This is a genomic window from Sorangium sp. So ce834, from assembly GCF_051521425.1.
In the GTDB taxonomy this organism is placed as follows: domain Bacteria; phylum Myxococcota_A; class Polyangia; order Polyangiales; family Polyangiaceae; genus Sorangium; species Sorangium cellulosum_D.
In genome coordinates this window covers 4887401-5002743 of sequence record NZ_CP150351.1, presented here as the reverse complement: position 1 = coordinate 5002743, position 115343 = coordinate 4887401, and the positions used below count along the sequence as shown (strand labels likewise).

General features: G+C 72.3%; 86 protein-coding genes and 1 pseudogene (2 of these 87 running past the window's edge). 34 read left to right on the top strand and 53 right to left on the bottom strand.

Annotation, left to right across the window (positions count from 1 at the left end):
* The 3 genes from WMF20_RS18155 to WMF20_RS18145 all read right to left on the bottom strand — a co-directional run.
* Window positions 1–2813, bottom strand: partial view of an alpha-2-macroglobulin family protein gene (locus WMF20_RS18155; RefSeq protein ID WP_437615263.1) — the 5' portion only. It extends 1999 nt beyond the left edge of the window; 2813 of the gene's 4812 nt are visible here — the first part of the coding sequence; the start codon lies at window positions 2811–2813; the stop codon falls past the left edge of the window.
* 542 nt (window positions 2814–3355) lie between these two features.
* Window positions 3356–3739, bottom strand: a complete 384-nt coding sequence (locus tag WMF20_RS18150; protein ID WP_129575535.1) for a DUF6968 family protein — start codon at window positions 3737–3739, stop codon at window positions 3356–3358.
* Between the two features lie 87 nt (window positions 3740–3826).
* Entirely contained in the window at window positions 3827–4507 is a 681-nt protein-coding gene (locus tag WMF20_RS18145) for a TetR/AcrR family transcriptional regulator (RefSeq protein ID WP_437615260.1), read from the bottom strand.
* A 240-nt stretch (window positions 4508–4747) separates the two neighbouring features.
* Here WMF20_RS18145 and WMF20_RS18140 point away from each other — a divergent pair, with 240 nt between their 5' ends.
* The 3 genes from WMF20_RS18140 to WMF20_RS18130 all read left to right on the top strand — a co-directional run bounded on the left by WMF20_RS18140 (window position 4748) and on the right by WMF20_RS18130 (window position 6389).
* Window positions 4748–5788, top strand: coding sequence for an MBL fold metallo-hydrolase (locus WMF20_RS18140; RefSeq protein ID WP_129575533.1), 1041 nt, complete (start codon window positions 4748–4750; stop codon window positions 5786–5788).
* Window positions 5758–5943: a hypothetical protein gene (locus tag WMF20_RS18135; protein ID WP_437615258.1), complete on the top strand. Its 186-nt coding sequence runs from the start codon at window positions 5758–5760 to the stop codon at window positions 5941–5943. Before WMF20_RS18140 ends, WMF20_RS18135 begins: the two co-directional genes overlap by 31 nt.
* A gap of 215 nt (window positions 5944–6158) precedes the next feature.
* Window positions 6159–6389, top strand: coding sequence for a VF530 family DNA-binding protein (locus tag WMF20_RS18130; RefSeq protein ID WP_020735680.1), 231 nt, complete (start codon window positions 6159–6161; stop codon window positions 6387–6389).
* A gap of 178 nt (window positions 6390–6567) precedes the next feature.
* Here WMF20_RS18130 and WMF20_RS18125 read toward each other — a convergent pair whose 3' ends face one another.
* The gene (locus WMF20_RS18125; RefSeq protein ID WP_437615256.1) at window positions 6568–7029 is read right to left on the bottom strand and encodes a macro domain-containing protein; all 462 of its coding nucleotides are present in this window, start codon (window positions 7027–7029) and stop codon (window positions 6568–6570) included.
* A 630-nt stretch (window positions 7030–7659) separates the two neighbouring features.
* Between WMF20_RS18125 and WMF20_RS18120 the strand changes: the two genes are divergently transcribed.
* Entirely contained in the window at window positions 7660–8910 is a 1251-nt protein-coding gene (locus tag WMF20_RS18120) for a DNRLRE domain-containing protein (RefSeq protein WP_437615254.1), read from the top strand.
* 100 nt (window positions 8911–9010) lie between these two features.
* Here the strand turns inward: WMF20_RS18120 and WMF20_RS18115 are convergent, their stop codons facing one another.
* The 3 genes from WMF20_RS18115 to tnpC form a co-directional block, all read right to left on the bottom strand.
* Window positions 9011–9670, bottom strand: a complete 660-nt coding sequence (locus tag WMF20_RS18115) for a hypothetical protein (protein ID WP_437615252.1) — start codon at window positions 9668–9670, stop codon at window positions 9011–9013.
* Window positions 9671–10519: 849 nt separating this feature from the next.
* Window positions 10520–11688, bottom strand: a protein-coding gene (locus WMF20_RS18110; RefSeq protein ID WP_437615250.1) for an IS3 family transposase whose coding sequence is annotated in 2 segments (ribosomal slippage) — window positions 10520–11436 and window positions 11436–11688 — 1170 coding nt in all. Because the reading frame shifts where the segments join, the coding sequence is not laid out codon by codon here.
* Between the two features lie 457 nt (window positions 11689–12145).
* The gene (gene tnpC, locus WMF20_RS18105) at window positions 12146–14188 is read right to left on the bottom strand and encodes an IS66 family transposase (protein WP_437615248.1); all 2043 of its coding nucleotides are present in this window, start codon (window positions 14186–14188) and stop codon (window positions 12146–12148) included.
* 366 nt (window positions 14189–14554) lie between these two features.
* On the opposite strand from tnpC, the gene WMF20_RS18100 reads away from it, so the two are divergent.
* Window positions 14555–15943 carry an IS1380 family transposase gene (locus tag WMF20_RS18100; RefSeq protein ID WP_437610821.1) on the top strand — a complete coding sequence of 463 codons (1389 nt, stop codon included), beginning with the start codon at window positions 14555–14557 and terminating at the stop codon, window positions 15941–15943.
* A gap of 159 nt (window positions 15944–16102) precedes the next feature.
* Here WMF20_RS18100 and tnpB read toward each other — a convergent pair whose 3' ends face one another.
* From tnpB to WMF20_RS18055, 9 genes and pseudogenes are all read right to left on the bottom strand, one after another.
* The gene (gene tnpB / locus WMF20_RS18095) at window positions 16103–16447 is read right to left on the bottom strand and encodes an IS66 family insertion sequence element accessory protein TnpB (protein WP_165374362.1); all 345 of its coding nucleotides are present in this window, start codon (window positions 16445–16447) and stop codon (window positions 16103–16105) included.
* Window positions 16444–16857: a helix-turn-helix domain-containing protein gene (locus tag WMF20_RS18090; protein ID WP_129575099.1), complete on the bottom strand. Its 414-nt coding sequence runs from the start codon at window positions 16855–16857 to the stop codon at window positions 16444–16446. The genes tnpB and WMF20_RS18090 overlap by 4 nt, the downstream gene beginning before the upstream one ends.
* 312 nt (window positions 16858–17169) lie before the next feature.
* Window positions 17170–18057, bottom strand: coding sequence for a hypothetical protein (locus WMF20_RS18085; protein WP_437615246.1), 888 nt, complete (start codon window positions 18055–18057; stop codon window positions 17170–17172).
* A 56-nt stretch (window positions 18058–18113) separates the two neighbouring features.
* A complete protein-coding gene (locus WMF20_RS18080; RefSeq protein ID WP_437615244.1) occupies window positions 18114–19169 on the bottom strand; it encodes a beta-ketoacyl synthase N-terminal-like domain-containing protein in 1056 nt (351 codons plus the stop codon).
* Window positions 19166–20197 carry a DUF2169 family type VI secretion system accessory protein gene (locus WMF20_RS18075; RefSeq protein WP_437615242.1) on the bottom strand — a complete coding sequence of 344 codons (1032 nt, stop codon included), beginning with the start codon at window positions 20195–20197 and terminating at the stop codon, window positions 19166–19168. The genes WMF20_RS18080 and WMF20_RS18075 overlap by 4 nt, the downstream gene beginning before the upstream one ends.
* A 51-nt stretch (window positions 20198–20248) precedes the next feature.
* A complete protein-coding gene (locus WMF20_RS18070) occupies window positions 20249–21706 on the bottom strand; it encodes a YkgJ family cysteine cluster protein (protein ID WP_437615240.1) in 1458 nt (485 codons plus the stop codon).
* 95 nt (window positions 21707–21801) lie between these two features.
* Window positions 21802–23076 carry a DUF1566 domain-containing protein gene (locus WMF20_RS18065; protein WP_437615238.1) on the bottom strand — a complete coding sequence of 425 codons (1275 nt, stop codon included), beginning with the start codon at window positions 23074–23076 and terminating at the stop codon, window positions 21802–21804.
* A gap of 1156 nt (window positions 23077–24232) precedes the next feature.
* Window positions 24233–26374, bottom strand: a pseudogene (locus WMF20_RS18060) (right-handed parallel beta-helix repeat-containing protein); the annotation flags it as partial.
* A gap of 1068 nt (window positions 26375–27442) precedes the next feature.
* Entirely contained in the window at window positions 27443–28456 is a 1014-nt protein-coding gene (locus WMF20_RS18055) for a hypothetical protein (RefSeq protein WP_437615236.1), read from the bottom strand.
* Window positions 28457–28561: 105 nt separating this feature from the next.
* On the opposite strand from WMF20_RS18055, the gene WMF20_RS18050 reads away from it, so the two are divergent.
* Window positions 28562–29638, top strand: a complete 1077-nt coding sequence (locus tag WMF20_RS18050; RefSeq protein ID WP_437615234.1) for an MJ1255/VC2487 family glycosyltransferase — start codon at window positions 28562–28564, stop codon at window positions 29636–29638.
* An 83-nt stretch (window positions 29639–29721) separates the two neighbouring features.
* On the opposite strand, the gene WMF20_RS18045 is transcribed toward WMF20_RS18050, so the two are convergent.
* A complete protein-coding gene (locus WMF20_RS18045; protein ID WP_129575523.1) occupies window positions 29722–30513 on the bottom strand; it encodes a Stp1/IreP family PP2C-type Ser/Thr phosphatase in 792 nt (263 codons plus the stop codon).
* Between the two features lie 58 nt (window positions 30514–30571).
* Here WMF20_RS18045 and WMF20_RS18040 point away from each other — a divergent pair, with 58 nt between their 5' ends.
* Together WMF20_RS18040 and WMF20_RS18035 are read left to right on the top strand one after the other, a co-directional pair.
* Window positions 30572–31957 carry an aldehyde dehydrogenase family protein gene (locus WMF20_RS18040; RefSeq protein ID WP_437615232.1) on the top strand — a complete coding sequence of 462 codons (1386 nt, stop codon included), beginning with the start codon at window positions 30572–30574 and terminating at the stop codon, window positions 31955–31957.
* A 158-nt stretch (window positions 31958–32115) separates the two neighbouring features.
* The gene (locus WMF20_RS18035; RefSeq protein ID WP_129575521.1) at window positions 32116–32544 is read left to right on the top strand and encodes a VOC family protein; all 429 of its coding nucleotides are present in this window, start codon (window positions 32116–32118) and stop codon (window positions 32542–32544) included.
* 128 nt (window positions 32545–32672) lie between these two features.
* Here the strand turns inward: WMF20_RS18035 and WMF20_RS18030 are convergent, their stop codons facing one another.
* Window positions 32673–35360: a hypothetical protein gene (locus WMF20_RS18030; protein ID WP_437615230.1), complete on the bottom strand. Its 2688-nt coding sequence runs from the start codon at window positions 35358–35360 to the stop codon at window positions 32673–32675.
* 387 nt (window positions 35361–35747) lie between these two features.
* Window positions 35748–36155, bottom strand: coding sequence for a hypothetical protein (locus tag WMF20_RS18025; protein ID WP_437615228.1), 408 nt, complete (start codon window positions 36153–36155; stop codon window positions 35748–35750).
* Window positions 36156–36351: 196 nt separating this feature from the next.
* Between WMF20_RS18025 and WMF20_RS18020 the strand changes: the two genes are divergently transcribed.
* The 3 genes from WMF20_RS18020 to WMF20_RS18010 all read left to right on the top strand — a co-directional run bounded on the left by WMF20_RS18020 (window position 36352) and on the right by WMF20_RS18010 (window position 42965).
* Window positions 36352–36984 carry a PadR family transcriptional regulator gene (locus WMF20_RS18020; RefSeq protein WP_129575519.1) on the top strand — a complete coding sequence of 211 codons (633 nt, stop codon included), beginning with the start codon at window positions 36352–36354 and terminating at the stop codon, window positions 36982–36984.
* 469 nt (window positions 36985–37453) lie between these two features.
* Entirely contained in the window at window positions 37454–39541 is a 2088-nt protein-coding gene (locus WMF20_RS18015) for an alkaline phosphatase family protein (protein WP_437617139.1), read from the top strand.
* A 25-nt stretch (window positions 39542–39566) separates the two neighbouring features.
* Entirely contained in the window at window positions 39567–42965 is a 3399-nt protein-coding gene (locus tag WMF20_RS18010) for an alpha/beta fold hydrolase (protein ID WP_437615225.1), read from the top strand.
* 67 nt (window positions 42966–43032) lie between these two features.
* Here the strand turns inward: WMF20_RS18010 and rpsD are convergent, their stop codons facing one another.
* The 8 genes from rpsD to WMF20_RS17970 all read right to left on the bottom strand — a co-directional run bounded on the left by rpsD (window position 43033) and on the right by WMF20_RS17970 (window position 52394).
* A complete protein-coding gene (gene rpsD, locus WMF20_RS18005; protein WP_437615223.1) occupies window positions 43033–43644 on the bottom strand; it encodes a 30S ribosomal protein S4 in 612 nt (203 codons plus the stop codon).
* A gap of 131 nt (window positions 43645–43775) precedes the next feature.
* The gene (locus WMF20_RS18000; protein WP_437615221.1) at window positions 43776–44558 is read right to left on the bottom strand and encodes a class I SAM-dependent methyltransferase; all 783 of its coding nucleotides are present in this window, start codon (window positions 44556–44558) and stop codon (window positions 43776–43778) included.
* Between the two features lie 169 nt (window positions 44559–44727).
* Entirely contained in the window at window positions 44728–45399 is a 672-nt protein-coding gene (locus tag WMF20_RS17995) for a hypothetical protein (protein ID WP_437615219.1), read from the bottom strand.
* A gap of 676 nt (window positions 45400–46075) precedes the next feature.
* The gene (locus tag WMF20_RS17990; protein WP_437615217.1) at window positions 46076–47227 is read right to left on the bottom strand and encodes a ferritin-like domain-containing protein; all 1152 of its coding nucleotides are present in this window, start codon (window positions 47225–47227) and stop codon (window positions 46076–46078) included.
* A gap of 232 nt (window positions 47228–47459) precedes the next feature.
* Complete coding sequence (locus WMF20_RS17985; protein ID WP_437615215.1) at window positions 47460–48593, bottom strand: UTP--glucose-1-phosphate uridylyltransferase; 1134 nt, start codon at window positions 48591–48593, stop codon at window positions 47460–47462.
* Between the two features lie 236 nt (window positions 48594–48829).
* Entirely contained in the window at window positions 48830–49477 is a 648-nt protein-coding gene (locus tag WMF20_RS17980) for a glutathione S-transferase family protein (protein ID WP_437615213.1), read from the bottom strand.
* 344 nt (window positions 49478–49821) lie between these two features.
* Window positions 49822–50772 carry a Uma2 family endonuclease gene (locus tag WMF20_RS17975; protein ID WP_437615211.1) on the bottom strand — a complete coding sequence of 317 codons (951 nt, stop codon included), beginning with the start codon at window positions 50770–50772 and terminating at the stop codon, window positions 49822–49824.
* Between the two features lie 29 nt (window positions 50773–50801).
* The gene (locus WMF20_RS17970; protein WP_437615209.1) at window positions 50802–52394 is read right to left on the bottom strand and encodes an O-antigen ligase family protein; all 1593 of its coding nucleotides are present in this window, start codon (window positions 52392–52394) and stop codon (window positions 50802–50804) included.
* A 248-nt stretch (window positions 52395–52642) separates the two neighbouring features.
* Here WMF20_RS17970 and WMF20_RS17965 point away from each other — a divergent pair, with 248 nt between their 5' ends.
* Window positions 52643–53248, top strand: a complete 606-nt coding sequence (locus WMF20_RS17965; RefSeq protein ID WP_437615207.1) for a polysaccharide biosynthesis/export family protein — start codon at window positions 52643–52645, stop codon at window positions 53246–53248.
* Window positions 53249–53298: 50 nt separating this feature from the next.
* Here the strand turns inward: WMF20_RS17965 and WMF20_RS17960 are convergent, their stop codons facing one another.
* The 3 genes from WMF20_RS17960 to WMF20_RS17950 form a co-directional block, all read right to left on the bottom strand.
* Entirely contained in the window at window positions 53299–54513 is a 1215-nt protein-coding gene (locus WMF20_RS17960; protein ID WP_437615205.1) for an alpha/beta hydrolase, read from the bottom strand.
* Window positions 54513–55049, bottom strand: coding sequence for a VOC family protein (locus WMF20_RS17955; RefSeq protein ID WP_165374047.1), 537 nt, complete (start codon window positions 55047–55049; stop codon window positions 54513–54515). The genes WMF20_RS17960 and WMF20_RS17955 overlap by 1 nt, the downstream gene beginning before the upstream one ends.
* A gap of 237 nt (window positions 55050–55286) precedes the next feature.
* Window positions 55287–56165, bottom strand: a complete 879-nt coding sequence (locus WMF20_RS17950) for a hypothetical protein (RefSeq protein ID WP_437615203.1) — start codon at window positions 56163–56165, stop codon at window positions 55287–55289.
* Window positions 56166–56651: 486 nt separating this feature from the next.
* On the opposite strand from WMF20_RS17950, the gene WMF20_RS17945 reads away from it, so the two are divergent.
* Both WMF20_RS17945 and WMF20_RS17940 read left to right on the top strand, forming a co-directional pair.
* Window positions 56652–57464, top strand: coding sequence for a nitrilase-related carbon-nitrogen hydrolase (locus WMF20_RS17945; RefSeq protein ID WP_437615201.1), 813 nt, complete (start codon window positions 56652–56654; stop codon window positions 57462–57464).
* Window positions 57465–57494: 30 nt separating this feature from the next.
* On the top strand, window positions 57495–58514 hold the full coding sequence (locus WMF20_RS17940) for an AraC family transcriptional regulator (protein WP_437615199.1): 1020 nt from the start codon (window positions 57495–57497) through the stop codon (window positions 58512–58514).
* A gap of 83 nt (window positions 58515–58597) precedes the next feature.
* Here the strand turns inward: WMF20_RS17940 and WMF20_RS17935 are convergent, their stop codons facing one another.
* The 3 genes from WMF20_RS17935 to WMF20_RS17925 all read right to left on the bottom strand — a co-directional run bounded on the left by WMF20_RS17935 (window position 58598) and on the right by WMF20_RS17925 (window position 60767).
* Window positions 58598–59140, bottom strand: a complete 543-nt coding sequence (locus WMF20_RS17935; RefSeq protein ID WP_437615197.1) for a GNAT family N-acetyltransferase — start codon at window positions 59138–59140, stop codon at window positions 58598–58600.
* A gap of 85 nt (window positions 59141–59225) precedes the next feature.
* Window positions 59226–60251: an SMP-30/gluconolactonase/LRE family protein gene (locus WMF20_RS17930; RefSeq protein WP_437615195.1), complete on the bottom strand. Its 1026-nt coding sequence runs from the start codon at window positions 60249–60251 to the stop codon at window positions 59226–59228.
* A 33-nt stretch (window positions 60252–60284) separates the two neighbouring features.
* Window positions 60285–60767 carry a hypothetical protein gene (locus WMF20_RS17925; RefSeq protein ID WP_437615193.1) on the bottom strand — a complete coding sequence of 161 codons (483 nt, stop codon included), beginning with the start codon at window positions 60765–60767 and terminating at the stop codon, window positions 60285–60287.
* 276 nt (window positions 60768–61043) lie between these two features.
* Between WMF20_RS17925 and WMF20_RS17920 the strand changes: the two genes are divergently transcribed.
* From WMF20_RS17920 to WMF20_RS17910, 3 genes are all read left to right on the top strand, one after another.
* The gene (locus WMF20_RS17920) at window positions 61044–62378 is read left to right on the top strand and encodes a cytochrome P450 (RefSeq protein ID WP_437615191.1); all 1335 of its coding nucleotides are present in this window, start codon (window positions 61044–61046) and stop codon (window positions 62376–62378) included.
* A gap of 187 nt (window positions 62379–62565) precedes the next feature.
* Window positions 62566–64653 (top strand): alpha-amylase family glycosyl hydrolase, encoded by a 2088-nt coding sequence (locus tag WMF20_RS17915; protein WP_437615189.1) that lies wholly within the window; start codon window positions 62566–62568, stop codon window positions 64651–64653.
* Window positions 64654–64706: 53 nt separating this feature from the next.
* Window positions 64707–65381 (top strand): O-methyltransferase, encoded by a 675-nt coding sequence (locus WMF20_RS17910; protein ID WP_437615187.1) that lies wholly within the window; start codon window positions 64707–64709, stop codon window positions 65379–65381.
* A 156-nt stretch (window positions 65382–65537) separates the two neighbouring features.
* Here the strand turns inward: WMF20_RS17910 and WMF20_RS17905 are convergent, their stop codons facing one another.
* On the bottom strand, window positions 65538–65849 hold the full coding sequence (locus WMF20_RS17905) for a hypothetical protein (protein ID WP_437615186.1): 312 nt from the start codon (window positions 65847–65849) through the stop codon (window positions 65538–65540).
* 52 nt (window positions 65850–65901) lie between these two features.
* Window positions 65902–66312 (bottom strand): VOC family protein, encoded by a 411-nt coding sequence (locus tag WMF20_RS17900; RefSeq protein ID WP_129575499.1) that lies wholly within the window; start codon window positions 66310–66312, stop codon window positions 65902–65904.
* Between the two features lie 593 nt (window positions 66313–66905).
* Here WMF20_RS17900 and WMF20_RS17895 point away from each other — a divergent pair.
* Window positions 66906–67667, top strand: coding sequence for a lycopene cyclase family protein (locus WMF20_RS17895; RefSeq protein ID WP_437617138.1), 762 nt, complete (start codon window positions 66906–66908; stop codon window positions 67665–67667).
* 162 nt (window positions 67668–67829) lie between these two features.
* Here the strand turns inward: WMF20_RS17895 and WMF20_RS17890 are convergent, their stop codons facing one another.
* From WMF20_RS17890 to WMF20_RS17880, 3 genes are all read right to left on the bottom strand, one after another.
* Window positions 67830–68405 (bottom strand): c-type cytochrome, encoded by a 576-nt coding sequence (locus WMF20_RS17890; RefSeq protein WP_437615183.1) that lies wholly within the window; start codon window positions 68403–68405, stop codon window positions 67830–67832.
* Window positions 68406–68664: 259 nt separating this feature from the next.
* Window positions 68665–69633 carry a TauD/TfdA dioxygenase family protein gene (locus WMF20_RS17885; RefSeq protein WP_437615181.1) on the bottom strand — a complete coding sequence of 323 codons (969 nt, stop codon included), beginning with the start codon at window positions 69631–69633 and terminating at the stop codon, window positions 68665–68667.
* An 82-nt stretch (window positions 69634–69715) separates the two neighbouring features.
* Entirely contained in the window at window positions 69716–70531 is an 816-nt protein-coding gene (locus WMF20_RS17880; protein WP_437615179.1) for a class I SAM-dependent methyltransferase, read from the bottom strand.
* A gap of 545 nt (window positions 70532–71076) precedes the next feature.
* Here WMF20_RS17880 and WMF20_RS17875 point away from each other — a divergent pair.
* On the top strand, window positions 71077–72201 hold the full coding sequence (locus tag WMF20_RS17875) for a hypothetical protein (protein WP_437615177.1): 1125 nt from the start codon (window positions 71077–71079) through the stop codon (window positions 72199–72201).
* Between the two features lie 46 nt (window positions 72202–72247).
* Here WMF20_RS17875 and WMF20_RS17870 read toward each other — a convergent pair whose 3' ends face one another.
* A complete protein-coding gene (locus tag WMF20_RS17870) occupies window positions 72248–75226 on the bottom strand; it encodes a LamG-like jellyroll fold domain-containing protein (protein WP_437615175.1) in 2979 nt (992 codons plus the stop codon).
* 305 nt (window positions 75227–75531) lie between these two features.
* On the opposite strand from WMF20_RS17870, the gene WMF20_RS17865 reads away from it, so the two are divergent.
* A complete protein-coding gene (locus WMF20_RS17865) occupies window positions 75532–76608 on the top strand; it encodes an AraC family transcriptional regulator ligand-binding domain-containing protein (RefSeq protein ID WP_437615173.1) in 1077 nt (358 codons plus the stop codon).
* A gap of 83 nt (window positions 76609–76691) precedes the next feature.
* Entirely contained in the window at window positions 76692–77846 is a 1155-nt protein-coding gene (locus tag WMF20_RS17860; RefSeq protein WP_437615171.1) for a hypothetical protein, read from the top strand.
* Window positions 77847–77889: 43 nt separating this feature from the next.
* Here WMF20_RS17860 and WMF20_RS17855 read toward each other — a convergent pair whose 3' ends face one another.
* The 4 genes from WMF20_RS17855 to WMF20_RS17840 all read right to left on the bottom strand — a co-directional run bounded on the left by WMF20_RS17855 (window position 77890) and on the right by WMF20_RS17840 (window position 83278).
* Entirely contained in the window at window positions 77890–79929 is a 2040-nt protein-coding gene (locus WMF20_RS17855; protein WP_437615169.1) for a rhamnogalacturonan lyase, read from the bottom strand.
* Between the two features lie 252 nt (window positions 79930–80181).
* A complete protein-coding gene (locus WMF20_RS17850; RefSeq protein WP_437615167.1) occupies window positions 80182–80517 on the bottom strand; it encodes a 4Fe-4S dicluster domain-containing protein in 336 nt (111 codons plus the stop codon).
* On the bottom strand, window positions 80514–82175 hold the full coding sequence (locus WMF20_RS17845) for an FAD-binding protein (protein WP_437615165.1): 1662 nt from the start codon (window positions 82173–82175) through the stop codon (window positions 80514–80516). The genes WMF20_RS17850 and WMF20_RS17845 overlap by 4 nt, the downstream gene beginning before the upstream one ends.
* 272 nt (window positions 82176–82447) lie before the next feature.
* Window positions 82448–83278, bottom strand: coding sequence for an NADPH-dependent oxidoreductase (locus WMF20_RS17840; protein WP_437615163.1), 831 nt, complete (start codon window positions 83276–83278; stop codon window positions 82448–82450).
* 296 nt (window positions 83279–83574) lie between these two features.
* On the opposite strand from WMF20_RS17840, the gene WMF20_RS17835 reads away from it, so the two are divergent.
* From WMF20_RS17835 to WMF20_RS17820, 4 genes are all read left to right on the top strand, one after another.
* Entirely contained in the window at window positions 83575–84288 is a 714-nt protein-coding gene (locus WMF20_RS17835; protein WP_437615161.1) for an alpha/beta hydrolase, read from the top strand.
* 37 nt (window positions 84289–84325) lie between these two features.
* The gene (locus WMF20_RS17830; protein WP_437615159.1) at window positions 84326–85270 is read left to right on the top strand and encodes a hypothetical protein; all 945 of its coding nucleotides are present in this window, start codon (window positions 84326–84328) and stop codon (window positions 85268–85270) included.
* A gap of 494 nt (window positions 85271–85764) precedes the next feature.
* On the top strand, window positions 85765–86370 hold the full coding sequence (locus WMF20_RS17825; protein ID WP_437615157.1) for a hypothetical protein: 606 nt from the start codon (window positions 85765–85767) through the stop codon (window positions 86368–86370).
* Window positions 86364–87776 carry a hypothetical protein gene (locus tag WMF20_RS17820; RefSeq protein WP_437615155.1) on the top strand — a complete coding sequence of 471 codons (1413 nt, stop codon included), beginning with the start codon at window positions 86364–86366 and terminating at the stop codon, window positions 87774–87776. Before WMF20_RS17825 ends, WMF20_RS17820 begins: the two co-directional genes overlap by 7 nt.
* 59 nt (window positions 87777–87835) lie before the next feature.
* Here WMF20_RS17820 and aroA read toward each other — a convergent pair whose 3' ends face one another.
* Window positions 87836–89119, bottom strand: coding sequence for a 3-phosphoshikimate 1-carboxyvinyltransferase (gene aroA, locus WMF20_RS17815; RefSeq protein ID WP_437615153.1), 1284 nt, complete (start codon window positions 89117–89119; stop codon window positions 87836–87838).
* 227 nt (window positions 89120–89346) lie between these two features.
* On the opposite strand from aroA, the gene WMF20_RS17810 reads away from it, so the two are divergent.
* A complete protein-coding gene (locus WMF20_RS17810) occupies window positions 89347–91218 on the top strand; it encodes a PEGA domain-containing protein (RefSeq protein WP_437615151.1) in 1872 nt (623 codons plus the stop codon).
* A gap of 47 nt (window positions 91219–91265) precedes the next feature.
* On the top strand, window positions 91266–94445 hold the full coding sequence (locus WMF20_RS17805) for a Kelch repeat-containing protein (RefSeq protein ID WP_437615149.1): 3180 nt from the start codon (window positions 91266–91268) through the stop codon (window positions 94443–94445).
* A gap of 280 nt (window positions 94446–94725) precedes the next feature.
* Here the strand turns inward: WMF20_RS17805 and WMF20_RS17800 are convergent, their stop codons facing one another.
* The 3 genes from WMF20_RS17800 to WMF20_RS17790 all read right to left on the bottom strand — a co-directional run bounded on the left by WMF20_RS17800 (window position 94726) and on the right by WMF20_RS17790 (window position 97711).
* Window positions 94726–95640 (bottom strand): isoaspartyl peptidase/L-asparaginase, encoded by a 915-nt coding sequence (locus WMF20_RS17800; RefSeq protein ID WP_437617137.1) that lies wholly within the window; start codon window positions 95638–95640, stop codon window positions 94726–94728.
* 54 nt (window positions 95641–95694) lie between these two features.
* Window positions 95695–96258, bottom strand: coding sequence for a hypothetical protein (locus tag WMF20_RS17795; protein WP_437615147.1), 564 nt, complete (start codon window positions 96256–96258; stop codon window positions 95695–95697).
* 952 nt (window positions 96259–97210) lie between these two features.
* On the bottom strand, window positions 97211–97711 hold the full coding sequence (locus WMF20_RS17790) for a hypothetical protein (protein WP_129575480.1): 501 nt from the start codon (window positions 97709–97711) through the stop codon (window positions 97211–97213).
* A gap of 582 nt (window positions 97712–98293) precedes the next feature.
* On the opposite strand from WMF20_RS17790, the gene WMF20_RS17785 reads away from it, so the two are divergent.
* From WMF20_RS17785 to WMF20_RS17775, 3 genes are all read left to right on the top strand, one after another.
* Window positions 98294–100114: a hypothetical protein gene (locus WMF20_RS17785; protein ID WP_437615145.1), complete on the top strand. Its 1821-nt coding sequence runs from the start codon at window positions 98294–98296 to the stop codon at window positions 100112–100114.
* Window positions 100115–100194: 80 nt separating this feature from the next.
* Complete coding sequence (locus WMF20_RS17780) at window positions 100195–101571, top strand: pyridoxal phosphate-dependent aminotransferase (RefSeq protein WP_437615143.1); 1377 nt, start codon at window positions 100195–100197, stop codon at window positions 101569–101571.
* An 85-nt stretch (window positions 101572–101656) separates the two neighbouring features.
* Window positions 101657–103813 (top strand): serine/threonine-protein kinase, encoded by a 2157-nt coding sequence (locus WMF20_RS17775; protein ID WP_437615141.1) that lies wholly within the window; start codon window positions 101657–101659, stop codon window positions 103811–103813.
* Window positions 103814–103911: 98 nt separating this feature from the next.
* Here WMF20_RS17775 and WMF20_RS17770 read toward each other — a convergent pair whose 3' ends face one another.
* The gene (locus tag WMF20_RS17770) at window positions 103912–104370 is read right to left on the bottom strand and encodes a response regulator (protein WP_437615139.1); all 459 of its coding nucleotides are present in this window, start codon (window positions 104368–104370) and stop codon (window positions 103912–103914) included.
* 307 nt (window positions 104371–104677) lie between these two features.
* Between WMF20_RS17770 and WMF20_RS17765 the strand changes: the two genes are divergently transcribed.
* From WMF20_RS17765 to WMF20_RS17755, 3 genes are all read left to right on the top strand, one after another.
* Window positions 104678–105184, top strand: coding sequence for a DUF2505 domain-containing protein (locus WMF20_RS17765; RefSeq protein ID WP_437615137.1), 507 nt, complete (start codon window positions 104678–104680; stop codon window positions 105182–105184).
* Window positions 105185–105403: 219 nt separating this feature from the next.
* A complete protein-coding gene (locus WMF20_RS17760) occupies window positions 105404–106756 on the top strand; it encodes an NAD(P)/FAD-dependent oxidoreductase (RefSeq protein ID WP_437615135.1) in 1353 nt (450 codons plus the stop codon).
* A 114-nt stretch (window positions 106757–106870) separates the two neighbouring features.
* Window positions 106871–107593, top strand: a complete 723-nt coding sequence (locus WMF20_RS17755) for a hypothetical protein (RefSeq protein ID WP_437615133.1) — start codon at window positions 106871–106873, stop codon at window positions 107591–107593.
* Between the two features lie 24 nt (window positions 107594–107617).
* Here the strand turns inward: WMF20_RS17755 and WMF20_RS17750 are convergent, their stop codons facing one another.
* The 3 genes from WMF20_RS17750 to WMF20_RS17740 all read right to left on the bottom strand — a co-directional run bounded on the left by WMF20_RS17750 (window position 107618) and on the right by WMF20_RS17740 (window position 112055).
* A complete protein-coding gene (locus WMF20_RS17750; protein WP_437615131.1) occupies window positions 107618–109108 on the bottom strand; it encodes a tetratricopeptide repeat protein in 1491 nt (496 codons plus the stop codon).
* 77 nt (window positions 109109–109185) lie between these two features.
* The gene (locus tag WMF20_RS17745) at window positions 109186–111354 is read right to left on the bottom strand and encodes a serine/threonine protein kinase (RefSeq protein ID WP_437615129.1); all 2169 of its coding nucleotides are present in this window, start codon (window positions 111352–111354) and stop codon (window positions 109186–109188) included.
* Between the two features lie 44 nt (window positions 111355–111398).
* Window positions 111399–112055 (bottom strand): hypothetical protein, encoded by a 657-nt coding sequence (locus WMF20_RS17740; RefSeq protein ID WP_437615127.1) that lies wholly within the window; start codon window positions 112053–112055, stop codon window positions 111399–111401.
* 151 nt (window positions 112056–112206) lie between these two features.
* Here WMF20_RS17740 and WMF20_RS17735 point away from each other — a divergent pair, with 151 nt between their 5' ends.
* Entirely contained in the window at window positions 112207–113397 is a 1191-nt protein-coding gene (locus WMF20_RS17735; protein ID WP_437615125.1) for a lipin/Ned1/Smp2 family protein, read from the top strand.
* Between the two features lie 9 nt (window positions 113398–113406).
* On the opposite strand, the gene WMF20_RS17730 is transcribed toward WMF20_RS17735, so the two are convergent.
* Window positions 113407–114225, bottom strand: coding sequence for a lysophospholipid acyltransferase family protein (locus WMF20_RS17730; protein ID WP_437615123.1), 819 nt, complete (start codon window positions 114223–114225; stop codon window positions 113407–113409).
* 216 nt (window positions 114226–114441) lie between these two features.
* Window positions 114442–115343, bottom strand: the 3' portion of a protein-coding gene (locus WMF20_RS17725; protein WP_437615121.1) for a hypothetical protein. Its footprint extends 160 nt past the window's final position; the window shows 902 of its 1062 coding nt (coding positions 161–1062); the start codon falls outside the window, past its right edge — the gene reads right to left on this strand; the stop codon is at window positions 114442–114444.

The following is a 115343-nucleotide window of genomic DNA, read 5'->3' as shown; positions in this document are numbered from 1 at the left end:
ACGCCGGACAGGCCCATGCCGCCCAGGCCGATCCCCTCGCCCAGCGACGTGCCCGTGAGCTCCTCCAGGAGGCTCTCCCACGCCGACACCGTGGCGTCGCCGACCTCCATGTCGAACTTCGCGTCGACCAGGCGATCCTCGCCGACCGCCCTGGCGTACGGCGTGCCCGATCGGAGCACGCGCTCGAACGGGTCGCGCACGTCGTCGCCCGTGCCGATCCGGCCGTCGGGCCCGGGCGCGTGCAGGGCGAAGCCGCGCCGCACCGTGAGGAACGGCGCGGGCGGCGCGGTCGTCGGGGTGAACTGGATCGTGCCGCCCCAGGGATCGAGCAGGAGCGACTCCTCGAGCTGCTCGTCGCGCACCAGGCGGCGGAGCAGCGCGTTCGGATCGCGGAGCGCCGGCTCGTCGGGATCGAGCAGCCGCTCGCGCCGGAACGCGCGCGCCGCGGCGAGGATGCGGAAGAGCTTGAGGCGGGTGACGCGGCGAGCGACGTGATCGAACGTGACCTGCGGATCCACCGACAGGAGGTCCGCGAGCGAGAGCGGCTCGCCGCCGGGCGTCTCGGGCGGCGCATCCATGGCGGCCGTGACCAGGGTCATCAGCTCGGGGTTCCATTGATACGCGCCGCCCGGCCCGCGGCGGCGCACGTCGCGCAGCCGCTCCGGGTCGCTGGTGGCCTCGAAGACCGCCCCCTCGAGCGAGCGGAGCACCTGGCCGAACGCCGCGTCGAGCGCCGCCCGTGCGGAGCCGGCCGGATCGATCGCCGGCGCGATCGCCTCGCGCGCCCGCGCGCCGAGCTCCGCGCGCCGGAGCGGATCGAGCGCGGGATCGCCCTCCAGGAAGGCGCCGCAGCGCTCGGGCTCGACCATGCCCTGGCAGAGCCGCGCGCGCGTGTCGAGCGCCGCGAGGCCGCCGACGCTGCCCCCGCCGTGCAGGTCCACGACGACGGCCGCGACGGTCCCGGGCAGACCGCAGCCGCCCCCGTCGGTGAGCGCGAGGTCCACGTCGACGGCGCCGCGCGGGGCCGCGCGGCCGCCGGCGATGCGGGCCTCGAGCCGCGGGAGCACGCGCGGCGTGACGAGCACCGCGCCGCCGGCCTGCCGCGCGGCGGCGCCCTGCCGGGGAGCGGCGGCGCTGAGCGTCCAGACGCCGGCCGCGCCCTCGGGCAGGCCGAGCGCGCCGCCGTCCGGGCCCCCGGCGATCCAGGCGCTCGCCGCGCGCGCCGCGCTGGCGGAGGGCTGCACGATCACGCTCCAGCCGGCGCCGTCCGCCGCCCTGCCGCCCTCCGGCCGCCGGCCGGCGCGGGCGTCCGCGCCGCCGGCGTCGACCACGCGCAGCGCGAGCGCGTCGCCGGCGCGGGCGAGGAGCCGCTCGGGCCGGAGCAGCGCCGTGGCCTCGCGATCGACGGAGACGCACAGCGCGAACGGCTCGCGCCGCGACGCGAGCGCCGGGAGCTCGCCCGCGGGCCGCACGCGCACCGCCGCCGCGACGCCGCCGGCGCACGGCCCGACGTTGCGGAAGGCGCCGAGATCGGCGGGCGCGTCCCAGGTCACCTCGGCCTCGCCGTACGCGTCGGTGGTCACGGTGGCCTCCAGCCCGTCGCCCTCGACGGTGAAGGTGCCCTCCACCGGCTTCCGCCGCGCGTCGCGGACGCGCAGGAGCATGCGCTGCGCGGCGCCCGGGACGATCGCGCCCGCCTCCGGGAGCAGCGTCGCCTCCGAGGTGGGGCTCTCCACGGAGGCGGTGGCCTCGCGCTCGAGCTCGTGCCCCTCGAGCGTGGCGCGCGCGACGAGGCGCAGCGTGGTCCCCACGCCCTGCACCACGGTGGTGGGCGCCGCGGTCGAGCCGCGGATCTCGCCGGCGGCGTCGGTGCGCGCGGGCGTAGTGAGCTTCTCCCACGCGGCCCTGTCCTCGGGCGGGCTCGTGCCCTTCGGCCCGGTCCAGACGCGCACCGGCAGCCCGGCCACGGGCTGGCCGGCGCCGTCGCGGATCCGGATCACGTAGGCGGCGCGGTCCCCGGCGCGCAGATCCTGCTCGGACCACTCGGCCAGCATCTGCGGGGCGCCGGGCGTCTCCTCGCGCGGCGAGAGGGAGATCTGCGCGGCGTTCGACGAGGCCCCCGCCGCGCCCCGCGCGCGGGCGCGGAGGACCCAGCGCCACCCGGGCTCGTCGATCCAGGGGACGGGCACGCGCGCCATGGCGACGCCGGCCGCGTCGGTGGTGACCACGGCCGTTTGCCGCGCGACGCCGCCCTCGAGCAGGCTGACCTCGACGGGGACCTGCGGGGCCGGCTGCCCCGAGGCCTGGCTCTGCACCGTGATCCACGCCGACGTCGCGCCGCCCGGCACCACGCGCGTGTCGGGGACGTGCAGGTCGACGTGGAGCGGCGCCTGGCGCTGCACGGTGAGGGTCCGGGTCCGCTGCCGGTCGCCGGCGCGCACGCCGAGCAGCAGCCGGAGCTCGCGCTCGGGCCCCTCGGGGATCGGGACGTCGAGGTGGGCGCGCCCCTTCGCGTCGGTGGTGACCCGCACGGGCGGCGGGACGGCGCTGACCTTGCCGAGGTGCTCGGGATCCCAGGTCGCCTCCACGGTGGCCGCCTCGAGCGGCCGGAGCGTGACCGCGGTGGGGAAGCCGAGCGCGAGGACCTGGACCGGCAGGGTGGCGCCGGGCGCGCCGCGGTCGGGCGCGTGAAGGAAGAGGTCGAGTCCGCGGGCGACCGCGTCGCGGTGGTCCGTGGCCGCGTCGGAGGTCGCGGCGGCGCCGAGGGCGGCGGTGATGAGGAGTCCGGTGAGCGGGAGGAGGGGCCTGGGCATCGGTGGCTTTCGACAGGGCCGAGGGGAGCAGGTTCCTGCGCTGCACGGCGGATCGGGATGGCCGGCGCGGCGCGCGATCGGGCCGGCGATGGGCTCCGGCGCAAGGGAAGCAGGCGCAGGCGCGCAATGTACAGCGCCACCAGAACAATTCGATCCGGACGCTCCCCGGAGCCAGCGGATTAATTTCAATTCTCCGGGGAGGCTCTCGACAACCTCAGGGTTGAATTTCAATTCTCCGGGGAGGCTCTCGACAACCTCAGGGTTGAATTTCAATTCTCCGGGGAGGCTCTCGACAACCTCAGGGTTGAATTTCAATTCTCCGGGGAGGCTCTCGACGGTAGTGGCCAAGGTTGAGTGAACCTGGCCAAGTTTGGCCAGATGAACGGCTCTCATCGCTAGGCTTCGCCCACGAAATCAGTGCGGCCCGCGGGTGTTCCACCACCCCGGGCCGCGTGGCTGACACCGCTTGCACGGAGCCGACAGCATGCAGCCTACCGCCCGGTCGGCGTTCAGGGCGCGGATTGCTGAGCGGGCAAGCAGGGTTACACCGTCGGGTGGTTCAGTGACGGCAGACCGAGGTCGGCGCTGTCGCCCCATTTGAGCTCACCCGCGTCGCGCCACGGCTTGAGCAGGTCGCCCACCTTGCACATCGCCAGGAACAGCGCCTGGAACGGATCGGAGCCAATCGCGTAGTCGAGAACCGGAGCCTTGAACGACTCCTCAATCTCGATGTCAACGATCCATTCGTTCTCTCGATGAACGGGACTGTGTGGTCTACTGAGCAGTATGCGAACCTTGCGCGTGAAGCTCCCATCATTCGGCGTGAAGTCCAGATGCCTTGAGGCTACCACGTTTCCATCGTGCATGCCCGGCAGATAGGGCAGCGCTGGCGTCAGCGGAAGTTGTTGGCGCAGAAGTTCGTCCATTCCCGTCCGCCCTGATTCGCGGCGGACCAGCACTGCTTCTTGAGCCTCCTGGGGCACGCGAAACGACAAAACATCTCTCGCGGCACGTCATCGTGTCGTGCCGCGCGCCTTGCGCGGCCGGCCGCCCTCGGCGCGAACGCTCGGCGGCCTTGGCTTCGCCCGCTCCTCTCGGTCGTTCCGCTGCGGCAGGCACATCACCCGCGCGGCGACGGACATGCCCTCGACGAAGGTCTCGCGCGTCGCGGCGCCGTACTTCAGGCCGCGCGCAGCGGCGTACAAGGTATCCGCGAGCTGGCGCGCGGTGACGCCCGCGGGCGCGTAGGCGGCCACCAGCCCGGAGGCGCGCAGGGCCTCCTCCACGGCCTCGACGAACTGCCCCTCACGCTCGTCGACCATGGGGCCGACGAGCTCCTTCGTGGCGGCGGCGAGGTCCGCCGCGTCGGAACCGAACGCGCCCACGAACCGGCCCACCCACGTGTCGAACGCGACCACGAGCCGCTCCTCCAAGGGGCGCTCCGCGTCCGCGAGGGCGGCCGCGGCGGCGGCGAGCGCGGTATCGAGGAAGTACGCCACCGACGCGCGAAAGAGCTCCTCCTTCGTGGCGAAGTGCAGGTAGAGGCCCTGTCGCGAGACGTTCGCGGCCCGCGCGACCTCGTCCATCGACGTCTTCCGGAAACCGAAGCGCAGGAACACCGTCATCGCCGCGTCCATCAGCTTGCGGCGGCGCACGTCGTCGGCGGGCCTGTCCGTGGAGCTCGCTTCGCTCACGATGAGCAAAGTAGACAGCAAACGCTTCGATTGTCAATGTCAAACTTGACAAACTGAGCTCTGGTTGTAAACATCGTCCTGTGCGCCCGTTCGGCCGTCCGCCTGGTGCGGTCAGCGGGTCTTCGACGCCCTGCGCGACGCCCTCTCTTCAGCGTGGTTCGGCGCGGGCGCCGCTCTGGTCACCATCGCGGTCGGACTCTGGCTCGCCAGGCGCCGCGCCCGGCAGGAGGTCAGCCATTCATGAATGATTCCCAGCGTCGCAAGGGGCTCCGGATCGAGCGGGCGCGCGCTTCCGCGCAGTTCAAGGGCGGCCGGTTCCAGAACCCGTCGGGCGCCGGCCCCGGCATGAACGGCTCGACGTTGCCCGTGATCGGCGAGTACTTCTTCGGTCGCGGCCGGCGGACGCCGCCCGGGCCGCTGCCCCTCGCGCGGCCTCACGAGACCTGGGCGCGGCGGAGCGCGACCGGCCTGCGGGTCACGTGGCTCGGCCACAGCACCGTGCTGATCGAGATCGACGGCCGCCGCGTCCTCACGGATCCGGTGTTCGGCGAGCGCGCCTCCCCCGTCGCGTTCGCGGGCCCGATGCGCTTTCACCCCGTTCCCGCAGCGCTCGAGGAGCTGCCGCCGCTCGACGCCGTCCTGCTGTCGCACGACCATTTCGATCACCTCTGCGCTCCCACCATCGAGGCGCTGGCCCGCACGCGCGTCCCCATCGTCACGGCGCTCGGCGTGGGTGCGCACCTCGAGGCGCTCGGCGTCGACCCCGCGCGGATCACCGAGCTCGACTGGCACGAGGGCGCGGAGGTGGGCGGCGTCCGCTTCACCGCGACGCCGTCGCAGCACTTCTCCGGCCGCGGGCCGACGAGCGGCAACAAGACGCTCTGGGCCTCCTGGGTCATCGAGGCAGAGCGGCGCAAGGTCTTCTTCTCCGGCGACACCGGGCTGTTCCCCGAGCTCGCGGACATCGGCCGGAGACACGGCCCCTTCGACCTGGTGATGCTCGAGGTCGGCGCGTACCACCCCGCGTGGGGGGCGATCCACCTCGGCCCCGAGAACGCGCTGATCGCGCACCAGATGCTCGGCGGCGGCACGCTCCTTCCGGTCCACTGGGGCACCTTCAACCTCGCCCTCCACGACTGGGACGAGCCGGCCGAGACGTTGCTCTCCCTGGCGGCCGAGCGCGGCGCGCGCGTCGTGACGCCGCAGATCGGCGCGGCCTTCGAGCCCGAGCACGTCGACGCGCCGACCCCGTGGTGGCGCGCCGTCGCCGGCGCGCGCTGACGGTCGACCTGTCGCGCGAGCCCCTGAGGCCTCGGCTCATCGCGCCGGCGGCGAACCTGACCTACTTCAGCAGCCACGGCGGCCGCCGCGTCGCCTTCACGACGGACCGCCCCGGCACGACGGCCGGCCGCTATTCGGCCGAGGTCGGCGAGTAGCCCGCCCGCGGAGATATCATCGGTCGCTCGAGAAATCTTCGCGCCCTACGCCGGCAGCTCCATGGGCAGGCCAAACGCCGGAACAGAACCTCGCTCCTCGGCGTGCACGGGCGGCGTGGGCGCGCAGGCGGCGTGGGTTCGTCGGCCCGCCGCGCGACGTGCTACACCGTGGGCTCACGCTGGCCCTCCGGGGCCGTCGCCCCCCGAGCATCGCTATGACGCAGCCCCAGCCCAACAATCCTCTTCACGGCGTCACGCTCCAGATGATCCTCGAGCACCTGGTCGCGCAGCACGGCTGGGAGCAGCTCGGACGCATGATCGACATTCGCTGCTTCAAGTACGATCCCAGCATCAAATCGAGCCTGCAATTCCTGCGACGGACCCCGTGGGCCCGACAGCAGGTGGAGGCGCTCTACGTGCGGGATAAAGCCAAGCCCAGCCCGTGACCGGCCCGCTCGATCGCACGCCGAGCACCGGGATCCGGGAGCGGCGCGGTGTCGTGTTCACCGCGAGCCGGGCGGCGCGCCCGTGACGCACCACGCCTGATCCGATGGCCCCCCGCCCTCTCAAGCATCGCCCTGGGGCGACCAGGCCCTCCGACCGCCACGGCGGCCAACGCTGGAGTCAGGCGTCCGGGGCGCGCACGAACTGCTCGTAGACCACGAGCGTGACCGGCTTGTCGTTGGCGACCTTCACGAGGATGCTCTTGACGCGCAGCCACTCGAGGCCGGTCTTGCCGGCGCCCACGCGCGGCACGCCGATCCGCGCGATCCCCGCCCCGGCGGCGTGCGTCACCATCGCGGCGAGCGAGCGCTCGAGCGCGGCGAGCGAGGGCCTCTTCGTCTCGTTCTCCTGAATCGCGAGGCTGTACACCGTGTCGTCGCCCTCGCTCCAGACGAAGGCCTCCCCGAGCTGGAGCTTCCGCTCGGCGCTCCGCTGCTCGAACGCCGGGAGCAGGCCCGGCCAGCGCTTCTTGAACGTCACGGAGATGCCCGTGTCCATCTTGCCTACGCAGCAAACGCCGTGCGCGTACGCGTGAAGATCCGGGGTGTTGAGGAGATCGCCCTTGGTGAAGATCGTCGGCACGCGGGGCACCCTAGCACTTCCGCGGTCAGCTTCGTGAGATGCCGACGGGCCCGCGAAGGTGAGGCGAGGCGCCGCCTACGCCCCCGCCACCTCGATCGCGCCGATCCGGCCCGTCCGGTACGTCCCGCACCGGCGCCCCCCCGTACGAGCCCGCCGTGCTCGCTCCAGCGCGCGGCGTGCTGACGAGCGGCAAGGCTCCGGGAGCGAGTCCACGCGAGCGGCGGGCTCGACGTTCGGCCCGAGCTTGCTCGTTCGCGATGGTCGATCCGTCGCCTCGGGCCGCCGTGGTCGCCTCGCTCGCCGAGACGCTTACTCGCGCCGTCACCCTCGGGGATGAGGAGGCGGCCCGGGCCCCGAGCCCCGCCGCGACCAGACCGAGCGCCGCCCCGGCGCGGACCATCGCTCCCGAGGGCTGCGACCCATCGTCGCCCCGGTTCCCCGGGGCGGGCTTCGGCGACGTGGTGCCGACTGCTGGGGATACGATGACCCGTGCGCGCATTTCATGATAGAACGAGACGGCGCTGCGGCTGGCAGCGCCAAGAAATGCTTCTGACCGTGAATCCACAGCCGGCGGCGGCTCGCCGCACAGCGAGGCTCCGCCATGCCGGCACCGCAACGAGGAGCTCTCCCATGAGAACCGCCCATCCGTCGATCTCTGTGTTCGCGTTCGCCTGGATGATCTCGAGCTGCATGGCGGCAGCCGAGCCGCACGACGATAGCGATGAAGCCGTCGGCGAGGGCGCAGCGTCTCTCGTCGCCTGCGAGGCGCTGCCCTCCGGCGACATCGTCACGAACGGCAGCTTCGAATTACCGGATCTGCCGATTGGCGGGGTGTGGATTACGTCGTCGCCGACCGCGGTTCCCGGCTGGCGGCCTGCCTATGGCGAGATCGAGCTCCGCGACCGCACGGTCGGCGGGCTCGCCGCGCACGGTTACCAGAACGTCGAGCTGGACTCCTCGATGTCGAGCGGCATCTACCAGGATCTCACGACCATCCCGGGAGCGGTGTACGAGCTTCGGTTCGCCTTCGCCGCGTCCACGCAATGGGGCGGTCCGGACGAGCACGCGCTCGACGTCGTATGGGACGGCGGAGTGGTCGCCTTCCTCACGACCAGCAACCAAAACTGGATCTATTATACCCTTACCGTCATCGCCTCCGGCGCGACGACCCGCCTCCAGTTCAACGATGTGGGCTTCTCGAACGGCATGGGGACGTTCCTCGATCACGTCACCGTGGTCCCCGTCCATTTCGATACGGACGAGGATGGGGTCCCGGACCTGTGCGACAACTGCCCGGCGCAGCCCAACCCCTCCCAGGCCGACGTCGACGGCGACGGCATCGGCGACGCCTGCGAGGTCGAGCCCCAGTGCGTCATCGTGCAGCGCGGCACCTACGGGAGCGTGCAGGATACGTATATCCAGCCCGGGATCTCGTGGCCATACGGCGATTACCCGTATCTCGTCACGACGACGCTGCCGGCGGACGTGAAGGCGGGCGTGCTGGCGTTCGATCTGTCGTTCATCCCGGCGGGATCCAACATCGAATCCGCGGTCCTCACGCTGTCCCACCCGTGGAAGGCGAGCGCCAGCACCATCGAGGTGCACCGCGTGAACGGCCCCTGGCAGGAGTCGACCGTCCACGCCGGCAACTTCCCCGGGTACACCCCGGCCGTGGAGGCCGTGCTCACCACGGTCGCCGAGGCGGACGCCTCCGTGAGCGTCAGCGTGGCGCCCCTCGTCCAGGCCTGGGTGGATGGATCCCAGCCGAACTACGGCGTCGCGCTGCAGGACGTGAACGCCCGGACCGACATCCGGTCGAGCGAACACGCGAACGTCGCCCTCCGGCCGAAGCTCGAGGTTTGCTTCACGCCGGCCGAGTAGCGGGGCCGCGCCGGGGCGCGATCGCGCAGCGGCCCCGGGCGATGTCGAGATGCCTGATCGGCGCGCCGATCCCGGCCCCTATCGCCGCCGGAGCGGCCGTTCAGCACGGGATCTCGACGCACTCCCACAGGGCAGCCCCCGTCGGCTGGAGCTCGCAGGTGCAGCTCCAGGGCGGGGAGCATCGAGCGCAGACCTGCCCAAGGAACTGTTCGCAGCGCTGGCCGTCGAGCTGCGAGGGATCGGCCGGGCACTCGAACGGCGGGCAGACGTCGGGCGCCTGGCACGACCACGCGCCGTTCGTGCACCGGCAGATCGGCCCACAAGTCTCGTAGCCGCAGACCAGGCCCTCGGTGTCGCAGCAGCCTCCCTCGGGTGGGAGGGATTTTGGCGGGTGCACGTCGTTCTTCTGACCGGTCGGGGACGAGGAGCAGAGCGTGTCCGTGCCGCTGCACACGCACGACATCGCTGTGCTCTTGCACTGCAGGCTCGGCGAACACTCGGCTCCCGGCGGCTCGGAGAAGGGGATGCAGCTGCCGCCGGCCCCAGCTCCGCCGACCCCAGCGCCCGCAGCCCCCGTACCTTCGGCGCCCGCGCCACCGGCCTCTGTGCTGCCGGTGCTCACGCCGCCGGCGCCCCTCCCGCTCGAGCCCGCGGCCTGCGAGGAGCCCTGGGGGCCTTCGACCGGCGCGCCGCACGCCGCGGCGACCGCGGCGGCCGCGGGGATCAGGGCTGCGGCGACGAAGCGGCGTGCGTGACCCATGTCGCCCACGTTACCACCGCGGGCGACGGCTAGGCATGATGGGAACGCGTCGTCCGCGACGTCGACCCTGCTGGTTCCCGCACCTGCCGACCGTCGCCGTGCAGCCGGACACGTCGGAGCGCGTGAGAATGTCTGATGACAGAGGCTTCGACAGCACAGCACAAACCGTTCGCAGCGAGAAAGAACAGCACGAGCACAGAGGTGAGCGCGCATCAGGCAAAGGTTGGCGCTGGTACGCTGTATGAGTGCGACCTCTGCCGCGACCCCGAGCTCACCACGTCGCCAGACGCGCTGCGGGCCCTGCTGGAAGCGCGCGGGATGCCCGCCTAGGAGGGCGCGCTCGAGCTCGAGGGCCTCGCCGGGGGCACGCCGCTCCCGCCGGACAAGCGGCTCGGCGTGTTCGCCTCGCTGAAGGCGCTCGAAGGCGGGCGGCCGCTCGGGCCGGAGAGGCTGCCGCGCGCGGGAGGCAAGGTGCTGCTGCCGGTCGTTGCTGCTGCCGGTCGTGGCGAAGGGGTACCCCTCAATCTGGCGTTCCGTACATGCGACGACCGGAGCGCCGCTGCCCCCCCGCCGTGATGGACGCTGAAGCTCCGAAGGCGGCAGGTTGGTGCCGCGCTGGGGCACACCATAAAAGGACCCAGTTCCCTGTGTCCCGTGAAGCTCTTGATACCGTTGAAGTATCCGTCGTCCGCTCCTCCGTAGCCGCTCCGCAGAGCGCGTTCTGAAGCGTGCTTGTGGAAGGCGGCCACGTGCGTAGAGTCGCGGTGCGATGACGAAGCGACGGAGCGGGGAGGAGGGAGTCGAAGTCCCGAGCCTGATGGTCCTCCCCCGGTTCCGCGGACAGTCTCACTATGCCGCGCGCGCGGTCACGTAGGTCTTCAATTCGAACTCGATCGGGCTCATGTAGGCGAGCCGTGAGTGCCGTCGTTTCAGGTTGTAGAAGTTCTCGATGTAGTCTCCGTTCGATGCGATGGCGGCCGCTCGCGTCGGGTAGCGCTCGTGCTCGACCAGCTCCGCCTTCAGCGTCGCGAAGAAGCTCTCGGCCACGGCGTTGTCCCAGCAGTCGCCGGCGCGGCTCATGCTCGGGATGAGCCCGTGGGCCCCGAGCACGAGCCGGTAGTCGTCGCTGGCGTAGGGGCTGCCACGATCCGAGTGGTGCACCAGCCCAGGCGCCGGCCGCCGCGTTCCCAAGGCGAACGCGAGCGCGGTGAGCGCCAGGGCGCGATCGTTGAACGCGCTCGCGGCCCAGCCGACCACGCGGCGCGAGAACAGGTCCAGGATCACGGCCAGGTACAGCCAGCCCTCACCGGTGGGAATGTACGTCACATCCGTCACCCAGACCTGGTTGGGCGCTCGAGCATCGAATTGCCGCTCGATCACATTCGGGGCGATCGGGCCGTTGTGCCGCGAGTCGGTGGTGCGGCGGAAGCGCCGCTTCCTCCGAGCCGCGAGTCGTTGAGCTCGCATCAGCCGCTCGACCCGTTTCTTGCCGACACGCATGCCGCGAGCACGCAGCTCCGCGTGGATGCGCGGACTGCCATAGCGGCCACGGCTCTTGTGGTGCACGGCCCTGATCTGCACGCTCAGTTGAGCATCGGACTTGGCCCGCGCGGACTCCGAGCGCTTGGCCCACGCGTAGTAGCCGCTGCGCGAGACCAGCAGCACCGCGCACAGCACCAGCACCGGGTAGTGCGCCTTCTCCGCGTCGATGAACTCGAACCTCACTCGTTTTCCTTCGCGAAGAAGGCCGCCGCTTTTTTTAAGATCTCGCGCTCCATCTCCAGCCGCTTCACGTCGCGGCGCAGCCGCTGCAGTTCCTCACGCTCCGGCGTCGTCAGCGCCCCCGGCGGGCCGTGGCCCGCGTCGGTGTCCGCGCGCTTGATCCAGTCGCGCAGCGCCGTCTCGGTCAGGTCGAGGTCCTTCGCCACCTGGCCGATGCTCCGGTCGCTCGCCTTCGCCAGCCGTACCGCCTCCGCCTTGAACTCGGGCGTGAACGCCCTCCTCTTTCTCCGTCCCATCCCTGCCTCCTGGTGCCGTCGGGGGTGTCGACGGAAGCGGGGGAGGACCATGACGACGGCGGTGCTGAAGCTGTCCGCGCCGCATGTCGCGTGGCAAGGCCGCGAGGACGCCCCCGCCCGCGCGAAGGGGCGCCCGCGTGGCGCGGCCGGGCAGGAGGAGCGCGCGGGATCTGCCGAGGCCACAGGCGTGCGGCGCCGCAAGAGCGCCGCCCAGCCGTCCGCGGACGAGGTGGGCGAACGGCGGCCGACCCGAGGCGCGGACAAGCAGCGCCGAAGCGAAGCGACCCGAAGGCGCCCCGCGAAGACGAGCTCGACGGTGGCGGGACGAAGCGACGACAGCACCGGCTCGACGAGCCGACGCACCTCGGCGCGGACGCGGAAAGGACGCGCGCCTGACTCGGCCGCTCCGGACGCGACGAGCGCTGTGGGCGCGACGGAAGCGGACGACGCGGCGCGATCAGCGGTCGCGGAAGGCGAGCCGCGAGCCGGTGATCCGAGCCAGGTCCAGGTACTTGAGCCGCCCCTCGGCGATGAGGCGTTGTCGCGTCGCGACCCAGTTGTTGGGACTCAGGTCGAGGATGCGACTGAGCGGATAGCTGGGAGCCACGGTCAGGATCTCCTGCAAGTACAGCTCGGGGTCGAGCCCGTGCATCTGGCAGGTCGCGATGAGCGACGTGATGGCACACGCCCGGACAGCATGCTCGTCGCTGCCGTGGAAGAGCCAGTTGCGCCGCCCCTTGACGACGCGGCGCAGAGCCCTCTCACTGGCATTGTTGTGGATGGGGATCTCCCCGTTGGAGAGGAACTCGCAGAGCGCCTCCCTCTGGTTGTGCAGGTAGACCAGCCCTTCGCGCAACGGCGAATGCTCCGGGACGACCTGCCGCTGCGCCTCGACCCAGGCGAAGAGCTTCTCAATCAGCGGTGCGGACTCGCGCTGCCGGAGCTCGAGACGCTCGTCCGGGCTGCACAGGGCGCATTCCTCCTCGACGCGGAAGAGCGCCTGGAGGGTCTGGAGCGCGAACGCCGCCTCCTTGCCCGCCCCGGCCTTGAACGCCTTGAAGAAGCGCCTTCGTGCATGGCTCCAGCAGCCGGCCTCGCGCGCCTTGCCCGGCCCGAACAGCACGTTGTGGTTGGCCGAGGCATCGGCGACCAGCGTCCCCTGGTAGCCGCCGAAGAGCTTCGCGACGGTGGGGCCGTCGTACGTCGGTGTGTAGCGAAACAGCACCCCATCGCCCGGCGCGACCAGGACGAAGACATGCCCATAGCGGTGCTTCTCCTTGGCCCGGATGGCGGTGCCCGTCGCATCCATGGCGAACCACGACCGCGAGAGCGCGTTGCTCCACATGGCATCGGCGATGCGCATCGCGATGCCACCGCAATCGTACTGCCAGCGTGCCATGTTGCCGCGGCCGATGCGGAAGCCGTGGCGATCCGACTCCACCTCTTGCCGGTAGTAGGGCATGTGGTAGTCGAGCTTGTGGACGAACAGGTGGGCCAAGAGGCTCGGGTCAGCAAGGCACCTGTCGATCGGGCGCTCCGGCAGCGCGGCGATCTTCACCGGTCCGCCGCTGTCCTCCGCAGCATCCGACTCGGGCGTGTAGCGTACGAGGACGCCGTCGACGAAGGGGCTTTGCTTGAAGCCCGTGTCCGCGGGGATCCCCAGGAGCTCGTGCTCTCGCACGACCAGCGGCTCGTCCAGCTCGTGCGTGAAGGCCGGTCCACCGGCTGGCGAAGGAGCCGGCTCCTCTTCAGCTCCGCTGCTCGCCGCCGGTGCCTCCGCCTTGGCCACGTACTTGGGGCGACGCGTGACGATCTCGATGGGGCCGCCACGCCGGTAGCCGATGACCGAGCTGTCTTCGGCGCCCACACGCTCGAAGCGCTCGATGCCTTTGAGCAGCACCTCCGGCGGCAGCGACTCGATGACCACCCTCGGGATGACACCGATGCGACGGCGCCCGTGCTCGTGGCGCTTGGCTCGCTTGCCACCTCCGGGATCCGAGCCGGAGGAGGACTCTGCCGCCGCCACGCGCTCCGGCGCGCTCGCGGGGCCCGGCGGCTGGTTGCTGCCGTCGCTCGGGTCCGCATCGGGCGAGGCGCAGTGCTCGGTCTGCGACGAAGCTGGAGCCGGACAGGCGCCTGGCGCGCCGGCCAGCGAAAGCCGCAGCTGGTCAGGCGAGACCTGCTCGGAGACGTGTCGCCGGAACCCGATCTCCAAGGTCCGAATCGTCTCCTGCAGCTGTTGATTGTACGCCTTGAGCGACTCGACAGTGCGAGCGAGCTCTTGGGCCTGCTGCTCCGCCGTCGAGAGCTCGGCCAGCCTCGCCTCGAGCTCCTGCACCCGCCGGAGCAGCGCGTCGACCGCCGACCCGGGGTCGGCGGGGCTCCCCTGGGCTTGTCCCCTGGCCTGGAGGTAGCCGAGCACGAGCGCCGCACCGTCAAGGCGCTCTGGCTCCGCCGACTGCGGCAGCGCGGTCTCACCGGATCGTGTCGTCGAGGTCAAGGCGCGCCATGGATGCCCCCTCCGCTTGCCCTTGACAAGTACCTTATGCAGCCGACTTGTCGCTACTTTCGATGAGAATCTCTCGCCGAAGACGGGAATGCAGGGCAGTCGTGGTGCGCCATCGGCGCCGCGCTCCCGCGAGGTCTTCGGGCGCGATGCAGCTCGCGCCCTGCTCCATCCCCGCATCCGGCTGCGCCGGCCGCCATCGGGCCGCGCTGGCGCCGGCAGCGTGGTGAACGAGCGCCGGCGCAGACGCCTCAGCGTGGATTTCGCGCCTACGAGGCCGATCCGACGCGTGAGAAATCCGGCGTCGTAAACGGAACGCCTTGAAAGAAAGGCTCGGCGTGGCGACTCGTCCGGGTTGCTATGACCAAACGAAGGCACACGCCGAGCACCTTGAAGGTGCGCCGGCGCGAGCTCGGGTTCAAGAGGAAAGGCGACGGGCATCGCCAGGAGCGAATCCGGCGGCCGGACCCTCGCAGGATTCACGTCGAGCTCACGGAGAAGAACCTGACCGGAGTCGCAGGGCTTGCCACTTTCGGCGCCTTCATTCGCGAGCTCGGCCTCGACGCGACCCTGAGCCGCAGGTTCTCCCGGCTCAAGACGGGCCGCTCGGTCATCTACCCCATGGCCGCGCAGATGCGCCTGCTGATGGACAGCGCGCTCGCCGGTGAGGAGCGCGTCTTCGGCATCGAGGCGCTCGCCGTCGATCCGCTCTTCGTGCATCTCGCAGGCGGGGTCGTCCCGAGCATCGACACCGTCTACCGGGACCTGTGCCGGTTCGACGAGGATGCGCTCGAAGCGCTGCACAGCATGGTCGTCGACCACGGGCTCGCCCTCGTTGCTCGCCGAAAGCACCGGTTCCTCCATATCGACGTCGATACGACCGTGGAGCCGCTCTTCGGCATGCAAGAGGGGGCACTTCCGGGCCCGAACCCACGCTACCACGGCCGGCCGAGCTATCATCCGATCCTGGCGCGCATCGCCGAGGTCGAGGCCATCGTCGGGGCCAAGCTGCGACCGGGCGATACGAGCTTCGGCGAAGCCGATGTGCCCTTCGTCGAGGAGTGCATCGACCGGGCGCGCGCCGCAGTGCCGAGCGCGGCCATCTACGTGCGGATCGATGGCGCAGGGGATTGCAGCGCCTTGATGCACGCCGTCGCCGCGAAGGGATGCTTTTTCCTGACCAAGGCGCGGATGAGCCCCGATATGGTGGGCATGGTCGCATACGCCACCGGATGGCGTACCATCGACCGGGATGCCGACGGTCGTCCTCGAAGGCAGGTGACCGAGGTCCCCTTCCGGCGCAGCGGTTGGCCGGAGGGGGTCCGCGTGATCGCCGTACGCACACGCGACCGGGACAACGGCAAGCAGATCTACCTCTGGGAGGGCCTCGACTACACGGTGCAGGTCTTCCTGACCAACGAGCCGGTCGAAGCGCCGGAAGACGTCGCGGCGCGGTATGACCTGCGCGCGGGTATCGAGCCGCTCATCGGCGATCTCAAGCATGGGTGGGGATGCGGTCGCGTGCCGAGCCATAGCTTCAACGCCAATCACGCCGCGCTGCTGCTGAAATTGCTGACCGCTAACCTGAATCGCCGCTATGTGCTGGAGCACGTTCCGCACCTGGCAAGCTGGCGAACACCGTGGCTGCGCCGAGCGCTGATCCTCGTCCCGGGGCGGCTGGCCCGCTCGGCTCGGGGCACGAAGCTGCACGTGCCAGAGCGCTCGCAGCTCGCCCGCCGGCTGAATTGAGTCCGGAACCAGCCGAAATCACGGTGGGGGGTAAGGGGGGCGTGTGCCTTCGCGACGCGCTGAGCGCGTTCAATTGTAACGGACGTCGCATTCGTCGGCGAATCGCCGCTCGCGCATCGCCGTCGGCCCGCTCGTGCCCCGTGGGCGCGAAATCCAGGCTCAGTGGACCAGCCGGCGGCGGCTTGCCAGCTCTTCCACGGGTAGACCGGCGAGCAGCTGCGCGAAGTCCTGTGCTGACAGCTCGATACACTTGCCGTCGGCCTCGGTGAACGAGGGCAGAGCAAACGCACCCTTCGAGAGACGCTTATACAGAATCGTATATCCGTTGCGGTCCCACCAAAGTGCTTTTAGCCGGTTGCGCCTCCTGTTGAGGAACAAGAACAGCGCGCCACTGGCCGGGTCCAGGCACAGCACCTGCCGGGTGATCGCGGCGAGCCGGTCGAATGCGCCACGCAAGTCCACTGGACCGACCGCCAGATAGACGGCTATCGTCGCGGGGGTCACCGTCCCCTCCGCAGCGCTTCGATCGCATCCACGAGGTCGCGCGCGCCTATCCCACATACCTGCATCCGCGTCCCATCGGCAAATGCGACGTTGAGCCGCACAGGCGGCGCTTCTCGGCGCTCCGGGCGCACCACGACGGGGAGAAACGGAACATGCTGAGCCGCATGGGTGGCTCTTGGCAACGCACCCTCCTCTGCGCGCTCACCGCCAGCTACCCATCGGTCGACGGTCATCTTGTGGACACCGAGCTCCGTGGCGATCTCGGTCGGCGTCGCCCCCGCGAGGGAACGCTCCTTGGCGTACGCCTCGGCTCGCTCCCGCAGCTCGCTCGGGTACTTCCCACGGCTCTTCTGCTCTCGATACCTCGACATCTCTGCACGCAGCTGCACCAGCTCCCTGCTTCCTGGCATCGCTCGCTCCTCTTCGCTCGGCGAGGGCGCGGCCCTCATCAGACGTCGCGTAGCGTGCAACCGAAGCTGGCTAGGGAAAAGACGCGGTCCGCGGAGCGGCTACGCTCCTCCGCACCAGGGAAGAAGCCCAAGTTCGTCCCTGGTTTCATCGAGAAGAAAACACCGAGGCAAAGAGGGCACCGAGAAAGCGGGGCCGAGCTTCTCGAGCGCCCCGCCGAGCGCGCGCGCGCCGCCCCCGTGACGCTGGGCGAGGTCCCGCTCGCCCGTCCAGGCAGCTCCGCGGGATCGAAGAGGAGCTTGGGCGATCCGGTACTACGACCCGCGATGGCGCCGCCGGTAGCGATCGTCCTCGTAATCAGCGTGCTTTCCCCAGATGTACACATGGCTGGTCATGAACTCCTCGCGGGTGGTCGCCGGGAGAGTTGCCAGCAGCTCGGCGCCCAGCGCCTCCGGGCTCGTGATGCGCGCCGTGCCGCCCGCATCGAGGGCCTGCGCGGCCGCGAGGACGATCCCCTCGGCCGTGTCGGAGACCACGTCGGTGCCTCGCTTGAAGCCCGGGATGTCGAGCTCCACCGCGTGGAGGCCCGGCCCGATCCACGCCCGCGTGGCGCCGCGCGAGGCAGGCGTGAAGGAGGAGAGCCCCAGCTCGTGCGCGATCGCCTCGCCGGCGAAGCTCGACGCCTCCAGGCGCGGGCGGGGCATCGCGAGCGGTCGAATGAACGCCACGACGAAGCCGTCCAGGAGCGCGAGCACCTCCCAGTAGTGGCACACGTCCTCGAAGGCGAGCGCGAGGTACCCCGGGCCGTCGATGTGGCTGCCGTAGTAGACGCGCCCGTCGAGCGCGAGCCAGAGCCGCGGGTCGTGCACCAGCCACACGGGGAGCAGCCGCAACGACCCGTCCCGCGGGTCGGCGCGCAGGTCATAGCATTGCAGATCGTCGCGCAGCCATGGCACCTCCCCGCGCAGGTAGCGCAGCGACGCGTGCACGCCGAAGACGCCGTTCGGAGGATGGCTGAACCCGCCCACCGCCTCCTCGGCGCGGAGCACCGCCTCGGAGCAGGGCCACCCCATGGCGGCGAGCTCGCGCTGCAGCTCGTCGCGCGGGACGGTCCACTCCACGAGGCGGCCCAGATCGAGCCGCTCCAGCAGCCCACGGGCCAGCGCGCTCAGCGCGCTTGAGTTGCGTGTCTGCTCTATCATGGGACTCAGCTAGGTTGGCGATCAGTTGCGAGCAGTTCGCCCCGCCGCTCTCGCCCTCACCCCGGCGCCGCGACCACCACCACCGCGCGCTCCCCGCCGTCGCTCCCGGCCAGCGACACCGCGCACGGGTGCGGCGCGAACCCGCGCGCGAACGCCTCCGACGCGATGGCGAGGTGCAGCGGAATCGCCGCGGCGCCGAGATAGCCTATCCGCTGCGCCGGGCTCTCCACCTGCTGCGGATCGCAGAAGAGGTGCTGTGTGCGCACCGAGGCCGCCTGGAGCTCGAAATGGCGGAACGTCTCGAACGTCAGATCGGTGAGCATCCAGCCGGCGCGCAGCCCCCGCTCGGACAGCGGCGCCAGCGCCGAGCGGAGCGCGGCGGTGAGGCCCGCGGCCTGGAACGCCGATTCGTCGTTGTCCGGGCGGGCCCGCTCGTGCGCGGTGGCCACGCCGACGATTTGCCCCAGATCGCGGAGCTGGGCGCGGCGCGCGACCTCGGGGCGCATCAGCACCACGAACGCCGCGCACTCCCCGGGGATCAGCGCGTCGAGGTTGTCCGGCCGGAAGATCCGCCCCGCGGCGTCGAGCGCGGCGATGCGCGCGGGATCGTAGTCGGTGTGCACGCCGCCGAGCAGCGCCGCGTCGATCGCCCCCCGCCCGAGCGCGTCGCACAGCTCCGGCAGCGCGAACCCCGCCGCCGCGGCCCCGCGCGTCGAGACCTTCACCGCGAGCTCCGGCGCGTGCGTCTGGCCGCGCGCCGCGAGCTCGGCGCCGAGCCGCTGCGCGGGCGCCTCGCCCCCCGGCGGCCGCTGCCCGAGGTGCTCGTCCAGGCACACGGTCATCTGCATCCGCAGCCCCCGCGCCGCGGGGCCGAGCTTCTCCAGCGCCTCGCCGAGCGCGCGCGCCGCGAGCAGCGCGGCGCGCTGCGCCCCCGTGACGAGCGGATCCAGCGTCGGGAGGAAGCACATCGTGATCGGCTCGCCGCTCCCGTCCACGAGCGGCGCCTCGCGCATCGCCGCGGCCGCGGCGCGGTGCGAGAACGCCGTGTCGATCGACCGCAGCCCGATCGGCGTGACCGCGCCCGCGGCCACCATGACGGCGACCGGCCTCACGCGCGCCCCCGCTCGCGCACGACGACGCGCGCGTCCTTCATCCGCCGCGGCGCCTTGACGTGCGCGCGCCAGACCATCTCGACCGCCACCGGCTTCTCTGGGCCGGTGGCGTAGAGATCGATCAGCACCGTGTCGAGGTGCGGCGCGAACGCAGCCGGCGCGCGGTCCTTCACCTGGAACTCGATCTCCACCTGCACCCGCGGCAGCTCGAAGCTGAGCGCCCCCTCGGGCGTCAGGTTGAGCGTCCGCACCGGCTCGCCGCCCGCGAGCGGAGGATCCGCGATGAGGCCCGGCGAGGCGCAGAGGTTGTAGCGAGGGTCGAAGTCCTCGGGCAGGAGCGGCGCGCGGAGCTCCCGCCACGTCGCGTCGTAGGTCCCGGCGTACCGGCGGCGCGGCTCCCAGTGCCGGCCCACGACCCCGATCCCCGCGGGCGGCGGCGCGGTCTTCGCGGTCCGGATCGGGAACGCGGGGTCCTCGATGTTCGGCGCGGGCTGATGCGTGAGCGAGGCCGGCGCGCCCGTGACGCCCATGCCGATCGGGTTGCGCGGCTCCTCGACGACCGCCGCGGGATCCTCGTCGTCCCGCCCGCCCCAGGCGTGGTCGTAGCGCATATCGATCTGCTCGATCGGCGAAGGCGCGGTGAGGCCGGCGCCCTTGTCGACCCAGAGCCGTCTGCCGAACACGACCAGCGACTTCTGGAGCGGGCCGACCTCGACGCGCACGTCGAAGGACGGCGCCGGCCTGCCGTTCGGCGCGTACGCCCGGGCCACGAAGATCACGTCGGTGGCCGGCTTGAACAGGCACACGTCCGCCGGATAGGCGACGCTCTCCGGCTTGTCCTCCTCCCAGGGCAGGTCGGCGAGGCGGACCCCCCGCGCGCGCTCGGGCGGAGAGAGCTCGAAGGTGCCGTCCTCCTGGAGCTCGAAGCTCGCCTTGACGATCGCCACCAGCTTCTCGCCGTCCCGATCGACGAGGAGCTGCGGGTGCGCGGCGAAGTCCGTCTTGTTGTCGAGCGGGGGCTGGTCCATCGCGGGCGCATTATCGACAAGATCGGCGGCCGTGTCTCTCCGGCGGCGCGATCACCGCGCCCCGACCACCTCGGCGGCGTAGGCCTCGAGGCCGTGGCCGCGCAGCATCGCCTCGACGAGCGCGATCGGCTCGGCGCAGGCGGGGTCGTCGTCGCCCGCCGCGGCGACGACGACCGGCAGCGCCCGGGCCACGATGAGCCGCGCCGCGCGATCGCGCAGCGCGAGCGAGAGCGGCAGCGCGCCGATCAGCCGATGGCCGTGCAGCGCCGCGCGCAGGTAGAAGCGCTCCCGATCCGGGGCGGGCGCGGGGGCCGCGAGCAGCGCGGCGAGCAGGTCGGGCTCGGCCAGCGCGAGGGTCGCGGCCGCGATCCACTGCGCGGCGCGCCGGGCGAGATCCCGCTCGCTCCTCCAGCCGGCGTCCTCGCGCGCCCGCCGCGCCGCGCGCCCGTGCAGCGCGGCGAGCCACGGCCCGAGCGCCGCCGGCTCCAGCGGATCGGGCCGCTCGAAGCGCGCGACGGCGCCGTCCGTGAGCCCCTCGGCCTCGACGGCGGCAGCGAGCGCGAAGAGGCCCGCGGCGACGTCGGGCGGCGGCGCCGCCGCGGCGAGCCGCCGCGACCACGCGACGAGCTCCGCCCGCGACGCGGTCGCGCCGGGCGAGATCGGCGCGCGATCCGGCAGCTCTGCCACGTCGATGCGCTCGTCCAGGTCGCCCCGCACCCGCAGCCGCGGATCGAGCAGCGAAGCGCCGCCGGGGCGGCCCGCGCTGGCCAGCACGCAGGCGCACTCCGTGGCGACCGAGACCCGCACCGACTCGCCGTCGTCGACGAAGCTGGCCGGGAAGGTCCGGCACCCGAGCGGCTTCGCCTCGGGCCCGCCGATCGCGTGGAGCGAGCAGCGCCCCTCGCCCTCGAGGTAGGCGCACCGGCCGTCCCGCATCGCCACCACCGAGGCCGCGCACGGCCACGTCCCGCGCTCGGGCGTGAAGGCGCGCTCGTGCCGGGCGCCGCCGCTCAGGACGTCGGGCCGCAGCGCCCGCGCCCGCGCCGCCTCCTCGGGGTCGAAGAGGATCGAGGCGTAGATCCGGCAGCAGCTCCCGCGACCGTCGCAGTGCAGGCCGAAATCGGGCAGCACCTCCAGCGGGCGCTCGCGGCCGCCGCGCTCCTCCGGCGCGCGCGCGGGCCTCGCCCCCGCCGCCGGCTCCCAGCGCGCCGCGCCCTCGCCGACGGCCTCGGCCTCGAGCAGGCCCGCGGCGTGGAGCTGCGCGAGGAACGCGTGCGCCGCGGGAGCGCGCGCGTGCGCGCCCTCGCGGGCCGCCGCGATCACGATGCCCTCGACGTCGCGCGTCCCGTCGGCCGCGGAGAGCAGGACCCACTCCCGCGCGCCGAGCTGGAGCAGCTGCCCGGAGCGGACGTCGTGCAGGATGATCCGCTCCTCCTCGCCGACGAGGTGGCGCCGCACGAGCACGTGGGCGGCGAGGCGAGGGCGCGCCGGCAGCGTGTTCGGGCTCACCCGGGCACGCTAACCGACGCCGGCGGCCGCGCGCCACCGAAACGAGGCGGGCGGGCCCCGCCTCGCCCTGCCTGCGCGCAACGGTGCGGGCCGTCTCAGCGCACGCACTTCACCCATGCGGCCGTGAAGTGGTTCCACTTGCCGCTTTCGCCGGCGTTGAACCCGGTGAAGCCATCGTCGAAGTTGAGCGCCCAGGCCGCTGGGGCGTTCCTCACGGCCGTGTGCGAGGCCCAGTACCAGTCGTTGCTGCGGGCGCCGTACTGCGTGTCCGGGAACATCGTTCTGTTGATCGACGGCGCCACCTGGGCTTCATCGACCAGGGTCGCGAGCTCCCGGATGCTCGGCAGGCGCCAGGCGCGATCGTTGAGATCGAGCGTCGCGCAGTAGCTCTCCGCCTCGGTCCAGGTCATCGTGGTCGGCGAATAGCCCTGCTGCCAGACGAGGCCCGTGTAATTGTCCATCACCTCGCCGGGCGACACGACGGTGTACTGGTCGGGCGGAGGCACGGCGGGGCTGCTCGGCGCCTCCCCTTCCCCGTTGCCTCGCACGCAGCGCAGGCTCGCCGCGGTGGCCTTGGAGGAAGCGTTGCTGACGATCCCGTCGCTCAGGTTGAAGGCCCACGCATAATCGCGCCCGGCGCCGGCGCCGGCCTGCCGGATCGTGAGGATCCAGTCGGACGACGTCTTGTGGAAGCCCCCCCGCGCCCCCGGGAATGCGGTCTTGTCGATGGCCGGGCTCTGGGTGAAGTCCACGATCGACGTCATCTCGATGCGGGTCGGCAGGTGCCAGTCCGAGGCCCCGCCGAGCGTCAGCTCGTCGCAATAGCGGATCGCCTGCTCCCACGTGTACGCCTCGGAGGGAGGGCTCTGCTGCCACTCGAGGCACGTCACGTCGTCGCGCACCACGCCGCCCCCGAGATCGGTGGTGCTCGCGGGGTTGGGCAGGCCGCTGCCCGCCGGATTGGGCATCGGCCAGCACGCCCACTTGTGCGAGCCACAAGCCGCGGCTTTGCCGCACGTATCGGGCGCTCCGCCGCCCGCGCCCGTCGCTCCCCCGTCGCCCGGCGCGCCGCCGCCCGCGGTGGTCCCCTCGCCGCCGGCCCCGCTGCTCGCGGCGGTCCCCGCGTCACCGGCCCCGCCGCCCGTCTCGGAGGCGCCCCCTGTCGCGAGGGCGCCGCCCGTCCCCGACGCGGCGCTCTCGGTGAGCGCGTCGCCGCGATCGCCGGCATCCACGCTCCCGCCGGTGTCCCCGCCGGTGGAGCACGCCGCGGCCGCGAGCGCCAGGCCGAGCGCCGTTCCCCTGCCGGCGCGCGCGGCCGTGCTGGATATCGCCAGGGTCGCGTGAAGGCCCCACCGCTTGCTTCGATTCACAGGCACCTCCGTCAAGTCAAGCCGGCGCCGCGTCGGTGGAGCTCACTCCTGGGTCATGAGAGAGAGAAAAACCACAGAGGCACAGAGGGCACAGAGGGACGAGATACGAAAAAAATCTCTTTCTCTCTCTTCTCTTCCCTCTGTGCCCTCTGTGCCTCTGTGGTTCAAATTCTCTCCCATCACGGGATCGGGGACGGGCCTCGTAGGCGCAGCGCCGGTACGCAAGAGACAAACAAGCTCGAACCGCACCAACCTATCACATGCCGCGCCACCAAGGTCAATGTGCGCACCGAAAGAAGACCTCGTTTCTCACCGATCACGCCCCAACACATCTGCGCTGCGCGGGGTCGCAGGACCGGCGCGCCTTCCGCAGGCCCACCGACCCTGCGCGCGCGACAGGACGGGCGCGCGCTCTCGTGCGCTGGTAAATCTTCAACCAGCCGGCGAAGCGCGGGTGGCTCGAGCTTCTGGTGATTGAATCCGAGGTGCTCGATCGACCTGGTCAAGAACGAAAGGAATCCATCGCACCTCGATCGCGGCCGGCAGGCGACTCGTGAGGACCGGCCGGACTCTGCCCCGAAGCCGTTCTCCTGCGCCGCTGCGGACAGCGCGCTCCAGGCGAGCTCGTTCATGGGTCGTCGCCCTCGGGATCGCCGCGATCGCCAGGGCCCACTTTCGCTCGCTCCATCCAGGCGCCATGGAGCGCGCATGCCGCTCTCGACCAAGAAGACGTCCATCGGCAGCTCCAGCAACAGCAGGCCGAAGAACAAGAACAAGCGACATCACTGGAAGCGCTACCGCGGCCAGGGCAAGGCACATCACGGTTAGTCCCGGCCGCCAGAAGTCCGGCCAGGGATGGCCGGACTTTCTACACCGCTTCGCGGCGGCTCCGCGCGGGCGAAACCAGCCTTGTTTCCTCGGGGCTCCGCGACGCCCCGCACCCCGGCGTCCGCTTGGCGGCCGCCCTGGTTCGGCTCGGGACGAGGTGGCGGCCAGACGGTGGCGTCAGCCCTGTTGCCGCCGCTTGGCGCGATGGCGAAGCAACACGCATCGATTGTTGAATGAGTAAACTGCGGCAGTCGATGATGGCGGCAGCGGATTTCGTCCCCGGAGACCACGCCCCCGCCGCTGCCGCGCTCACCGCGGCACGTCAGCGCACCCGCAGCTGCGCCGCCGATTCACCGAGCTTTTCGCCCTGCGCATCGACGACATGCAGCTTGTACGTTCCGGCGCTGGCCGGCACGGCGATGGACGTAGCGTCCCCCGCCGCCTTCGTCATCGTCGCGCCCTCCGTGAACGTGCCGGTGCCGGCCGGCGCGAGCCACACGGTGTTGGCCGCCGCGCCGGCGCTCCTGATCTTGATTGCCTTGGTGCCAGACGCCACCGAGGCGCTCGCCGGGAACACGTAGTCTTGAACCGCGAGCAGGCTGCTGGGGATGATGCCCCGGTGCTCTTCCTGGACGCCGGAGCTGAGGCAAATTTCGTATTGCGCCGCCGGCCACATGTTGTCCGGCACCGCGACCGGCGGGTCGATCCTGCTATCGGGCGGGTTGATGCCCATCTTGTTCACCGTGGCGTACGTCCTCAGGATGGTGAGGTGGTGCTTGGCCCCGAAATCCTCGCAGTTGATCGTGTATTTTACGCCGGGATCGATGTCGAGCACGTTGTCGTTCTGCGTGATGTACGCGCTGCCCTCGTCGTTGTGCAGGCCGTACGTGGGGCCGCTCGTCGCGGGCGGAATGCCCTTGACGTAGTTTTCGTTGATGGTCGTGCCCGGCATCTGACCTAGCGTGTAGACCGCGCCGCTGTCGTGCAGCCTGCTCAAGGTATCGATGAATCGATTGTTGTTGATCGCGTTGTCTTTACAGGTGGTCGAGTCGGGGAAGTTCCGCCATCCCCACCCCAGGTTGATGCCGTTGTAGGCCGTCTTTTGGATCTGGTTGTAGGTGATCTTCAGGCCATCGACGAAGAACGCGGTGATGCCCGAATGGCCACCGAAACCAGGCAGTGAGCTCACGTCGTACAGCAGGTTGTTGCTGATGGTGTCGTTCTTACAGATGCCTTCGATCCCCGGGCCGAACTTCTGGTGCGGGCCGGAGTCGCCCACGTACAGGTGCTGCGGGTGGCCGACCGTGATGCCGCTGCCGGCGATGTCGGTGATGTAGTTGCCAACGATGGTGGAATTCACGACGTCGTTGATGAAGGAGATCCCTTCATTGCCGCTGTGCTTCACCACGTTTCCGACGAAGGCGACCGAGTCGGCGTTGTTGACCGTGATCATCCCGGGCAGCGTGTCGGTGATTTCGTACTTGCTGTTGTGCCAGTTGCCGTCGCCGTAAGCGACGTAGATGGTGGCGCCCTGCACCGTCGCTTTGCCGCGCGACTCGCCCACGCTGTACAGGTTGTAGTCGGTGTTGGCGAAGGTGATGCCCTGGAAGGTGAGGTTCTTGACGCGGCTAGCGGTGGAGTCGCCGGCGATGTCGATCAGCTTCTCTGCGATCGGCGCCTGCACGTCGACTTGAGCCATGTCTTCGCCCTGCCGCGGGTAGTAGTAGAGGGTGCCGGTCGTCTTGTCGAAATAGAACTGACCAGGCGAGCTCAAGAACTCGCGCGCGTTGTAGATCGTGTGAGTACCAGACACGCTAAAGCCCGAATTCCAACCCGGGGTTTGCGCGATGGCGCCGTAGGGCTGCTGAAAGAGCAGCGCGCGGAAGTTGTCTTGCGTCGTGGTGACATCGCGAACGCAAACGATATTCTCGTTCCACGTGGTGCCGTTCACGATCTCGAGATCGTCCATATTGCTGGCGATGGCCGGTACCGCGTCGAGGTCGTACTTGGCACCATCACTGCCGCTGCCGCTCGCCCAAGCCCAGCTCTGCTGCCCGGCCGTCACTCTGTACGTCCCGACCCCTCCGCGCGACGTGACCCGCTTGCTCGTCATCAGGGCACGAGCATCGTTCACGTACAGGTTGCGCAGCTTCGTCGTTCGGTTCAGCTTGGCCTTGTAGATATTGCCTGTGTCCGGCGTCCATCCGGTCACCTGCGTCGCGCCGTTCAAAACGGGCTTTTCCCCGGGGTAAGCCTGATAGTAGATGCGGTGGCCATTCGTGCCCGAGTCCGACGGCGTGAAGGCGATGGCGTCGGTGAGGCTGTACGTGCCAGCTCGGAGGTAAACGTAGATGTCGCCGGTCATGTCGGCGTTGACGGTGCGGACGACGTCGCGCGCCCTGGTGACCGTCTTGAACGGCGCGCTGGCCGTGCCTGGATTGTCGTCGCTGCCGGAGGGCGACACGTAGTACGCCGCTTGCCGCGTCCCGGTCTCGTCTGGAACCTCGCCGCCGCCGCCCGCTCCGCCACCGGCCATCGCGCCGGCGCTGCCGCCGCCCCCGGCCTCTGCCGCTCCTCCGGCTCCCGCAGTGGCGTCGGCTCCGCCGGTTGCGCTGCCGCCAGCCGAGCTGTCACCGCCAGCCAGGTTGGGGCTCGTTCCGTCCGATGAACAAGCCGCCAACCCAGCGAACGCCGTGAGCGATGCGGCGACCAGCAGCTTGACGTGACGAACGGTGGAATCGAGACTCTCACGCATGATTATTGCCTCGAACGTAAGGTGATCCAGCCGCCGACGCGAAGCACCGCGCTGCCTCCAGATCACGTCAACTCAGCAAGGGATCGACCCGCGGCGATGCTGCCGCGAGCGTTGCTAGGGCCTCGCGAAGGAGCGGTGCGTCGCGAAGCAGACGTCGCGAAGCAGGCGTCGCGAAGCGGAGACGCCAACCGAGCATGTGCGCCGGCACGCCGCGCGGCGATAGGCGCTGCATCCCTGCCGAGGGCCAAGCCGCGCCGCGTTGGACCAGCTCCCACCGGCCGTGGCGTGAAGGCGGCCCCTTCGATGCATGAATGCGTTGTTGATGCAGCGTCCCTTTTCCAGGAGGGAGGCGGATCGCGTAAGGAATTTTCCGTCACCTGAGGTCAGTGTGGCGATTCGCCCTTGAAATTCTCGAATCGTCTTCCATCCAGGCGGCAAGTGCGCCTTGCTATGTCATCCCATCGGAGCCCAACTGCTGCTTCCTCCCCTGCATGCGCCTCACCTTGAAGCCAGGAGCACGACCGGCACCGTGAACGTGCATGAGGAGAAAGGCCCGGTACGCATGGCGCACCTATCCACGGCTAGGCGAGAGAATACCCAGCGCGAAATGTTAACGTTAACATGGCCGACGTCAAACGAAATCGACCGGCGCGCATGTCCTCGATCCCGAGGGGTGCGCAGCGGCGGCGGGCCGAGGCGGCCGCGTGAAAGAAACGTCTGGCGCCGCTGCTGGCGTGCTTGGACACAGCTGCCTGACACCGGGCAACTGTGCCCAGGTCGAGACTATTCGCTCCAGCGCGGCCAGCCGGCCGCGCGCCCCACGAGCGCGGCGGCCGCCACCGCGCCGCGCGCCCGCAGCGTCGCCCGGGGCAGGCGCGGCTCGCGCGGCGGCGCCACGAACGCCTCCAGCCACGCCTCGGCCGGCGGCCGCGCCAGGACCCCGCCGAGATCGAACAGCGCGAGATCCTGCACGCCGGCCGTCACCGCGACGGCCACGTCCTCGCGCAGCTCGGCGACCGAGCGGTAGACCGGCTCGTCACCGAGCGCGCCCCTCCCCACCGCGCCGACCGAGACGCCCGCCCTCGGACCGAACCGCCGCGCGGCGGCGCGGCACGCCCAGGCGAGCAGCGCGACCGCGTCGCCCCGGCCGAGCGCGCCGCGCGAGTAGCCCTCGAACAGCGACGTGTACAGCATCGCGCCGACCCGCCCCCACGGCGGCGCCGACACGGGCGTCCCGAGGATCCGCTCCCAGCCGCCCGCCGGCCCGTCGGCCAGGACGAGCGGCACGATCGCGGCCGAGGTCGCCGCCCCGCGGCCGTGGATCGCGCCCGCCATCTCCACATACGCGCGCTGCGCGTCCCGCCACCGCGCGTCCCGGTCGCGCGCGCCCGCCCGCGCTCCCCGGACCCCGCCGCCGAGCAGCGCGATCGCCCCGCGCCCGCCGTCGAGCGCCCGGCGCACGTCCTGGATCGGCGGCTCGAGATCGACCGCTATCTCCGCCGCCGCGAGGCCGCGCGCGTCGAGCGCGTCGAGCAGCCGCGCGACGAACGCGCCGAACGCCGCCGCGTTGCCGGCGCTCGCCCAGCGCCCGTCCTCGTCCGCGATCATCGGCCACACCGCCACCCCGACCCCCGCGTCCGCGCACGCCGCCGCGAGATCCGGCAGGCCCGCGGCCGTCTCCGGCCGCACCGCGACCGCGAGCTCCAGCCCGTACCGCCGGAGGAGCGCGAGCGTCCCGGGCGCGCGCACCACCTCGAGCGGCAGGAGCTCGCTCCAGATCCGGCGGCGCGGCGTCACGCCGGCCGCCCGCGCCGCGGCGCCGCGCGCGTGACAGCGCCGCCCGCGCCCCGGCCCCGCCGTTTCCTTTCGAACCCCGGGCAGCGCCCGCTACACTCGCGCGCCATGAAGATCCTCTACGGCGTCGTCGGCGAAGGGATGGGGCACGCCATGCGCTCGCGCGTCGTGATCGAGCGCCTGCTCGAGCTGGGGCACGAGCTCGAGATCATGGCGTCGGGGCGGGCGACCGATTTCCTGTCGAAGCGCTTCGCGGGCGTGAACCGCATCCACGGGCTCCACATGATCTACGAGGAGAACCGGGTCCGCCGCGGCAAGACGCTCTGGTCCAACGTGCTCTCGGGCGCGACCGGCATCCCGAAGAACATCGCCGCGTACTTCGAGCTCATCAAGGACTTTCGCCCCGAGCTCACGATCAGCGACTTCGAGTCGTGGACCTACCTCTACGCCAAGCTCCACCGGCTTCCGATCCTCTCGATCGACAACATGCAGATCATCAACCGGTGCACCCACGACGCGGAGATCGTCGCCGGCCACGAGGCGGGCTTCCAGCTCACGCGCGCGTTCGTGAAGAGCAAGCTGCCGTTCTGCCAGCACTACGTGATCGCCACGTTCTTCCGCCCGCCGGTCCGCAAGCAGGAGACGACGCTGGTGCCGCCGATCCTCCGCCCCGAGATCATCGCGGCCAACCGCCGCCCCGGGGAGCACCTGCTCGTCTACCAGACCGCCGAGGGGAACGAGGCGCTCGCCGAGACGCTCGCCAGGACCGGGCTCGAGTGCCGCATCTACGGGATGCGCCGGAGCATCACCGAGGAGCAGGTCGAGGGGAACCTGCGCTACCGCCCGTTCAGCGAGGAGGGCTTCATCGACGACCTCGCCTCGTGCCGCGCCGTCATCGCCGGCGGGGGGTTCACGCTGATGGGCGAGGCGGTCTACCTGCGCAAGCCGATGCTCGCCGTCCCCCTCGGCCGCCAGTTCGAGCAGGTCCTCAACGCCCGCTACCTCGAGCGCGAGGGGTTCGGCCGCGCCGCCGACTCGCTCGACGACCCGGCCGTCATCGCGGACTTCGTGAAGGCCATCCCCGGCTGCGAAGAGAAGCTCGCGGGCTACTCCCAGGACGGCAACCGCCGGCTGTTCGAGGTGATGGACGGGCTCCTCGATCGCGCGCACGCCGGCGTGCTCTGAGCGCAGCGCGACGGCGCGGCGCGGCGCGGCGCGGCGGCGCAGTGCGGCGTCGTCCTTCCTCGCCCCTCCGACGTCGCCGGACGCTACCGCGCGTTGCGGCTCTTCGCGCTCGGGCGTTGGCTCCAGGACGCCGAGGCGGTCTCCTCGATCCGGATGAGGACGGCGGTGATGTTGTCGCGGCCACCGTTCTCGTTGGCGCAGTCGATGAGCTTGCAGCACGCGTCGGCGAGCACGGCGTTGTCCTCGATGATGCGCGCGATCTCGCGATCGTCGACGAGCCCGTGGAGGCCGTCGGAGCAGAGGAGGAACACGTCGCCGGCCTCGACGCGCTCGGCGCGCAGGTCGACGTCGACGCTGGGGCCGATCCCGAGCGCGCGCGTGATCACGTTGCGGGGCAGGTACGCGAGGTCGCTCTCGGTGAGGTCGGGCCGCTCGAGGAGCGCGTCCGCGATCAGCGAGTGGTCGCGGGTCAGCTGCGCGATATCGCCGTTGCGGAGCAGGTAGCAGCGGCTGTCGCCGGCGTGCGCGACGTAGAACTTCCGCTCCCGCGGCGAGAACGCCGCGGCGACGACCGTGGTCCCCATGCCGCGGTAGAACCGCGAGTCGTCGGCGTGCGCGAAGATGCGCGCGTTCGCGTAGGTCACGGCGGCGCGGAGCCGGTCGCCGGTCGACGCCTTGCGTCGCTTGCCGTTCGCCTCGCGGAAGTAGCCGGCGATGGCGCTCGCGGCGATGCGGCTCGCGACCTCGCCGGCCTCGTGCCCGCCCATGCCATCCGCGACGACGTAGACGTTGAACTCGGGGAGGAGGATGTATCGGTCCTCGTTGTGGATCCGCTCCCTGCCGACGTCCGATAGACCTGCCGCGATGGCGCGCATTCGCCCCGAGTCTAGACGACGCTTGGCCTCTCAGGGAACTGGGTTAATCTCCCCCGCCATGCCCGACCTGGTGATCGACAACCCGTATACCCTCGAAGAAGCCGTCCGCCGGCCCCTCGCAGACCCGACCGAGGTCGACCGCCTCCTCGACGCCGCGACCGCCGCCGCGCGGAGCTTCTCGCGCACGTCCCTCGCCGAGCGCGCCGCCCTCTGCCTGCGCGCGGTCCAGCGCCTCGAGGCCAGCGCGCCGTCGATCGCCGCCGACATCACCCGCATGATGGGCAAGCCCCTGCGCCAATCCCGCAACGAAATCGCGGGGATGGCCAAGCGAGCTCGGCACATGATCTCGATCGCGGAGGCGGCGCTCGCCGACGTGGTCCTCCCGGAGCTCCCGGGGATGGAGCGGCGGATCGTGCGGGCGCCGCTCGGTGTGGTGTTCAACCTCCCGGCCTGGAATTACCCGCTCCTCACGGCCGTGAACGTGGTGATCCCCGCGGTGCTCTCGGGCAATGTCGTGCTGCTCAAGCACTCGCCGCGCTCGCCGCTCTGCGGGGAGCACTTCGCGACCGCCTTCGCCGAGGCCGGCGCGCCCCCCGGCCTGGTCCAGGCGTTCCACTGCGACCACCCGACCTCCGAGCGCATCGCGTCGGATCCGCGCGTCAATTTCGTGGCGTTCACAGGTTCCGTCGAAGGCGGACGGCGGATCTACGCGGCCACGTCGAAGAAGGTGGCCGTCGACGCCGGGCTGGAGCTCGGTGGGAAGGACGGGTCCTATGTCGCAGCCGACGCCGACCTCGAGAAGGCGGTGGACGGGATCGTCGACGGCGCCTGCTACAACGCCGGGCAGAGCTGCTGTGCGGTCGAGCGCGCGTATGTCCACCGCGACCTCTATCCGAAGTTCGTGGAGGCGGCGCTGGAGCTGATGAAGGGGTACGTCCTCGGGGATCCGACGGTCGAGCGCACGAACCTGGGTCCGATGGCGCAGCCGCACGCGCCGGCGTTCCTGGAGGCGCAGGTGAAGCAGGCGCTGTCGCGGGGCGCGCGGGCGCTCTGCGGCGGCCGGGCGACGCAGGTCGACGGCCGCGGGCGGTTCTTCCAGCCGACGCTGCTGGTCGACACGGCGCCGGATCTCGACGTGATGCGCATCGAGTCGTTCGGGCCGGTGCTGCCGGTGGTGCCGGTGTCGTCGGACGAGGAGGCGCTGGCGCTGATGAACGACAGCGATCTCGGGCTCACCGCGTCGGTCTGGACGCGGGACCGCGAGCGCGCGGCGCGGCTCGCGCGCGACCTCGAGGTCGGCACGGTCTACATGAACCAGTGCGACACGCTGGATCCGGCGCTCCCGTGGACGGCGGCGAAGAACAGCGGCAAGGGCGCGACGCTCTCGACGCTCGGGTTCCTGCACCTGACGCGGCCGAAGTCGATCAACTTCAAGCTCGGCTGACGGCCGAGCGGGCAACTTCAAGCTCGGCTGACGACCGAGCGGGCGGCGCCGGCGCGCCGCAGGGCGTGCGCGCCGTGCGCCAGGTTCAACGAAGGCGCAAGGGAGGCCGTGCCGTTTCAGGCCTCCCGTGCACCACGGCTCATGGGGAGTGCTGAGACATGGAAACACAGCAGATCTATCGCGGGCGTCTCATCGATCACATCCAGCTCGTCGTGGCGGACATCGCGGCGAGCAAGAGGTTCTACCGGGCGGTCTTCGACGCGATCGGGGTCCCCATCGGCGGCGAGGCCGACGATTACTTCTGGGCCGACGAGCTCTTCGTCTCGAACGCGAGCTCACGGGCCGCTGCGGGCGCGCTCACCGGTCGGACGCACCTCGCGTTCCAGGCGAGCGACCGCGCGACGGTCGAGCGCTTCCACGCCGCCGCGATCGCCGCGGGCGGCAAGGACAACGGCGCCCCCGGCGAGCGCCCGTACCATCCCGGCTATTACGCGGCGTTCGTGCTGGATCCCGACGGGAACAACATCGAGGTCGTCCATCACGGGCCGGCGAACAGGTCGGCGGACGCGATCAAGATCACGTTCTGACCGGCGAAGGCGCAGCAGGGCTGTCGAAGACGCACGCGGAAAACCTCCTCTCCAGCGCTCTTCACACGCCCTCTCTCCTCTTCTCTTCCCCCTTGCGCCTTTGCATTTCTTTCTCTCTCTGTTTCTCCTCAGCACGACGGCCGCACCGGCTCACCGTCGATGCAGATTCGCTTCCTCGCGACCGGCCTCGCCGCGACGTCGTTGAGGACCACGCCGAGGATGCGGCGGTCGCCGAGCTGCTCGACGGCCCGCGTGAGCGAGGACGCCCGGGTCACCGAGGCGCGGGCGACCACGAGGACGCCGTCGCAGGCGTCCTCGATGACGTTGGCGTCGCCCGAGCCGAGGACCGGCGGGCCGTCGAGCACCACGTAGTCGTAGTAGCGCCGGAGCGCGCGCATGGCGGCCTCGAAGTGGATCGAGTGGAGCGCCGCGGGGTAGCTCGCCTCGAGCGACGGCTCCGCGAGCACCGAGAGCGAGGGGCTGAGGGCGATCACGCCGAGCGGGCGGGCCTCGCCGACCATGCGCCGGCGGAGCTGCTCCGAGAAGCTCGCGTGCGCGGGCAGCCGGAGGCCGAGCGTCGCCGCGACGCGGGGGCGCGCGAGGTGGCCCTCGACGAGGAGGACCCGCGCGCGCTCGGCCTCGGCGAGCGTCATCGCGAGGCGCGCCGCGACCGCGGTCTTGCCCTCGGCCCGGCCGGGGCTCACCACCGCGACCGTGAGCGGCTCGCCGCCCCGCCGCTGATCGAGCCGGTGCCGGAGCACCCGGAGGGCCGCGAGCGCCGATGCAGGCGCGCCCCGGAGCAGCTCGAACACCCCGTACCCCTCGGGGTCGACGTCGGCGCCGAGGATCTCCACCTCGGGCTCGCGGAACCCGGCGCCGCCGGCGTACGCGAGGTGGCGCGTGCCCACGCAGGCGAGCGATCCGCCGGGCGCGCCAGAGGCCGGCTCGGGAGCGCTCCAGGCCTCCTCGGCCGCGCTCCAGGCCGGCTCCGGCGCGCTCCAGGACGGGCCCGGGCCGGCGTCGCCATCGAGCTCCAGACCGTCCGGGAGCGTGTCCTCCTCGCCCTCGGCGAACCCGGGTTGACCCGGCTCGGCGGACCCGGGTTGACCCGGCTGCTCGGCGGACCCGGGTTGCCCCGGCTGCTCGGCGGACCCGGGTTGCCCCGGCGCTGGCCCCGCACGTTCGCTGGGCCGCTCACCGCCGTCCTCGGGCGCGGCGGCGGGCGCCGCGCCGTACGCCGGCACGATCGCGCGCTCGCGGAGCGGCGGCTGCGGCGGGAGCTCCGGCATGGCGGCCAGCAAGGCGGGACCGCCGAGCGCGTGGATGTCGCCGCCGTCGTACAGCGTGTCGTTGAGCAGCACCCGGGCCCCGGCGACGCCCAGCGCGAAGAAGAACGTCACCGCGGCGCCCGCGAAGAACACGCGGCCCCGACCGCGATCCGGCCGGCTCGGCAGGTAGGCCGGATCGAGGACGTCGAGCTCGGTTTCGCTCTTGTTCTCGGCGGCGTCCGCGGAGAGGTCCGCGGCGCGCTCGTTGGCCTGCACGGCCTTCAGGTACTCGCGCGCCCGCTCGAGATCGAGGCGGAGCCGGTGCCACTCGGTCTCGAGCTCGATCACCCGCTCCTCCGGGTCCGGGCCGGGCCCCGCCGGCGCGCGCCGCGGCTCGTCCACAGCCGCCGCCCTGCCGCCGGCGCGCGCGCGCAGGCCCGCGATCTGCCGGAGCAGCGCGCTCCGCTCCGCCGAGAGCGCCGCGCGCCGCGACGGCGTGAGCTCGCCCGCCTCGCCGCGCGGGACCTCGGTGAGGCCCGCGCGCACGAGCTTGAGCGCGCTCTCGGCGGCCGCGAGCTGGCTCCTGGCCGCCTCGACGCGGCGCTTCGCGGCGATGGCGTCCGGGTGGATCGAGGTCACGGTCGACAGCTTCTCGGCGAGCGCCGCCTCGGCCGACACGAGCGCCGCGGCGGCCGCGTCGCGGGCCCGCTGCGCGTCGACCACGCTCGGGGGCAACGGCTGCCCCGGCGCCGCCGCGGGCGAGCGCGCGACCCCGAGCAGCGCCTCCACCCGGGCGAGCTGCCGCTCGAGCGCGGCGAGCTGCGGGTCCATGGCGCGGGGCGGCGGCGAGGCGCGGGCCGCCGCGGGCGCGGGGGCGCCGGGCGAGCCGAGCGGCTGTGGCGCCGGCGCGTACGGCGAGTCGTTGAGACCCCACTGGAACTGCGGATTCTTGGCGAGGAACGTCGCCAGCGCGCGGCTCGCCTCGTCGACCTTGGCGCTGGCCTCGGCGAGCTCCCGCCGCAAAAAATCGCGGGTCATCGTCGCGGCGCCGAGGCTGTCGCGGCGGTAATCGTCGATCAGGATCTGCGTGAGGCGGGCGGCGACCTGCTGCGCGACGAGCGGGTCGTCGTGGGTGAACGAGATGACGTACGTATCGCTGCTCTGCGCGCGGAAGCCGACGTGGCTCTTCATCTCCTCGACCGCCTCGACCATCGAGCGGGCGGTCTTCTCCGGGTACAGCCCGAACGCCTCGATGACGCCGGCGAGCGTCCCGCGCGCGATCAGCGTGTCCTTGAGCTTGGGCCCGAGGCGCGCCGCCCGCGCCGTGCTGCTCTGGGGGTCGCGGCCGGTCTGGATGGTCTCGCGGTAGAGGATGGTGGCCTCGCTCCGCCACACCCGCTTCGTGGCGAGCGCCAGGGCGAGGGAGATGGAGAGCCCGACGGCGATCAGCGCGGCCATCCCGCGCCAGTACATCCGGACGCGGCCGAGGACGCTGATCGCGCGATCGAGGCGCTCGCGGGGTGTGCTCTCCGTGCTCAGGCTGGACATGATGTTCCCCGCACCGCGGGCAGCGCCGTCCGGCGCCGCGCGGCGCAACGGGCGCGCCCGGGGCGCTTTGCCCTCGCCCGGCAAGGCGCGTGCTCGCGGGCGCGTCACCCAGGGACGCACCCGCGCGAGGGGTCGAGAGGGGCGCAGATGGGGTGAGGAGGACGAGCGCCGTGGACGTTGCGCGTGCGGTGCGGGAGAGGTCCTTCGCGGACGTGCTCAGGGAGCCCGGCGCGCCTCGGTCTTCTTCAATCGCAGCCTCTCGATCGGCGGGTGCGATCGGCGCACGCAGCGCCGACCTCGCAGAGCGATGTGCGCCGGCTTCAGCGGCGGCCTCCGCGCGGTCACCAGCGAAGCAACCTCAATCCCTGAATTCTCGGAAAGCTGCGGTCATCTCACGTTGCCACGTCGTACCCCACGGCCAGCGCAGTCGCCGCAATCAGCAGGTCGTGTGCACCAACAGGAGAGGCCTGTAGATACGCTTCGGCGGAGTTGTAGAGCCCTGTCATCGCCGCTTCGCCCGCCCTCGATGCGGACCTCTTCCACCCAGTCCACGAGCAGGCCGTAATGCGCCATGCCATCGACGTCGGTGTCGTGGACGCGCTCGCCGCTCACCTGGCGATCGAAGATCACGGCGCGATCCCCGCGAACTGCGGTCCCCAGTCCGGCCCACAGCATGAGGGCGTAGCTCACCGGCACCGCGCCCGCGCCCCGCGGGCCGGCCTGGGCGCCAAGCCCGTTCGTGTCGGCGCCATGGCCCATCGCCGCCGCCGCCTCCTCGCCATCGCCGGCCTCCACGCGGAACGCGGCCCAGCCGCCGGTCCCTTGACAGGGGTAGGTCGAGATCTATCTTCTAGATATATCTTTTAGAATATCGGTCCGGCGCCGCAGGGAGGCCCGGGCCTGGCGCCGGGGTCGTCCGCCCACGCGCGCGCGGCAGCTGAGTGCTCGCCGCCGTGGCGGTCCGCCGCCGAGCAAGAGAGGGATCGCGTCTATGTTCTGGGGATGTGAACATCATCATGACCACCACCATCACGCAGGCCCGCGCGGGCCGCGGGGTCCGTTCGGGAGGGGCCGGGGCGGCTTCGGCGGCGGGCCGCCCGGCTGGTGGGGCGACTGGTTCGGAGGGCCGCCGCTCCGCGCCGATCGCGGCGGCGTGCGCTACCTCGTCCTCGACGCGCTCGCCGAGCGGGCCCGCCACGGCTACGAGGTCATCCAGGCGATCGAGCAGCGCAGCGGCGACACCTACCGGCCGAGCCCCGGCGTCATCTATCCGACGCTGCAGATGCTCGAGGAGCTCGGCCATGCGCGCGTCATCGAGGCTGACGGCCGCAAGATTTACGAGATCACCGACGCCGGGCGCGAGGACCTCCAGGCGAACCGCGAGTACGTCGACGAGTTCTACGAGCGCTTCGCCGAGAGCTCGTGGGAGCGCTTCGCCGAGGACTTCGGCGACGTCATGAAGCGCGTCGGCGCGCTCATGAGAATGCTCCGCCACGCGATGCGCCGCGGGCGCCTCACGCCCGCCGTGCTCGCGCGCACCGTGAAGGTGCTCGACAAGGCGGCGGCCGAGATCGAGGAGCTGCTCGGCGAGGATCCGGAGAAGCGCCCCGGCCGGCGCCCGTGATCCGCGCGCCGGCGCGCCGGCGCGCCGAGACCGCGCCGAGGGCCGCAGCCCGCATCGCGCGCCCCGCGCGGCGACCTCGCGGCACGGGCGCTGATCCGATGTCATGACATCGGTCATCCGCCGACCACACACGCATTCAATCCTTCACATCACACATTCGAGCGGGCCTGAGGCCACGTCCGTTCACATCGGACACGCGGAGCGGTCGTGGAGGCCGCGCAATGTTGGCTCGCCCTCCAAACGATCTTGTGATCGAGATGCGATTGGCCTAATCTGCTTGTTGCGCTCGGCGGGCACGGGGGGCGCAGGGGGTCGACGCAGAGCTGATCTGCGGACCGCTCGTCGGGCGAGTGGCGTCTGAGGAGAGTGCGCTGGGGAGCTCGCGCGGCGGGGCGCCGCGGGGGACTGCGCGGTGGTCCATCGAGGCGACGGATCCAGCGCGAGCATCGTGCGGAGGCGGAACGTGAGCATGAAATCCATCGAGCACGTCGTGCTCGTCATCCTCGAAAATCGCTCCTTCGACAGCGTCCTCGGCTGGCTGTACGCAGACCCGAGCGCGGGCCCGGCGCTGAACATCCCGGAGCCCGCGCCGGGAGAGCGCCGGTTCGAGGGCCTGGCGGGCCTCGATCCGGCGGCGTTCACCAATGTCGCGGAGGGGCTCAGCTGCGCGCCCGTGAAGGGGGCATCGGCCATGAACGTGCCCTGCGTCGCGCCGAACGAGGAGTTCGCGAGCGTGAACGTCCAGCTCTTCGGACAGGAGGACGTCAGGCCCGGCGACACCCCCACCATGAAGGGATTCGTTCAGGATTACATGGCGGCCCTCAAGAAATCGGGCATCGCCGACCGCGCTCCGGACGCGCTCCGGGACCTCGCCGGAGAGGTCATGGAGAGCTACACCCCCGACCAGCTCCCGGTCATCAACGGGCTCGCAGAGCACTACGCCGTCTGCGATATGTGGTTCTCGTCGGTCCCGTCGCAGACGAACCCCAACCGGGCCTTCGCCTTCTGCGGTACCTCCCTCGGGCTGACGGACAACGGCTGGCTCGAGAAGGACCCGAGGGCCGAGCTGGTCCAGGAGAAGGTCGGGTATCGCCTCGGCGACGACCAGTTCGAGACGACCACCCTCTGGAACGCCCTCCACGAGGCCGGCCACGACGACTGGGCGATCTTCTGGCAGACGAGCACCCTCCCCGAGAAGATCTCGATCGCCCTCACCGGCGGGAAGACCCGCCTCCAGCCGCTCATCGAGCACATCGTCCAGTTTGCGGAGGACCTCGACGCCGATCACCAGAAGTACCTGGTCGAGCTCTCGTCCGGCGATCTCCCGTCCTGCTACACGTACCGGCTGTTCCCCGGCCTGCGCGCGATCCCGGGCGTGGAGCGCCGCTTCGCGCGCGTGGAGCGGTTCCACGAGCAGGCGCGCGCCGGGGCGCTCCCGCGGTTCAGCGTGATCGAGCCGTTCTGGACCGTCTCGCAGGCGTCCACGGATCTGACGTGGGAGCAGAGCCTCGCCACCGCGCTGGGCAACGACTACCACCCGCCGGGGAACCTGAGCGCGGGGGAGACGTTCCTGCAGAGCGTTTACATGAGCCTCATCGCGAACAGGGCGGCCTGGGAGAAGACGCTGCTCATCGTGACGTTCGACGAGGGCGTGGGCACCTTCGACCACGTGCCGCCGCCCGCCGCGGTGCCCCCGTGGGGGCGCGGCGGCTCCGCGCCCGCGACCCAGCACGGCTTCGACTTCGCTCGTCATGGCGTCCGGGTGCCCGCGATCCTGGTGTCGCCGCGCATCCGGCGAGGCACCGTGTTCCGCTCGACCCGCGATCAGCCCTACGATCACACCTCGCTCATCGCCACCATCCTCAAGTGGTACGGGGAGGAGCGGCGCCTGCCCGCGTTCCAGCAGCGCGCGATGGGCGCGCCCACGTTCGAGGAGGTCCTCACGCTGGAGGAGCCCCGCCGTGACGAGCGCGACGTCCGGTTCCTCCAGGTGAAGCGCGAGCCGGGGCAGCCGCTCAAGTACCTGGATCGGTTCACCCTGAGGAGCCACGCCGGCGAGCGCGTCTCGGCCGCCGCCCGAAAATCGACGATCCTGGGCTTGCTCTCGCTCTCGGACCCGAAGGTCGCGGAGTACTTTCCGACCCTCGGCGGCGAGGCCGTCCAGCTCTTCCTGGAGAAGAGCGCGAGGGAGGCCAGCGCGGGCAAGGTGCGCGACGGCGACGAGGTCGCCCTCGTCTCGACCGAGGTGGAGATCGGCGCCTACAACACGCTGGGCGCGTGGAGCCTCACCGGGGACTGTTACTATTTCAACGATTACGATCCGGCCGTGGACGAGGACAGGTACGAGAAGCAGACCTGGGTCCTCGAGGCCGTGGAGAAGGGCCGACCCGTCCAGTTCGGGGACGCGGTGGCCTTCAGGAACAAGCGATCCGGGGCGTACCTGGCCCCGGACGGGAACGGCGTGAAGACCCATAGGAGCGCTTATCATTGGATCATCGAGCCGATCACCTCCCCGCCCGACGCGCAGCGCGGCAGCGCGGCAGCGAATCGTCAGTGAACCCGAAACACCCATGGAGCAGAGCATGAATCGTCTTTCGTCCGACATCGAAGAGATCGACGGTGAATACGACGTCGTCGTCGTGGGTTCGGGCTACGGCGGCGCGATCATGGCGTCGCGGCTGGCGCGCGCCGGCATGAAGGTCTGCGTGCTCGAGCGCGGGCGGGAGCGGCAGCCGGGCGAGTATCCGAACACCCCCCTCGAGGCCCTCGCCGAGATGCAGATGAACCTGCCGGAGGTGGGTCACGAGGGCTCGCGCACGGGGCTGTTCGATCTGCATGTCAACAAGGACATCGGCGTGCTCGTCGGCTGCGGCCTCGGCGGCACCTCCCTCATCAACGCGAACGTCTCGATCCGCGCCGAGCCGCGCGTCTTCGACGACCCGCGCTGGCCGGTCGAGCTCCGGAGCGAGAAGATGGAGCACCTCAACACCGGATACAGGCTCGCCGAGCGGATGCTCTCGCCGACCCCCTACCCCGAGAGCTACCCGCCGCTGCCCAAGCTGACGGCGCTGCAGCGCTCGGCGGAGGTGATGGGGCAGCCGTTCCGGCGCACCAACATCAACGTGACCTTCAAGGACGGCGTCAACGCCGCCGGCGTCGCGCAGAAGGCCTGTAACAACTGCGGCGACTGCTGTTCCGGCTGCAATTACGGCTCGAAGAACACCGTGTTGATGAACTACCTCCCCGACGCCAGGCGGCACGGCGCCCACATCTTCGTCGAGGTGAGCGTGCGCCACGTCGAGCGGCGGAGCGACGGGAAATGGAACGTTCATTACCAGGTGCTCGACACCGGCCGCGAGGCGTTCGATGCGCCGACCTTGGTGGTCACCGCGGACATCGTCGTCCTGTCCGCCGGGACGCTGGGCTCGACCGAGATCCTGCTCCGCTCGAAGGAGGTCGGATTACCGCTGTCCGACCAGCTCGGCCGGGGGTTCAGCGGCAACGGGGACATGCTCGGGTTCGGCTACAACTGCACGCCGAAGCTCGAAGGGATCGGCTTCGGACACCGGGCGGTCTCCGCGACGTCGCCGGTCGGGCCGTGCATCACGGGCGTGATCGACATGCGCAACCAGGCCGACATGAAGGACGACATCATCATCGAGGAGGGCGCGATCCCCGGCGCGCTGGCGCCGCTCTTGCCGCTCATGTTCCAGGCGGCCTCCTGCACCGGCGGCTCGAACACGGCGCCGCAGAACGCGGTCGCCCAGGGCGTGCGCGAGGCCGAGTCGCTCCTCCTCGGCGCGTATCACGGCGCCACGATGCACACGCAAACGTATCTCGTGATGGGGCACGAGGCGAACTGCGGCACGATGAAGCTGGAGGGCGATCAGCTGCGGATCGACTGGCCGCAGGTGGGCACCGAGCCGATCTTCGAGAAGATGAACACGCGCCTCTTCCAGACGACGACGCCGCTCGAGGGGATCTCGGTCAAGGACCCGATCTGGTCCCCGAAGGTCGGCGACAAGCTGATCACCGTGCACCCGCTCGGCGGCTGCATGATGGCCGACTCGGCCGAGTCGGGCGTCGTGAACCACAAGGGCACGGTCTTCGCGTCGAGCGCGGGCACCGCGGTCCACGAGGGGCTCTACGTGTGCGACGGGTCGATCATCCCCGTCTCGCTCGGCGTCAACCCGCTGCTCACGATCTCGGCGCTGGCGGAGCGCTGCGCCATCCACCTCGCCCGAGACCGCGGGCTCCACATCGATTACTCGGACAAGGGCCCGATCCCGCCCGAGCCCCAGGCGCGCAAGCCGGGGATCCGCTTCACCGAGACGATGAAGGGCTACTTCTCGAAGGCGGTCGACAGCGATTTCCAGACGGCCGCCGACCTGGGCAAGCAGGAGGATTCGAGCTTCAAGTTCATCCTCACGATCGTGTCGGAGGACGTCGACGCCATGATCGCGAGCCCCGAGCACGAGGCGCGCACGCTCGGCACGGTGGACGCGCCCGCGCTCTCGGGGCGGCCGCTCACGGTGACGCACGGGACGTTCAACCTCTTCGTGCAAGATCCGAACGCCGCCGACACGCGGCTCATGAAATACAAGATGCGGATGCGGTCGGAGGAGGGGCGCTCGTTCTATTTCTACGGGTTCAAGGTGATCACCGACCGCCCGTTCTGGGACGCGTGGCACGACACCACCACGCTCTACATCACCATCCACGAGGGCGAGGACGAGACGGGCCCGGCGATCGGCAAGGGCATCCTGGTGATCGAGCCCGAGGATTTCATCCGTCAGCTCGGGACGCTCGACGTCACGAACGCGAAGAACGCCGAGGAGCGCCTCGCGACGACGGTGAAGTTCGGGCGCTACTTCGCGGGCGTGGTCTACGATTACTACGGCGGCGTGGCGGCGCCCCTGGAGTTCGCCGACTCGAACCCCCCGCCCCAGAAGCGCAGGCCGCTGCGGGTGCCCGGCCCGCGCCTCTACCCGTTCAAGAGCGGCGATGGAGTCGACCTCCTCCTGACGCGGTACCAGGGCGGCTCGAAGGGCCCGGTGATGCTCGCGCACGGGCTCGGCGTCTCGAGCCGCATCTTCTCGACCGACGCCATCGAGACGAACCTGCTCGAGCACCTCGTGGCGCACGGCTACGACGTCTGGCTGCTCGACTTCCGGTCGAGCGTGCTGCTCCCCGCGTCGAAGACGCAGTACACGGCCGATCAGATCGCGCTTTACGACTACCCCGCCGCGGTGGCGAAGGTGCGTGAGGCCACCGGCGCGGCGGGCGTGCAGGTCGTCGCCCACTGCTACGGCGCGACGACGTTCACGATGGCGATGCTCGCCGGGCTGAAGGGCGTCCGCTCCGCGGTGATCTCGCAGATCTCCACGCACGTGGTCACGCCCGCCATGGTGCACCTGAAGGCGGGGCTGCACGCGCCCAGCGTGCTCGAGGCGCTCGGCGTCGGGTCGCTCACGACGAACGCCTCTTCCCACGAGGGGTTCTTCTCGCGCCTCTACGATCGCGCGCTCGAGCTGTATCCCGTCGGGGACGGCGAGCACTGCAACAGCGCGGTGTGTCATCGGATCTCGTTCATGTACTCGCTGCTCTACGAGCACGCGCAGCTCAACCACGCCACGCACGAGCGGCTCTACGAGCTCTTCGGAGAGGCGACGATGCGCGCCTTCGAGGGCCTCGCGCTGATGACCCGCAAGGGTCACGTGGTCGACGCCGAGGGGAAGGACGTGTATCTGCCGCACCTCGATCGGATGGCGATCCCGATCCGCTTCGTCCACGGCGCGGAGAACCAGTGTTTCCTGCCGGCGAGCACGGAGAAGACGGTCGAGGTGCTGTCGGCGAGGAACGGCGCGGGCCTCTATTCGCGCAACGTCATCCCCGGGTACGGCCACATCGACTGCATCTTCGGGAAGAACGCGTCGACCGACGTGTACCCGTTCATGGTCGAGCACCTCGACCGCACCTGAGGCCCGCGCCGCGGGCCGGGGCAGCGGCCTCGCCGCGCGCCGGCGCGGCGAGGCCGCTGCCTCTGCGTCACAGCCGCTGTGAGTAGTACTCGATGATGAGCTGGACCTGGATCGGGAACGGGATGCTCGTCTCGTCCGGCAGGCTGGTCACGCGCGCCTGCCGGGCGTCCTTGTCGACCGCGAGCCACGAGGGGGCCAGGAGGTCCGCTCTCGCGAGCGCCTCCACGACGGTCTGGTGATCGCGGCGCCGCTCGCGCACGCTCACCGTCTCTCCGGAGCTGACGCGGTAGGAGGGGATGTCGACGCGCTTACCGTCGATGAGCACGTGCCCGTGGGTCACCAGCTGTCGCGCGGCCGGGATGGTGCGGGCGAAGCCGGCGCGGAAGACGACGTTGTCGAGCCGCCGCTCCAGGAGCTCGATGAGCTTGGTCCCGGCGGCCAGCTTGCTCCTGCGCGCCTCGAGCATGAGCGTCCGAAGCTGCGTGTCGGTCAGGCCGTAGTTGAGGCGGACCTTCTGCTTCTCGCGCAGCCGCAGCGCATACTCGCTGAGCTTCTTGCGGGCCTGGCCGTGCTGCCCGGGGGGGTAGGGCCGGCGCTCGGTCTTCTTCGCCGAGAGCCCGGGGAGCTCGACCCCGAGCGCGCGCATGACCTTGACGCGAGGTCCGGTGTAGCGGCTCATGGCCAGGCCCTCCGCGAGAGAGCGCGCGCGTCGCGCGGGGGGGGCGCGGCGCCGTCGGGCGCAGGTGCGTCAACGTGTTCCTGAAGGTTCATCGAGATCCTTGTCTTGTTTCCTGGTCTGTTCTTGAGGGCTCACACGCGCCGGAGGTGGCGGAGGATCGGGAAGCGAGATTTGCGGAGGAAGCGCGCGAGCCCGTTCGTGGCGCGAACGCGGGCGCCGAGCGGCTCGGGGTAGTCGTCGTCGTGGAGGACCCGCAACCACGGGAACGTCTCGACGCTCCCGTCATCGCGGTGGAGCTCCACGTGGCGCGCGCCCCTCGCGGTGGCGGGGCGTAGGCGGAGGCCGGGGGTCGCGTCGAGCAGGAGCTCCACATCTCGCGCGAGGCGCAGGGAGGCCTGGGTCAAGAAGGCGGAGATCCGCTCGGGGCCGAGCTGGGAGAAGAGGCCGAGGCCGAGGATCAACGTGGGCCAGCCGCGCGCCTCGGAGAGCTGATCGATCCAGTGATCGCAGCCAGGAGACGCGGCGGCCAGCGCGTACCGCGGCGTGCGAAGGGCGCGCGGGCGCTTCCAGGCGACCACGCGGGGGACGTCGATATCGATCCAGTGGAGCAGGCCGTTGTCGATGCGTGAGAATCGCGTGCACGGGCCGGTGAAGAGCCCGATGGCCAGGCCGTCCGGGTGACGGCGGAAGAAGTCGTGCACGACGTCGTCCACGAGCCGGGCGCGGGCCGCGAGCGGGCGGAGCTCCTGCTCGGTGAAGCCGGCGCGCTCGACCTCGAGCAAGCGCGCGAGATGGCGGGCCTCCTCGTCGTGGAACCCGAGGTCCGGGAACGCGTCGGATGCGTAGGCGCACGCGGCGACGCCCGCGAGCTCGCGTCGAGCAAACGAAGGGGCCTGGTCGACATTGAAAGTCATTTTCATTTTCATGACAGATCTGTGGGTTGCTTGTCAAGTTGGCGGCTCGGCGATCTGCGATCTGCGACCTGAACCAGGTTCGACCTGCTGCTGCCTCAACCTGCAGCCTCAACCGGGTTGACCAGCGGCGTGCCCAGCACCTGGCCGACGAGTCACCGCGGTGAGGCTGCTAACGCCCTCTCCCGGCAAGGGCGACCGTTTGGAGGCCTCGTTCGACCGATCGCTCCCCGGAGCGGCGCGTCAGGCGCGTCGGGCTGGCCCAGCGTCGCGCGCCGGCCGCCTTCATCGACGTCGCCATGGTGCGGAGCGCGCGGAGCTCGATGTCGTCGGCGATGCGTTCTTCGAGGAAGCGCATCGGCGAGCCTGGCGTTCGCGCGCTCGCCCAGAGGAGCGCCGCCGCTTCCCTCGCCGGCGCAGCGGCGCGCGCGCTCGCCCAGCGGGCCGCGAGCGCGGCGACGCAGAGCCCACGGTAGGTGCGCACCTCGTCGGCGAGCACGGCGTCGAGCGCGCTCGCGAGCCGGCGCGCCGCGCGGGCGTTCGTCAGCGCGCGGTCGAGGAGGACGCGCAACGCTTCGCCGGACGGCTCCTCCGCGACGGCGCCGTCCTCTCTTCCCATCGCGGCGCTTACCAGGGTGCCGATCGCCTCGCACGAGAGCGCGAGCGCCACGATCAGCCGGAGGACGCGCGGCGAGCAATGCCACGGGTGCGAGCCGGCAAGCCCGAGCGGAGCCCTCGCGGGGGCGAGCGCTGCACCGAGCGGCGGGGGGTCGCTCCGCCACCCCCGAAGTGCCGCTGCGCGCTCGCCGACCATCGGCGACGGCGCTGCCGGACCGCCCTTCACGAGCGCCTCCTCCCGCCGCCCGCCACGCCGCGAAATGCGCGGCACCCAACGTCGCGAAACGAGAGCTGCCGCCAGAAGGCAACGAGGCCGTCTTCAACCCCCGCCAGGGCGCGCCTTGGATTGATAATGATCTTCATTTTCAATAAAATAGGGCGAAGCGGATGGGCGGGTCAAGAAATTTCGCGGGGTGCGGCGACTCGATCCGGCCCGATCCGAATCCGACCTGACCCAGGTTGCGGCGACCCGACCTGACCCAGGTTGCGGCGACCGAGGCCACCCAGACCCGACCCGGGTTGAGGCGTGATCCCAACCCGGGTCGGATCGCTGCGCTGCTGCGCCGCAACCTGGTTCGGGTCGACCTGACCCAGGTTGCGGCAACCGAGGCAACCCAGGACTGACCCGGGTTGAAATCAATGGCGTCCCAACCCGGGTCGGGTCGGTCGGTCGCTCAACCTGGGTCGGGTCGGTCGGTCGGGTCGGTCGCTCGACCCGGGTCGGGTCGGGGTTGGCCGGCGGTCGGTCCCTCAACCTGGGTCGGGTCGGTTAGGCGCAACCCGGGTCGGGTCGGTTGAGCGGTCGGGCCAACCTGGGTCGGACCAACCAGCTCAACCCGGGTCGGGCCAACCCGGGTCGGGCCAGTCGGGCCAACCCGGGTCGGGTCACCTCGTGGATCAGGTCACCCCGCCGCCTGCGCTGAAAGCAGCGCGCGCATCGCAGGCGTCACGACCTCCGCGATCGCGCGGCTCCACGAGGCGGCCACCACGACGCCGCCGGGGCGACCGTGCGCAGCGAGCGCGTCGGCGTCCGCGTCCGTCGCCGCGGCGGCCGGCGACGGCGCGGCGAGCCCCGCCTCGAAGGCCGCCGCGACCGCCCGGCGCACCGCCTCCCCGCCCGTCTGCAGCGCCCAGGCCACGAAGCGCCACGCGAGCTCGGCGTGCCGCGCCTCGTCTTCCGCGATCGCCGCGAGGACGCTCCGGACCGCGGCGTCGGTCGCATGCGCGAGCTGCTCGCTGGCCTGCACCGCCGCCAGCGTCTCGCCGATGCAGCCTTCGCGCACGGCGCGCGACGCGAGCTCCGCCAGGTCCGACGTGACCTCGACGACGCCGCCAAACGGGAACGGCGCCGGCTCCAGCGCCGCGCCGGCGTACGCGCTCGCCAGCCCGAAGCAGAGCGCCGCGTGGCGCACCTCGTCGCGCGCGGCCTCGTGCGCGGCCGCGAGCATCTCGGCGGGAGCGCCGACCGCCATCATCTCCAGCGCGAACCGCGAGAACGAGGCGACCGATGCGTGCTCGAGCAACGCGTCGCGGAGCCACGCCTCGGCCAGCGCGGCGCGGGCCTCCTGCCCGAGCCCCGCGAGGTCCGGACGCGGCGCGCCGCCCCACCCGCCCGCATCTCTCCGCTGCTCCCGCGCGGTGCGGGCGCGCTCGCCCACGAGAAACGGCCGGCCCGAGCCGCCGCAGTTCGCGGTGAACTCGTAGCAGCACTGGCCATTTCGAAAGACGCCGTCACCGATGCTGCTGTACCAGCACCCAGGCGGCGGGAGAGGGACGTTCGCGCCGACGGGATCGAGCGGCTCGCAGGCGCCCGCAAACACTCCGCCGGAGCCCCCCGCCCCGCCCTGCCCTCCCGCGCCGCCCTGCCCTCCGCCTCCCTGCGCCCCGGGCTCGACGCACACCGTTCCTTCCTCGCTCCACGAGACGCCGCCGACCTGCACCGTCGTGACGGGATCGGCGCCCCCGCCGCCCTCCCCACCCATCCCACCACGCGCCCCCGCGCCATCCTCGCTCGCGCCGCCGCCGCCGCCATCGCCCGGCGCCGGCTCCTCCATGACGACGCTGGCGCAGGCGACGTTGTCAATCGCCAGACCGAGCGTCGCGGTGGCGAGGATGGCTCGGGTCAGACGGCGAGCGAATGCGCTTCGGAAATGAGCGGGAGGCGTGATGGTCATTGGACCATCGAGAAGCATCCCGCATACCAGCAAGATTCGCGGGATTCAGGGCTCCTCCGCCGGCGTGCACGGCACAGCGTGGCACACCACGCCGGCGCAGCTGTGCCTCGATTCAGACCAGAAACCCCCGCGCTCGCGCGATCGCCTCGATCGCCGGCCGCCGCCGCTCCAGCTCGTCGACATCCTTGACGGGAAGGAACCGGGCCGCGAGCCCCTCTCGAGGCACACGCAGGAACCTGGCCGGGAGACCGAAGGTGATCTCGTTCAAGATGCGCTCGAACTGGATCGCCTTGCGATCTCCCACCTTCTTCTCGACCTCCACATAGACCCAGTCCATCGCGAGCGCGCTGAGCGCCGCGGCGCTCGCAAGGAAGGTGTTGGTGTTGAAGACCGGCACCACCTTCGGATCGAAGCCGACCGGCAGCCGGAAGTCCTCCGCGATCACCGGGCGGCCGTTCCACCGCAACGGGCCGCCGCCCTTGTCGCCGCCCTTGTCGACCACCTCGACCGTGAGCGGCCCGCCGTGGCCGAGGTGCCAGCCGAGGATGACCGGATCCACCGTCGCGCCGAGGTTGTCGAGGTTGGCGATCCAGACGGTCCTTCCGCCGCGCGCGAGGAAGCGGCCGAGGATGCCGCTCTCCCGGAGCGCATCCGGCAGGTCGCCGTGGCCGGTCGCATAGACGCTCGGCTCGCCGTTCTCGTCGAGGAACAGCTCACCCTCCGGGGTGAGGCGCAGGGAGACGTGCTGCTCGAACGTGGTGCAGAGGTCGCCCTGCTCGTCGAGTCGCGCGCCGAGCGCCTCGCGGATCGGGCCGTCCGTCGCCTCGCTGGTCATCAGCCACAGCGGCACCGGGACGCCCGTCTCGCGCCGGAGGTGATCGCTCTCGGCGAGGCGCAGATCGAGGAAGGTCCGACCGGGCAGCACCTCCACGAGCGCCTTGACCACGCCGCCCATCCGGGTGGCCATCCCGCCCGCGAGGACGCAGAGCGCGACCTCGCCGCGCCGGAGCGCGGCAAGGCCCGCCTCGCGGCAGCGGGCGTGCTCGGGCGTGCCCTCGGCCGGCAGCTCCATGACGTCGCCGGGCGCCGGCGGCTCGACCGTGCCAGGGAGCCGGTTGCGGGCATCCCGGTCCTTGCCGATGGACGCGGCCCACCGGGCCACACGGTCGGGGTCGAACCCTCGGGCCCGGAGGCGGGCGAGCAGCGGGGCGGGGAGCGCGGCGATCTGCTGGGCGAGCGAAGACACGCTATCTTCAAAAGCACGATGCGCTGCGCGAGGCAACGGCAGAGTGCAGCGGTTCGCGCGCGCAGCCAGCGCTCAGCCAGAGCCGAGCCAGCGCCCAGCGAGTTTTCCGGCGACGCCGCTCCCCGCGTGCGCCATCGGGCTCCGGGCCGCGCTGAATGCCTCGTACGCTGTTCCCTGATGGGCGTCCGGAGATGCCGATTTCAGCCGCGTCCGCGCTCGCCCGCTGGCGCGCGCCGCTACGCGTTCTTCGCGAAGGGCGCCATGTGCTCGGCGAGCGCCTTCTGGAAGGCCGGCCGCGCCTCACACCGCAGGCGGTACGCCTCGAGGGCCGGGATCTCCGCGACGAGCTCCGTATGGCGCAGGATGCGCAGCACCGTGGTCATGAGCAAGTCCCCCGCGGTGAAGCGATCCTCGAGGTAGTCCCGCTCGCCCAGCCAGCCGGACAGCTTCGTCAGCCGCGCCTTGACGGCCTTGACCGCCGACGGTCGGCGTAGCTGCGCCCATTCCTCGTTGGGATGGAACAGGTCGATCTCGGCGAGGTTCTGGACGTGCGGCTCGACCGTGTTCAGCGCCGCGAACATCCACGATTTGGTGCGCGCACGACCGACGGGATCGGACGGCATCAGCGCCTCGGAGCGCTCGGCGATATGCAGCACGATGGCGCCGGACTCGAACATCACGAGCCCGTCCTCCTCGTAGGCGGGCACCTGCCCGAACGGCTGAAGGCGGCGGTAGTCCGCGGACGCCTGCTCCTCGTTCCCGATCAGCCGCTCCTCGTAGGTGAGGCCCGCCTCGGCCAGCGCCCAGCGCACGCGGAGATCGCGCACCAGCCCTCGTGCAAAGGGCGGAACCCAGCCGAATGCGCATACCGTGATCTTGGGCATCTAGATTTTCTTCTCTCAGGGGGCTGACCGGTGAGCTGCCGATCCGCCGATTCCAGGCCAGAGGGGATGGGGACCGATCCGCGCGAGGTCGTCTCGGCCGCTCCGGCCGATCCGGCTCTGGCCGAGCGGTGCGATCCGAGCGCCGGCGAGGCTACCAGCGCCCGGTCGCGCTCGTCCACCCCTCGATCCGCCGCCGTCCACGCGCGGCGCCGCGCCCCATGTCTCCTCCGGCCCGAGGCGCCCGGCAGCGCGCGAGGCTCGCCCGCGAGGCGGGATCCATGGCGCCCTCGCGGCGCGGCCCGTCGACGTGAATCACGGTGGCGCGCCGCGCACGCCTCTCGCGATCAGCGGCCCGCCGGCTCCAGGAACAGCTCTTCCACCGCCGTCGCGGTCGCCGCCCGCTGGAGCCATCGCTCCAACACGCTCAGGTCCGTCTCGCTCAGGATCCGGCCTCTCGCCTCCTCGCCCGCGGGGATGCCGCGCGCGGCGAGGATCATCAGGATCGCCGCCGACAGCCGCCCCAACGCCTGCTCTGCCCGCGCCTGCTCCTGCTCTGCCCGCGCCTGCTCTCGCTCGATCCGGGCCTCGGCGGCCTCGATCATCCTCTCCAGCTTGCCCACCAGCTCGCCGGCGGTGACCAGCTCGGCCGTGTCCGCATAGAACCGCAGCCGATCTGACTCCACCGTGAGATCCAGCTCGAGGACCTCCGATCGGTACCGCCCGACGCGCGAGGCGATGCTCTCGTAGCGCCGCACGCCCGTGGACGGCAGCCTGTAGCCTCGGAGGTGCCCGCGCTGGATGTCGTAGACGAAGTACTCGCGAATCCCGAGAGCCGCATACCTCGCGACGTTGTCGACGAAGTCCTTGCGCCAGTCGCCCGCGTAGTGCACCTCGATCGCCAGGTCGATCCCCTTGCCTTCGGCGCTGACCATCCAGCAGAGGCGCGGGCCGGGATCGACGTCGGTCGCCGCGATCACGTCGGGCGTGAAGCCCTTCTCGCCCGGGTAGTAGACCTTGATCTCGGCGCCGATGTAGATGCGCCGCCCGCGCCGGCCGAACCACGCGCGGAGCGTGTCGCGCGCCTCCATCTTGGCGTCGAGGTGCGGGTCCCCTTCGGCCATGGCCTCGCGCTCGTCGAGCTCTTCCTGCGACTCCGAGGCGAGGAGCGCTCGAACGGCCTGCTCCCGCTGCGCGGGCGACATCGCCGCCCACTGCGCCTCGGTGGGAGCCCGGGGGGCCTCGGCCGGGAGCGGCGCCGCGGTGGGGTCGCCCGGCTTGCGGATGGGGGCCGACATGCCGACCAGCATACCACCCCGGGGCGCGCTCACCCGAGGAACCGGAGCAGGACGTTGAGCAGCACGAGCACGGCGAACATCCCGCCGCACACGAGCGCGACCTCCCTCAGGGACACGCGCACCGAGATGCGGGCGTCCTCGGCCCGCGCCGCGCCATAAAGCGCAGCGGAAGCGCCGAGCGTCATGTAAAGGACGTCCTTGTAAGCCCACGACAGGAAGAAGATGCCGATCAGCGCGCCGCACAGGCTCACGAAGATCGCCGGCGCGAACCGCCTCGCCGCAGGGCCGACCTCGGCGTCGCCCAGCCAGATCGAGAGCGGTACTTTGATCGACGCATACAGGACGAGCGCGAACAGGCACATCCCGAGCAGGCCCGTCTCGGACGCGGCGAGCAGGTAGGAGTTGTGGGCGGTCAGGCCGAGCGACGACTCGTCGCCGAACTGCCCTGCGCCGACGCCGATGCCCCGGGTGCGCCGGATCATCTCGAACGCCTCCCGGAGCAGCTCGACGCGCTCCTCCGAGCTCTCGCTCGCCTCGTCGCCGCTCCGGCCGCCGAGCAGGAGCATGGGCGGGCCGATGAAGCAGGCGGCGACGACGCCCAGGGTCCCGCTCCACCGGACGAACGTGAGGCCGAGGACCGCCAGGTACACGATCACCCCCGAGCGCGAGCGCGACAGGACGACCATCGCGCCGATCGCCGCGATGGCGGCCACCACGGGGAGCGCGCGCAGCGCCGCGGCCGCGCGCGAGAGCAGCCGATCGGTGAGCAGGAGCGGCAGCGCAGGCCGAAGGCGCGCCCCGCAGGGCGGCGCGGGCGCGCGCGGGACGGCGTCGCCTGGGGTCGCGGGCGCGCGCGGGACGGCACCGCCGGGAGCCGCGGGCGCGCGCGGGACGGCACCGCCGGGAGCCGCGGGCGCGCGCGGGACGGCACCGCCGGGAGCCGCGGGCGCGCGCCGGCCGCCGCGCCGCTCGGCGAGCGCGATCGCGAGCGGGATCGACATGCCGGCCATCAGGGAGAGCTCGTTCGGATCGGCGAGCGAGCCGCGGTAGCGGACGCGCCCGTCGATGGTCGACGTGCCGAGCGGCCCGGGGCGCTCGCACCGGTAGTTGCCGTCGGGGACGGGCGGGTCCTTGCGGCAGTCGAGGTTTGTCTCGCAGGGGCGTCCATCCGGCTCGAGCTCGCCCTTGCCTTCCCAGTCGTCGGGCGCGGCGAGCATGCAGCCGTAGGGCTGGAACGCCTGCACGATCGCGACCGCGGTGGTGACGACGGCGCAGCCGACGAGCGTGATCGCGAGCGCGCGCACCCCGCGCGGCGAGGCGGCGGCGAAGGCGGCGGCGAGGAAGACGCCCGCGACGGTCGCGAGCTGCAGGCCGCGCTCCTCGAGGACGGCCGGGCGCTTGAGCGCGGTGGTGAGGGCCGCCCAGGCGAGGAACGCGAGCGCGTAGACGACCTGAGGCGCGAGCGTCGGCTTGAGCCGCCGCCACACGACGTCGAGGGCGACGCAGAGCAGGGTGAGCCCGAACGCCGCGTGAACGAGCGGAATCCCCTCGAGCGCGGGGATGAACTCCTGCGGCTTGAGGATGACGAGCGCGCACAGCGCGCACACGACCCACGCTGCCATGGTGTGGCGCGCCGCGAGCGCCGCGCGGGCCGCCCGCGCCGCGGGCTCGCGACGGCCGCGGCGAGGCGCCCCGCGCAAGCGCGATGAGCGCGGCGCGCATTCCCCCCTTCCGCGCGACGGATCTAGCACCGTGGGCTCGACCGGCACGCGGGAAGCGCGCCGGTGCGCGCGCGAGGAGCAGGCGCGGGGCGCGGCCGCGGGATCGGCGCTTGCTGATGCGCGGTTCCATCATGGAGGGTGATAACCGCATGTGCTCCCGCTGTGTCCGGATTGCCCTGCTCTGCTCCGCGCTGGTGGCCCTCGTGGCGTCCTCGGGTTGCGGCGCGAGCGCCCCGCGGGTCGATTTCGAGGCGGAGCGCCGCGCAACCCGCGCCTATGCGGTCGGCCCCGGCGACGTGCTGGAGGTGCGCGCCTGGAAGAACGAGGCGCTGAGCCACCGCGTCACGGTGCGGCCAGACGGGTTCATCACGGTCCCGCTCGTCGGCGATATCCTGGCGTCGGGGCGCACCGTCATGGGCATCGCCGAGGAGATCGCGACGCAGGCGGCCAAGTTCTACCACGAGAAACCCGTCGTCAGCGTGGAGGTGGCGGAGCTCCACAGCTACCGCGTCTACGTGATGGGCGAGGTGTCGCGTCCGGGCGAGTTCACGCCGCGGGCGCAGATCACCGTGCTCCAGGCGCTCGCCCTCGCCGGCGGGTTCACGCGCTTCGCCGATCCCGACGAGGTGGTGATCGTCCGGCGCGACGCGCTCGGCGAGCGCAGGATTCCGTTCGTGTTCGATGCAGTCGTCGAGAAAGGCGATCTCCGCGGGGACCTGCCGCTGCAGACGAACGATACGGTGGTGGTGCCGTAGGGCCGCTCGATCATGGCGGGCGCATCCGCCCCGCCGAGCCGCGCCCCGGCCTATCCGAGCCGCTCGCGGATCCACGCCGCGATGAGCTCCGCCGCGGCCTGCCGGTGCCCCTTCAGGAAGTGCGTCGCCCCCTGGAGCTCCACATAGCTCCTGTCCTGCGCGGCGCTCGCCTCGAAGCTCTCCCGCGCCTGCCGCAGCCGGATCTCCGTATCCGCCGTCGCATGCAGGAACAGCGTCGGGATCGCGACCGCGCGCAGGCTGTCCGCGAGCCGCGCCCGCGACGACAGGCTCGACCACGTGGACAGCCACGCTCGCGCGGTGAGCGTCCGCGCCACGCCCCCATAACCATAGTTCGCGACGAACGGATCCGGCGACGCGAAGATCGACCCGAGCGCGCGGTCGTCCGGATCGATGGTCGGGTCCAGATACGCCGGATCCGCCACCGTGCGGTATACCGTCAAGAACCGCCCGTGCGCGCTCCGCCGCCGCATCCGGCTCCACTCGGGGTGCTCCGGGGCCATCTCCTCCAGCGCCGCCGCCGCGTCGGCCTGCGCCTCGATCGCCGCCCGCGCCGCGGCGTCGATGCGCGCGACCCGCGCCCGCTGCGCCGCCCGGTAGCGCGCGAGCCACGCGCGGCCGTACCTGCACGGCGACGGCCAGGGCCGCCAGCCGTTGGCCGGATCGTACATGTCGAGCGACGGATCGACCGACAGCGGATCTCCCTCGTCCACCACCGAAGGGTCGATCGCCTGCTCCAGGAACACCCCCTGCCCCGGGTGCGCCGCCAGCGCGACGAAGGCGTCCCCCAGCCGCCGCCCCTCGGCCGCCGCGCCGGCCTCCGCCAGCGCGAGCAGCGCGCCGCCCCCCGAGTTGCCGAGCAGCACCACCGCCTCGGCGCCCCGCGCCCGCGCCGCCTCCACCGCGGTCTCGACATCGAGCGCCGCCTTCTCGTGGAGACAGTCGGTGTCGTTGTTCACGTAGCGCGTCGCGCACCCGAGCGCCGCCACCCCGCGCGCCGCGAGCAGCGGGCAGAGGTAATGGACCGAGAAATCCGCCCGCGGGTGCGCGAGCACCGCCGCCACCTTGAACCGGCCGCCCGGCGGCGTCCAGAACAGGCCCCGCACGACCGCGCCGTCGCTCCCCACGGCCACGACCGGCTCCCGCCCCAGGGAAGCGGCCGGATCGTCCTCGGGCGAGGGCCAGTAACCGACCGCCGCGGGGCGGCGCCCGTGCCCCAGCATCGCATCGACGATAGGCGCGCTCATCACGCCACCTGCGGCCGGTGGACGATCACGGGCCGCGGCAGCTCGAGCGGCGGCATCGGATCGAGGAGCGAGCGCTCCGCCTCGGCCACCTCGTCCGCCGAGAAGGGCCGCAGCGTCTGGCAGAACTCGACCATGATGCCGTTGGGATCCATCGTGTAGATCGAACGGCAGAAATCGTGATCCATCTCGGTGACCTCGTGACCGTGCGAGAGCCACCGCGCGAGCATCCGGCTGTAGAACTCGCTGGTCGGCGCGCTGAAGGCGAGGTGGTTCACCCACGCCGGCAGCCCCAGCCCCGTCGAGATATCCGTCCTGAAGCGCCCCCGCACCGCCTCTTCGTGCACTTCCCAGAACGCCAGGAGCGGCCCCTCCGGCTCGCTCGTCTGATAAAAGGCGTGCCTCGCCCAGCCCCCGTCACGGCTGCCCTCGTAAGGGACCGCCATGACCTTGACAAGGCGGAACCCCATCACCTGGGTATAAAACCGGTGTGTGGCGACCAGATCCCCGGCCGCCAGCGCGATATGATGCACCCCCATCGTACCCCCCTTGTGCAGGACGATCATGCCACGAGCGCGTGAGCTCGTTCAAGGTGAATGCCATCTCATCGTTCCGTCACTCTATGGCACGATATGGCACGATATCGCACGAGCGCTCGCGCGTCGCGGCGCAACGCGGATGAACCGGGCGCGACCGCGCTCGGCCGATAAGGCTGCTGCGTTCCGAACGGCGCGGTCGCGAGGGCCACGAGCGCGGTGCGCTCGGGGCGATCGCCGTTACCGCGGCGCCCCCATCCACACGCGCGACGTGACCGGGTCGAACACGAGCCGCCTCGCGTCCACGTAGAACGACGCGGCCACCTGCGCTGCGGGGATGGACCACGTCCCGATCCCGCCGCACTGCCTGGCTTCGGGCGGCGTGTCCTTGAGGAACAGCATCACGTCCTGCGCGGCGACGGCGGCGGATCCGTCGGTGCTGACCAGCTCGAACGGCGCGCCCCGGAGGACGCGGTAGGCGGAGACCTGCTCCGATTGCCCCGGAACACAGGTGCTCAGCGACATCGCGGCCTCGGGCACCGGCTCGAGGTCGATCCCGGCCGCCTCGATCGCCGCGAAGAAGGCGCGGTTGATGTTGACCGAGCGCCGGTACACCGCGTCGTCGTACCCCGTATCGAGCTGCGCGACGGCCTGCGCCGCGCCGATGCGCGCCGGGACGGTGGGCACGTTCGGGAAGCCCGGCTGGACCGCGGCGAGATCGGAAGAGTAGTATCCCGCGGTCCAGAGCGGCTTCATGCCCTCGGCGCGCAGGATCGCATCGGGGCAGAGCGCCCCGGCGTCGGCCCGGTAGACGGCGCCGTCCTCGTAATCGAGCGTGAACGCATTGAGCGACAGGAAGTCCGTGCCGACGATGCCGGCCTGGCGCACCGTGCCCTGGACGCCCGAGTGGTCCTGCACCGTGAGGCGGACGGTGCCCCAGGGGCCGTAGAAATCGAAGTCGGCGAACCGATCGGCGCTGCCGGCGACGGGCGCGGGGGCCACCCCGCCCGCGAAGCCCTGCGGGTCGATGGTGCTGGCCGTGGTGCCGAAATCGAGGAGGAAATGGCCTTCAGCGGCGCCGACGCGCGCGACGGCATAAGGCATCTGGCGGGAGACCACGAGAGGCCGCTTCTCGCCATGACAGCCCTGGAGGTCGGCGAGCGGGGCCCCGCCCGCGCCGCCGGCACCCGCGCCGCCGGCACCCGCGCCGCCGGCACCCGCGCCGCCCGCCCCACCCGCGCCCGCCCCGGCCCCGCCAGCGCCGCCCGCGCCCGCCCCGGCCCCGCCCGTGCCGCCGGCGCCCGCCCCGGCACCCCCCGCATCGCCCGCATCAGCCGACGGCGGCGCCTCGCTCATCGTCGCGCTCTGGGCGGGCGAACCCGCGCGATCGGGAGCGCCGCAGCAAGCCGAGACGGCGACCAGCGAGAGGACCGCGGCGGCGCGTGCCCTTGCACGAGGGGAGCTGGACCCCGGCGAGCGCTCGAACCCAAGCATCCGCGCCATGGTACCCGGCGTTGCCGCATCGCGTCAACCTCGCTCGTCCGATCGCGCGCAGGGCCCATCGGGTACGCTGAAGCCCCGGAAGGCCGCTGGAGGGTCGATCTCATGCGCATCGCCGTGCTGCAGGCCAACGCCGTCCCGGGACAGGTGGACATCAACGTCGCGCGCATCGCCGGCGCGGCCCGGCGCGCCGCCGAGGGCGGCGCTCACCTCCTGGTCACTCCGGAGCTGTTCACGACGGGCTACGTGCCGGCGCTGGTGCCCCGGACGATGCTCGCGATGTCGCCCCAGGCCATCGCCCGGCGGCTCGAGGAGGTCGCGTCGAGCTGCGGCGTCGCGCTGGTCGCCAGCGCGCCCGACCGCGGGCCCGACGGGGAGCTCTTCATCGCCGCGCACCTCTTCGATCGCGCCGGGGCGCGCCTCGCGACCTACCGCAAGACGCACCTCTACGGCCCGGACGAGGCCGCGGTGTTCACCCAGGGCCGCGGCGAGCTGCCCATCGCGGCCCTGCACGGCTTCCGGATCGGTCTCTTGATCTGCTACGACATCGAGTTTCCCGAGGCGGTGCGCGGCGTCGCGCTGGCCGGCGCCGATCTCGTGTGCGCGCCGACCGCGCTCCCGGAGCCGTTCGGCGTGGTGGCCCGCACGCTGCCGCCCGCGCGCGCGCTGGAGAGCCAGGTGTTCATCGCCTACGCCAACCACTGCGGGCAGGAAGGAGACACCGTCCTGTGCGGCCAGAGCATCATCGCGGCCCCCGACGGCTCGGTCCTGGCCGCCGCGGGCGCCGCCGGCGAGGACCTGCTCTTCGCCGATCTCGATCCCGAGCTCCAGCGCGCCTCGCGCGCGGACAACCGCTATCTCTCGGAGCGCCGCCCCGACGTGTACGCCGCGTGGGAGCGCGCGGCCCGCACGGGATAGGCAGCGCGTGCGCTATCCTCGGCCCGCGCCATGTCCGACGGCGAGCTCGTCTTCGCATCCATGCCGGCCGCGCTCATCGCGTTCGCCTCGTCCAGCGGCGTCCCGCACGACGAGCTCCTCCGCGCCGCCGGCGTCTCGCCCGAGGCGCTCGCCGCGCCCGACGAGCTCGTGCCGTACGCGTCGCTCTCCTCGCTGTGGGCGCTCATGCTCGAGCGCCTCCCCGGCGAGCCGCTCGGGCTGACCTACGCGCGCTGGATCCCGGTCTCGGTCGTGGGCATCGTCGGGCACGTCGTCCGCCACAGCGAGACCCTGCGGGACGCGGTCGCGGTCTATGGCCGCTTCTTCCGGCTCATGGACCCGCACCTCCGCATCGTCGTCGAGGAGCGCGGCGAGGTGATCCACCTCGCGCTCGAGCACGAGCCGCGGGTCGTCGCGATGGCCGAGCCGATCGAGATGATGGTCGCGACGCTCGCGCGCTTCATCGCGCTCTACCTCGACGGCGCCGCGCGGCCGCTCGAGGCCATGTTCCGCCACCCCCGCCGGCACCCGACCCCGCTCTACGAGGAGGCGCTCGGCGCCCCGGTGCGCTTCGAGGCGGCCGCGACCGGCCTCGTCTACGACGCGCGCGTGCTCGACGCTCCCCTCGTCGGCGCGGATCCCTCGGTCCGCGATTACCTCGTGCGCCACGCCGAGCAGCTCCTCGCCGCGCGCGCGGCGCCGGCCGGCGCGGCGCCGCTCGACGCGCGCGTGCGCGCCCTCATCGGCGAGCGGCTCGATCGCGGCGAGGTGGACCAGGCGCGGATCGCGCGCGCGCTGGGCATGAGCACGCGCTCGCTCCAGCGCGCCCTCAAGGACCTCGGCACGTCGTTCACGGCGCAGCTCGACGAGGCGCGGCGCGGCAAGGCGATCGAGCTCCTCCGCCGGCGCGATCTCGCGCTCCAGGAGATCGCCTTCCTGCTCGGCTACGGCGAGCCGCGCCACTTCTACCGCAGCTTCCGCCGCTGGACGGGCACCACCCCGGGCGAGTACCGGCGCACCCGCGTCCGGTAGCTCGGTGCGTCAGAGATTTCGCTAGAAAAAAGGTCGATAACGAGCGGCCGCAGGAAGTCGAGAGCTCGGCGGCCGAGCGCGTGTCACCCCTCTGCCACGAACCGCCAGGTTACATCGCCGCTCTCGTGCCGTGTTTCGAGATCTCGCACGCCAAGGAGCGGCAGCGTCTTGTTCCAGAATCGGATCGCCCGAGCATTGTCATGGATGGCACAGAGGTGCCACCGCCCTGGATACCGACGGAGCAGCAGCTGGAGCGCATGTCGGCCCGCGCCGGTGCCACGGCTCCCGTGGATCAAAAAGAGCTCCGCGATGCTGAAATCGACGTCGTCCGGCATGTATCTGAACGGTCGCAGGCCGACGCATACGAACCCGACCGGCCGGGCGTCGCTCGTGATGACGTGCGCTCGCTGGAACGGCTGCATCGGGTCCTGCTCCGACCGCGGAGCTCGCAGGTTGCCCGGCGGCGTGACGCTCGAGACCCAATCGTCGACGATGTCCGGTTGCCATCGACCGGCCTCGTCCAGAGCGTAGAAGCTCGTATCGAAGCCGGAGAGCTCGTGGACATACATCGGCCAAACGTTCCGGAAGAACTCACGCGCTTCCCGCGTGCGCCATGCGTCAACCATGGAGATGTTCATCTCTTCCTCGACATGTCGCGACGACGGCAGCCTGCCGGAGGGAGGCCTGAAGCGCGCATCTTTCGTCCGCAGATCACCTCAGCTCGTACACGTCGACCGTATCCACCATCACGTGGGGCACGAGGACGCGCCCGCGCTTCGTGTCATAACCGATGTCCGCGGGCGTCTCCTGCTCGGGGATGGCGACCTCGAAGGTCCCGCCGAGCTTCCCGCGGAGCACCGCCGACGCCTCGTGGCTGGTCACGAGGAGCGCGTCTCCGAGGGAGATCAGGCCGTCGAGGCGGCCGCCGGGCGCCGTGGTGGTCACGTCCCGCTTTTCGCCCTTCTCGTCGAGGACGAAGACCTCGGGAGCGCCGCTCGAGCAAACCACGAGCCCCTTGTCGCTCCACGCGAGGCCGTTCGGCATGCGCAGGTCGGTGGTCTTCGCCAGCGCCCTGGCCCTGCCCTTCTCGATGACGTACATGGCGTCGCTCGACGTCGCCTCGAGGTTGCCGGTCGCGCCGATCGTGAAGCCGGAATCGGACACATAGACCTTGCCGTCCGGCGCCGCCGCGACGTCGTTCAGCAACGTCGCGCCGGGGATGGCGATCTCCCCCTTCGGCGCCCCGGTCTTGAGGTCGAACATCCGCACGGTCGTGAGGTCGGCGACGTAGAGCACGCCCTTCGCGATCGCCGAGCCCGTCGGCGCGTCGAGCTTGACCTTGTTCTTGCCGCCCTCGATCCACTTCAGGCTCGTCACCTGACCGTCGGGCGAGAGGACGGAGATGAAGCCGTTGTTGTCCCTGTCGCCCGGATTGCCGTTGATGTTCGAGACGAGGTAGCGGTCGTTGTCCGCGTCGTAGAGCACGCTCTCCGGCTTGGCGAAGCCGGTGTATCTGGCGACCGGGCGCGGCGCGGCCAGCTCGGGCGGCTCGGGCGCCGCCGTGGACGCCGCGGGAGCAGCCGGGGCCGCGGGCGGGGGCTCGACGCTGCTCGTCGCGACGGGCGCGGCGGAAGCGGACGCCGCCGGTGCCAGCGCGGGCGGCGGAGCCTCCCCGCCGCAGGAGACCATCGCGGCCGCTGCGACGAGGGACGTGAACATGCCGAGGGCTCGTGCCATGGGAAAACCTCCTGGTGGCGAAGCAGCGCCGGCTCAGCGCCGGCTCAACCGCCCGATCGCCCGGCCGAGCCGGTAGGCCAGGCGGCCGGACGGCGCGCTTTGCGGCACCGCCGGCGCGAGGTCATCCGCCGGCATCGCCCCGGGGCGAGCGCCGCTCAGCGGCTCCCACCGATCGGACCCGAGGCTCGCGCGCGAGCGCTCCGCCTCCGTGCGCGAGCGCTCCGCCTCGGCGCGCGAGAGCTCCACCTCGGCCATCGCGACCCGCCGCTCCAGCCAGGCTAGCCGGGCCCGCGCCGCCGCGAGCTCCTGCGCGGGCGCCGGCCCCCCCCTGCGCAGCAGCCGCCTGAGCGCCCGGCCGAGGTGGTACATGCCCCGGCTGAACGGCCGCGTGGCCTCGGGACCCAGGTTCGCGGCCGCCTCGGCGCGGATCTGCTGCGCGCGCACGCGGCGCAGCCGCTCCTCGATCTCGTGAATGCGGAGCCGCACCACCTCGATGTCGCTGCGGTACCTGGACATGCGGCCATGATCGCAAGCCGAGCCGCGCGCGCCAACCGCGACCGGCCGCCGCGCTCGTGCTCCTCTCGCCTCCGCGCGCCCGCGCCGCCGCGCGCCCCTCTCGCCGCCGCGCGCCCGCGCCGCCGCGCGCCCGTGCCGCCGCGCGCCCCTCTGGCGCGATCCGTCGCAACGTTGGCGCCCGACGCCGCTGCCGCGCCGCCGCGCCGGCCTCATCGTTGGATCGATCCCGGCGAGGCGCCGCGCGCCACCGGGATCGAGCTCCTGCCGAGGTGCGCCATGAGCCAATTGCCCCGAGGCCCGCAGGGCCGCCTGCTGACGACCTACCAGTTCCTCACGCGTCCGATCGAGCTCCTGTCCCGGTGCGCCGCCACGTACGGCGACGTCTTCAACGTCCCGATGTACAACGGCGACGTCGTGGTGGCCGGCAGCCCCGCGTCGGTGCAGGACGTGATGACGGCGCCGCCCGACGCGCTCGTTCCGTACGCCACCAAGTCGATCGCCCCGCTCGTCGGAGAGCACTCGCTCGTCATGCTCTCGGGTGAGCGCCACCGGCGCGAGCGGAAGCTGCTGACGCCGCCGTTCCACGGCGACCGCATGCGCGCCTACGCGGCGGCGATGGCGGACATCGCCGCCCGCCGCTTCGCGGAGGCCGCGCGCGCGCCCCGCGCCGTCGCCCAGGACATCACGCAGGCGATCTCGCTCGACGTCATCCTCCGCGCCGTCTTCGGGGTGGAGGAGCCGTCCCGCATGAGCGCGTTCGCGCGCGCGATCGTCGCGATGACCGACGCGCTGACCCCGGCGCTGACCTTCCTGCCGGTCCTGCAGCGCGAGCTCGGGGGCGTCGGCCCCTACGCGCGCTTCCGCCGGCGCGTCGAGCACCTGGACGCCCTGTGCCGCGAGCAGATCGAGCGGGCGCGCGCGGCGCCGGGCGACGACATCCTGAGCCTCCTGGTCGCCGCCCGCTACGACGACGGCTCGAGCATGAGCGACCAGGCCATCTTCGACGAGCTCCGGACGCTGCTCTTCGCCGGCCACGAGACCACCGCGCTCGCCCTCGCGTGGGCCCTCGACCACGCGCACCGCCACCCGACCGTCCTCGCGCGGCTGCGCGACGAGATCGACGCCCTCGGCCCGGAGCCCGATCCGGAGCGCCTCGCCGCGCTGCCCTACCTCGACGCGGTGTGCAAGGAGGCGCTGCGCCTGCACCCGATCGTCACCGAGGCCCCGCGCATGGCGGCGCAGCCGTTCCGCCTCGGCGAGCACACCCTCCCGCCGGGGACGGGGGTCGCGCCGTGCATCCTGCTCGTGCACCACCGCCCCGAGCTCTACCCCGAGCCGTCGCGCTTCAGGCCCGAGCGCTTCCTCGAGCGCAAGTACTCCCCGTTCGAGTACCTGCCGTTCGGCGGCGGGAACCGCCGCTGCATCGGCGCGGCCTTCGCGATGTTCGAGATGAAGATCGTGCTCGGCGTGGCGCTGTCGGCGTGGGAGTTCCGCCTGCTCGACGAGCGCCCGCCGCGGCCCGTGCGGCGCAACCTCACGCTCGGCCCCGCCGGCGGCGTCCCGCTCGCCCTGCGCGCCCGCGGCCGCGCCGCCCTCCGCACCGCCGCCTGATCCCGGGCGCAGGCGGCGCGCGGCGAGGCGCCGAGGATCGGAAGGCGTTGCCCCGATCACCGGGGCACGGCGGCGCCGGAGGAGACCGGGGAAATCGCGACATAAATCCTCCGCGCTGTCTGCCCTGCGGCGATCGCCGGGGGTCGTTCTGGAATAGAGGGGCTCCCCCGCTCGCCGCGCAGCCCCAATGTCGACTCGCCTCCTTCGCTCGCCCGCCGCCCCCTCCCCCGGCACAGCGCCCTCTCCGCCGGCCGTCGCGATCGATCCGCGCGCGGGCACCCGGCGGCGGCGCGCCCCGGGCCGGGCGCGGCGCCCGCGGGCGCTCGCCGGGGTCGCAGGGCTCGTCGCGCTGCTCTGCGCGGCGCCCGCGTGCGAGTCGGCCGCCACCTCCGCGCCGCCGCGCCCGTCCGGGGCCGCGCACGCCCGGCTGGAGCTGCACGCCGACGACGCCGAGGTGTGGGCCTTCAGCGCGCGCATCCAGGGCGCCCTCGCCGGGCCGGGGGCGCTGGAGGAGTGCGCGATCCAGGTGGGCAGCGACGTCCACACCGCCGCGATCGAGCAGGAGCGGCGCTTCGCGGCGGACGTGCCGCTGCTCGAGGGCGACAACGAGATCGCCGCGCGCTGCAGCGCGACGGGCGCGGGCGAGCTGGCCACGCCGCCCGTCACCTACCGCGTCCGGCTGGAGGACGCGCCCCGGGCCCGCGCCCGCGCGGCGCGGGCCGGCGACCGGCTCGTCTTCGACGCCACGGGCAGCGCGCCGAGCGAGCGCTCGCGCGCCGAGCTCGTCGACTTCGCGTGGTCCCGGCTGCGCGGCGACGGGACCGCCGAGCGCCTCGGGCAGGGCGCCCGCATCGAGGTGCCGGCGCCGGACGAAGGCGGGCGCGCCATGATCGAGCTCACGGTGCGCGACGCGCGCGGCCGCAGCGACGCCGCGCGCGTCGCGCCGCCGCTCGAGGCGCCCCCGGGCGCGAGCGCGCCGTCGTGGATCGACGACGCCGTCCTCTACGGCGTCGTGCCGCCCTTCTTCGGCGATCCCCCGCTCCGGAGCGTCCGCGCCGCCCTCCCCGCGCTCGAGCGGCTCGGCGTCACGGCGCTGTGGCTGTCTCCGATCTTCGCCGCGCCCGAGGGAGACTTCGGGTACGCCGTCACGGACTACTTCAGCGTGCGCCCCGACTACGGGACGGAGCAGGACCTGCGCGAGCTCGTGGACGACGCGCACCGGCGCGGCCTGCGCGTGCTGCTCGACTTCGTGCCGAACCACACCTCGATCGAGCACCCGTACTTCCAGCAAGCCGAGCGGCAGCGGGGCCGCGCCCACAGCTTCGCGTTCTACGATCGCGACGCCGGCGGCGAGCCCACCCATTACTTCGACTGGGAGCACCTGCCGAACCTCAACTACGACAACGCCGAGGTGGCGCGCTGGATGCTCGAGGTGTCGCTGCGCTGGGTGAAGCGCTTCGGCATCGACGGCTATCGCGTGGACGCCGCGTGGGGCATCCAGGAGCGGCGGAGCGAGCTCTGGTCGTCGTGGGCTGCCGAGCTCCGGCGCGTGAGCCCGGATCTCGCGCTGATCGCCGAGGCGTCGGCGCGCGATCCGTACTACCTGCAGAGCGGGTTCGACGCGGCGTACGACTGGACCGAGGAGCTCGGGCGGTGGGCGTGGGGCGACGTGTTCGAGGCGCCGCGCGGCATCGCGGCCCGGCTGGGCGCGGCGCTCTCCGCCACGGCGGCGCGCGCCGCGCGCCCCGAGCGCACGCTGAGGTTCATCAACAACAACGACACCGGGGCCCGCTTCATCACGCGCCACGGGCCGGGTCTGACGCGCGTCGCGGCGGCGGCGCTGCTGACGCTGCCGGGCGTCCCGTGCCTCTACGCGTTCGACGAGCTCGGCGCCGAGTACGAGCCTTACGGCGGCCTCGCCCCGGTCTCGCGGCCTCCGCGCGGGCCGCTGACGCGGCACTACGAGCAGCTGATCCGGCTCAGGCGCTCCCTCGCGGCGCTCCGGTCGCCGGGGCTCGTCGTCGTGCACGCCGGGCAGGACGACGAGGTCTTCGCCTACGTCAGACACGGCGACGACGCGTCGCGCTTCGCGCTCGTGGCCCTGAATTTCAGCGAGCGACCGGTGAAGAAGCGGCTCGCCGTCCCGGCGCCGTTCGCCGGCCACGCGCGCGGCGGCCTGCGCGACGCCCTGGGCGGCGCCGGCGCGCACCTCCAGGCGGGCTCCGTCGCGCTGGACCTCGCGCCCTGGGACGCCCGCGTCCTCGTGCCGCGCTAAGACCTCACCCGTGCGCGGCGATCCGGGTCGCCGCGACGTGAGGAGGATCACTCATGGCTCAGGAGCAATGGTCAGCTGTCGATCGCTACATCACCGATCTGCTCGTGCCGCCCGACGCCGCGCTGGACGCGGCGCTCGAGGCGAGCGCCGCGGCCGGCCTGCCGCCGATCAACGTCGCGCCGAACCAGGGCAAGCTGCTGCATCTCCTGGCGCGGATCCACGGGGCGCGGGCCATCCTGGAGATCGGCACGCTCGGGGGGTACAGCACCATCTGGCTCGCCCGTGCGCTGCCCGCCGGCGGCCGGCTGATCACGCTGGAATCGGAGCCGAAGCACGCCGAGGTCGCCCGCGCGAACCTCGATCGCGCCGGGCTGGCCGACCGCGTCGAGCTGCGGCTCGGGCGGGCGCTCGACACGCTGCCGAAGCTCGCCGCGGAGGGCCGCGGCCCGTTCGACCTCATCTTCATCGACGCCGACAAGCCGAGCAACCCCGACTACTTCGCGTGGGCGCTCAAGCTCTCCCGCCGCGGCAGCGTCATCGTGGTCGACAACGTCGTGCGCAGCGGGGCGGTGGTCGACCCCGAGAGCGCGGATCCCAACGTCCAGGGGGCGCGCCGCCTCTACGAGCTGCTCGCCGCCGAGCGACGCGTGAGCGCGACGGCGATCCAGACGGTGGGCACCAAGGGGTACGACGGCCTCGCCATCGCCGTCGTCACCGCCGACCCGTGACCCGCAGCGGCCTGGCGGCCTGCCGGGCGCTCCCCGCACCGGAGGACAAAAAACAGAGCGCCCGCTCGACGGTGGGGGGGGAAACCGTCACGGGCGCTCTGCCGTGCACCTCTAGCAGGACGCGGGCCAGGGGATCGCCGTAGGCCTTTCGAGCGTTTACCCATCGGGTTTCCCCCGAGGCTTTCGATCCTGAGATCGCTGCGTGCAAAGGTGGCATCCGCTCGGCGCGCCGAGGGCCACCGGAGGGTGGTTCCGATCGGCGAGCCGCGCCGCCTGCTCGCCGGGCGGGACGACCCGGGGCCCGAGCAGCCCGGCGGCCTTCGCCGCGTCGACGAGGATCGACGCCGCGTGCGCGTCAATGAGGCTCACCCCGCCCGGTCGTGTGAGCTCCGGAGTTCGCAGATCGTGAGAGGCGTTGCCTGGATCGATGAGCTCGGAGGCGCTCGTCCCCGAGCTCATCGTGACCATCGCTCGTGCATTCCCGAAGAGAAGAACTGGTGTCGAATCCCCCGGCTCTCGCTCAGCCGGGCGTGGCGATCTCGTCGTAGCCGCGGCCGCTGAACTGAAGCAGGCAGACGCCGTGGCCGAACGGATCGGCCAGGCGGAGCATGCGCCCCCACGCGGCCACCTCGACGTCGGCCTCGGGGACCGCGCCCGCCTCCTGCGCCCGACGCGCGGCGGCCTCGAGATCGTCGACGACGAAATCGAGATGGACCGGCGTCCAGTGGCGCCGGTAGTCGCGCGCGGGCGCGCCGGCCGCAGGCGCGCTGCCGGCCGGCTTCTCCAGGAGATAGATGGGCGCGGCCGCGCCGAGGAGCTCGACGAAGGCGCCGCCGAAGCGCCGCCCGACGCGCAGGCCGAACGCGCGGGTGTAGAAGGCGATGGCCGGCTCGATCGCCGGTACATCGATGTTGACGAGCAGGTCGGACATGCGGTCACTCTAGCGACGGGGCGCGCCGCGGCGCAACGCGGGCATCGAGGAGCAGGTGAGCCGCGGTGACGACGAGCTGCGTGAGGCGGCGCGGCGCGGGTACCGCGAGCGCTTCGGGGTGGATCTGCAGGAGCCGGTGCGGGAGTGACCGTCACGGGGCCGGGCGGGCAGCGCCGGGGACCGGAAACGGTCTCCCGGGGAAGCTCAGCTGCCTCCTCGACACCGGAAACGGTCTCCCGGGGAAGCTCAGCTGCCTCCTCGACACCGGAAACGGTCTCCTCCGGGCAGTTCACCTATCTCCTCGACACCGAAAACGGTCTCCTCCGTATAGCTCAGCTATCTCCTCGACACCGAAAACGGTCTCCTCCGTGTAGCTCAGCTATCTCCTCGACACCGGAAACGGTCTCCTCCGTGTAGCTCAGCTATCTCCTCGACACCGGAAACGGTCTCCTCCGTGTAGCTCAGCTATCTCCTCGACACCGGAAACGGTCTCCCGGGGAAGCTCGGCTGCCTCCTCGACACCGGAAACGGTCTCCTCGGGGCAGAGCACACTTGCTCAACGCCCCCTGTAGAGGTCCCCGCCTCGCTGGACGCTGGGTGTTCGACAGCCGCCACGAGGCGGCGGAGCGGGAGCTCGCCCGTCACGACGCGCTCCTCCAGCGCTTCGTCGGCTGGAGATCGAGGCCGAGGCGCCGCTGTTCGACACCGGCGCCGCCACCCTCTTCGATTTCGCCGGCGCGGCGGGCCACGGCGGCGACGCGCGCTTCTATTACGTGATCCCGTTCACCCCGCAGCGGGCGCTCGTCGAGCTCGTCGCGCTCGGCGGCGAGGCGCACGAAGAAGAGCTGGCGCGCTACGTCGAGCGGACCGCCGGCGGGGCGCGCTTCCGCGTCGTGCGGCGCGAGCGCGGCGCGAGCCTGCTCACGTGCGCTCCCTTCGCGCGGCGCCTCGGCCGGCGCGTGCTCGCGATCGGCGTCGCGGGCGGCCTCCTCAAGCCCTCGACGGGCTACGCCTTCACGCGCATCCTCGACGACGCCGCGCTCATCGTCCGGTCGCTCGAGACGGCGGGCCACCCGTTCGCGCGGCCGCCGAGGGGCCTCCCTTACCGCTTCTTCGACGCGGTCTTCCTCCGCCTCCTCGCCGCCCAGCCGTCGCGCATCGAGCCGGTGCTCACGGCGCTGTTCACCAGGAACCCCGTCGATCGCGTCCTCCGTTTCCTGGACGAGCGCGCGTCGCTCGCCGACGTGCTCGCCATCGTGGCCTCGCTGCCCAAGCTCCCCTTCCTGCGCGCGCTGGCGGGGTGGCTGGGCACGCGCCTCGGCCTCGTGCCGCCCGCGCGGCAGCTGCGCGCCTGAGATCGCCCCGCCCCACCGCCAGCGACGCCAGCAAACATTGCGCCGCGCGCGCCGCATCCGAGCCCGGACGGCTCGTCCCGGGGCCATCACCGCGAAAACTGAGGGCGCGCGGGCGCGCCTCGCGCGAGCCGCGGCGCGCCCGTCGTCGCCCGTCCGCGCGCTTCAGCGCAGGACCGGCGTCTCCCGCGCCGCCGAGAGCGCCGCGCCGCCGGCCCACGGCTCCACCCGGTCTCCCAGCGAGGCGCGCACCTTCGCGACCTCGTCCTTCGTGATGGCGGGCGCGCTGTTCCCCCAGCTCGATCGGACATAGGTGAGCACCAGCGCGATCTCCTCGTCCGACAGGTTCACGCCGAAGTTGGGCATCACGTCGTTGTACTGCACGCCGTTCACCTCCATCGGCCCGGCGGCGCCGAGAAGCGTGAGCCGGATCGGCGTCTCCTTGTCCTCGAGCAGCCATGACGCGCCGACGAGGGGCGGATACCGGCCAGGCTTCCCCTCCCCCCTCGCCTGATGACACCCGGTGCACGAGCGATAGTAGATCTTGCCCCCCTGGGCGAGGTCCTCGTCCGTGACGCCGAAGGCCGCCTCGCCGCGCCCCTGGGCCCGGGTGTCCAGCTTCCGCAGCACCATCCACGGCAGCGCGAGCACGCCAAAGGCCACGATCAGCATGATCACCACGACGTGCGCCGTGTTCGGCTCTCCGTCTCGAGCGTCATCGCGCTTGCCTGCTTCACCCACGGGGCACTCCTCCGCCGCAGATGAAGCGCAGGCGATCCCCGCCGTCAAGGACCCGCCCGGCGGGGCGCGTCGGCGCCGGCGCTGCACCCCGGAAAGCTGGGTCTCCATGGAGCGGCGTGTCGGGATCTACGTCGGCCGGGAGCTCGGGGCGTACGATGACTCGGGACCGGCGAGCTGGCGGATCGTTAGCGCCGCCGCTCGCGACGAGCTCCGTGCGTCAGCGATCCCGGGCGGGGTCTCTGACGCACGGAACTAGGCACTAGGCCGTCGCGGCCGCCGCGGCGACGCTCGCGCCCCCGGCGCTCTCGCTCCTCGCCGCGGCGGCGCGCGGCGCCTTCTTGCGGGTGGCGCTGCGCCGGCCGTCGATGCTGACGGGCACGTCGCCGTCGACCGTCACCCGGCGCACCACGCGGAGCTGATCGCCGTAATCGTTGATCGCGTAGTGCTGGGTGGCGCGGTTGTCCCAGATGGCCACGTCGCCGGCGGCCCACCGCCAGCGGACCGTGTTCTCGAGGCGCGTCACGTGGTCCTGGAGCACCTGGAAGAGGTGCGCCGAGTCGAACGACGAGACGCCGAGGAGCTTCTTGACGAAGTGGCCGAGCACGAGCGAGCGCTCCCCGGTCTCCGGGTGGACGCGCACCACGGGGTGCTCGGTCTCGTACACGGTCGACGTGAACACCTCCTGATAGCGCCGCACGTCGTCCGCCGACGACTGCGGCTTTCGCGCCTGGTAGTCGTACTCGTTGCTGTGCACGGCCCACAGCTTGTCCGCGAGCTCGCGCAGCGCGGGCGGCAGATCCTCGTACGCGGCCACCGTGTTGGCCCACACGGTATCGCCGCCGTACGCCGGGATCACGAGCGCCCGGAGGATCGACGCCTTCGGGTAGGCGTCGACGAACGTGACGTCGGTGTGCCACGAGTTCGCCCGGCCGCCGTAGCGCGAGTCGAGCTCATGGATGTAGCCGGTGCCCTGGACGACGGGCACCGTCGGGTGCGCGACGGGCGCGCCGTCGAAGATCGCGGTGAGCTTCTCCTGGGCGGCGTCGTCGAGGTGGTGCTGGTTGCGGAAGAAGATCACCTTGTAACGCAGCCAGGCCTTCCGGATCTCGCTCACCGTCGCGGCGTCGAGATCGGCGGAGAGGCGCACGCCGCGCACCTCCGCGCCGATCCGGCCGGCGACGGGCACGATCTCGAGGACGTTGCTGCTCTGGTTCGTCGTGGCGCTCATACGGAGTTTTCCTTGTGGTTGTGTCAGCCGAAAAGCATCGTGGGATGGCGTCGCGCTCGGGCGCCGGCGGACCGGCCCTCGGTCAGTGCGACGCCGGCTTGTGCGCGATGGCGAACAGCCGCTTGCCCTCGAGGCGGATCCCCTCGGGCGTCCGGAAGGCCTCGAGCTCGCGCTTGATGTCCTCGACGGCCTGCACGCGCAGCGACTCCGGCAGGTGGCCGAGGAAGTTGCCGAACGAGCTCGCCTGCGAGAAGGCGATGGCGGCGCTCGTGTCCGGCTGGTAGTTCACGTTCTCCTGGGCCTCGATCTTCTGCACGGAGAAGCCGGCGCCGCCGAGCAGGCCGGCGAGCTCCTCGGCCGTCACCCAGTGCGGCGTGCCGGCCAGCGACTCCGGGTAGCGCGCGTAGGGCTCGCGCGAGAGCACCTGCCGCTTGATGGCCTGCAGCCGGTTCGGCTGGTCCTTCGCGCCCGTGGTGAGCCCGACGCGCCCGCCCGGCTTGAGCAGGCGGTGGATCTGCCGCAGCGGCTCGGTCTTCTCGGGGAGCCAGTGGAAGACGGCGTTGAGGTACACGACATCGAAGCTGCCCGACGGGAGCCCGTCGAGCGCGTAGGCGTTGCCGACCTGGAACGAGAGGTTCGCCTTCGCCTTGCGCTGGGCGATCTCCACGCGCAGCGGCAGCGGATCGAGCCCGAGCACCTGGCCCGTCGGCCCGACGATGCCCGCCACGTGCTCCGCGAGCAGGCCGGTGCCGCTCCCGATGTCGAGCACGCGCTCGCCCGCACGAACCCCGAGCTCGGCGATCAGCCGCTGGCCGTGGCGGAACTGCCGCTCGGCGCTGCGTACCTCGTAGTCCTGTGCGAGCTGCGGCGTATCGAAGACGAGACTGAGTCCACTCATGCGAAGGCTCCGGGAAAGAGAGGTTGCCGGGCGCTCTCGGCAGGGCGACGCCCTCGTCCGCGACCGTCCACCCCGGCGGCGATCGCACTTCGCACGCGCCGTGCCAGGCGTTTCCCCGCGCTCCCGCGGGCCCCCGCCCGCCCGGTGCTGCGTCGCGAGCACGCCGCCAGCACCTCGTGCTGCGCAGGGCGCACCCCGCCGGCCGCGAGCGCGCGAGAGCGCAGCGGACAGACCACAACCGTACATCCCCCCTGGACCGTTTCGCGCCTGAAGGCGCGCCGTACAGCAGCAGTGGACACTCGAAGGTTCATTTTTTCACTGGAGCTCCCTTTCGGCATCAGGCGCCATCGAACGAGCTCGGCTCGGCGCACTTCATTGATCGGCGTGTGCACGTTCACATGGCCGGATGACGTGCGCGGGTCGATGCGACGCGGCGCGGAGCGGGTGAATCCACGTTCCCCCACGCTCCATTCCTGTGGCACCATGAGCGCATGCTTCATGATGTCGTGAGGAAAGGTTCTGTTGCCGGCGCGTTGCTGGTGGCGATGGGGTGTAGCTCGGGCGGCGGCGATCCGCCGCCCGGGGGCCAGGCGGGGGGGCCGGACGTGTCGATGCCCGAGGTCGACGCCGGGCCGGACGGCTCGGGGGAGCCGGCGTGTGTCGAATACGCGATGCCGACCGACGTGGACTGCGCGGCGCCGCTCGACGGCGTGCTGCCGGTGGACCTGCGCTGTACCGGCCTCTACGGGGACTTCGACAAGCGCGAGCTCGCGTGCGGCGTGCTCGAGTACAAGCCTGCGGTGGAGCTCTGGAGCGACGGCGCCGCGAAGCGACGCTTCGTCTCGATCCCGAAGGGGCAGCGGGTGGACGTGAGCAATCCGGACGCGTTCGTGTACCCGGAGGGGACGCAGTTCTGGAAGGAGTTCCGCGTGAAGGGCGCGGACGGCGCGCTGCGCCTCGGCGAGACGCGCCTCCTGCGCAAGATGGCCGCCGGCTGGGTCTACACGAGCTATGTCTGGTCCGAGGACGAGCGGCAGGCGATCCAGATGCAGAACGACTTCGGCGTGCCCGATCTCTACGGCACCGGGCACATGGTGCCGACACGCGATCAATGCAAGGAGTGCCACGTCGGGCGCGCCGATTTCGTCCTCGGCTGGGACGCGCTGATGCTCGGCCCGGGCGCCGAGGGGGTCACGCGCGAGTCGCTGGTCGCGCTCGGCGTGATCGAGGACGCGAGCCCGCTCGCGCTGACGATCCCGGGCGACGAGGTGGAGCGCCAGGCGCTCGGCTACCTGCACGCGAACTGCGGCGTGAGCTGCCATAACGACCTGCCCGAGTCGGCCGCCCACGACACGGGCCTGTACCTGCGGCTCGAGGCGAGCGAGCTGGGCAGCGTGGCCGCGACGGACGCCGTGCGGACGGGCATGAACAAGCGCCCGGCGGAGAACGCGAAGTACGAGGGGCTGAAGAACCCGGACCCCGCCAACTGGTACGACATCCGTCCCGGCGATCCGGCGCGCAGCCTGCTCGTCGCCCGCCAGGAGCTCCGCGGCTTCGAGGGGCAGATGCCGCGCATCGGGACCCGCCAGGTCGACGACACCGGCCTGCAGCTGGTCACGCGGTGGATTCAAGGGATGACCGAGCCCAACTACCCGCCCCCCGGGCCGTAGGCCCCACCGGCCCAGCGCGCGGCGCGCGACGCGCGCCGCCCCCGGGTCAGCGCAGCGGCCTCGGCAGCGCGGCGATGTACTCCGATTTTTCCCACGTCCTGATGAACGTCTCGGCCGACTGATCGCGCAGCGCGCTCAGGTACTCCGGCCGCAGACCCACGGCCTCGAGATCGTCGTGCAGCTGGGCGATGAGCCCGTGGTGGGCGTAGCCGCGGGTGTGGAAGTACGCCCAGTCCTTCTCGTCTTGCGTGCTGTAATGGGTCAGGTTCGGGTCGATCGACGGAATGCACGAATCGATGCTCGACAGGGGTTGTACCAGGCAACTCGCGCATTCGCCCAGGTCGCCCGGCCGCTGCGAGCACTGCTCGACAGAGTTGCCCTTGCACCAGTCGTCGCGATCGGTGGTGTATCCGAGCCGCGGGGCGACCCCCTGTCCGAGGCCCTGGAAGTCGCCGGCCCACGCGACGCGCTTCCCCGCCAGGTCGGCCGCGTACGCCACGCTCTGGGCCAGCGACCGCGTCGAGCGGGCGCAGGTGTTCTCGACGCCCGAGCTCGGGTAGTCGAGCGCGACGTCGCCGCCCGTGAAGTGGCCCGCGAAGCCCTCGGTCTCGGCGATCATCTGCAGGGCGTCGTCGCCCAGCTTGCCCTCCCAGCCGGCGCTGCCGTCGGCGCTGATCCGCCGAGCGTAGACGTGGCTCGCGACGAGCGGGTAACCGTAGCGCGCCGACGACAGCGCATACACGTCCTCGATCGCCTGCTCGGAGATGTGCCCGATCTCGAGCAGCATGCCCTTGTCCATCATGCGCTCGACGACCCACCCCCCCTCGTAGGTCAGCCCGAGCACGTTCTTGTTCACCGTGACGGGCGCGGAGGTGATGGTCGCGTCGGCCCCGGCCACGACGCCGCCGCCCGGGTAAACCTTGAAGCCGTCCCAGGCGCCGGCGTTGAGGAAGCGCTCGGCTATCTTGAGCGAGCAGAGCTCTTCGTAGCTCGTCGCGTACGCGGGCGAGCAGCCAAACTGGTTGCTCTGGTCGACGGCGAAGGGGTGCTCGGCGTCGGTCGCGAGGGGGTCGTTCGGGTCGGTCTTGCACTGCACGTTGTGCAAGAAGCAGTTGAGAAACGACTGCTGCGCGGCGAATTGGGGCACGTAGATGGCCGTGCCGGCGATGCGCGTGTTGAGCGAGTGCGCGAGGAAGGCCGTGCGGGCCCCGAGGTCGTGGTAATAGTCGAGGCGGTCGACCGGGCTGTCGTATGGGGCCCACGCGTAGTCGGCCTCGATGCCGATCACCATCGCCATCTTGCCCTCGCTGATGATGCGGCGGGCGTCGGCCGCCGAATAGGCGATCTCGAGGAAGTCCGCGTGGTTGCTGGCGAGCGCCTTCAAGAACTGGATCTGCCTGACGATGCTCTGGAGCGAGTCGGCCATGTCGCACTCGAACCCTTCCTGCCGAAAGGGGTTGGTGCCCACGCCGTTGCGCACGAGCGAGCAGAGGGGGTAGTTCTCGACCGCCTGGGCCACGATGAGCTTGAGGCCGCCCTCGAGGGCGCGGCGCAGGTAGCCGTGCCAGTAGCGGGGGTGGGCGTTGGTGTCCCACTTGGGCCACTCGAGGTAATCGTGCTCGGGGTCGCCCGTATGGCCGTCGGTCCGCTTGTAATAGCAGTCGCCGATCCCGCCGCCGTGGCAGCAGGTATCGACGCCCAGGAGGTTCGCGAAGCCGACGTCGCAGATGCCGGCGGCGCCGGCGTGCGTGTCGCCCGAGCCGTCGCAGCTCTGCATCGCCTCGGCCTCGTCGCCCTCGACCGAGCCCCAGAACCACTTGCCGCTGAAGGCGAGCTCGGAGGCGACGTGCTCGTGGGTGGCGGCGGCCCCGATCACCGGGTCGCCCGTCGTGGGCACGTCGTCGAGGATCACGTGATCGATCGCGCCCTCGGTCAGGCGGAGGCGGTCGATGTCGGGCGCGGGCCGGCCCGAGCTCGAGAAGGCGATGGCGTTCGGGCCGGCGTCGAGGTCGACGCGCAGCACCCGCGTGGTCGGCGCGTAGAAATCGCCGTCGGTGAAGGGCACGAGCGTCGGCGGCCGGTCGTTGACGCTCACCAGCGCTTCGCCCTCGTAGCCGAGCCAGTCCACCTCGAGCAGGTAGCGCCCGGCGGAAGGGGCCATGACGCCCTCGAAGCGCAGCGACGCGTCGTAGCCGATGCCCCGGACGACGGCGCCGCCCGAGCAGGACCCGCAGCTGAAGTCGTCGACGTAGAGCCCCGCTAGACCGTTCGACGGCGCCTCGGCCTCGTAGACCGCGGGCAGCGCCCACGGCGGCGGCGGGGGCGAGCTCGCGACGGCGGAGACCTCGCCGGCGCTGAGGGCGCGGTCGTAGAAGAGCACCTCGTCGATCGAGCCCTCGAAGGCGTCCCACGACGGGTGGTTGCCGATGACGATGGGCCGGCTCGACGCCTGCGGCGTGCCGCTGGCGGGCTTCCACGCGGCGAGCACGCCGTCGACGTAGAGCGCGATCCGGTTGCCGTCGTAGGACCCCGTGACGTGCGCCCACCGGCCCGCCATCGCCGGCGCGGTGACCGAGATCGGGTTGCCCCACTGCCCGCCCGGGAATGTCACGGCGAACATGAACCTGTCGCCGAGGAACCACAGGCCCCACACGTCGGGGCTCCACCAGCGGTTCACGATCGCGCCCGGCCCCGAGGGCTTCACCCAGGCGGCGACCGTGAACCTGGGCGCGGCGAAGGCCGCGGCGTTCGGGACCTCGACCCGGCTGTCGGGGGCGCCGTCGAAGACGGCTCCGTCGTCGTAGCGCCCGTCGCCGCAAGAGACGGTGCCGTGGAGCTGGGCGTGGTTGGGCGTCGCGCCCTGATCGACGACCTGGCCCCCCGCGCAGGCGTCGAAGCTCCAATGCCCGAACGGCCTGGGCGCCGACACGCCCTGCGCCGCGGCGGTCCGGGGCGCGGCCGCGGCCGCGAAGAGCGCGAGCGCGAGCGCGAGCACCCGGGGTAGAATGACTGTTCGACGAACCATCTCAGCCTCCTTCGATACGAACCCGAGACCATCAAGACCCGCCCCGGCGCCGGCGCCGCCCGGCGATCGCGCGCAACGCGCCCGGCGCCGACCCGCACGCCATGACCACGCCCGCCGCGCTCGGCGCGGCCACGGCGCGCCCGGCGGCCCCGTCGCGGCCCGTGCGCGGCGCCAGCTCGGGCCCGACCTGGGCGCAACCACGGGTAGGCCTATCGTGCGCCCGGGGCCCTCCGGCCTTCCAGTGGCATGAGCCGCCACCGCGTTGTCATTTGACGCCATGCCCCGGTGGGCGCGACCATCGGGGCGTGAAACGAGGTGCGCCCGGGCCCGCCGCTCGCCCCGCCCCGTACGCCGACTCGCCCCTCTATCGCTCGTTCGTCGTGCGCCCGGCGCTCTGGTGGGCGCAGCGGGCGGGCGCCGACGCGGTCGCGCTCGCCGCGCGTTTCGGCCTCGGGCCATCGGCGCTCGAGGACCGCATGAGCGAGATGCCGCTCGCCGCCTACCGCGACCTCATCGACGCCTGCGCCGAGGCCGCGCGCGAGCCGTTTCTCGGCTTTCGCATCGCCACGTCGCTGCCGCGCGGGTATCTCGGCGTCTTCGAGCTGAGCGCCTCGTCGGCCCCCACCGCGGGCGAGGCGGCGGCCCGCTTCGTCAAGTACCTGCCGCTCGTCAACAACGGGCTCTTGAGCGCCAGGCTCGATCGCCGGGGCGGCGAGGTCGTCCTGCGCCAGTGGATCGAGGGCGAGCCCCTCGCGCAGGGCCGGCACGGCAACGAGTTCATCCTGACCGCGATGCTGCGCCAGTCGCGCGAGTTCACCGGCCAGCACGTCGTGCCCCGCCTCGTGCGCCTCGCCCACCCCCGCCCGCCCGACGTCGGCGAGATCGAGCGCTGGTTCGGCGCCGAGCTCTGCTTCGACAGCGGCGAGAACGCGCTCGTCGTCAGCGAGGCCGTCATGGCCCTGCCCCAGGTGGCCGCCGACGGCGCCCTGCTCGCGGTGCTCGACCAGCACGCCACGCGCATGCTCGACGAGCGCGCCCAGCGCCCCGACGACTTCCTCGCCCGGGTGCGCCGCAGCGTCCGCGAGAACCTGACCCACTCCGAGGCGCTCTTGCCGCGCGTCGCGTCGCTCCTGTCGTCGAGCCCGCGCACGCTCCAGCGCGAGCTGACCGCGCGCGGCACCTCGTTCCGGCGCGTGGTCGACGAGGTGCGGGCCGAGGCCGCCCGCGCCTACGCCGCCGAGGGCGAGCTCGGTGTCGGCGAGATGGCCTTCCTGCTCGGATACGCCGACACGCCGAGCTTCGTCCGCGCCTTCCGCCGCTGGACGGGCCAGACCGTCGGCGATTACCGGCGCGACGCCGCGCCCGCCGCCCCGCCGCGCTGAGGCTCCGCGGCGAGCTCGCTTGCAGTATCCTACGGGCGAGAGGCAGGGGGCATTCGCCCCGGGTCTCCTCGGGAGGACTCGACATGCAGCATCGCCGCTTCGCCGCGTGGGCTCTCGCCGCCTCCGGCGGTTTGACCGCCTTCGGCGCTTCCAGCCCGAGCTCCGCCTGCACGCCGCTGCCAGGGATTTACATCTCGGACGTCCCGTCGGCCGTGCCGCTCGACGGGGTCATCGTGGCCCGGGTGTACTGCGGCGTGGCCTGTCCGACGGGGCCCGTGCTCGTGGTGAAGGACAAGGAGGCGGGCGCGGTGATCGCCGGCGCTCAGGAGATGTTCTCCTTCGAGCCGGTCGGCGCTGGCGAGCGCTTGCTCGTCTTTCGGCCCGCCGCGCCGCTCATCGAAGGTCACACGTACACGGTCGCCACCGCGGACCAGGACATGCACCTTCCGGTGTGGGAGCTCGTGGCGAGCGCCGATCTCGACATGGACGTAGGCGCCATCCCCGTCGAGGTCATCGTCACCGTGCACGCGCGCTGGCACGGGGAGCCGATCTGCTGCACCCTCGCTGCGGCGCCGGGCAGCTGCGGTCCACAGGAGTCCTGCGTGGCAGAGGAAGAGGAGCGCTACGCTGCCCTCGACCTCCGTGTCGCTGCGCAGGCGGTCCACGGGATAGGTCAGTACGTGCAGATCGTGACCTTCTCGCTCCCGAACGGGACGGAGCTCAGCTCGAGGACGGTCTGGGGCGGGAACGTGTTCGAAGGCTTCGACGTGGCGGCTCCGGAGTACTGCTACCAGCTCACGTACAGGAGCCTCGCCGACGGTACGACGATCGAGAAGGAGCGCAGCTGCATTCCGCACGGCGGCGCCGACACCGCCGGCGTGTTCCCGATCGACGCGGAGAGGCTCCGCCGCGCGATCGTCGCGTGCGCCGCCCCGCCCGAGGGCTTCGAGCGGATCTGGTGCGCCGCCAAGGAGGAGCGCTGCACGGAGGACGCCGACGCCTGCATCGACGATGACCTGAGCCTGTGCGAATCCATCGAGACGGGGGCTGGCGGCTCCGATGGCTCGGGCGAGGGCGGCAGCGGCGGTGGCGCCCCTGCGGAGCCGGTGGGCGAGTACGTGATCGAGGGTTGCTCGGTCAGCACGGGTCGCCGCGTCTCATCGGGCTGGGCGCTCTCCGCGGTCGGGCTCGCGCTCGCCGCAGCGATCCGCGCGGGGCGGCGCCGTGGCCGCTGCTGAGCTGAGTCGTTGAGCGCCGCGACCCGCGCGCGCCCGGGGCGTGTCAGCGGACGTGGATGTCCGGCTTCGGCACCGGGGCCATCCCCTCCCCGATGTGGAAGCTCGGGTGAGGCGGCTGGTTGTAGGCGCCGTTTTGCCACGAGATGGCCACGCGGTACTGCGGATCGTGCATCAGCGTGTGGATCCGGTTCTTCGCGACCTGGTTCGTCGTGAAGATGCGAATCGAGTCGCCGCACCGGAAGATCACCTCTTCGCGCCAGTCGCCCAGGATGTCGGCGCTGAGCGTCGGGGTGCTCTTCGTGCCGTTGTTCGCGGCGCACCCGTTCGCCGTGAAGCCCGCGCCCTCGCCGTCGTACTGCTGGACTTTGTTGCCGTCGAGGAGCTCGCGGCTGAGATCCGCGTCCCACCAGATGAGGAAGTTGGACGACGAGGGGCGATTGCCGGCGGCGCCTCCGTCCGCGCCCCGCAAGAGCTGGCTGTTATTGACCCACGCCTCGCTCCCGGGGCTCCGCGGATCGATGTCCGCCGCCACGCCCCGGCCGGGGCCCTCCTCGCCGCCGTTGCCCGGCCCCTTCCAGATCACCTCGCACGTGCGGGCGTCGCGCATCGCGTACGCGGGCGAGTCCCCGCCCTCGTACGGCATGAACACCTCGAGGCCGGGGCGCGACGGGATGTGATCCGTCACGTGCAGCGCGTCGCCGTGAGCGTAGTAGTCCACCGCGCAGAGGCCCTTGCCGTCGTTGTCGAACGTCGCGCCGCCGTTGATGATCTCCTGCTGCGGATCGTCGTCCACGTTCGCCACGCTGATGGAGTGCGCCCCCTTGCCGCCGTACGCCCCGTTCTCGCGGCTCGAGCTGGAGTCGAACGTCCAGAGGTTCGTGAGCGCGCCGTCGCGGTAGTTCCAGGCCGAGAGCGTGGTGCGCGCGTAGTAGCCCCGGCCGAACACCGCGCTCGGCCGGCCGGTGTCGTCGAGGAACGCGATCGTGCCGACGAAGCGGTCGACCCGGTTGCCGTAACACTCGTTGTTGCCCCAGCTGCACGGGTCGCCGCGCCCCACCTTGAACTCCGTCGTGGCGAGCTCGGCGCCGGTCTCTCCGGAGAACACGGTGAGATACTCCGGGCCGGTGAGGATGTACCCGTCGTTGTTGCGGTAATCCTTGGAGTCGTCGTCGGCGGCCGCGGGCCCCAGGCTGAGCGGCTCGCCCCTGCCGTCGCGCGTCCCCGGCGCGGTCTTGACCGCCACCTCCGCCTTCCCGTCGCCGTCGAGATCGTAGACGAGGAATGGCGAATAGTGCGCCCCGGCCCGGATGTTCACGCCGAGATCGATGCGCCACAGCCGCTTGCCTTCGAGCGTGTACGCGTCCAGGTAGGTCTTGCCGGTGCGGCCAGCCTTCGAGTTGTCCTGGAGGTTCGACGGATCCCACTTGACGACGATCTCGTATCGCCCGTCGCCGTCCAGATCTCCCACGCTGCCGTCGCCGCTCGAGTAGGTGTAGCCGTCCCCGGCCGGCGGCGGCGTCGTCGGGATGGACAGGGATCCATCCTTCCACACGGCCACGGGCTTCGACTCGCCTTGCTCGACGCCGCCGACGACCGGACGCACGCTGTAGACCGAGCTCGGGGAGCCGCCGCGGTCCACGAAGTTCGTGGAGTCCGTGATCGGCGCGTCGTTGACCTTGGTGCCGTCCCGGTAGACGTTGAAGGCGATGTCGTCGGGATCGTAGCCGAACAGGCGAAAGCCCACGTAGATGCCGCCGTCCGTGGGAACGGCCACGACGCCGCGGTCGAGGTCCTCCATCTGCGCGAACCCGGTCGGCGCGGGCACGCCCCCGCCGCCTCCCGAGCCGGCGCCGGCGCCCGCGCCGCCGCTGCCCGACGCAGGACCGCCGCCGGGGCCCGTGCTGGTCGCGTTGCCGCCGGAGGCCGTGCCGGTCGCGCCGCCGCCGGAGCCCGTGCCGGCCGCGTTGCCGCCGCCCGTGCCGGGTTCGCCGCCGCCGTCGCCGCCAGCGCCGGTTTCGCCTGAACCGCAGGCGACGAGCCCAGAAGCGAGCGAGAAACAGATCAAGAAAACAGGGGACCTCATCGGCGTACCTCGCGTTGCCGCTCCTCCTCCGGTCGGCGGCTCGCCCCCGGCCATCAGCGGCATGGTGAGTTGGTTGCTCGCCTAGGTTGCGACACCAGCGCAGAACCAGTCACCTTCAGCGCGAAGTTCGTGCATTTTGTGGATGTACTGGAATTTTGATGCTCCACAGGAGAGCACATCGTTCGATGCCGATGGGCTCGTCGACCCGGCCGGCGCGGGAGGAGATCGCGGCGGCGAGGCGGGCCTCAGCCCTCAGCCCCGGCGCGCGGCCTCGAGGACGCGGAACGTCTGGTCGACCTCGGCGCCCGGCCTGCGCCGGCTCCCCCACCCGACCGCGGCCCGGTAGCTGCCGAGGAGCCCGGACGCCGAGAGCTGCTCCTCGTCGACCTGGACCGGTCGCTCGGCCTCCGGCGCCACGTAGAGCGCGTCCACCGGGCAATAGGCCTCGCACATGAAGCACGTCTGGCAGTCGCGCTGCCGGGCGATCACCGGCGCGCCGCCCGGGACGCGATCGAACACGTTGGTGGGGCAGACCTCGACGCAGAGATCGCACCCGATGCACCGGACATCGCTGACGAGCTCGATCATGGCGCGTGCGCCTCCGCCGCGGCCGGGCTGACCGATGCCGTCGGCGGCGATTCGGGGCGCACCCACACGCGATCGAGCCCGCCGGTGATCAGCCGCCGCTGCTGCGCCGGATCGAGCCCCGGATGGTCCGTGTGCTTGTGCATCCCGCGCGTCTCGGTGCGCGCGCGCGCCGCGTTGAACATCCAGCGCGCCGTGGCCACCATGGCCGCGCCCTCGCGCGCCCGCACCGCCTCGCGCACCTCCGCCGCCGGCCGGGCCTGCCGCACGTCGCGCCACAGCGCGTCGAGCCGGTCGAGCGAGACCGCGAGCCCCCGCTCGGTGCGGAACAGGTTCTTGTCGTACGGGAACACCTCGTCCTGCACCGACCGGATCACCGCCTCCGCGTCGAGCTGCCGCGTGCCGCCCGCCGCCGGGAGCGCGGCGCGGCCGGCCCCCCGGGCGGCCCGCTGGCCGGCGCGGGGGCCGAGGCTGCGCGCGAACGCGGCGGCGCCCTCGCCGGCCCACTGCCCCGACGAGATGGCCCACGCGGCGTTGTGGCTGCCGCCGCCCGTGAACCCGCCGCAGATGAGCTCTCGCGTGGCGGCGTCCCCGGCGGCGTAGAGCCCCGGCGTCGACGTGGCGCAGCTGTGGCTCGTGATGCGGATGCCGCCCGTGCCGCGCACGGTGCCCTCGAGCCGCAGCGTGACGGGGAACCGCTGCCGGAACGGGTCGATGCCGGCGCGGTCGAAGGGCAGGAAGAAGTTCGGCTGGGCCTTGCGCATCCAGGCCTCCAGCGCCTCGTCGGCCTTGTCGAGCTGCGCGTAGACCGGCTGCGTGAGCAGCGTCTGCGCGATCACGGAGCGGCCGCGCTGCGAGCCGGCGCCCTCGATGACGCGCCCGTCCTCGTAATAGAAGGTCGCCCAGTTGTAGAAGAGCGTCTTCGTGACCGACGCGAAGGCCGGGGCGATGGCGTAGGCGTTCGAGAACTCCATCCCCGACATCTCGGCGCCCGTCTCGGCGGCCATGAGGCCGCCGTCGCCGGTGAGCACGTTGGTGCCGAGGGCCTTGCTGAGGAACGCGCAGCCGCCGGTGGCGATGACCACGGCCCCGGCCTTCACCACCCAGCGCTGCCCGAGCTGCCGGCAGACGCCGGCCGCGCCGGCGACCACGCCGTCCGCGTCGACCAGGAGCTCGAGCGCGGGGCTGTGATCGAGGATGCGGACGCCCGCGAGCTTCACCTGCTTGCGCATGAGCCGCATGTACTCGGGCCCTTGCAGGCTGCGGCGGACGGGCTGCCCGCCGTCGTCGACCGGAAACGGATATCCCCAGGTCGCGAGGTCGTTCACGCTGGCCCACGTCCGGTCGAGCACGCGGTCCATCCAGCCCCGGTCGGCGAGGAAGCCGCCGAGCCCTTCCCGGCTGGCCTTGGCGGCCTCGCGCGCCTCGGGGGTCGGGGGCACGTACCACACGCCGACCCCGGACGGCGCGGTGGCGCCGCTGCTGCCGCAATAGCCCTTGTCGGCGAGCACCACGCGCGCGCCCTGCGCCGCTGCGGCGAGCGCCGCCCACGTCCCGGCGGGACCGCCGCCCAGCACCAGGACGTCGGCCTCCAGCGCCAGCGTGTCGCTCCCGTCGAGGACGCGCCCGACCTCTCCCTCTGGCTCCCGTACCTCGCTCATGATTGGACGACTCCCTTGCTCAGGTCAGCTGCTCTGCCGAACGCTCGGCCGAGCGCCCGGCCCATCGCTCGCCGAGCGCCCGGCCCACCGCGCTTGCGGAGGCTCGGCCGTTCTCTTTGGATTGCAGCCGACATGCCACGGCCCGTTTTTCCGCCGCGATCTCGCGGGTGGCGCCCTCTCGTTGCTGGCGGCGCACCAGGGGCTGCTGCTCGGGTGCTGCTCCGCGCGCACCGGCGCGCCGCGCGCGGGCGCGCGACGGCCCGGCGCCCGGGCTACTGCAGCCGGAACCCCATCGCCGAGAGGGCCGCGCGCAGCCGGTCGCGCCCGCGCAGCGCCTGGGCCGACGCGACGCGCGCGGCCGAGTGGCGGCTCCAGCTGCCCTGCACGCCCATGCGCTCCCTGGCGTAGAAGCGCTCCATGAGCTGGTCGTAGCCGTCGATGGCGCCGACCTTTCGCTCGAACGCGCCGTACTGCTCGTGGTGCAGGACGACCTCCTGCGGGAGCCGCGGCTTGATGCTCGCCGGGGCCGCCGGGTCGGGCCAGCCGACGCACAGGCCGAAGGTCGCGAACACCTGGTCGGGCAGCCCGAGCTCGGCCGCGACCGCCTCCGGGTGGTTCCGCAGCGCGCCGATGTAGACCGTGCCGAGGCCGATCGACTCGGCCGCGACGAGCGCGTTCTGGGCGGCGAGCGCCGCGTCGACCACGGCCATCACGAACATCTCGAGATAGTCGAGCCCCTCGTGGCCGACGCCGCGGTGCTCGGCGAGATCGCCGAGCCGCCGCAGATCGGCGAGCCAGACCAGGAACAGCCCGCAGTCGCGCACGTGCGCCTGGCCGCCGGCGAGCTCCGCGAGGCGCCGCCGCCGCTCGGCGTCCTGCACCGAGAGCACGCTCCAGAGCTGCAGGTTCGAGGAGCTCGGCGCCGACTGCGCGGCCGCCACGAGGAGCTCGAGCGCGCCCTCCGGGAGCGGCTTCGGGAGATACCGGCGCACCGAGCGGTGCCCGAGCAGGCTCTCGATCACCTCGTTCCACTGCGCGAAGCGGGGCGCCGTCCCCTCGCCGCCGTATCGCTCGCCAAAATGCTCCAGGGCGCGGTTGCTCATCGATCGTGCTCCTCCTGTCCCGTCGGTCGCTGAAGGCGCGCTGCGGCCCGCGAGGAGAATCCGGGCCTCGAGCCGGCGGCGCCCCAGGGGCTGCCGGCGAGCCCAGCGGCGCGGCGCGCCAGGCGCGACGCTCATGGCCTCGGGTCAGCCGAGCTCATCCGATAAAACGGATGATTATTCCGCTTCAACAGACATGTCAACCGCTTCGCGGTGGGCCGCTTGCGGTCGGCCGGCCCTGGCACCACGCCAGATTTATGAAAAATTCCGCTGTAGCTCTAGCAAGGTTGAGCCTCGCCGTGCTTGCGGCGGGGTGTGGCAAGGAGGAGCGTGCGCTCGCGGAGGAGCGCCCGGCGGAGCCGGCGGCGGTGGCCGCGCCGGAGCCGGCGGATCCGCCGCTCGTGGCGACCGAGATGGCCGTGCCCGGCGATCTGCCGGCGTTCGTGGTCACCGGGCGCGGCGGCGCGTGCCCGCGGATGGTGTTCCTCCACGGCATGTGCGGGCACGGGCTCGGCTACGTGCAGGCCATGCAGGGGGCGGCGCGCGAGCACGGCGGGGTGCTCGGGCTCCAGGGCGACGTGCCTTGCGGCGACGGCCCGTTCAGCAAGTACTCGCCCGACCCCGAGGAGCAGGAGCGACGCATCCGGAGCGCGCTCGCGGCGTGCGGCGGCGAGGCCGAGGATCTCGTGGTCATCGGTTACTCGCAGGGGGCGTACATCGCGGAGCGGCTCGCGGAGCGCTGGCCGGAGCGATACTCGCGGCTCGTGCTGATCGGCGCGCCCACGACGCCCACCGCCGCGCGCCTCCGGGGCATCCGGGGGGCGGTGATGATCAGCGGCGAGCTCGACGCGAAGTACCGCATGAAGGAGGGCGCGGGCGGCCTCATGGCGGCGCGGATCCCGGCGATCTATCGGGAGATGCCCGGCGCGCGCCACGGGGAGATGCCGGAGGCCGAGCGGGTGATGGATGAGGCGCTCGACTGGCTCGACGCGAACGCGCGGCCGCTCCCCTGACGCGGGCTCGGGCGCGCGTGCTATGGAGCTCGCGCCCATGGTCGAGCGCGCGTCCTCCGCCGGGGCGCCGCGGGAGGTGAGCGCCGCGTTGGCCCCCACCGATCCGCTCGGCGCCCTCAACCAGGCCTTCCTCGACGCGTACGCCGCGCGCCGGGAGGCGGTCCTCGCCGGCATCGAGCCGATCATCGCCCAGATCGACGACAGCCTCATCCTGCGGCGCGGCGGCCGGCGGTTCGAGGGCCCGGCGCGCACCCGGCGCTACCACGAGCTCAAGGTGGTCGCGCACGCTCCGCTCGCGGTTCATGCGCTGCTCTCGGGCCGGCGCGGCGCGCTCGACGGCGCGGCGCCGGGCCGGCTGGCCGAGCTCCGACAGCGCATCGCCGCGGCCGCGGCCGACCTCGACGGCCGCGGCTTCACCCCGGAGCAGCTCGCCCGCCAGCGCCGGATCCTGGGCGCGTCGCTCGCGCTCCTCGACGAGGCGAGCGCGGCGGGCGGTGTCGTGCCCGAGGCGCTGTCCGCCTTCACCCGCGCGCAGACGCCGGATGTCCTCCTCAACGCCGAGGACGCGGCGCGCGACCAGATCGAGACGATGCACGCCACGGTCGAGGCCTGGAAGCGCGACATGACCCCGGACGAGCGCGAGCGACTCCGGGCCGTGGTCGCGGTCTCGCACATGGCCCGCCCGGGGAACGTGGCCGCGCAGTACTTCTCGATCACGCTGGGCGAGACCTGGCAGGGCCGCTTCGACCAGGAGGATCTCCGACCGGGAAAGCGCGTGCTGACCGCCGAGGCGACGTTCGACGAGGCGGAGGCGTTCGCGCTCCTCGCGACGCACGCGCTCGACGCGGGGGTGGCGACGCGGTTCTTCGGCGAGGAGACCCGGCTGTCGCGCGACATCCTGGCCGACGCGGCGGAGCGGATCCTCGCGGGGATGTTTCACAAGGAGCCGGCGCCGCCGGGGGAGGCTGGCGCCGGCGGGTGACCGGCGCGGGGCGAGAAGAGCTGCTGGCTGCCGTCTCCCCCTCTGCCGTCTCCCCCTCTGCCGTCTCCCCCTCTGCCGTCTCCCCCTCTGCCGTCTCCCCTCTGCCGTCTCCCCTCTCCATGCGCGTGCGCGCTGACGCCGTGGAATCGCGCACGCGCACGAAGGACGAGCACGGAAGACGGAAGACGACAGAGGGCAGACGACAGACGGAAGACGGAATGATCGGTCAACCATCCGTCAACCCTCCGCCATCCATTCGTCGCTCGCCATCCCCCACTCCGCCGAGCGAAAGCACCGCTCGATCCATTGCAAGGCCCGCCGGAATCCTGCGCATCGCTCCATTCGATTCCTCTTTCGACTAGGGTGCCGCGCCGCTCGGGATGACCTTCACGACGCCCGTATCCTCCGCACGCTTTTCCGCTCCGCTGGGCGCGCTCGCGCTCGCGGCGCTGTCGCTATGGCCAGCGGCGGCCCGCGCACAGCCCGTGGCGCCCATGCACGGCGCGCACTCCGTCCCCGCCCCCGGCGGCGCGAGCGGCCCGCCGCAGGTCGAGGCGGCGCCTGCCATCCTGTCCGCGCCGAAGCTCCCGGCCACAAGCGGCCCGCGCGCGCTCGCTGGCTTGGCCTGGATCCGCGCCGCGGTGCTCGGGGTTCGCCTCGATGTCGGCTGGCAGCTGCCGTTGACGAACGTCATCGCGCTGCGCGGGTACCTCGCGTCGATGTATTCGTACGATTCGGTGTCCCTCCCGGACCTCGGCGGGCTGATGCCAGAAGGAGAGCTGGAGATCCACGAGCTCGCGCTCCTCGCGACCGCCGAGATCGACGCCGCGATCTTCTCCACCGAGCAGGGCCGCCTCGCGGCCGGCGGCGGGCTCGGGATGGGGCCCTCGTTCGCATGGGTGAGGATGCCCGACATGCCATTTCAGCCCGGCGAGTGGACGCACGCGAGCGCGGTGATCGGGCGGCTGTCCGGGCACCTCGAGTACCGCTTCCCGTCGGGCTGGGTGCTCCGCGGCCAGCCGTTCGGGCTCCTCTTCTCCGGACAGGAAAACGCGGATACGGCCTACGAGATGGCCTTCATGGGAGGGTACCAATGGTGAGGCGAGGCGCGGATGGCTTCGCGCTCGGGTGGCTCGGCGCGCTGCTCTGCGCGGGCCTCGCGGCGGTGGCCTGGGGGCCCCTCGGGTGCAGCGCGCGCTGGGAGCCAGCCCCGGACTGCGGGCGCCAGGGAGACACCTGCAGCGAGCACGGCGACTGCTGCTCGTTCGGTTGCATCGCGGGCAGCTGCGCGTGCGCGCCCGCCGGCATGGCCTGCCACACGGACGCCGCCTGCTGCTCGGGCGCGCGCTGCGAGTCCGGCCATTGCCGGCCGGGGTGTCGCGCGGCGGGCGCCGAGTGCGCCCGCGACGGCGACTGCTGCGACGGGCTCGCGTGCGAGGCGGGCCGCTGCGGCGAGCCGCGCTGCAACCGCGCCGACGAGCCGTGCAGCGACGACGGCGCTTGCTGCGAGGGCCTGACCTGCCTGCCGTCGAGCGACGGGAGCTCGTCGTTCGGCACCTGCAGCTCGAGCTGCGCGGCGCAGGGAGAGAGCTGCCGCGACGGGGTGGCCTGCTGCAACGGCCTGGTCTGCAACTCCGCCACGTGCGTCCAAGCCTGCCGCCAGCGGGAGCAAGGGTGCTCCGACGAGGCGCCCTGCTGCGCCGGGCTCGAGTGCGCGGAGGGCAGCTGCCGCGCTTGCGCCGATGTCGGCTTTTCCTGCAGCGCGGCCGGCGACTGCTGCGGCGCGCTCGACTGCGTCGACGAGCGCTGCGCCTGCAAGGCACCGGGGGAGAGCTGCGCGCGCCCGGACGACTGCTGCACCGGGGGCTGCTTCGACGGGATCTGCGCCTGCCACCAGACGGGCGGCGCCTGCCAGCGCGCCGACGACTGCTGCGACGGCTGGGCCTGCCGGAACGGGACGTGCGAGCCGGACGCGTGCTTCCGCTCGGGGCACGTCTGCGCGGTGGCCAGCGATTGCTGCGGCGGCGTCTGCGCGGACGAGGCGTGTTGCGCCGCCGAGGGCAAGGACTGCTCTCGCAAGGACGACTGCTGCTCGGGGCTCGTCTGCCACCGGGAGACCGGCTGCGGCCCTTGCGGGGCCATCGGGACGAGCTGCGTGTTCGGCGACGAGTGCTGCGACGGGACCTGTTACCTCGGCCAGTGCTGCGGCGGCGCGCAGGCGGCCTGCGATGCCGCGCGCCCGTGCTGCTACGGCCTCGAGTGCGGGGCCAGCGGGCGCTGCTGCTCGCGCAGCGGTGCGTGCGACGAGGGGGCGGACTGCTGCGACGGCTTCGAGTGCAAGGGCGGCTCCTGCGTGGTCGCGCCGGGCGGGCCCTGCGACGGCAGCTTCGACTGCCCCGCCCCGATGAGCTGCATCTCCGGGCGCTGCTGCCAGGACCGCCTGACGGCGTGCACGCTCGACACCCAGTGCTGCAGCGGCCGGTGCCACCTGAACGAGTGCCAGTAGGACGATGAGGTCGAGCACCGCGGCGGCAGGACGAGCCGCCAGATCGTCGCCGCCCGCGGTCACCCCCGCGGCGCCGCGCCGCCGATCGCGGCGCGGCACCGCTCGACGTCCTCCCAGAACGTCGGATACGTCTTCGCGACGCAGGCCGGGTTCTCGATCGTGATCCCGGGCCGGCACAGCCCCAGGATCGCGAAGCTCATCGCCATGCGGTGGTCGCTGTAGCTGTGCACCACGGCGGGGGTCAGGGGGCGCGGCTCGATGCGGAGCCAGTCGTCGCCGTGGCTCACCTCCTGCCCCAGGCGGCGGAGCTCCGCGACCGTCGCGGCGAGGCGGTCCGTCTCCTTGATCCGGATGTTCGCCACGTTCCGGATCGTCGTCGGCCCCTCGAAGAGCGGCGCGATGGCCGCCAGGGTCATCACCGTGTCCGAGATGTGGTGCATGTCGACGTCGATGCCGCGCAGGCGCCCGTCGCTGCGCACCGTGGTGGCGTCCGCTTGCTTGCTCACGCGCGCGCCGGCCTGCTCCAGGAGCTCGACGAACCGGTAATCCCCTTGGAGCGCCCCCTCGCCGAGGCCGGGCACGGTGATGGCGCCGCCGGCGGCCGCGGCGAGCGCGAACGGGTAGCTCGCGGACGACGCGTCGGGCTCGATCGGGTACCTCCTCGGGCGGTATCCGCTCGCGGGATGGATGGTGAAAGCGCCCGCGGCCTCGTCGATGAGGCCGCCGAAATCCGCGACCATGCGGCGCGTGATCTCGACATAGGGGCGGCTCACCAGCTCGCCGGCGATGCGCAGATCGATGGCGGACTCGGCGAAGGGCCCGGCCATCATCACCGCCGAGAAGTACTGGCTGGAGCGGTCCCCGCGCATCGTCAAGGTGCCGCCCTTCAGCCGGCCGCCCCGGATCCGGAGCGGCGGGCACCCGGTCGCGCACTCCACGTCCGCCCCGAGCTGCCGCAGGCCGTCGACCAGATCGGCGATCGGCCGCTTGGCCATGTGCTCGTCGCCGACCAGCACCACCTCGCCGGGCACGAGGCACGCGAGCGCGGCCAGGAAGCGCACCGTGGTCCCGCTGTTCCCGATGAACAGCTCGCGCTCCGGCGCGCGCAGCCGGTGCCGCCCCCCCTGCACGACCAGCGTCTGCGGCCCGGCGTCCTGGATCCCGATCCCCATCGCTTCCAGGGCGGACCGCATGTGGCGCGTGTCGTCGCTGTGGAGCACCCCTTCGAGCGTGCTCTCGCCGTCGGCCAGCGCCGCCAGCACGAGCGCGCGGTTCGTGATGCTCTTCGACCCGGGGACGCGCCAAGTCAGCTCCGGCGGCGAGGAGAGCGGTAGGATGGGCAAGGGACCGGCAGGGATCATGGGGGCGGCAGACTAGATCTTCGCGGCAGCGCTGGCTACGTGCGGCAGCACGGCCGTCCCGTTCCCCGCCGCGCGCCGCGCAGATCGCCGACGCTCCGCTGCGCTGAACGCCGTTGCTCAGGCGCGCATCGCAGCAGGAAGATCCCGGTCGTCACGACCACCCCTCGCCGTTCGCTCGACGGGACGACACGAACCGAATCCTTGCCGCGATGCCGCTCTTTCTTCCTCGCCGGGCCCAGCCCGAACGCCACGTCCGCGCTCGTCGCCGCTGTCTCGTCGCGGCGGGGCTCCTGCTCGCCGTGGCGAACGCGGCGATCGCCGCGCCCGCCGAGCCGACGCCGCTCGCGGCAGAGCCGGCGCCGCCCGCGGCAGAGCCGGCGCCGCCCGCGGCAGAGCCGGCGCCGCCCGCGGCAGAGCCGGCGCCGCCCGCCGTCCCATCGGCGCGGGAGATGGCGGTCGACCGCTTCGTGAAGGCCCGGGCGTTTTACGAGCGGCGCGAGTGGTCCCGGGCGCTCGCCGAGTACCTCGCCGCACGACAGCTCTACGCCAGCTGGGCCGCGACCTCCGGCGCCGCGGTGTGCCTGAAGCAGCTCGGGCGCCACGACGAGGCGCTGGAGATGTTCGAGGAGCTGCTGCGTAGCTTCAGCCACCGGCTGCCCGCCGCCGCGAAGGAGGCGGCGCAGCTCCAGCTCGACGAGCTGCGCCAGCTGGTCGGCATCCTCGAGGTCGACGGGGCCGAGCCGGGCGCGCTCATCGCGATCGACGGGCGGCATCGCGGGGAAGCCCCGCTCCCCGGGCCGCTCCGGCTCACCTCCGGCAGCCACTGGGTGCGCGTGTTCAAGGAGGGGTTCGAGCCGTTCGAGCAGCGCATCGAGGTCGCGGGCGACCGGCTCGTTCGCGTGAGGGCGCGGCTCCGGCCGCTCGCGCGCATGGGGCGCCTGCGGGTGATGGAGAGGGAGGGCCGGCCGCTCGAGGTCGTGGTGGACGGCAGCGTCATGGCCATGGCGCCCTGGGAGGGGCTGCTCGCGCCCGGCGAGCACACGGTGGCGCTGCGCGGCGCGGGCCGCCTCGGCTCGCCGCCGGTGCAGGTCGACGTCGAGGCCGACGAGACCGTGCCGCTGACGCTCTCGGCCGAGGAGCTCGCCGCATCGCTGCGCGTCGAGCCAGTGCCGGTGAACGCCAGCGTGGCGATCGACGGCGTGACCGTGGGCCGCGGCGTCTGGGAAGGGCGGCTGCGCGCGGGCGCGCACCGGGTGGAGGTCGCCGCGCCCGGGTTCCTGGCGGAGTCGCGCCGCGTGGTCCTCGCGCGCGACCAGACCGAGGTCGCGAGCGTGACGCTGGATCGCGACCCGAGCTCGCCCTTCTGGCGCCGGCCCGCGCGCCCGACGCGGTTCGTCGTCGAGGTCGTGACGGGCGCCGTGCTCGCGCCCAGCTTCGGCGGCGAGGTCGCGGGCACGTGCATCGGCGCCTGCGAGGCGGCGCTCGGGATCGGCAGCTCCGCCGTGCTCCACGCGGGTTACGAGGTCGGCGATGGGTTCGGGTTCGGCGTCAGCGCCGGCTACCTCGCGCTGTCGCAGCGCCTCGACGGCCGCGCCACGGAGGTGATCCCGATCGGCCTGCCGCCCAATCGGGGCACGGTCGACGATCGGCTGGCGCTGCGCAGCGCGCTCATCGGTGGCTGGATCAGCTTCGCGCTGCCGCTGAGCGAGCGCCTCCCGCTGCACTTCCGCCTCGGCGTCGGGACCATGACCGGCGCGCTCGTCGACGAGCGCACGAACGGCGCGTTCCGGGCGAGCGGCGGGACGATGTACGAGCTCGACCTCTTCGCCCAGAAGCACCCGGCGCTCTTCTTCCACGTGACCCCCGAGGTGCGGATCGGCCTGCCGATCGGCCGGCAGCTCCAGCTGACCGCGGGCATCGCCGTTCCCGTGCTCGTCGACGTGGAGCGGCCCGCGTGGGACGCGGGGCAGGCCGTGCCCGCGGGGGAGGACGGCCGCGGCGCGTTTCTAGTCGAGAGGCTCGCCGGCCCCGTGCTCATCGCGGTCGCGCCCGGGATCGGCGCCCGTTACGAATTCCACTGACAGGGGCGCTCGTGCGGGCCCTGCAGACAAGGACAGAGGGATTCGATATGCCCATTGCTGGTTCGACGCGGCGACCTGGCCTGTGGACGCTGGCGTTCTTCTGGATCGTGACGCTGGCCCTGTTGCTCGGCTGCAGCGAGGTGGCCGATCCGATGGACGCGCGCTTCCTCAGGCGGCAGTTCCCCGAGCAGGCCGACGCCATCCTTCGAGGCCCCTTTGCCTTCGCCCTGGCGGACGACGGGTTCGAGGCCCCGCGCGCGCTCGACGTGCCCGCCGGCCGCGCCGGTGAGGGCGGGCCGCGCTCCCGGTTCCCGCGGGGCGGCGACGGCGTCGTCCGTTTCCCCCTGTCGGACGGCTCCGAGGCGCTGGTGAGGGAGCTCGGCGCCACGGGCGCCGGCGAGCTCGCGGAAGGCGCGGTGACCTATTCGCGGGCGGGCGGAGCGTCGTTCTGGACCGCCCTCGAAGACGGCTACGAGGAGTGGCTGCTGCTCGAGCCGCGCGCGGTGCGGCGCGATGCGCCCGTGGCCTCCTGGCAGGTCGACGGGGCCGCGCTGCGCCAGGACGGCGAGGCCGTGGAGCTGGCAGACGCGCGCGGCGCGACGCAGATCCGCGTGACGGCGCCCGAGGCCTACGCGGCGGGGGGGAGGCCCGTCGGCGCGCGGCTCACCGCGCGGGGGGAGCGGATCGAGCTGTGGGTGGAGGCCGAGGGCGAGACCGTGCTGGTGGATCCGCGGTGGAGGCTCGGCGGGAAGATGAGCGCCCCCCACTACAGGCACACGGCCACGCTGCTGCCGGACGGGCGGGTCCTCGTCGTCGGCGGCGGCTATCGTCTCGTGGACGCGAGCGACAGCGCCGAGATCTTCGACCCGACCTCCGGCCGATGGTCGATCCACGGCTCGACGAACACCACACGCGCCAATCACACGGCCACGCTGTTGCCGGACGGGCGGGTCCTCGTCGTCGGCGGCCACGCCGGTGTGGGCGCGCTCGACAGCACCGGGGTGTTTGACCCGGCCTCCGGCCAGGGAGGCCGATGGTCCACCGGAAAACCCATGAGCGCTGCCCGCGCCGATCACACGGCGACGCTGCTGCAGGGTGGGCGGGTCCTCGTCGCCGGCGGCGAGGGTCCTGACGGCGCGCTCGACAGCGCCGAGCTGTTCGACCCGGAATCTGGCGCGTGGTCCGCGCTGCCTCCCATGCTCGCCGCCCGCACGGGCCCCACGGCGACGCTGCTGCCGGACGGACGGGTCCTCGTCGCCGGGGGTGTGGGTCCTGACGGCGCGCTCGACAGCGCCGAGCTGTTCGACCCGGCCGTGGGCGCGTGGTCCGCGCTGCCTCCCATGCTCACCGCCCGCGCAGCCCACACGGCAACGCTGCTGCCGAACGGGCGGGTCCTCATCGCCGGGGGTGTGGGTCCTGACGGCGCGCTCAACGGCGCCGAGCTGTTCGACCCGACGTCGAGGACATGGCTCGCCGTCAGGAGCATGGCCGCCGCCCGGCGCGATCATGCCGCGACGCTGCTGCCGGACGGGCGGGTGCTCGTGACCGGCGGCGGCGGTCCCGGAGGCTCGCTCGACGGGGCCGAGGTGTTCGACCCGGGGGCGGGCAAGTGGCTATCGCTCCAGTCCATGCAGCGGTCCCGGGCCGAGCACACCGCGACGCTGCTGTCGGATGGGCAGGTGCTCGTCGCCGGCGGCTCGGAGCGCGATGCCGACGGCTCCTTGCGTGCAGCGATCGACGACGCCGAGCTGCTCGACCCGGACGCCGGCCTGTGGCGGTCCCTCGACCCCTTGCGCACGGCCCGGTACTCGCATACGGCGACGCTGCTGCCGGACGGGCGGGTGCTCGTCGCCGGCGGAGACGCCATCGGTGGCGGGGCGAGCCGTGGACGGTTCCTCGACAGCGCCGAGGTGCTCGACCCGGACTCCGGCACATGGCGCGTCGTCGGCCTCATGCGCCAGGCCCGGGGCTCGCACACGGCGACGTTGCTGCAGGACGGGCGGGTGCTCGTCGCCGGCGGTGATGAGGACCTCGACGCATCATTGGGCGAGACGCGGTCGCTGAGCCACGCCGAGCTGTTCGACCCGGACTCCGGCACATGGCGCGTCGTCGGCCCCATGCACACCGCAAGGGACCAGCATACGGCGACGCTGCTGGACGATGGCAAGGTGCTCGTCGCCGGCGGCCGCGATGAGGGAAGGATTCTGGACAGCGCCGAGCTGTTCGACCCGGCTTCAGAGAGGTGGGTGCTCGTAGCGCCCATGCGCGAGCCGCGATATGCGCACACGGCGACGCTGCTGCCGAACGGGCAGGTGCTCGTCGCCGGCGGGTCTGGCCCTGAGGGAGTGCTCCACGGCGCCGAGGTGTTCGACCCGGCCACAGGCGCGTGGCTGCCCCTCGGGCCCATGATGGCTGCGCGTGCGCGGCACACGGCGACGCGGCTGAAGGACGGCCGGGTCCTCGTCGCCGGCGGAGTCGACGCGGCGGGCGCGCTCGACAGCGCCGAGGTGTTCATCCCGGACTCCGGCAGGTGGAGGCCGCTCGGGGCCATGCACGCCGGCCGCATCGCGCACACCGCCACGCTGCTGTCGGACGGGCGGGTGCTCGTCGTGGGCGGCGCCGACATGCAGGGCTCTGCGCTGCAGCCCGTCGAGGTGTTCGACCCGTCCTCCGGGACGTGGGTCCGTCTCGAGCCGCTGCCCATAGGACGGTACTGGCACACCGCCACGCGGCTGAACGATGGCCGGGTCCTCGTGGCTGGCGGCCTCGATGAAGGCGTGCTCGACAGCGTCTCCGTCTTCCGCCCGATGCCGGACGGCAGCCCCTGCGCGGCGGACGTCGAGTGCCACAGCGGCCACTGCACCGACGGCGTCTGCTGCGAACGGGTCTGCGACGTCTATCTCTGCGAGGCGTGCTCGGCGCTCCGGGGCGCCTCCGCCGACGGCGTCTGCACGTCGCTGCACCCCGACTACCTGCCCTTCGCCTGCTCGCCGCAGACCGGGGAGCAAACGAAGCCCTGCCGGTCGGTCCACGATTGTGCTGACGGCTTCGTCTGCGACGCCGGCGGAGAGTGCGTCCTGCCGCCGCAGAGCACCAGCTATCTCGACAAGGGCGGCTGCCACCTCGCCATCGCGACGGCCGCGGAGCCGGCGGGCCGCGTGCCGGCGGAGCTCGGCCTGCTGACGCTCGCCGCCGCCTCCGCGGCGCTGCGCCGGCGCCGCAGGTGACGGCCTCGGCGACGCTGCGCCGGAGGCCGGTCCCTCGTCTCTCGTCCCTCGTCCCTCGTCTCTCGTCTCTCGTCTCTCGTCTCTCGTCTCTCGTCCCTCATCTCTCGTCTCCCGTGCTCGTCCTTCGTGCGCGTGCGCGTGCGCGCGGACTTCGGCGAATCGCGCACGCGCACGAAGGACGGAAGACGAAGGACGAAGGTCGATTGACGAAGGACGGCGGATCAGCCCCGGCTGAAACCACTCAAGTCTAGATTGAGCAGAGAGCCCTTATAAAGCCACCTCACACACCGCTTTCCTCCCCCCAATCCCCCGCCGCCGCCCACGACATCGTCGCCGTCGATCGCGCCAGCCCGAACCGCCCGTTCCGGTCGACGGCGATGACGCCCCCCGTCACGTCGAGCCGCGCGGCCAGGTGCGCGATGATCTCCCTCGCCGCGTCGACGGCGCTGCTGCCAGCGCGCATCCGCTCCACGGCGGAGTGCGCGGTCACCAGCCGGATCATCCCCTCGCCGTAGCCGGTCGTCGACACCGCGCCGGCCTCGTCGTCTGCGTACGTCCCGGCCCCGATGAGCGGCGAGTCTCCGACCCGCCCGACCCGCTTGTTCGCCGTGCCGCCGGTGCTCGTCGCCGAGGCGGTGAGCCCGCTCGCGTCCCGCGCGACCGCGCCGACCGTGCTCCCCGCCCAGGAGGTCGCGCGGCGCGCGCCCTGCTGGGCCGCGGCGAGCGCCTCCCGCGCGGCCTCGGTGATGAGCGCCGCCTCGCCCACGGGCACGAACCCCTTCATCCGCGCGAACTTCGCGGCGCCGTGCGCGGCGTAGAGCACGTGCCGGCCGTCCTCCAGCGCCGCGCGCGCGATCGCGATCGGCTCGGCGAAATCCGACAGCGCGCAGACCGCGCCGGCGCGCAGACCGCGGCCCTCCATGATCGACGCGTCGAGCTCGACGTGGCCCTCCTCGTTGAGGACCGCCCCCCTGCCCGCGTTGAAGAGCGGATCGTCCTCGAGGACGCGCACCGCGCGCTCGACCGCGTCGAGCGCGCTCCCGCCCTCGGCCAGCACGCGCGCCCCCGCGCGCGCGGCGAGGAGACACCCCGCCGCGTGCAGCGGCCGCCGCTCGGGGGCGACGTCGCCCGCGCCGCCGTGGACCACGATGCAGCGCTGCCCCCCGCGCCCGCCCAGTTGATGGATGACGTGCATCACGCTCGCGGCACCCTACCGCGGCGCGCGCCCCGAGGTCCACGCCCACCCCGCTCACTCGAGCGGGGGCCCGCTCCTCTTGGCGGCAAGCTCGTAGTCCATCCCGCACGGCAGCGCCGCGAACACCGGCGCGACGCTGAGCTCGCCGGCCACGAGATCCTCGCAGCGCGATCCCGCCGTGGGCGCGAACGTATAGGACAGCCTCGCCTTGAACCGCGCGACGTCGTCGCCCGCGTCGCCGAGCTCCCCGTGCGCCCGGTCGCGCCGCTCGACGGAGCACGGCGGCCCCGGCGGCCCGTCGCCGGCGCGCATGTCCACGACCACGCGCCCCTCGATCGAGAAGCTCACCTGGTCCTCGCCGAGGACGCCCTCGATGACGCTGGCGCCGTTGTCCCAGAACAGCGCGCCGTCGCCGCGCGCGAGCTCGACATCGAACTCCCACAGGCGCGTCGCCCCGAGCGCCCCTTCCCCGCACGTGTTTCCCGTCTGCGTCCCGACCACGTGGAACGTGCCGAGCGCGGTCCCCGGACCAGACGCCGCCTGGTCGCCGAAGGCCTCGACGCACGCCGGGAGCCCAGGCAGCACCGACAAGAGCGACGCGAGCAGCAGCATCCGCATCGCCGCCGCGTACCAGACGGACGCGGCGCAGGCAAAAAAGGCGCTCGCGGGCAAGCTCGCGGGCGATGGAAAGAAAAAACGGGTCGGGTGCTTCGTTTGCACCCGACCCGTCCCGTGGGCCTCTACCGGAGGCCGTCTGGACCCCGCTTGATCCCGCCTGTGCGGCGCCTCCCCTGTCCCATCGCGACGAGCGATCGACCCCGGAGCACCGGTGAGAATCGTTCCCGGAAGACCTGAGTCTTCCCCGATTCCCTCTCTGCCGGCCTCGCGGAGGTCGCGATGGCGGTCAACAGGTTGTTAGGCACCGGACCTGGCCGAGCGCGGAGGCGTCTCGCAAGGCCCCGATGGCCCTGCGTCACGCTCCACGAGGGTCAGCTGTTCCCAGCCTCCGGTATAGAAGAGCCACTGGTACTGTGCATGGTGTCCATCCCTCCTCCGGCGTGCCGGCACCCCGCGCCGGATCGAAAGAGATCGTCCGGCATGGCAAGGGTGTTCGATTGCGGATCAGCGGAGAGCCCGCCGATCTGGTGTCGACCTCAGCACCGTGGTGCTCCACGGCAGGACCATCCTGGAGCTGATGCTCCGTCCGAGGCCGAGGACCAGCCTATCACCGCTGTTCAGGCGAGCAAGGGGCTCACGCACCGAAACATCGAAAGCAACTCGCTTCCATGCATTCCCGCCCTCCCGCGCTCCGCCCTCCCGCGCTCCGCCCTGCCGCGCACGCACCCTGCCGCGCGCGCACGCACGCAGCGCGCCGCGCTCGAAGCGGCCCGACGGGACGACGCGCGCTCGGCGGCATGCGCGGCGCGCAACGGGCGCAGCGCGCCCGAGGACGGGAGCGCCTCCGACGGAGCGTGTCCGCGGCCGCGGAGCGGAACCGCGGCGAGCACGGCCGCGGCGGACCTCGGCGCGGCGAGCTCCGCTGGCGCTCGTCGGCGCTTGCGCGCGCCGGCTACACGTGCACGAACCAGCTCGGCTCCTCGGCCTCGGGCAGCGCCGTGGCGAGGACCGCGAGCATCGCATCGATCTCTTCCTTCGTGTGCACGCCGCTGCGCAGGATGGCCGCCGGCCCCTCGCCCGCCGGCACCACGACCGACTCGACGGCGAGCGCCGTCTCGACGCCGTAGCCGTAGGACGCCAGCGTCACGACCGCGGTGGCTTCCCGGTCGTCGAGCAGCCTGCGGATCGTCATCGTGCGCCGCACGCGCTCGCTGTCCTCGGCCCACGACGCGAGCCACGCGCGCGTCGCCTCGTCGAGGCCGACGAGCACGAGCTGTGCGGGGGGCATCGCTTCGGGATCGGCCGCGGCCACGGCGGCGCGGTGGAAGCCCCGCACCTCCCGGCACCAGAGCGGCGGCGCACCGTCGACCCGGACGAGGAAGCCGTACGGGCCACGAGCCCCCTCTCGCTCGGAGCCCCCCGAAGAAGCGGAAGAGAAACTGTCGTTCGACACGAAGGGAGACGATACACGAGCTCCGCTCGGCGGAGGAAGCCCGCTCAATTGCGCAGCACGTCGAACCGACAAGGCTCCGCCCAGGTCACACGCGGCCCTTGGGTGCGCTCGGCGCTTCCGTCCTCTCCCGTCGCCTTCCGTCTCCTTCCGTTGCCTTCCGTCTCCGTTCGTCTCCCCTTCCGTCCTCTCCCGTCGCCTTCTGTCACCTTCCGCCGCCTTCCGTCGCCTTCCGTCGCCTTCCGTCGCTTCCGATCTGTTCCGTTCGCCGCCCAAGCTTCTCGCGCTTCCCATGCTTCCCGTCGGTTTCCTGCGCTTTCCGCCGCGTCCACGGTCCCCACAACGAGAACGCCACACTCCTTGGATTTCGGCTAAGGTGGCGCCCGCCTCCCCCGTGGAGCCCGTCCGGGACGGGGTGCGTTCTGCACCTACGGCGTCGCCCCGGCCGACGGGCTCTGGCCCGCAGCGGCGGGTCGGGGCGGCGGCAGCAGCGCTCGCCGCCGGGCGCGCTGCCGCGGCAGGCCGGCGCAGGGGCCCGCCGGCGCGCCCCCACGTCACCTCGATCCCGATCCCGAACCGCAGGCCATGAAGCTCACGTCACAAGAAATCATCGAGATCGTCGCCGCGTTCTGCGCCTACTTCGGCGCCGCGTACGCGCTCAACTCCTTCGCCCCGCCGCGCCTTCGCTTGCTCGCGCGGTACGGCACGGTCGCCGCGGGCGTCGCGCTGTTCTTCTATGGCCTGCAGCGGTACATCGACGAGCACGCCCGCGCGGTGGACCTCGCGAAGGTGCTGATCGCGATGGGCGCCGCGTTCTGCGTCTTCTACGAGACGCAGCGCGAGGGGATGCGCCGGCCGGTCGCGGAGCGCTGGAAGCGGTTCGTCGGCGTGGCGCTCGGGGTCGCCGCCATCATCGCCTACTTCAACGGCTTCCGCTTCGGCTATCCCAAGTACTACCACCGCTGGGATCAGTTCCATTACTACATGGGGGCCAAGTACTTCCCCGAGATGGGGTACGACGGCCTCTACAAGTGCGCGCTGATCGCGCAGGACGAGCTCGGGCTCGTCACGTACACGAACGAGGACACCGGGCGGCCCGTCAAGCTCGACATGTCCAAGGAGGTCCGCCACCCGGACAAGAAGATCCGGAACCTCGGCGGCGACAACCTCCTCATGCCGGCGAGCGAGGTGCTCGACAAACCCGAGATCTGCAAGGCGCACTTCTCCCCCGAGCGCTGGGAGGCGTTCAAGTTCGACGTGCAGTTCTTCCGGACGGCCTCCGACAAGGGCTACTGGGAGGACATGCAGAAGGACCACGGCTACAACCCGCCGCCGGTCTGGACGATCATGGGCAAATTCTGGGCGGACCTGCAGCCGGCCAGCACCCGCTACCTCCAGTTCCTCGCCAGCTTCGATATTTTCTACCTGCTCGGCATGTTCGCCGCCCTCTACTGGGCCTTCGGGTGGCGGGTCTTCGCCGTCGCGGCGATCTTCTGGGGCTGCCAGTCGTCGGCGCCGTTCTACTGGACCGGCGGCGCGTTCCTCCGGCAGGACTGGCTCTTCTACCTCGTCCTCTCGGCCTGCCTCATCCGCAAGCGCTACTACAAGCTCGCGGGCGCGAGCATGGTCTACGCCGGCCTCCTGCGCATCTTCCCGGGCCTGCCCGTGATCGGCTGGCTGACCGTCGCCGGGATTTACCTCGCCCGCCACAAGCGGATGGCCCGGTCGCACGTGCAGGTCCTGATCGGCGGCGTCCTCGCCGCGGCCGTGCTCATCCCGGTGAGCCTCAAGGTCTCCGGCAAGGACTCGTACAGGCAGTTCTACGAGCACACCCTCAAGGTGCACGACCAGACGCCGCTGACGAACCACATGGGCCTCCGCGTGCTCGTCGCCCACAAGCCCGGGACCGGCGTCGAGTCCGGTCGGATGAAGTACACGAAGGACACGAAGCTCGTCGATCCGTTCGAGGTCTGGAAGCGGATGCGCAACGAGCGCTACGCGAAATACCGGTGGATCGCCTACGGGATCATCGCCGCCAGCTTCGCGGGCTTCGTCTACGTGTGCCGACGGATCCGCTCGCTGTGGGTGGCCCAGTGCCTGGCGCAGATCTTCGTCATTCTGCTCTCGCAGCTCACCTGTTATTACTATTCGTTCATGATCCTGAGCGCGCCGCTCACCCGGCTGAAACGGCAGATCGAGGTGCCCCTGTTCGGCCTGGCCGCCCTCAGCCAGTTCATCTGGATCACGTTCTACTATAACGACGATAAATACACGGCGCTCACCGCGGTCTCACTCGCCTTCTGCTATTACCTGCTCTGCCTCTTCTCGGGGAAGCCGGTGCCGTGGGCGCGGCGGCACGAGCCGGCGATCGCCGACGACGCGAAGCCGGCGGGCCAGCAGGCCTGAGGCGCCGCCCCGCCGCGCTTACCCTCGACATCGCCCCCAACCACGCCCGGAGACGCCGGGAATCGAACGATGATCGAACGATGACGGACGTAGAGCGAGAGCATCCTGAAGAGCCTGGCGACCTCCACGGAGACGAGGGTCGTCCGAGCGACCCCGGTGCGCCGGCCCCCGCGCCGCCCCGGCGCGTCGAGGAGCGGGCGGTCCACGCCTTCCGGAAGGTCCCGCGGACCGGCGTCATTTACGTGACGACCGAGGCCGCGCGCCTCGGGTTCAAACCGGGCGCCGAGGGGGCCGACGGCTGGTGCAACCTCGGGCAAGGCCAGCCGGAGACCGGCCCGCTCCCGGGCGCGCCCGAGCGCTGCGCGGCCGTGGCGATCGCCGGCGACGACCAGGAGTACGCGCCGGTGGCGGGCCTGTGGGAGCTGCGCGAGGCGATCGCGTCGCTGTACAACCGCGCGTACCGGCGGGGCATGCCGTCGCGCTACACGGCCGAGAACGTCGCCGTGTCGGGCGGCGGCCGCATCGCCCTCACCCGCGCCGCGGCGGCGCTCGGGCAGATCAACCTCGGCCACTTCCTGCCCGACTACACCGCGTACGAGGAGCTGCTCGACGTCTTCCGGCTGTTCTCGCCGATCCCGATCCTGCTCGAGGGCGAGCGGGGCTACTCGTTCTCGGTCGGCGACCTCCGCCGCGAGATCCTCGGCCGCGGCCTGAGCGCGATCCTCGCGTCGAACCCCTGTAACCCGACCGGGAAGCACGTGCGCGGCGAGGAGCTCGCCGCGTGGGTGCGCACCGCGAAGGAGCTCGATTGCGCGCTCCTGCTCGACGAGTTCTACTCGCACTACGTCTACGGCATGGGCGACGTCGCCCCGATGGAGAGCGCCGCGCGGTACGTCGAGGAGGTCGACCGCGATCCGGTGGTGATCTTCGACGGCCTGACGAAGAACTGGCGCTACCCCGGCTGGCGCGTCACCTGGACCCTGGGGCCCCGCGAGGTCATCGAGGCGGTGGCGAGCGCCGGCAGCTTCCTCGACGGGGGCGGCTCGAAGCCGATGCAGCGCGCCGCGGCAGAGCTGCTCACCATCGAGCACACCCGCGCCGAGACGACGGCCATCCACCGCGCGTTCTCGCGGAAACGCGAGCTCATGCTGGCGGGGCTGCGCAAGATCGGCGTTACCATCGACGCGGCGCCCGAGGGCACGTTCTACGTCTGGGGCTCGGTCGCCGACCTGCCGCCGGGGCTGTCGGACGGCCACGGCTTCTTCCGGGCGGCGCTCGGGGAGCGGGTCATCGTCGTGCCGGGCGAGTTCTTCGACGTCAACCCGGGCAAGCGCCGGGCGGGGCGGCCGTCACGGTTCCGTCACCACGTCCGCTTTTCGTTCGGCCCGAGCGAGGACGTCCTCGTCCGGGCGCTCGGGCGGCTCGAGCGCATGGTAGGCGAGCGTCGCCGGGCCTGACACCGGCGGCGCAGCGGAGCGGTGAGGCGGGGCCGAGCGCCAGGTCTTGTCGCGCTGCACGTCTTCCGACATGGTGGGGGAGCGCGTGGCCAAAGATCCGTGGAGTGATTGGAACGACGACGACCCCGGTAACTTCCAGCCGGGCGATACGATCGGCCCCTACGAGCTGCTGTTTCCTGCGGCCGTGGGCGGCATGGCCGCCGTTTGGGCCGCGCGGCTCAGGCGCCCCAACGGCACCGTCCAGATCGTCGCCGTCAAGCTGTTGTCGGACGCGATGCGGGGGGACGACGACGCGCGCGCGATGTTCCTCGACGAGGCGTGCACCGCGTCGCGCATCCTCCACCCGAACGTGGTGCACATCCTGGCGTACGGCGAGGTCCGCGATCGGCCGTACCTCGCCATGGAGTGGATCGACGGCGCCCCGATCGCGAAGATCTTCTCGAACCAGAAGGCGAAGCGCGCGCTCCTGCCGCTCGGCTGGGTGCTCCACGTGATGATCGACGCGTGCGCCGGCCTGCACGCGGCGCACGAGGTCCGCGACGACACGGGGGAGCTGCTCAACCTCATCCACCGCGACGTCACGCCGGAGAACGTGATGGTGACGTTCGACGGCATGGTCAAGGTCGTCGACTTCGGCGTCGCGAAGACGCGGGCGCGCGCGCAGATCAGCCGCGTCGGCGCGATCAAGGGCAAGACGGGGTATTTCTCGCCCGAGCAGGTGATGGGCGGGGCGCTCGACCGCCGGAGCGATCTCTTCTCCATGGGCGTGCTGCTCTACCTGCTCGTGACGGGCCACACGCCGTTCCGCGGCAAGGGCCCGCTCGAGGCGATGCAGCAGATCGCCAACCGCAACCCGCAGCCGCCGCGCGAGATCATGCCCGAGGTCCACCCGGAGCTCGATCGCATCATCATGCGGGCGCTCGCCAAGAACCCGAACGACCGGTACCAGACGGCCGCGGAGCTGCGCCGCGATCTCGAGCAGGTGAGCCTCGCGGTCGGCGAGAGCTACGGCGACAAGCAGGTGGGCCAGCTCGTCCGCGACCTGCTCCCCGGGGTCGCGGAGGCGCGCAAGGAGCGGATCGACCAGGCGATCGACGAGCTCGACCGCATCCTCGCCGAGCGCGCCCACCCGCACAAGCCGCAGGCCGCGCGCCCGGAGGACGCGACCGAGGTGATGCTCCGGCGCATCTCCATGCTGCCGATCCTGCAGGACGGGCCGGAGGCGTCGGAGGACGCGGCCGACGCGGCGCCGCCGTCCGCCGGCCCCGCGAGCTCGCGCATGTCGGGGCCCGCGAGCTCGCGCATGTCGGGTCCGGCCAGCTCGCGCATGTCGGGTCCGGCCAGCTCGCGCATGTCCGGGCCCGCGAGCTCGCGCATGTCGGGTCCGGCCAGCTCGCGCCGGTCGAACCCCGATCCGACGCGCAAGTCGAACCCGGACGCGACCCGCAAGTCGCACCCGGACGCGACGAGCTCGCCGCTCGAGTTCGCCGCGGGGCTCTCGCCGCTGCCGCTGGGTGCGCCGCCGGTGCCTTCGGGCCGCCCGGCGGCGCACGCGGGTCCGGCGCACGCGAGCGGGCCTGCGGGCACGGCCGCGTCGATGCCCGAGCAGCGACCGCGCCCGGCTCCGGCGAAGGGGGGCTGGTTCGTCCGCGTGGCGCTGCTGACGCTGATCGTCCTGGGCCTCGCGGCGGCGGCGTTCCTGCTGGTCCAGCGCTCCGGCGGCCTGCGGCTCGGTTCGCTGACGCTGCCCTTCGCGCGCCCCAGCGCGTCCGGGCCGGCGCTGGCTCCGCCCGACGCCTCTGCCGGCGCGACGGCGGAGGCGGCGGCTGCGCCTGCGCCGGCCGTGACGCCGGTGAGCGGCGCCATCGCCGACGCCGCCGCCCCAACCGAGGCGGCCGAGCTGGCCGCCGACGCCGCCGCCCCGGCCGACGCGGTCGCCGACGCCGCCGCCCCGGCCGACGCCGCGGCCCCTGCCGACGCCGCCGCGCCGCTCCCGAGCGGGCAGCCGGCGTATGGGCCCGGCGGCGCCGCGCCCGCGCCGGGGACGCCGTACCCGTCGCCTCCGGTCGCTCCCGTGCCGCGCGCCCCGGGGCCGTTGCCGCCGCCGCCCGTCACCGGGTCGGCCGTGCAGCAGCCTCCGGCGCAGCCTGCATGGCGTTCAAACCCGCCCCGCCCCACGCAGCCTCCGCCGCGGCCGCCTGGGCCGGCCTCGCCGCCCCCCCTCGACCTGGCGCCACGGTAACGCCGCCCGACCGGGCGCGGCTCTGGTCTCCGCCCGACCGGGCGCGGCTCTGGCCTTCGCCAGCGCCGCGTGCGCGCCCTTCGCCGCGGCGGGCGCGCTCAGTCCTTCTTCGGCTTGTCGGCCTGCGGCCTCTCGGGGATCGGCGTCGCGCGCGACGCAGGCTTGTCGGGGATCGGCGTCGCGCGGGACGCGGCTTTCTTCAGGGACGACTCCGCGAGCGACACAAGCATTGCGAGGTTCACCGGCTTCGAGAGCAGGAAGATCGCGTGCCGCCGGAGCGCGCGGATGCGGGCCTGCTGCGACTCGTCGGCGGTGACGACGAAGACGGGCGTGTCCCGGTTCAGCCCCCCCTTGGCCGAGAGCGACTCGAGCACGCTGAAGCCGTCGACCCCCGGCATGTGCAGGTCGAGCACCACGAGATCGAATTTGCGCGCGGCGAGCCGCCGCAGCGCCGGCGCCCCGCCGTTCGCCTCCTCGACGTCGCCGAGCGGGCGGAGCGCGCGGACAAACATGCCTCGGATCGCGGTGTCGTCGTCGATGACGAGGATGCACGTCACAGCATGAAGATGTTTGCACGGATACGGAAGCGCCGGAAGCCCGCGGCCCGATCTCCGCACCGCGCGGCGCGAGCGTCCACAACGCCTCGCGCCGCGGGTGTGATTCGCGCGTCCGCCGCGCGCATCCTCATGAAAGCGCTCGGCCGTGCTCGCGCGCGGAGCCGCGGGCGCGACGTGCGCACGGCCAAGACGGACACACCGTCATCCCAGATCCAGGGCTCCATGGCCTCGGGCGAGGCGTGGACGCCACGGACGGGCTGCGGTAGACGCGGAGGAAGACCTCACCCGCACCGCAAAGGAACGATCCATGGGCAAGTTCACCATCACGAACGAGATCAACTGCAACGTCGACACCTTTTGGAAGCTGTTCCTGGACAAGACCTTCAACGAGGAGCTTTACCGGAAGGAGCTCGGATTTCCCGAGTACACCATCACGGAGCAGGTCGAGACGGAGACGGAGATCATCCGGAGGTCGGCCGGGAAGCCGAAGATGAATTTGCCCGGTCCGGTGGAGAAGCTGCTCGGCTCCGGCTTCCGCTATACCGAGGAAGGCAAGCTGAACAAGGCCACCAAGGTGTGGACCTTCAAGCTGACGCCAAGCACCCTGGCCGACAAGATGCGCAACGAGGGCACGGTGCGCGTCGAGGCGATCGGCGACAACAAGGTGCGTCGGATCGCCGAGCTCGTCATCGAAGCGAAGGTGTTCGGTGTCGGCGGCCTGCTCGAGAGCAGCGCTGAAAAGGAGCTGCGGCAGGGGTGGGAAGAGAGCGCCGTCTTCATGAACAAGTGGATCGCTCAGGGCAGAGCGATCTAGCTCCTCGCGCCTGACGCGCCGAACGAGCCGCCCAGGCGCCGGCCGGTCCGCCGCAGCCCGCTGTCGCCGCCAGGCAGCCAGACGCAGGCGCCGCCGGCGAGCGACGCCCGCGAGCGGCCGCCCTCCTCCGCCCACCCCGCGCCTGGGTGAACACGCGACCTGCACGTCCAGGGTCAAAGCGTGCGATCTTCTGTAGTGTATCTTGCTGAGGCAGCTTACATGAACCAGGGCCACGGCATGGTGCACGTGGTCATCATCGGTGCCGGCTTCGGCGGTCTCTACGCGGCGCAGGCGCTCCGGCGCGAGCCGGTGCGGGTGACCGTGATCGACCGGCGGAACCATCACACGTTCCAGCCCCTCCTGTATCAGGTCGCGACCGCGGGCCTGAACGCGAGCGACATCGCCGCGCCCATCCGGCGCGTGCTCCGCAAGCAGAAGAACACGAGCGTGCTCCTCGCCGAGGTGACGGCGATCGATCCGGCGCGCAAGCGGGTGATCTTCGAGGACGGCGAGCTCGGCTACGACAAGCTGATCGTGGCCGCCGGGGCGTCGCACTCCTATTTCGGGCACGACGAGTGGGCGCCGTTCGCGCCCGGGCTGAAGACCGTCGACGATGCGCTGGAGATACGGCGGCGCGTCCTCCTCGCCTTCGAGGCGGCCGAGCGCGAGCCCGATCCGGCGCGGCGGAAGGCCTGGATGACGTTCGTGGTGGTCGGCGCGGGCCCGACCGGCGTGGAGCTCGCCGGGGCGCTCTCGGAGCTCGCGCGGCACACGCTCGTGCGCGAGTTCCGGCACATCAACCCGCGCGACGCGCGCATCGTCGTCGTCGAGGGCGCCGGGCAGGTGCTGCCGTCGTACGTCCCCGAGCTCGGCGAGAAGGCGCGCGCGCAGCTCGCGGGGCTCAACGTGGAGGTGCGGACGCGCTGCCTCGTCACCGGGATCGACGAGGACGGGGTCTCGATCGGCGACCAGCGGATCGAGGCCAAGACCGTGCTCTGGGGGGCCGGCGTGGCCGCCTCGCCCCTCGCCCGGAGCCTCGGGGTGCCGCTCGACCGGGCAGGGCGCGTGCTGGTGGAGCCGGACCTGACCGTGCCCGGCCACGAGGACATCTACGTCATCGGCGACCTCGCGTCGCTGAAGCAGGAGGACGGGACGCCGGTGCCAGGCGTGGCGCCGGCGGCGATCCAGGAAGGGCGCCACGCCGCGCGGAACATCGCGCGCGCCGTGCGGGGGCAGCCGCGGCTGCCGTTCCGGTACCGCGACAAGGGCTCGATGGCGACGATCGGGCGGGCCGCCGCGGTCGCCGACTTCGGCAAGGTGAAGCTCTCCGGGTTCCTGGCGTGGCTCGCGTGGCTCTTCGTCCACATCCTGTTCCTCATCGGCTTCCGCAGCCGGTTCCTGGTGCTGTTCTCGTGGGCCCTGTCCTACCTGACCTACGAGCGCGCCGCGCGGCTGATCACGGGAGAGACCCCCCGGCTCGTCGAGGATCACCCCGCGCCGGCGCTCGAGCCGCGACGGGACGCCGGCGCGCTCGGGGCCCAGCCGCTGGAGCACGCGCGCACGCGCGCCTAGGCGCCGCCCCGACGCGCCGCCGCGCGGCCCGCTCCGCCCGAGAGCGCGCGCCGAAGGGCGGCGTCCTGCGCGCGTCTGGACCTTTGCGCGCGAGCTGCGTTAGCGTCGTAGACCATGGACATCCATCCCGGACAGGGCGCCTCCGCGCACCCCTCGCGAGCCCTCCTCGCCAGCGCAGCATCCCTCGCCGCACTCCTGCTCGGCGCCCCCGCCGCCTTCGCGCAGTCGGCGGACGCAGCCGCCCCTGCCGGCGCGCAGCCGCAGGCCGCGCCCCATGGCGCCCCCCCGCCGTACGGCGCACCTGCCCCCTACGGGCAGCAGCCCGGCTATTACCCGCCGCCCGGGTACGCCCCCCCTCCTGGATACGCCCCGCCGCCCGGATACGGCCAGACCCCCACCGGGTATGCGGTCGGCCCGCGGATCATGAGCTACGAGGAGGGGCAGGCCGTCCCCGAGGGCTACCACGTCGAGGAGAGGGCGCGCCGCGGCCTGGTCATCGGCGGCGCCGTGACGTTCGGCGTCACGTACCTCCTCTCGGCCATGGTCGGGCTCGTCGCTGAGAGCGCGGACCGCGCGAGCGGCGGCACCGGAGAGAGCTACATCCCGCTCTACATCCCCGTCGCCGGGCCCTTCATCACGATCGGCACCGCCGACGCGAAGGGCGGCGGGGTCTTCGTCCTCATGGTCGACGGGCTGGCCCAGGCCGCCGGCGTCGCCATGTTCATCGGCGGCCTCGCCGCGCCGGAGACGAAGCTCGTCCGCAACGACGTCTCCCTCTCCGTGAAGCCGATCGTCACCGGCGACACGCTCGGGCTCGGCGTCTCCGGCTCGCTCTGAGCGCGCGCCGCCGGCGCCCCGGCGTCACGTCGCGACCGGCGGCGTCTCGTCCATCGTCTTGACGGCGCGCTTGGCGCGGCGGCGCACGTCGACGTGCAGCGACTCGTCGAAGTTGATGGCCGAGAACGCGGCGCGCGCCTCGATGTTCTTGCCGAGGGCGGCGTAGGCCTCGGCCTCGTTCCAGCGCAGCTTCCAGTCGCGCTTCGCGAGATCCGAGAGCTTCGCGGCGTCGGCGATGATCTCCTCGTACCGCTGCTGCTTTCCGAGCTCGCTCCAGTACTCGGCCCGGAGGTCGTCGTCCCCGGGCGCGAGCGCGACGGCCGCGGCGAAGCCGGCGAGCGCGTCGTCGATCCGGCCCGCGACGAGCTCGGCGCGGGCGAGCGAGCGGCGCGCGCCCGCGCTCTCGGGGTGCGCGGCGACGAAGGCGGCGAGCGCGGGGAGCGCCGCGTTGACCTTCTGGATGTCGGCGGGGTCGCTCGGCCAGAACCGGAGCGAGAGGGCGGCGAGATCGCCGGGGTCGCTCTCGAGCGCGCGCTCGATCGCGGCGGGCGCCTCGTCGCCGCGGCCGGCCTTGGAGAGGCATTTCGCGAGCTCGACCCACGCGCCCGACGACGACGGCGCCGTCTTCACGAACGCCTCGGCCGCGGCGAGCGCCTCGTCGGTGCGCCCGAGCGCGCGCAGGGCGGCGATCCGCGCGAGGTGCGCCCGCTCGACGCGGTCGCCCTCGCCCGCGACGGCGACGGCGCGGTCGGCCGCGCCCAGCGCGACGTCGTGGCGGAGCTCGCGCTCGTGGTAGGCGAGCTGCTCGAGGTAGAAGGCGCTGTCGCGCGGCGCCGCGTCCCACTGGCCGGTCAGGTAGTCGAGCACCGCGTCGGAGCGCACGTAGACGAGCGAGGCCGCGTCGCGCGGGTTCTCGTAGATCGGCACCAGGACCCCGAGCTGCACCATCGCGTCGAGCGCCGGCTGGCAGTCGGGCTTCGCCTCGAGCGCGAGCACCATCTCGTCGAGGGCGGCGTCCTTCTTCTGCATCGCCAGGTGCACCTGCCCGACCGCCACGTGATAGTCGGCGTCCCCCTGGAACGTCTTCCGGATCGCCTGGAAGCTCTTCAGCGCCGCGGGGTGGTCGCCCATGTTGGCCTGCGCCGAGGCGAGGTTCAGCCGCGCGGCGTGGTCGTCGGGGTCCATGGTGACGATGCGCTTGAGCGCCGAGATCGCCTTCTCGTAGTCACGCTCGCCGAAGGCCTTCTGCGCGCGCTCCCAGACCGGCGCCTTGTCGAGGAAGGCCTCGAGCTGCGAGACGAGCGCGCTGTTCTGCTTGCGCCAGACGCCGCTCTTGCCGGCCTCGGAGCTCGTGAGAAAGTCCTTGATCCACTTGCGGGCGGCGTCGATGCTGAGCCCTTTGTCGGCGAGCCCCTCGAACTCGCCCCGGGGCACCGGCATGCGCGCGGGGATCCCCTGCCGGCGCGCCGTGTTCTCGTCGAGGCCGATCAGCACCCAGTCGCTTTGCTCGCTCATGATCCTAGGACGGTAGCCGCCGTGCCCCGCCGGGATCAAGCGACGTCTCGGCGCAGCGCGCCCGCGCAAGAGGCGCGTCAGGAGTAGAGCCAGGCCAGCAGCACGAACGCCATGAAGGCCGCCGCGGCGACCGCGAGGGCGAGCGCGCGCGGCACCCCGAGGAGCATCGGCCGGAGGCTGGCCTGGAACGCGACCGCCTCCACGGAGCTCGGCGGGTTCGGCGGCGTGTCAGGGCCGGACGCGCCGCCCGAGACGGCGACGGGAGCGGCCGGCGCGCCCGCAGCGCCGCCGCTCGCGCTGGCCGCCGTCGCGAGCGGCGAGGCCGCGACGGCGGGCGGCGCGACGGCCGGCGCCGCGACGGCGTCGAGGGGCGCCGCAGCGAGCCCGAGAGGGGGCGCGCCGAGGTCCGGGGGCCGCGGCGCCGCGGGGGACGCGAGGAGATCGAGGCCGAGCTGGGCGAGGATGGCTTGCAGCTCGTTGCCCCACGCGACCGGCAGCGCGGTCGCCTCGGGCGCGAGCGTGAGCGGCGCCGACATCGCCTTGTGCATCGCCCGCTCGAGCGCGAGCGCCTCGTCGAGGCGGCGCGACGCGCCCTCTGCGCCGGCGCTCGTGGAGAGGCGCAGCGCGTCGGCGGCCACCTCGGAGATGTGCGCCGCCACCTTGGCCAGCGCCAGCTTGCGCTCGGCCTGCGCCACGGCGAAGCGCGCCTCCTCGCGGAACCGGATCGCCTCGGTCGTGAGCCGGTCGACCTCGGCGTGGAGCTGCCTCGCGCCCTCCGGCGCGCCGCGTGCCGCAGGCGCGGCCCCGGCGTCGTGCTCCACGGAGAACGCGGCCGCGGCGGTGATCGAGGGGGGCGGCTCGGCGTACGTCGGCGTCGCCCCGGACATCGGGCGCGGCTCGGCGTCCTGCGCGGTGATGGAGCCGTACGAGGGCAGGCTGCCGCGCTGCCGCCCGCCGCTCGAGCTGCTGGACGCCGGATCGCCGCGCCCGCGGCCGTTGCTCCCGACGACGACGGTCTTCTCGTCGGCCGTCTCGGAGGGCAGCGCCCCGCGCCGCCGCGAGCTGCCGAACGCCGTGTCCGTCTCGCGCGAGCCGGGGATCGCCGTGAGCGGCGAGGGCGTGACGCCGTCGCGCGCCTCGATGTCGGTCGGGTCGTCCTCGCGGCCGAGCGCCGCGCCGTTCGGGCGGAGCCGGTCCCGCGCGGCGGCGGGCCGGCGCGGGATCGCCGTCGCGGCCGAGAGGGAGGGGCGCGGCGCCTTGGCCATCCCGGCGAAGCCGCCGGAGACGGCGCGCTCGAACCAGCGCATCTGCCTCATCGCGTTGCGCCGCACGAACCGGCCGAGCGCCTCCTCGTTCCCCTCGAGGTACCCGTGGCTGCGCAGCCAGCCCTCGAGCCGCGCGAAGATCTCGTCCGCGCTCTGGAAGCGCGAGGCCGGGTCCCGCTCGAGACAGCCCATGACGATCGCCACGAGCTCCTTGTCGATCTTCGGCCGGAGCTCCCGCAGGTCGGCCGCGGGCTGCGTCGTCATGTTGCGCAGGAGCTCGTAGTCGCTCGACGACGGCCACGGGTGCTTGCCCGAGAAGAGCTCGAACAGCACGACGCCGAGCGAGAACAGGTCGGAGCGCCTGTCGGCGGGGCCGCCGCGGGCCTGCTCCGGCGCCATGTACGTCGTCACGCGCCGGCGCGCCCCGACGGCCGTGGTCATCACGCGGAGCGACGATTTGGCGAGCCCGAAGTCGGCGATCTTCACCTCGCCCTGGAACCCGACGAGCACGTTGCCCGGCGTGAGATCGCGGTGCACGAGGTTGAGCAGCTCGCCGCTCGGCGCGCGGAGCTCGTGCGCCGCGCCGAGCCCGCGGCAGAGCGTCGCGCCGATGTAGACGACGAGCCGCTCGGAGAAGACCTCGCCCGTGTCGAAGACGGTCTTCATGAGCCGCGCGAGGCTCACGCCCTGCACGAGCTCGACGGCGAAGTACGAGCCCTGCTCGTCGGTCCCCCAGCCGGCGACCTCGACGACGTTCGGGTGCTTGAGCGCCGCGGTCGTGCGCACCTCGTCGAAGAACCGGGTGGCCACCGTCGTGTCCCCGGCGTAGTGCGGGTGCAGCCGCTTCACGGCGAGCAGCTCCCCTGGCCGGTGCGGACCTACCGACCTGCAGAGATCAACGCGGGTGGTCGCTCCGGACGCGATCTCTGCAAGGAACTGAAGCGAGAGCGCAGCCGGCGCGGGCTCGGGGAGCCGAGACATGCACGGTGAAGTCTAGCGGGCGACAACCCCCACCGGAAAGGGCCTCAGACGCCGGCGCGCGCCGCGGCGATGGCGGCGGGGACCCCGGAGGGGGTGGCCTTGAGGTGCACGTCCAGGTGGTCATCCTTGGTCTTCAGCGCACGAACACCGAGCACCGGCGCGCAGATGCGCAGCGCCCGCGCGACCGTCGGATTGCCGCCCACGGCGGGAATCTTGAGCAGATCCAGGGTGATCCTGTCGTCCTTGCCGTCGATCAGCGCGGCGGGCCGGTTGGGGATGAAGGAGACGAGGTTGCCGGGCTTGTTGAGATCGATCGCCCCCGAGTTGATAAGCCCGGCGATCGGCGAGCTCTCGTCGCCCATCACGTGGAGCTTGAGGTCGGCGATCCGCAGGCCGACCCGGATGGCGTCCGCGCGCACGTCGAGCTCCTCGGCGTAGACGGCGAACGAGGCCCGGATCGGCGCGCCCATGGCCTTCACGGTGAGCGCGAGGTGCAGGCCGGGGGGCGCGGCCTCGATCACGATGTCCTTGGGCGCGCGCTTTCCGCCGCTGAGCTCCCGTGCCAGATAGCGCAGCGCATCGATCGGGACGCCGAAGCGCAGGCCCAGCGCGCCGCGCAGCGCCCTCACGATCTCCTCGGGGTGAGCCTTGAGGTAGTCACCGGCGTGGCGGAGCAGCACCTTCGGGTTGGGCTTTGGCATCGTTGGGGCAGCTACGATTGCCCGGAGTCAGCCCCGCGCGCAAGGGGCGAGCGCGATCCGCCGCGGGGCGCCGACGGCCGGAGAGGCCGCTGTTCTAACGGGGCCGACTCGGTCACACTCGGGCGCGATGCAGACCAGGATCCTTCTTGTCATGGCGACAACAGCGCTCGCGATCGGCTGCGGATCGGCCGACGCGACGCTCGGGTGGGCGCCGAGCGACGAGCCGCCGGGCGGCTCCTCGAGCGAGGGCGGCGGCGATGGCCAGGGCGGCGGCGACGACGGTGAGGGCGGCGGCGACGGCGGGGGCGACGATGGCCAGGGTGGTCGCGGCGGCGACCTCGCGAGCGGCGAGGGCGGCGGTTCATCGAGCGGCGGCGGGCTGCCGGGCCCCCTGTGCGACCCGCCTCCGCGGTGCGATGCCGAGCCGCCGGATCCGGGCGAGGAGCTCGCATGGGATCACGTGTCTTCGTACATCATCGCCGGAGCTGGGAGCCCCAACCACCGCGGGCGCGATCTCTTCCTGAGCCCGGATGACCCGCAGTGGATCATCGGCAAGTTCGCCTACGGGATCACCGACAAGGATCTGAAGGGCGAGCGGGTCGACATCTACCTGCTCCGCGGCTGCGGCGGCGCGTGGGAGCGCCTCGGCTCGGCGACCACGACGGAAGCGGACTCGACGCACCCCGAGGTCGAGGGCGTGAGCGACGCCGGCGGTCGCGTCTACTTCCAGATCCCAGCGGCGCAGCGGCTCGGCGTGGGCAGGCACCGGATCCACATGGTCGTCCGCGGCGACCTGTCGAGCGCCGACCTCTTCATCGAGGTCGTCCCCCGCGGCGCCCCGATGTTCGTGAGCGACGTCGACGGGACGCTGACCGGCACGGAGACGGAGGAGTTCACCTCGCTCCTGCTCGGCCGGCTGCCCGACGCGCACCCGCACGCCGCGGCGGCGTTCCACCGGCTCGTGGAGAAGGGCTACCGTCCGATGTACCTGACCGCGCGACCGGAGTGGCTCGTCCAGCGCACCCGCGATTTCCTCGACGCCTACGGCTTCCCGCCCGGCGTCGTGCACACCACGCTCGGCCTGACCGGCGCGCTAGGCGATGCCGCCGCGAAGTACAAGACGGCGGAGCTGCAGCAGCTCTTCGAGCGGAGGGAAATGGTGCCCGCGTGGGCGTTCGGCAACACGGAGACCGACGCGGAGGCCTACCACAACGCAGGCGTGATGCCCCTCACGCGGCGCGTGTTCTACCGGTTCGACGACGACCTCCTCGGAGGCAGGCGCATCGACGACTACGGCGCGCTGCTCGCGGAGATCGACGAGCTCCCCAGCCTCTGCGACTGATCCGGCGCGTCAGCCGGGCGCCTGCTCGGTCCGGACGCCGCCCGCCGACGGCTCCGAGGCGGCCGCGGCGCCTGCCGGCGCCTCGACGCGACCGCCGATCGACCGGAGGAGCTCGCTCACCGCGGCGTGGGAGCGATCGCGCAGGTCGTTCACCCGCGCGCCCTCGCGCCCGTCCGGGCGCACGGCGATCGGCGCGCCGACCCGGACGCGGACGATCCGCATCGTGCCGTCGCCCGTGTCGATCGCCCCCTTCTTCATGAGCAGGTGCGTGCCGTCGATGGCGACGGGCACCACGGGCACGCCGGCGCGGACCGCGGCATAGAAGCCGCCGTTCTTGAACTGCCGGAGCACGCCGTCCTCGCTCCGCGTCCCCTCCGGGAACACGAGCAGCGGCTTGCCGTCCCGGAGCACCTGCTCGAACCGCGCGATCGCCTCGACCGCAGCGCGCGAGCCGACCGTGCGATCCACCGGCACGTGGCCCGCGAGCTTGAGGTGCCAGCCGAGGAACGGGATCTTCATGAGCGAGCGCTTGGCCGCCCACTTGAAGTCGCCCGGCAGCACCGCGCCGAGCACCAGGATGTCGAGCACGCTCTGGTGGTTCGAGCAGTAGACGAAGACCCCGGGAGGGACGTTCTCGAGGCCGCTCGTCTGGATCTCGATGTCGAGCCCGCGCGCGCTCGCCTGGCACCAGCGGCGCATCGCCCAGAGGCTCGCCGAGCGCTGCGGCGTGAGCGGGCCCAGCGTCAGCGACACCGTGCCGTAGGCCATGGTCCTGAGGGAGAAAGGGACCCACTGGCGCGTCGCCAGCCAGGCGCTCTTGAGATCCATACTACCGCGCTTACCACTCTCCATGTCGGGCGAAAACGCGTAGGGTGTTGCGCACCTGCGCCGCGCGCCGGTGTTTTCTGGCGGGGTTTCGGGCGCGCCTCCGGGCCCTTTTTTCCGCCGCTGTGCCGGACGAGGCGGGTGGCGCGCGGCGGCTCGCCGGTCCGGCCCGGGCTCGCGTCGCGGCCAGGGCGGCCGACCGAGCGGCGCCCTCGCGGCTCACCGTTCGAGCGGCGGCGTGAGCAGCCCCCAGCCGAGCGTGACCGGCCGCCCGGCGCGCTCGAACTTGACGGTGTACAGGCCCGTCTCCTCGGCGCTCTGCACCACCGCGGGGCGCAGCGCGCCGACCCACTCGGCCCAGACGCTCGCCCCGAGCTTGAGCCGCGGCTTGACCGGGATCGGGCGCAGCGCCGACTCGTCGGCGAGCAGGGCGGCGCCGCCGTAACCGAGGGCGAACCACCGCGCCGAGCTGCTGGGCAGCGACGTCAGGACGGCGCCCGAGTCCGCCGGGGGGCCGCCGAGCCGCGACACGAGGAGCACGTGGCGCCATGTGTCGCCGTCCTTCCATGCGGCGAAGTTGCCGGGCGCGAGCCCCTCGGTCTGCACGACGAAGCGGACGCCCTTGAGCTGCGCGAGCGGGGTCCGCGGATCCATGTCGGTGTAGCGGACCTCGATCTTGTCCTTCACGAAGCGGGTGACGACGGCGTGCTTCATCACGCCGTTCCACTCCGTGAGCACCGGATCGTGAGGCCGGAGGCGCGGCGTGTCGGGCACGGGGACGACGTAGCCCGGGTGGACCTTGTACGACGGCCCGCCCCGCCCCTCGACGATGAGATCGTCGCCCTCGAAGCCGACCACGGTGGCCGCGTAGAGCACGAGCGTCGACCCGAGCTTGGCTCCGGCGAGCATCCGCCCCGAGGCGGTGAAGACGCGGCGGCCTGGATCGAGCTTGATCGGCGACGCCGGGAGGCCGAGCGGGTTCGACGCGTGCGCCGCGCCGGTCGGCGCCTGGGGCTCTGCGACCGCGGGCCGCGGCAGCGCCGCGAGCGGGGCGATGGGCGGGCTCTGGGAGGGCGTCGGCGCCGGGGGCGACGTCGGCGCAGGCTCGCACGCCGCCGCGA

What these genes read in the sequence shown, in the direction of transcription:
- WMF20_RS18150 (WP_129575535.1), bottom strand. Translation starts at nt 3,739, where the DNA reads ATGGACGAACTTCTGCGCCAACAACTTCCGCTGACGCCAGCGCTGCCC.
- WMF20_RS17855 (WP_437615169.1), bottom strand. Translation starts at nt 79,929, where the DNA reads ATGAGGTCCCCTGTTTTCTTGATCTGTTTCTCGCTCGCTTCTGGGCTC.
- WMF20_RS17975 (WP_437615211.1), bottom strand. Translation starts at nt 50,772, where the DNA reads ATGTCGGCCCCCATCCGCAAGCCGGGCGACCCCACCGCGGCGCCGCTC.
- WMF20_RS17930 (WP_437615195.1), bottom strand. Translation starts at nt 60,251, where the DNA reads ATGGCACGAGCCCTCGGCATGTTCACGTCCCTCGTCGCAGCGGCCGCG.
- WMF20_RS17860 (WP_437615171.1), top strand. Translation starts at nt 76,692, where the DNA reads ATGCAGCATCGCCGCTTCGCCGCGTGGGCTCTCGCCGCCTCCGGCGGT.
- WMF20_RS17850 (WP_437615167.1), bottom strand. Translation starts at nt 80,517, where the DNA reads ATGATCGAGCTCGTCAGCGATGTCCGGTGCATCGGGTGCGATCTCTGC.
- WMF20_RS18050 (WP_437615234.1), top strand. Translation starts at nt 28,562, where the DNA reads ATGAAGATCCTCTACGGCGTCGTCGGCGAAGGGATGGGGCACGCCATG.
- WMF20_RS17740 (WP_437615127.1), bottom strand. Translation starts at nt 112,055, where the DNA reads ATGCCAAAGCCCAACCCGAAGGTGCTGCTCCGCCACGCCGGTGACTAC.
- WMF20_RS18010 (WP_437615225.1), top strand. Translation starts at nt 39,567, where the DNA reads ATGAATCGTCTTTCGTCCGACATCGAAGAGATCGACGGTGAATACGAC.
- WMF20_RS18000 (WP_437615221.1), bottom strand. Translation starts at nt 44,558, where the DNA reads ATGACTTTCAATGTCGACCAGGCCCCTTCGTTTGCTCGACGCGAGCTC.
- WMF20_RS17800 (WP_437617137.1), bottom strand. Translation starts at nt 95,640, where the DNA reads ATGCACGTCATCCATCAACTGGGCGGGCGCGGGGGGCAGCGCTGCATC.
- WMF20_RS17820 (WP_437615155.1), top strand. Translation starts at nt 86,364, where the DNA reads ATGGTGAGGCGAGGCGCGGATGGCTTCGCGCTCGGGTGGCTCGGCGCG.
- WMF20_RS17960 (WP_437615205.1), bottom strand. Translation starts at nt 54,513, where the DNA reads ATGAGCGCGCCTATCGTCGATGCGATGCTGGGGCACGGGCGCCGCCCC.
- WMF20_RS17915 (WP_437615189.1), top strand. Translation starts at nt 62,566, where the DNA reads ATGTCGACTCGCCTCCTTCGCTCGCCCGCCGCCCCCTCCCCCGGCACA.
- WMF20_RS17780 (WP_437615143.1), top strand. Translation starts at nt 100,195, where the DNA reads ATGACGGACGTAGAGCGAGAGCATCCTGAAGAGCCTGGCGACCTCCAC.
- WMF20_RS17900 (WP_129575499.1), bottom strand. Translation starts at nt 66,312, where the DNA reads ATGTCCGACCTGCTCGTCAACATCGATGTACCGGCGATCGAGCCGGCC.
- WMF20_RS17840 (WP_437615163.1), bottom strand. Translation starts at nt 83,278, where the DNA reads ATGAGCAACCGCGCCCTGGAGCATTTTGGCGAGCGATACGGCGGCGAG.
- WMF20_RS17825 (WP_437615157.1), top strand. Translation starts at nt 85,765, where the DNA reads ATGCACGGCGCGCACTCCGTCCCCGCCCCCGGCGGCGCGAGCGGCCCG.
- WMF20_RS17730 (WP_437615123.1), bottom strand. Translation starts at nt 114,225, where the DNA reads ATGGATCTCAAGAGCGCCTGGCTGGCGACGCGCCAGTGGGTCCCTTTC.
- WMF20_RS17870 (WP_437615175.1), bottom strand. Translation starts at nt 75,226, where the DNA reads ATGGTTCGTCGAACAGTCATTCTACCCCGGGTGCTCGCGCTCGCGCTC.
- WMF20_RS18140 (WP_129575533.1), top strand. Translation starts at nt 4,748, where the DNA reads ATGAATGATTCCCAGCGTCGCAAGGGGCTCCGGATCGAGCGGGCGCGC.
- rpsD (WP_437615223.1), bottom strand. Translation starts at nt 43,644, where the DNA reads ATGAGCCGCTACACCGGACCTCGCGTCAAGGTCATGCGCGCGCTCGGG.
- WMF20_RS17735 (WP_437615125.1), top strand. Translation starts at nt 112,207, where the DNA reads ATGGCGACAACAGCGCTCGCGATCGGCTGCGGATCGGCCGACGCGACG.
- WMF20_RS18085 (WP_437615246.1), bottom strand. Translation starts at nt 18,057, where the DNA reads ATGATAGAGCAGACACGCAACTCAAGCGCGCTGAGCGCGCTGGCCCGT.
- WMF20_RS17945 (WP_437615201.1), top strand. Translation starts at nt 56,652, where the DNA reads ATGCGCATCGCCGTGCTGCAGGCCAACGCCGTCCCGGGACAGGTGGAC.
- WMF20_RS18040 (WP_437615232.1), top strand. Translation starts at nt 30,572, where the DNA reads ATGCCCGACCTGGTGATCGACAACCCGTATACCCTCGAAGAAGCCGTC.
- WMF20_RS18130 (WP_020735680.1), top strand. Translation starts at nt 6,159, where the DNA reads ATGACGCAGCCCCAGCCCAACAATCCTCTTCACGGCGTCACGCTCCAG.
- WMF20_RS17760 (WP_437615135.1), top strand. Translation starts at nt 105,404, where the DNA reads ATGAACCAGGGCCACGGCATGGTGCACGTGGTCATCATCGGTGCCGGC.
- WMF20_RS17765 (WP_437615137.1), top strand. Translation starts at nt 104,678, where the DNA reads ATGGGCAAGTTCACCATCACGAACGAGATCAACTGCAACGTCGACACC.
- WMF20_RS17980 (WP_437615213.1), bottom strand. Translation starts at nt 49,477, where the DNA reads ATGCCCAAGATCACGGTATGCGCATTCGGCTGGGTTCCGCCCTTTGCA.
- WMF20_RS17810 (WP_437615151.1), top strand. Translation starts at nt 89,347, where the DNA reads ATGCCGCTCTTTCTTCCTCGCCGGGCCCAGCCCGAACGCCACGTCCGC.
- WMF20_RS17785 (WP_437615145.1), top strand. Translation starts at nt 98,294, where the DNA reads ATGAAGCTCACGTCACAAGAAATCATCGAGATCGTCGCCGCGTTCTGC.
- WMF20_RS17920 (WP_437615191.1), top strand. Translation starts at nt 61,044, where the DNA reads ATGAGCCAATTGCCCCGAGGCCCGCAGGGCCGCCTGCTGACGACCTAC.
- WMF20_RS18045 (WP_129575523.1), bottom strand. Translation starts at nt 30,513, where the DNA reads ATGCGCGCCATCGCGGCAGGTCTATCGGACGTCGGCAGGGAGCGGATC.
- WMF20_RS18020 (WP_129575519.1), top strand. Translation starts at nt 36,352, where the DNA reads ATGTTCTGGGGATGTGAACATCATCATGACCACCACCATCACGCAGGC.
- WMF20_RS17935 (WP_437615197.1), bottom strand. Translation starts at nt 59,140, where the DNA reads ATGGTTGACGCATGGCGCACGCGGGAAGCGCGTGAGTTCTTCCGGAAC.
- WMF20_RS18115 (WP_437615252.1), bottom strand. Translation starts at nt 9,670, where the DNA reads ATGGGTCACGCACGCCGCTTCGTCGCCGCAGCCCTGATCCCCGCGGCC.
- WMF20_RS17965 (WP_437615207.1), top strand. Translation starts at nt 52,643, where the DNA reads ATGTGCTCCCGCTGTGTCCGGATTGCCCTGCTCTGCTCCGCGCTGGTG.
- WMF20_RS17990 (WP_437615217.1), bottom strand. Translation starts at nt 47,227, where the DNA reads ATGGAGGAGCCGGCGCCGGGCGATGGCGGCGGCGGCGGCGCGAGCGAG.
- WMF20_RS17955 (WP_165374047.1), bottom strand. Translation starts at nt 55,049, where the DNA reads ATGGGGGTGCATCATATCGCGCTGGCGGCCGGGGATCTGGTCGCCACA.
- WMF20_RS18100 (WP_437610821.1), top strand. Translation starts at nt 14,555, where the DNA reads ATGACCAAACGAAGGCACACGCCGAGCACCTTGAAGGTGCGCCGGCGC.
- WMF20_RS17905 (WP_437615186.1), bottom strand. Translation starts at nt 65,849, where the DNA reads ATGGTCACGATGAGCTCGGGGACGAGCGCCTCCGAGCTCATCGATCCA.
- WMF20_RS17925 (WP_437615193.1), bottom strand. Translation starts at nt 60,767, where the DNA reads ATGTCCAGGTACCGCAGCGACATCGAGGTGGTGCGGCTCCGCATTCAC.
- WMF20_RS17910 (WP_437615187.1), top strand. Translation starts at nt 64,707, where the DNA reads ATGGCTCAGGAGCAATGGTCAGCTGTCGATCGCTACATCACCGATCTG.
- WMF20_RS18120 (WP_437615254.1), top strand. Translation starts at nt 7,660, where the DNA reads ATGAGAACCGCCCATCCGTCGATCTCTGTGTTCGCGTTCGCCTGGATG.
- WMF20_RS17845 (WP_437615165.1), bottom strand. Translation starts at nt 82,175, where the DNA reads ATGAGCGAGGTACGGGAGCCAGAGGGAGAGGTCGGGCGCGTCCTCGAC.
- WMF20_RS17745 (WP_437615129.1), bottom strand. Translation starts at nt 111,354, where the DNA reads ATGTCTCGGCTCCCCGAGCCCGCGCCGGCTGCGCTCTCGCTTCAGTTC.
- WMF20_RS18075 (WP_437615242.1), bottom strand. Translation starts at nt 20,197, where the DNA reads ATGGACCAGCCCCCGCTCGACAACAAGACGGACTTCGCCGCGCACCCG.
- WMF20_RS18015 (WP_437617139.1), top strand. Translation starts at nt 37,454, where the DNA reads ATGAAATCCATCGAGCACGTCGTGCTCGTCATCCTCGAAAATCGCTCC.
- WMF20_RS18030 (WP_437615230.1), bottom strand. Translation starts at nt 35,360, where the DNA reads ATGTCCAGCCTGAGCACGGAGAGCACACCCCGCGAGCGCCTCGATCGC.
- WMF20_RS17755 (WP_437615133.1), top strand. Translation starts at nt 106,871, where the DNA reads ATGGACATCCATCCCGGACAGGGCGCCTCCGCGCACCCCTCGCGAGCC.
- WMF20_RS17795 (WP_437615147.1), bottom strand. Translation starts at nt 96,258, where the DNA reads ATGCGGATGCTGCTGCTCGCGTCGCTCTTGTCGGTGCTGCCTGGGCTC.
- WMF20_RS18090 (WP_129575099.1), bottom strand. Translation starts at nt 16,857, where the DNA reads ATGCCAGGAAGCAGGGAGCTGGTGCAGCTGCGTGCAGAGATGTCGAGG.
- WMF20_RS17880 (WP_437615179.1), bottom strand. Translation starts at nt 70,531, where the DNA reads ATGAGTGGACTCAGTCTCGTCTTCGATACGCCGCAGCTCGCACAGGAC.
- WMF20_RS17940 (WP_437615199.1), top strand. Translation starts at nt 57,495, where the DNA reads ATGTCCGACGGCGAGCTCGTCTTCGCATCCATGCCGGCCGCGCTCATC.
- WMF20_RS18035 (WP_129575521.1), top strand. Translation starts at nt 32,116, where the DNA reads ATGGAAACACAGCAGATCTATCGCGGGCGTCTCATCGATCACATCCAG.
- WMF20_RS17805 (WP_437615149.1), top strand. Translation starts at nt 91,266, where the DNA reads ATGCCCATTGCTGGTTCGACGCGGCGACCTGGCCTGTGGACGCTGGCG.
- WMF20_RS17830 (WP_437615159.1), top strand. Translation starts at nt 84,326, where the DNA reads ATGGTCGAGCGCGCGTCCTCCGCCGGGGCGCCGCGGGAGGTGAGCGCC.
- WMF20_RS17885 (WP_437615181.1), bottom strand. Translation starts at nt 69,633, where the DNA reads ATGAGCGCCACGACGAACCAGAGCAGCAACGTCCTCGAGATCGTGCCC.
- WMF20_RS17970 (WP_437615209.1), bottom strand. Translation starts at nt 52,394, where the DNA reads ATGGCAGCGTGGGTCGTGTGCGCGCTGTGCGCGCTCGTCATCCTCAAG.
- WMF20_RS17750 (WP_437615131.1), bottom strand. Translation starts at nt 109,108, where the DNA reads ATGAGCGAGCAAAGCGACTGGGTGCTGATCGGCCTCGACGAGAACACG.
- WMF20_RS17875 (WP_437615177.1), top strand. Translation starts at nt 71,077, where the DNA reads ATGGGGTGTAGCTCGGGCGGCGGCGATCCGCCGCCCGGGGGCCAGGCG.